Source organism: Phycisphaerae bacterium (assembly GCA_035275405.1).
GTDB lineage: Bacteria > Planctomycetota > Phycisphaerae > UBA1845 > UTPLA1 > DATEMU01.
Genome location: DATEMU010000012.1, coordinates 57672 through 173014 on the forward strand (window position 1 = coordinate 57672; position 115343 = coordinate 173014).

Below are 115343 nucleotides of genomic sequence, written 5' to 3' on the forward strand. Positions count from 1 at the left end.
TGTCCAAGTCGCGCCATTGTCCGCGCTGCGGGTAAAGAAGATGTCGTGGTCTGTCCCCAGGTTTCCGCCGAGATCTTCGTTCGATTGCCATACCGCTACCCAGTTGCCCAAGCGATCCGTCGCCAGATGAGGGCGCAAATCGCGGCCGGTATCAGCGGCCCCATTGAGGTTGAGCAGCGCCGGAGGCGACCACGATATGCCGTTGTCCTCGCTCCGCGACACGAGTAGGTCCTCCTCACTCATGCTGGTCGGGCCGTCCTCGGTAATCCACGTCGCCACCCAGGTGCCCTGGCGGTCGGTGACGAGCTGCACGCCGTGGTCGCGGGTTGCTCCGTCGGTCACGGCATTGGTATTGAGGACTTGAACTCCTGTCCACGTCGTTCCATTGTCGGTGCTGCGAATGAACAGGATGTCATAGTCTGTATGAATGACACCGCCGACATCCTCGTTCGAGTACCAGGCGACGACCCAGGTGCCTGCTCCATCGGTGGCGATTCGCGGATCGTCATCAACTCCGGAGTCGCTCCCCGCGTTGGCGTTGAGCGCGACCGCAGCGCTCCACGTGGCGCCGTTGTCCGTGCTCCGGGCGAAGAGGAGATCCCGGTCAGTTCCAATGGTGCCGCCCAAGTCCTCATTGGAGGCCCAGACTGCGATCCACAAACCGAGACCGTCAGTAGCAATCTCTGGCGGTTCGTCATCGCTCGCATCGCCGACGGCATACGAATTTAAGAATGTCGGCGCCGAAATGGGGCTGGGGAGCTGCCCTCGTGCCGTGTCGGCGGACCAGAAAAGCCCGATCGCCAGAACAACGAGAATCCTCTTACTTGGCATGATTGCACCTCTCCTATCCAAAAGGCAAACATTTCGCGAGGTTAATTTTCGATGACTGGGTACACGGATCGCCTTAATTGGTGTCGAAGTACGACCGTCGTCGCTCGCCCGTGGTGCAGGTTCGACGACCTAGTGTACTCCGGACCGTCGGCGAGTCCACCTCCAGCCGAGCAGCACCATCGGCGTGAAGAGCCCCATGACCGGGAAGACGCCGGGCGCGCAGCAACCCGCAGGGGCGGGCTCCAGGCAGTCCGCCATTCCGTTCATATTGGCATCCGCCACATCATTGGCCCCAGGACACGCGTCGCATGGATCGCCCACGCCATCCGCATCGCTGTCCGCCTGATCAAGATTGGCCAGCCCCGGGCAGTTGTCCGATGGATCGGCGACACCGTCGACATCCACGTCCGGGTCGGCGCGATAGATCCTTGTCCGCAAATCCGACATTTTCGCCACAAATCCGATTTGCCCCTGTTCGCCCAAACCCCGCGGACTCATGTAGACGTCCATGACGGTCAATCCGTCGAGCGGGTCATCCGTGGCGATCACCTTGTCCGCCACCGGGTCCGGGCCGGTGTAGATCCCGCTGCCGCCGCCCGATGGGCGCGCGCGGTAGGCCACAGTGCCCGCGTTGTTGATCGACACGAAGTACAATTCTGCAAAGTTGTCCGTTGTATCGGCGACCGTGATCGTCGGTCCCCCGTCTCCTTTGAGAATCATCGTCTCCGTCGGGACGTCCAGCACCACCCAAAAGGCGGCAACCCCGGCGTTGTTGAAGTCCGGCTCCCCAAAGAACTGGAACGCTCCAGTGTCATCCGCGATGGTCATGGTGGGCCCGCCGTCGCCCTTGAAGACGCCGTGGACGCCGGAGTTCAGCGTCCCCTGAAACGCGACCACCCCGAAATCATTGAGCGAGGCGATACGGGCCAGGGAATTGAAGCCGGCGAGCGTGCTGGCGATCGTCGTCTCTGCGCCGTCCATTCGGATAATCTCCTCCCCGCCACCGTCCAGCACCGCCATGTAGGCCACCGCTCCGGAGCTGTTAATCGAGGGCAAGCTGCCGAAATCGGCGTGCGGGCCACTCGAATCCTCAATCGTCGTCGTCGACAGTCCGTCGCCGGTGAAGATGCCGAACTCGCCACTGTCCAATTCCGCGTAAAAGACCACTGTGCCCACATGATTGATGTCGGGGGACGCCGGAATAAAGATGCCCATGACCGGCTCATACTCAAAACTTGCGAACGCGCCGCTGGTGTCGGCGATGGTCGTCGTCGCGCCGCCGTTGCCGGTGAAGATGCCGCTCCCGCCCGAATCAAGATTGGCGAAGAAGGCCACGACCCCATGTTCATTGACCGCGGGCGCGCCATGTCCGCCGGAGTCGGAAAACGACGAGAACTCACCGCTGGTGTCGGCGATCCGCGTGAAGACGTAGTCGATCGCGCGGGCGTCTTGATATGAACCGAGCAGCGAGGCCAACGCCCACAGCGGCAGAGTCCGATGCCAACTCAAGCGACGGGGCCGCCGTACGAGTTTCGACTCTCTCCAATTAATTTTCATGTTCGACATGCTCCCTTCTTCCTGACTCGACAGCCGTTGTTGCGCGCCTGTTACAGGCCCGAACGTTTCGATGTCGAATCATGCGAACCCCGATGCGAAGGTCCGGGGCGTCGCGGCGTGCGAGGGGATTATGCGAGGATGATCATCCTACTGAAGGCATGACAACGTCACAATACGAAATGGATTTGCGGATTGCAAAAACCGGGGTGGAATACCTACGTTGATGCGTATTTGTACGTGTGCGTATGCTGCACGCAATCGATTGCGACACAAACGCCAATGGCTCTGCGGGGCTGCGTCGGGGAGAATGCACTCAGATTGGCTGCAAATGGAGATGAAAAGTCAAGAATCAGATTACGAAGTCGCGGCGCGCGCGGGCGAACCGCTTCGAACTCCAGTGCGCGCTCAATCGGCCACGGCCGTGTCGTAAATCGGCAACTATGACTGAATCGTCGACGGCAGCGGGGCCTTCAAGCTACCGCCGACTTCGCGTCCACTTCCAGCCGAGCAGCAACATCGGCATGAAAAGTCCAACCGTTGGGAATACGCCAGGCGCGCAGCAACCGGGCGTCGGTTGCGGGCCGGGCGGCACGGGTGGCGGAGGGTCGAGGCAGTCGGCCGTTCCGTTGCCGTTGGCGTCGGCATCGGATACTCCGCAGCCGCATACGCCGGGGGCGGTCTTGCCGGGATCGGCGGGGCAGTCATCGTTGCAGTCGGCCGTGCCGTCGCCGTCGCCGTCGGTGTCGGGGGTGCCGCAGCCGCACTGGCCGGGCGCGGACTTGTTCGGATCGGCCGGGCAGGTATCCAAGTCGTCGCCGACGCCGTCGCCGTCATGGTCGATGATGACAAATTCAACATACCGCAAGTTGTATCCCGCGATCTGCGTGCCGACCAAGACGCCGGCCCGGGTCATTTCAAAGGCCCCGCCCGGCAGGTTGCCCGTTGTGGTTCGCGCCGGCGTGGTGATCAGCAGGTTCCCGTTGCCGAGTTCGGCAAGACCTTGAAATCCGAGAAGCTCAGTGGGGGCATGGCGGGAGACGAACGCACCCGCGGAGGAGTGCGTGACGATTCCACGCAGGTCACCGAAGGTTACCGCCGAAAGGACGGCGCCATCCGACGCCCCCAGCAACTGGAGTGGAGTGCCGTTGATGTCGGCGAAGTCCCCCAGGGAAGCGCCGGCGGAGTCGTATGCATGGATCGCACCGTTGCCAGATCCAGACACGAGCGCGGTTCCGTTGGCGCGGAAGATAATATCCTGTGGGCTGGACAACCCACCGGCGCCTGGCGCGATGAAGTTGCCGACGTGATTCCCGCCGGAGTCGAATTCGGCCACTGCGTTCGCATTGGCGCCGGCGGTAACGCAAACGACTAGATTTCCATTGGGCCGGATAGCCATTCCAAAGGGCGAATCCATGATCGCCAGATTCGCGCCGCCCGCCGGGGCGAAGACGCCCAAATAGTTGCCGTCGAAGTCGTAGGCCTGCACCACGTCCGCCGTGCTGTCGGACACGAGGACGATGTTCTGGTTCGGGCCGAGGATGGCGGCGACGGGACTGGGCAGGTTGACGGGATCGGAGGGAATGAAGTCGGGATCGACGAGATCGCCATCCTCCGGATCAAAGGCCATGACGCGATTGCTGGTGGCGTCGGCGACCAGGAGCAGTCCGACGCGGGAGAGGAGGGCCAGGGCCGGGTCGGCCAAGCCGCAATCGATCGTGCCATTGCCCTGGTGGTCGACGTCCGGCTCGGCGCAACCACAAACGCCGGGTGCGGTCTTGAGGATTCCGAAATCGCAGGTTTCGCAGGCATTGCCAACGCCGTCTCCATCGGAATCGGTCTGCGCGCCGTTGGCGAGCCCGGGGCAATTATCGTCGGTGTCGGATGCGCCATCCATGTCGGCGTCCACATAGACGACGCCGTTAACCAGGAGAACGAACCGGTATTCAGAGTCGGCGGTAGTGCCGTCGTCCTGGATCCGGACATAATAGGTGCCGTCGGCGGGTAACGTCACGGAGCCTGCGGCATTGGCGTCGTCCGTATCAAAGTTGTCGCCTTCGCCCGCGGCCCCCCCGAGAACAGTCGTGCCATCCGTATCGAGGATATGCAAATCGGTGTCCGTAAAGTCGCCGTCGTCGTCGGGATTATCATCCACGATGACCGCAACGACGGCATCTTGAGATGCGGTGAACTCGAAGAAATCGGGGGTACCTCCGAGCGTGCCGCTCATGACAGCCGCGGAAATGAAATCGGCGGTTCCCGAAGAATTGTTAGCTTCGGTCTCCGCGGCGGTCGCGGCGGGGTTGACGACCGCCTGGAAAAGCGAATAACTCGAGATTGTGTCGTCGTCTCCAACCTCAAAAACCTGATAAAAGACGTTTCCGGCCTGCGCGGGGGACACTGCGGCACCGGCAATGGCCGAACTCGAATCGAGGGCCGCCCCCGGCGGACCGCTATCATTGTCTTCTTCGATCAGGCTGCCATCGTGGCCGAGTATTCGCAGAAACGAGTCTATCGACGTGGTTGAGCCGCTGGTATCCACATAGGCGAAGATGAGATCGCCCGCCGCCGCGCCCTCGCGACGATAAAAGTCGCCGTCCCCGTTGGGGGTGATACCGCCCGAGGCGAGTTCATTGTGGCGGATGAAATTCGACTGACCCATGTTGTCGTTTGGCTCTGTCTCGCAAACGAAGCCGCCCAACGTCACACCCAAGACCAGGAATAAGAGGAAGGAGAGGCTCATCGGCCTCAACCACCGCGTCGATCGACTCTTCCGAATTTGCCGGGCGGTCGTTTCACACATGGCTTTTTTCTCCTTCGCGAGGATGTTGCGATCACGCGTAATCGCGCGAGAACGGGACTCATTTGAATCACGAACTACAACAGCCGGGAATCGCTCTGTGATTCCGCTCCGAACGGTCCATTCTAACAAATCGCAGGACGCGGCCAAGCGAAATTGCGCGGATCGAGCGCTCGGTCGAATTGCGCGCCGCATTTCAGATTCAGAATTATCGGACGGGAGAAGAAGCGACCTTCGTCATTCCACTGTCACGGACTTGGCCAGATTCCGCGGCTTGTCCACGTCGCAGCCGCGCAAGACCGCTGCGTGGTAGGCGAGAAGTTGCAGTGGAACGATGGTCACCATCGGCTGTAGCGGCTCGGGGACGTCGGGTACGTAGAAGACATGCTCGGCGAGCGACGCGATCTCTTCGTCCCCCTCGGTGGCGACGACGATCACGCGGCCGCTGCGGGCCCGCACTTCCTCGATGTTGCTGACGACCTTGTCGTACTGGCTGTTCTTCGTGGCGATGAAGACGACCGGCATGTCCTTGGTGATCAGGGCGATGGGTCCATGCTTCATCTCGGCGGCGGGCATGCCCTCGGCGTGGATGTAGGAGATTTCCTTGAGCTTGAGCGCGCCTTCCAGCGCGGTCGGATAGTTGTACCCGCGGCCCAGGTAGAGCCAGTTTTCGGCGTCCTTGAAACGCTCGGCGACTTCGCGGATCGCGTCGCTCTGCGCGGTGATGCGGCGGATCTTATCCGGCAGACCGTCGAGCGCCGTCAGGATCGACAACAAATCCGGCTGCGAAAGATGTCGCCGCCGACCCAGGTACAGCGCCATCATCGTCAGCACGAGCACCTGGCCGATGTACGCCTTGGTGCTGGCGACGCCGATCTCCGGGCCGACGTGCAGATAGATGCCCGCATCCGTCTCGCGGGCGATGGTCGAGCCGACGGCGTTGACGACGCCCAGGCCCAACGCGCCCTTATCTCGCGCTTCGCGAAGCGCGGCGAGCGTGTCCGCGGTTTCGCCCGACTGGCTGATGGCGAGAACGACCGTCCCCGGTTCGATGACGGGGTTGCGATAGCGAAATTCGGAGGCGTATTCAACCTCGGCGGGTATGCGGGCCAGGTCTTCGAAGAGGTATTCGCCGACAAGGGCGGCGTGCCACGCCGTGCCGCATGCCGTGATGATGAACCGCTTCGTATTGACCAGTTCGCGGGCGAAGCTCGCCAGACCGCCCAGGTGGATGCGGCCCTCCGCGAGATTGACGCGCCCGCGCATGCAGTCGGCCATCGCCCCGGGCTGCTCAAAGATCTCCTTGAGCATGAAGTGCTCGTGACCGCCCAGCTCGATGTCTTCGAGCGTCATCTCCAGTTCGGTCACTTCCTTCGTGATGGGCAGCGCGTCGAGCGTGGTCGTGCGGAAGCCGTCGTCCCAGACGCAGGCCATCTCGCCGTCGGAGAGATAGATCACCTGGGTCATGTGCTGCACGATGGCGGCGGCGTCGGAGGCGACGACGTATTCGCCATCGCCGATGCCGATGATGAGCGGACTGCCTTTTCGGGCGGCGACGATCTTGCCGGGCTCCTCGGAGCAGATGACCGCGATGCCGTACGTCCCGCGGACGTCGCGCAGGGCCGTGCGGACCGCCGTCTCCAGATCGCCGTTGTAAAAGTGGCCGATGAGCTGGACGAGCACCTCGGTGTCCGTCTCGCTGCGAAACTCCACGCCGCGATGTTCGAGGTAGGTCCGCAGCGATTGGTAATTCTCAATGATGCCGTTGTGGATCAGGGCGATCCGACCGGTCGAGTCCAGGTGCGGGTGGGCGTTGCGATCGTTCGGGGCGCCGTGGGTGGCCCAGCGGGTATGCGAGATGCCGCAGGTGCCGACCATGGCATCGGCGGCGAGGTGCGATTCGAGGACGGAGATCCGGCCGGCGTGTTTCTCGACTTGCAGCCCGGTGCTTTCGCTCTGGACGGCGATGCCGGCGGAGTCGTAGCCGCGGTATTCGAGGCGCTTGATGCCCTCGATCAGGATGGGACGCGCCTGACGAAAGCCGGTGTAAGCTACGATTCCGCACATAGGGGGTCGCTCCAGGGAATGCCGCAGGGTTGTTCCGGTCCCTGCACGACTCTTATCGGTTAGCGAGAGAGGGGCTCATCTGAGGCGATATTATACGCCAGAAGCAGTCTTGTGAATTGATCCCCTCTCTGAAAGACCTACGGGGCCTGCGGTGGATAGTTCGAGCCAAATCCGACAACGAGCTAGACTATCATCTGCCGGCGGAGCAATTGACGGCGATTCTTTTGTGCATACGGTTGCCTCGATGGAGGCCTGATATTGTGGGGTGACTCGCTCTAGGGTACTCTACCGTCGCCTCTTGCGCCTGTAGCTCAATTGGATAGAGCTTCTGACTTCGGATCAGAAGGTTGGGGGTTCGAGTCCCTCCGGGCGCGTTTTCCAAGCTAAATACGGCCGGCAGCCAATGGCGATATGTACTGTCGTCGAAAACCGCGATTTTCAATTCTCATCGCACCTGCGTAACATTATATATATCAGCATGTTATATGTATTGGATGGAGTTGGTTTCCCCAGCTTGACAAACTTGGATTATGGGCTATATTTTCCATGCCCTAGTCGGTGTTCCGGTGTTAGGTTTCTGCCGGGCCATCTGTCGTGCGTGCCCGCCTCGGCGGGTTGAAAACGGCGACGAAAAGGTGGCGATGGCGGGTTGTCCTGGCTCCGGTTTTTTTTCGCCAACCGGGACTTTACGCGGACTTGCGACGACCGAGCGGTCGGCAAGGCGTGGAAAGTTTTCGCCCGAAGGCGGCTTGACATCGAGGGAGGGTGCCTTAAACTGCTCGGCTCGCCACACAGGGCGAGAGATTGCTCTTTGACAAGTAAACAGAGATCGCCGCGAGAATGTGGGGTTCGGTGCGGACTGCAACACCGCAGCGGACCTAAAAAGATCCTGTCGGACCGCCTCAAAAACAGGCTTCACCTGTTTGGCGGCCGGCCGGGTGTGCCGGCTGGGCGCGAAAGCGTCTGGCCTGCTCAAACATTCTCGTTTTGCAGACGAACGGTTTGAGCTTAGGAGTCTGTCGACATCGAGTCGAGAGACCCTTGTCAAGTTTCAACGAAATCACGGAGCGGGCAACCGCGACGTGTTCGAAGAAAAAAAATCGAAGAGTTTGATCCTGGCTCAGAACGAACGCTGGCGGCGTGGCTAAGACATGCAAGTCGTACGATACGTTGTAGCAATATGACGTATAGTGGCGGACGGGTGAGTAATGAATAGGTAACGTACCCCGGGCACAGGAATAGCGTCGGGTCCCGCAAGGGATCCTTTGCGAAAGTGACGGTAATACCTGGTGACGTCATTGAGGGGCATCTCTCGATGACCATAGGGTGGGGACCTTCGGGCCTATCGGCCTGGGAGCGGCCTATTTCCTATCAGCTAGTTGGTGAGGTAACGGCTCACCAAGGCAACGACGGGTAACCGGACTGAGAGGTTGGCCGGTCACATCGGGACTGAGACACTGCCCGGACATCTACGGATGGCTGCAGTAACGAATATTCCGCAATGGGCGCAAGCCTGACGGAGCGACGCCGCGTGGAGGACGAATTCCTTCGGGATGTAAACTCCTTTTAGGGATCTGAAAACAGAGCGCGCTAATACCGCGCGAGTTGATCTATCCCAGAAAAAGCCTCGGCTAAACCCGTGCCAGCAGCCGCGGTAATTCGGGTGAGGCAAGCGTTGTTCGGAATCACTGGGCTTAAAGCGCGTGTAGGCGGCTCGGTAAGTACCTTGTGAAATCCCTTCTCTCAATGAAGGAACTGCTTGGTATACTGCCGGGCTGGAGGCAGGTAGGGGTCACTGGAACTCTAGGTGGAGCGGTGAAATGCGTAGATATCTAGAGGAACGCCCGTGGCGAAAGCGGGTGACTGGGCCTGTCCTGACGCTGAGACGCGAAAGCGTGGGTAGCAAACGGGATTAGATACCCCGGTAGTCCACGCCGTAAACGATGCACACTAGGTTTGCCTGGCTCTGACGCCCGGCGTGCCGAAACAAAAGCGTTAAGTGTGCCGCCTGGGGAGTACGGCCGCAAGGCTAAAACTCAAAGGAATTGACGGGGGCTCACACAAGCGGTGGAGGATGTGGCTCAATTCGAAGCAACGCGAAGAACCTTACCTGGGTTTGACATGCTAGGATTAGCTTCGTGAAAGCGAAGTGACGCGGCTTGCCGTGGAACTAGCACAGGTGCTGCATGGCTGTCGTCAGCTCGTGCTGTGAAGTGTCGGGTTAAGTCCCTTAACGAGCGAAACCCTTGTCGCTAGTTGCCAGCGCGTAATGGCGGGCACTTTAGCGAGACTGCCGGTGTTAAACCGGAGGAAGGTGGGGACGACGTCAAGTCCTCATGGCCTTTATGCCCAGGGTTGCACACGTCCTACAATGGGTTGGTACAGAGCGATGCAAGACCGCGAGGTGGAGCAAATCGCAGAAAACTGCCCTCAGTTCGGATTGCAGGCTGCAACTCGCCTGCATGAAGCTGGAATCGCTAGTAATCGCACATCAGCATTGGTGCGGTGAATGTGTTCCTGAGCCTTGTACACACCGCCCGTCAAGTCATGGAAGCTGGTAGTACCCGAAGTCCGCTTAGCCAACCGCAAGGAGGCGGCGGCCGACGGTAAGACCGGTGACTGGGACTAAGTCGTAACAAGGTAGCCGTAGGGGAACCTGCGGCTGGATCACCTCCTTTCTAGGGGATACCTAGACGAACGAACTTCGCTTCGGCGAGGATCGATCGTGTATGGTCAGCACATTTTTCGGGCCGCTTCGGCGGCCGCGAGTGATTGGCAACGATCGCTCCCGACGATCTCTGTTTCTTGATATACAAGACGCCCGGCGCGCAGAAATGCCCGCCGGGCGTTTTGCTTGCGCCCTGATCACCGGCTCATCCACGCGGACCACGATCGCAGCCAATAGTTCATCGCCGAAGCTGGCCAGGCGGCGCCTAGGCGGGCGAAGTCGATATTGGAAATATGTGTTGTCGACGAGCGCGACGTCGGCGACGCGAGCATTCGCATCGGCCATTCCGCGCCGAATTCCCAGACCGCCCTTGTGATCAACGCCGCATCCAGAGATAGATGGGGGTCCACGTCGGCGACCACGCCCTCCACGATCAGTATCGTTTTGCGAAAGAGCATCAGATCCATTGGAAACCGCGTGCCGGCGATTGCCAGGGCGTCCAGAAGGCGCGCCAGCCACGACGGGCCGGGCACTTTCCCGCGAACGATTTCATCGATCGCGCCGTCCACCGTACCGCGGACCATCGAGTCATCGACCGGCGACGCCGCCAACGAGGTAGCGGCCCGGCACACTTCCGCCGCATCCAGGCGCATCGCCGCGAAAATGATCCGAGCGATAATTTCCTGCTGCACCTTCGTCAGCCGGCCGGTCAAGCTCCAGTCGAGGATCCCCAGCCCTCCGCCGGAAACAGCCAAGAGGTTTCCGGCGTGCGGATCGGCATGAAAAATCGTCTCGGGCTCGCTTGAAAAGACCGCGTCGCCCACCAGGGCGTCAATGATGGTGCGCGCCAGTGATCGCCGCTGCCCGGCGGTGAGCGATCCAACCTGCGTGGCCTTGACGCCGTCGATGTATTCCATCGCGGTGACGCCCGGCATGCTGAACGGCAATACCTCGGGGATGATGACATCTTCGCGGTGGGCGTAGCGCGTCGCGGCCAGGCGGAGATTATTCTGCTCGATCTCGAACCGGACCTCGCTCGCCAATACATCCCGAACCGTGTCGAACGTGTCGCGATAGGCAAAGTCCGGCAAATCGCAGGCGGCGCGTCGATCGTCGAGATAATCGGCGAGGTCGGCGATGATCGCCAATTCCTCCTCCAATCGCGCCGCCACTCCGGGCTTGAGCACTTTCAAGGCGGCGCGCCGCCGCGGGTGACCGCCGCCGGGTGACCAGGTACAGGCCATGACGACGGCCACGCTCGCCTCGGCGAGCGCCCGAGGTTCGAATTGAATGTCATAGCATTCGATCGCCTCCGCCATCTCGTCGTTAATGATGGGCTGCACGGCACTCAATGGTGTCTTTGGCTCGAACGACTCGAGGCGCTGAAGGTGCGTGCGAAAGTCGGCATCGAGCGCGCGGTGTCGGGCAACAACCTGACCCAGCTTGTGCAATGTCGGGCAGGCATGAAGGAGTTGAACGAAACGAACCGCAGCGGACAAACCCGAGGTTTCTTCAGTTTGTTCGCCGACGATTTCGCCCCAGCGTTTGCGGGAAAACCTGGACAGGAAGTACTGAAGCGCGTCGGCAATCAACAGTCGATATGCCGCGTAGCAGTCCGGCACAAGCGTTTCGATGGTCCCGGGACCGAGCCAGTCATCGAGTCGGTTTTGGGGATCGGATTGACCGGACATGGAGTGTGCCTTGGCGCGGCGCGTCGAGGCTTCCGCCGATCCAATGATACGCGGGAAAAGTCTTTGCTGAAAGGACGCCCTGACGGTGGGAGGATAAATCAAACGCCCACGACGGCGCCCTGCTCAATCATATCGCCGACAAAATCGCGATGCGGCGTGGGCATTCGGCTCGAGCGAAGCTCCCTCTCCATCTCCGCCAGGCGCGTCTCGATCTCCGCCATCTTGTGTTTGCGGCGGACAAGCTTCTCGCGGTGGCGCCGTAGGAAGTACGCGATCGTCTCGATGCGAATCTTGATCGAGCCGGTCGGCTTGTTCTCGTCGATGTCCTTGAAGCAGAAGTAGGGCGTGCCGCTGTTCTCGATGATCTCCTCGACGACCGTATAGATCGGGGCGTCGTGGCCGCACTTGAAGCTGGACAGCTCCAGGGCGACGAGGTTGGGGTGCCGTGCCGCGTACTTGGCGGCCCAAATCTTGCGGTTGGTGTTTTCGCTGTAGGCGTTCTTCCAGGCATCCTCGATGGATACGGCGCTGGCGAACGCACCCCGGCGGACTTCCTCGCCGAAGAGCCGTTCCAGGATCTCCGGGTCGCGCGGCAGCGTGTCCATTGTGAAGACCGGAATGCCGAGCTTCTGGAATTCGTCGGGGATTTCGTGGCAGACGCCGGGGTCATGGTGATACGGCCGCGTGAGCAGGACGACGCCGATCTCGTCGTTCTTCTCCAGGCGCTCCAATAGCTCACGGGCCTGATTGCGCAGGTCGGCGTTGAATGTGTCGTAGTAGTCCCACGCCATGCGGCAGGCCCGGGCGTTTTCTTCTTCGGAGAGACCGAGCTTGTCGCCGAACTCCTTGAACATCTGCCGCGCGAGCAGCCCCGGCTCGCTGAAGTTCACAAAGGTGTCCAGATAGACCGTGCCCATCTCCTTGAACAGGTCCGATTCCTTGGTGAACGCGGCCTTCACGGCCTCCGGCGTCGCGGTAACGGTCGGGCACGCGCGGCTGCTCTGGATGTTTTCCATGAACGTCGGCATGCAGTCGATCATGGGGAAGAAGATGTAGTCGAGGGGTTTTTCCTTGTGCTTGTGATAAAGCAGGTTGTGGACGTGGGGAATGCCGATCTTGCTCGGGAAGCAGGGATCGATCGCCCCGCGTTTGGCGCCCTCTTTGTACAGCTCCTCGCTGGTGTAATCGCTCCAGATGAGATTCGCAGCGCGGATGCCGAGGGCCTGGAAATAGGCCATGAACCACGGCCCCATCGAATACATATTGAGCACGCGGGGCATGCCGATGCGAACGTTCTCGCGATTCTTCATGAGCGCGATCCGCCGCTCGATTTCTTTCTTCTTGAGAATATTGGCGAGCGTCACCTTCGGCAGCGGATCGGAGACGTTGTCGATTTCGACCGGCGCGAAGGACTCGCGGGCGGCGATCTCGGCGAAGTTGGGATTGGCCTTCTTCACGGCGTCGAGACCGGCCTTGATCTCGCGCATGTCGCTGACATCCTCGACAGTGCCCTTCTCGCAGGTAGCGATGATGAGCCGCTGTTCGCCCTCTTCGAGCGGGACCTTGGATTTGGATTTTGGCTTAGCCGTCGTCGGCCCGGCTTCCGCGGCGGCATCTGCGGCTGAACCGTGCTTGATGCGCGTCGGATGACCCGCCTCCGGGCCCATCTTGATGATCTGAGTGGTGAGGCTGACGAGGACGCCGCTGCCGCCGGCCGGCGCGGCGGCTTGGGTTTCTTCGCCCGTCTTCACGTCGATGAAAGTCCGCAGGCACTTGTTCTTGCAGAAATAGCAGCGCGTCGATTCGGCGCGCGTTGTGCGGAATTTGATCTTCTGCACGCGCTCCAGGCCGATGAAGCTCGTGCGCACGTCGTTTTCGTTGTAGAGACGGTGGGCCTCGACCGCGCAGCCAATCGCCCCCGCTTCGCCGCAGAACTTGTGGACGATGATGTTCGGCTGCTCGGCCATTCCGCGGAACCGGCTGGAGATGAAATCCACCTGGCTCTTGACGGCCGCGAGGTTGTGCTGCGTTCCGCCCTGGAGCACGAAGGTCTTGCCGAGCTTGGCGAGGTTGGGGATCTGGGAGACGTAGAGCCAGATGTTTTTGGGCAGAACGTCGCACAGACCGGCCATGATCTCGTTCGGCGCCCAGCCTTGGCGCTGGAAATCGACAATGTCGGACTGCATGAAGACAGCGCAGCCATAGCCGAAGCTGGGCATGGCCTCGGCGCTGAAGGCGATGTCGGCGAAATCCTCGACCTTAAAGCCGAACGTCTGAGCCGTGCCCTGCAGGAAGTAGCCGTTGCCGGCCGAGCATTGCGTGTTGAGCTTGAAGTCCTTGACCTGCCCGTTCTTCAGGATGATGAGCTTGATGTCCTGACCGCCGACGTCGACGATCACGTCCGTATGGGGGTAAAAGTGCATGCCCGCCTGCGTGTGTGCGACGGTCTCGACCAAGGCAACGTCAGCCTGGAGCACATCCTTGAGAATGTCCTTGGCGTAGCCGGTCGTGCCGACACCGAGCACCTCCAGCTTGCAGCCCTGGTCTTCAATCTGCTTTTGCAGCAGGGCGAAGATCTCCATCGTGTCTTCGATGGGATTGCCCTTGGAAAGCTGATACGCCTTCCCGACGACGTTTTTCTCCATATCGAGCAGGACACCTTTGGTGCTCGTGCTGCCGCCGTCGAGGCCGACGAAGGCCTGCACCGTCGTGCCGGGCGCATAGAACTTCGGCGTCCACGATTCTTTTTTGTACTTCTCCTTAAAGGCAGCGAGTTCGGCATCGTCTTTCCAAAGACCCTTGCCGCCGGCGGCCTTCTTTTCCTCGACGCGGCCGACAGTGATGTACCACTCGAGTTCGCCCATCCCGCGATAGACGCCGAAGTTGGGGTTGTCCTGCACCTCGATCTTGGCGTACTCGACGGCGCCCAGCGCCGCGAAGTACTGCGCGTTGTCCGGCACGACAATCAATTCCTCAATCGGCTTGGATTCATCGAAGGGGACGTTTCGCTCCCGCCAGATCGCCGGAATGTTGTGTCGCCAGCAGTCGCGCATGCCTTTGATGTAACAGTTCGGCCCGCCCAGGAGGAGCACCTGCGGCCGGAGCGTGTGACCGCGCGTGAGCACCGAGAGATTCTGCTGGATAATGCTCTCGAAGAGCGAGGCCATCAGTTCGTCCGGCGGGACGCCCTGCTTTTGCAGGCCGTTGATGTCCGTCTCGGCGAAGACGCCGCATTTGCCCGCGACGGGGTGCAGCTTGAGGCCGACGTAGCCCATGTTGCACAGTTCGTCAGTCGGAATCCGGAGCTTGGCGTTGATCTTGTCGATGACCGCGCCGGTGCCGCCGGCGCATTTGTCGTTCATCGAGGGAATCTTCTTTTTCTTGCCGGTCGTCTCGTCGGCCTTAAAGACGATGATCTTGGCGTCCTGGCCGCCGAGTTCGACGACGCTTTGCACGTCCGGGTAGAGCTTTTCGACGGAGAGGCTGACGGCGTTGACTTCCTGCACGAACTTCGCGCCGATCCGCTTGCCAATGGACGACCCGCCGCTGCCGGTCATGAAGACGCGGAAGGCGTTGCGCGGGACATCGGCGAACTTCTCCTCAATGGTCCGCAGCATCTCGATGCACTTTTCCGGCTGCTTGGTGTCGTGCCGCTGGTAGTCCTTGTGCAGGATTTCGTCGGTGATCGGATCGACGACGACGAACTTGACGGTCGTGCTGCCGACGTCGAGGCCGATGAGCAGGCCTTGGGGGTATTTGGTCGTCGGGGTAAACGGCAGATCTTCGATGACCGGCTTGGTCTTCTCTGCTTTGACCATTCCGACGTTGAGCTGTACGAAGCCGAGCGCGGCATCTTTGGGCTCGCTCTTTGTCGAGCAGCATCCGCCGGAGGAACAGCCGCCGCCGGAGGACTTGCCCTCCGTTTTCGTTCCGCACGACCCGCCAGAGTGTCCGTGGTCTGCTTCAAGTTTGATGGATTTGTTCATTGCAGCCTTTTGCTATGCCAACGCCGTCAGGCGTCAATTCTTTTTTTTCCGGTGATAGTGCGAAAACTATTGAAACTTGTGCCGTGAATCGCGGCCGTCCGTATCATTCTTTGCGGGCCGACGGAACTGATGCCATGAAATCTCAAGAGATCCACGTCGTCACAGGGGCATTCGGATACTCTGGTCGTCGTATTGCCCAACGATTGCTTGACCAGGGATTGGCCGTTTGTTCCCTTACGAATTCGGTTCGAAGCAACGATCCTTTCGATGGGGGCGTCCGCACGTTTCCTTACGATTTCGATCGGCCTGAGAAGCTGGTGCAATCGCTGCAAGGCGCGTCCGTTCTCTACAACACCTATTGGATCCGCTTCAACCACAGGAGCTTCACACGAGCGCAGGCGGTTAAAAACAGCTTGACTTTGTTTCGCGCCGCGCGCGATGCGGGTGTGCGCCGAATCGTGCACGTTAGCATTGCCAACCCCTCTGAGAACTCTCCGTTCGAATACTATCGAGGAAAAGCACGCCTGGAACGGGCGGTGCGAGATTCGGGGTTGTCCTATGCGATACTTCGGCCGGCCGTTTTGTTCGGCGGCGAGGACATCCTCATCAACAACATCGCCTGGATATTGCGGCGTTTTCCCGTCTTTGGAGTTTTTGGCGATGGCTCGTACGGAATCCGACCTATTCACGTTGATGATTTTGCCGATCTGGCGGTTCGATGCGGAATGGAGGACGACAATGTCGTCGTGGACGCGGTCGGACCGGAGCGATTCACCTATCGCCAACTCGTGAAGGAGATTGCAAGGATTATCGCCGTTCGACGATGGATGGTCTCCGTGCAGCCGACCGTTGGATACTTGATTGGCCGGGCCATTGGTGCGGCAGTGCGGGACGTTGTCTTGACTCGCGATGAAATCGACGCCTTGATGAGCGGTCTTCTCGACTCGGATTCGCCCGCAACTGGCGAAACTCGCTTGACCGATTGGGCCATGCGCCACGCTGATTCTCTTGGCCGTTCGTACCATAGTGAACTCGCCCGTCGTGCGATTCAGGAACGCGAAAATACGAGCTACGCCGCACAGGCCGCCGGGCACTGAGGCAAAGTGGCCTCAACTCCGGCGTTTTTCATCCTTTCCGCCACATCCATCACAAAATTCGCCGCCTTGCTGACAACGCCCTTGTGATGCGTGACGTGTTGCAGCGGCCGGCGGAGGTCGCTGTTCTCGGGCAGGGCGACGAATTCGCGGATTTGTTCGAGCGTGTAGCCCGTCGATGCGACGACGCGCTTGAACTCCTCCTTGCACTTCGTCTTCGCCTCGCCGAGGGCCATTTGGACCCGGCTGTGGGCGTTTACATCGCCTTCGCCGCTTGTCTCGATCGGGATGTAGATCATATCTTTGAAGTGGCTCGTGACCGCCGCCTGTGCCCCGTCCGACTGCGTGCTGGGCATGCAGCCGAAGGGCTTGAGGGAGAGGACCATGTGGGCCATGTCCTTGTTGCTGTAGTAGATGTTCTTGGCCACTTCGAGGTGCCCCTCGCCGCCGCCGGCGCGGCTGTTGTAGTACGGGTGTCCCGCGCGGGTCAGTTCAAGCTGGTTGGCCAGCTCGTGCACCGTCCCGCCGATCGCCTCGCGCAGCTTGTTGTACTCGTGCTTGATGATCCTCTCGGCAATGTCGAAAGTGAACAACTTCTTTTTGATCTTGATCTCGTCGGCCAGCCATTGCTTCATGTTCCACTTCGACGCCGTCGAACCGTCCTTGTGCAAATGGGCCCGGTCCCCGGCCTTCAGCCCCGCCTGGTGCAGCATGTAGCAAATCCACGTCGCCACCGGTTCGACGAGCACCTCCGCACCTTCCCCTTCGAGGAAGGGGAACATGCGGAAGTTGCCATCGCCCTCGGTCGTCTGCGCCCAGAACTCGCCGGTCACCTTGCAGATAGGCTTGGGGCGGAGGAAATCGACTTCTATCTCTTCTTCGATCAGCTTTCGGCATTGATCGAATACCTCGGCGTAATAGGTTCCTTTCAATTGATCGAGGAACTTCGCTGCGTCGGCGGGTGTCTTGACGGGCGCGACCTTGGAGAGCAATTTCGAGAGTACGCCGCCGTGGATTTCGTCGTAGTTGCGCTTGCGGAGCGACTCCTGACAGATCGCGAGGCACTTGTTCATGACTTCGTTGGTCTTGCCCGGAACGACCTCGTAGGGGCGAATCTGGTAGGCGACCTCGTTGAGGATGTCGCCCATGAACATGGCGTTAAGCAGCGAGAGGAAGAAGTTCAGGTTGAATTCGAGCCCCGCCTCGACGGCCGCCTGATCGAGCCCGCCGGCTTGTTGGAAAAGCAGGACACGGAAGCCGTCGAAACCGCTGTTGCGCAGGGCCAGGCGATACTCCGCCTCGTACATGCCAAAGCGGCACGGCCCGCAGGCGCCCGCTGTAATGAACACGTGATCGCTGAGGATCTTTTCCAGCGGGATGCCTTCCTCATCGCGCATCCGCTTGAGATGATTCACCACGGCCCCGACCGTGAAGTACGTTGGGTTGCATTGACCGTTATTGCCAAATTCCTTGCCCGCTTGGAAGTCGGCCTTGACGGGCGTGGGGATCAGGCCGACTTTGTAGCCCAGCCCCTCCAATCCGGCGATGATGAGCTGATCGTGGCGCATGGTCAGCCCGCCCAGCCAGATCGTCACCTGACCGCGTTCGGCCTTGGTGAAGGCCCGCTCTTTAGGGCGCGCGAAATGATGTATGGGTCCGACCGTCATCCCGGCCTCGCGCATCATTCGTTCGCGTTCGGCCTGGAGCGTGGCCTGGATCGAATCATCCAGGAGCGGGAGGGTGAAGCCGGAGGAGGACGTGTCCTTGGTGGTAGTGGCTGGAGCGACCATTCAACACCTCGTTAGGAAGCACTAGCTTACGTACGTTATTGGCCGCAGCGCGCGGCCGACATGGAGGGGCGATTCTGCCCCAACTTCGGTCATAAGTCCAGATAAAAATTGAAGTAACGCGCCTCGATATCGCGGCGCTGGGCATAAGGACTATTCCCAATAACAACTTAGTGGGCACTAACATCCAAGGTATTTAACGGCAACGCGGGGGAATGTCACGACAATTCCCAAGCTTCGCATTCACAGAGAGTTAAGAAGAGTGAGATGCCTAACCCAGCAGAGACCACAAGTGATTCGCCAGTTTGCCCGCCAAACCGGACCGGCTGTAGGCGCTAAACGCGGGAGGGCAGGTTGGTAGCCCAGGTGCAGTCGCCATTTGTTCTCGGAGGGCGACGATGGCCGCCTTTAGACCGGGTGCGTCTCCCATCATCGCCAAGCAAGTCCGGTTGCCGGCGAACTCCTCAAGCAGCCGTCGGTCGTTTGATCCGGGGCTCTCTTCGAGGCAGAGGATGGCCCGCCCGCTGCGGATGTATTCGAAGATTTTGGCGTTATATCCCCATCGACCGACGTATGCGCCGGTCAGCAGGAGCAGCGCATCGGCCTGCGCCATCCTGTGGCGCGCCTCCTCCCGCGAGACCAGTCCGGTCGTGCGGATAACGTCCGCGAGGCCCGCGGATCGGATGTAGTCCGGCGAGAGGTTGCCGACGAACTCGAATGTGACGCCCGCCAGCGCGTCGGAGCGTTGCAACGCGCCAACCGAATGAAAAAAGAGGTCGGGACGATTGCGTGGAATGACGGTACCGACGTGGGAGATCGTCAGTCCTGTGGCGGCCGGTGCCCCGGTCGGCCGTAGAACGGGGGAGGGCTCTTGATCATCATATCCATTGGGAATCACGAATATCCGCTCGCGGGCAAAACCCTGTTCGATGGCTATCGCGTTGGCCATGGCCTCAGACACCGTCACGATCGCCGAAGCGGCGGCGATGCATCGTTTTTCCAGTTCGATATGGCGACGGCGAGCCCGGTCGCTCTTCGGTTCGTACCCGCCCGGCCCCAGCCAGCGGTCGCGAAAGTCCAGGACGATTGGCGGACCTCCGTTTTCGCGCAATCGCAGGGCTAATTCGGCCACGCTTGCAGGGGGAAACGACGCCAGAACGAGATCGATATGCTCTTGCCGGACCATGCCCGTCGCGGCCTTCAACGCCGCCCTCCGCCACGCGATGAAGCGGTCGGGAAAGGTCCATTCGCGCAGCCAGGACTTGAGCCGGCTGGGCTTTCGTCGCGGATCGAAGTCGGCGAAGACCGCCGCCGAAGTCGCCAGCGGATCCGGAACGGCATGAATCGTCACGCCTTGAGCGCGCGGTATGCTGCCGGATCGCGCAGCGGTCAGGACGTGAACGTTCCACCTGTGCTCAGGCAGGTATCGTGCGAAGGAGTGCATCCGCTCCGCCGCCGCGCCGACGCCGGGCGGATACCAGTACGAAATCAGCAGGATGTTCCGCATAGTGTCGGCGGTCGACGGCATCCCCACACTGAAACGTCAAAAAGTCAAAACGTCAAAAAAGGCGATGTGAGGCAGCAGCAAGTCAATCCGGTACGATGCGGCGATGGCGGCCATGACCGGGCTACATGTGGTGATCGTCCCCTCGTGGTGGCCGTCGCCGGAACAGCCGATCAACGGCATCTTTCATGTAGACTATGCGCGGGCCTTCGCCGCGGCCGGGGCCAGGGTCGGCATCGTCGTCCCCGATCAGGTCAGCCCGCGATGCCTTGGGGCTGGAACGTCGATCCCCTGGATTCCGCGAATCACGCGCGAACGCATCGCCGGACCGCCGGATATCCCCGTCGTTCGTATTCGTGGGCTTCACACCGCCCTCGGTCAGCCGGGGATCCAGATGCGACGCTATCGTCGGTGGCTGGCGCGTGGCCTGGACATCTACGCCGCCGAACATGGCGAACCGGATATCCTCCATGCGATGTGCGCGATCCCCGCCGGCTGGGCCTGCACGCATTTGTTTCATCGCTGGGACACGCTCGCCAGACACGTCGTCGTGACGGAAAACACCGGCCCGTTTTCGCTGGTCCTGTCGCCAAGAAAGGGCGAGGCGTACGTTCGCGCGGGACTCGCGAGGGCTACCGCCATCATCGCCGTCAGCGAGCCGCTCCGCCGCGACATGCGCGCGGCGGGGATCAATGTATCGATCGACGTTGTTCCCAACCCCGTGGAAGAAATCTTTGTCGGCAGCCCGCCGCCAAATGTCCTCCGCGATGCCGACAAACGACCGCTCTATCGCGGCCTGTTCGTCGGGCGGCTGACGGGGCTTAAGGGAATTCAAGAACTCGTGCAGGCGGCAATTGTCCTTTCGCAGGATACAGCGTATGCCGTGGAATGGCACTTTGCGGGTTACGGAGAATTGGAACCGGGCGCGCGGCAGCGGTTTGCCGAAGCCGGCCTATCGGGACAGGCGGTCTTCCACGGCCTACGCGAGAAAAAAGCCGTAGCGAACTTAGTGGCGGCGTCGCACTTTCTCGTCCTGCCCAGCCATGGCGAGAATTGCCCCCTCGCAATCTGCGAAGCCCTCGCGAGCGGTCGCCCCGTGATCGGCACGCGCGGCACCGGCTGTGAGCCGTTGATCGGCGAAGGAGACGGCGAGCTTTGCGACGTCGGCAACGCCCGAAGTCTGGCCGACGCCGTTCGCCGACTCCTGGCCGATTATTCAAGATGGGATTGGCGGGCGATCGCGGCGCGTGCGAGGGCTCGCTTCTCGTTTCAGGCAGTTGCGGAGAGGTATGGGGACATCTTTCGAAGGGTAGGAGAATGTCGAATAGCGAATAGCGAATAGCGAAAAGAAGACGGGACACCGCGGGCCTTTTGTTTCGCTATTCGCCATTTATCCTTCGCTATTTCTATCATGTGCGGCATCACCGGACTCATCTTTGACCATCTCGATCCGCGGGGCGCGGCCACTCTGACCGCCATGACCCAGCGGCTCTACCACCGCGGGCCCGACAGCGGCGGGGCCGTCGTCGTCGGCCTCGGTGGCAAGCCGGTGATCGAACGCCGCCTGGGACCACCGGGGGAGCCGGTCGCGTGGGAATACCTACCGGTGCAAGTCGGCCTTGGCGCGCGGCGGCTGGCGATCATCGACCCGTCCGAGGCTGGTCATCAGCCGATGTCTTCGCCGGATGGGAACGCGTGGATCGTGTTCAACGGGGCGATCTATAACTTCCGCGAATTGCGTGCGGAGTTGATGACGTACGGGATGAACTTTCGCGGCGGGAGCGACACCGAAGTCCTGCTTGCCGCATATCGTGCGTGGGGCACTGCGTGTTTCGAGCGGCTCGAAGGAATGTGGGCGGTTGCGGCTTACGACATTCCCGCGGGCCGCGTCATCCTCAGTCGCGATCGACTGGGGATCAAGCCGCTCTACGTCGCGAGATTTGATGAGGGGCTCTCTTTCGCGTCAGAGATCAAGGCGCTCTTGGAAGTGCCCGGCGTTTCTCGAGCGATCGAGCAAACGATGCTCCGCGACTTTCTCGCGCGCGGTCTCGTGGATCACACCGATAGCACGCTCTTCGATGGCATCTGGGCCATCCCGCCGGGTTGTACGGTCGTGCTGGAAATTCGTGGCTCGCAACCCAAGGCCGCGCGCCGCGGAATGATCGAGCGGTATTGGACTCCGGGTGCGGCGATCGCCCGCGAAAGTCCAACGCCGGATGGCATTCGTGAGTCGTTGTCGGCCGCCGTCGGTTCGCATCTTGTCAGCGATGTGCCCGTCGGCTCATGCCTTTCCGGCGGATTGGACAGCTCGACGATTGTCTCGCTGGTGCATCGGCTCGCCGCCGAGGATGCATCTAAGACCCCGCACTGGACACAAAACGCCTTCACCGCCGTTCTGCCCGGTTCGCCACTTGATGAATCGCAATTCGCCGAAGCCGTCATCCACGCCTGTGCCGGGCTGCACTGGCGCCGCACTGAGCCGACCGCCGCGCGCTTGCAACGGGACATGGAATCGCTCGTCCGGCACCAGGAGCAACCGTTCGGCTCGCCTTCGATTTACATGCAATGGGAAGTCATGCGGCTGGCGCGCGAAACGGGGGTCACGGTGCTGCTCGACGGCCAGGGCGGCGACGAATTGTTCTGCGGCTATGAAGGATACATTCCACCCTACGTCGCACATCTGCTCGCGCACGGGAAGTTCGGCCGTGCGTGGCGCGAGTATCGCGGCGCGACGCATGAAGGGCATTTTCGCAGCACGGCCTTGTTCGGGCACGTCGTTGCGCATTTACTGCCACCCGGCGCGCGGGACTCAATGCGGAAGGGACGGGACCGGCGAAAGTCGGACTGGCTTTCGGGCGAGCTATTCGATGTTGAGGAACCCACGGGAATCTGCGAGGGGCTCGGATTGAAGGACGAGCGCGCCGATCCGCTGGCGGAATCGCGGTTTCAGGAGCATCTTTGGTCGATCCTCCTCTCCGAGAGCCTGCCCGCGCTGCTCCGCTATGAAGACCGCAATTCGATGGCCTTTTCCATCGAGGCCCGCGTGCCCCTGCTGGATCGTCGCGTCGTGGAAATGGCCATGTCGATTCCCATTCAGGAAAAAATTCGCGAAGGGCGCCTCAAGGCGATTTTGCGAGAGGCGGTGCGGGACATCGTGCCGAAAGCGATTGTCGAACGCCGTGACAAGATCGGCTTTTCCGCCCCGACGGCCGCCTGGCTGCGCGGCGACCTTCACGACTGGTGGCTCGACATGCTGACCTCCAAGAGCTTTCGCGATCGCGGCTGCTTCGCCCCGAAGGGCGTTGTCCGCGTCATCAAACGCTTCGAGTCCGGCGATGATGCTGCGGCGATGCCGATCTGGAGAATGGCCATCGTCGAACAATGGGCCCGCCAGTTTCTCGACAAGGCCCCGGCCTGATCGACGCCGCCGACCGCCCGTTGACGGCCCGATTCAGTTTCTTACCATGCCTTCGTGGCATTCAACCGTGCATCCCGCCTCGACCAGCTACCGCCCTATCTCTTCATCGAGATCGACCGCAAGAAGCGCGCCGCGATTGCCGCCGGGAAGGATGTGATCGACTTCGGCGTGGGAGACCCCGACCGGCCCACGCCGAAATTCATCATCGACAAAATGGCCACGGCGATCTACGAGCCGAAGAACCACCGCTACGCCTTCGACACTGGCGTGCCGGAATACAAAGAGGTCGCTGCCGCGTGGATGCAGAAGCGATTCGGCGTCCGCGTCGATGCCAAGACCGAAGTCCTCGCCCTCATCGGCAGCAAGGAGGGGCTCGGACATCTGCCCCTCGCGGTCATCAACCCCGGCGATGTCGGCCTGATCCCGACGCCCGGCTACCCGGTCTACAACGCCGCGACGATCTTTGCCGGCGGTTTGCCGCACTACATGCCGCTGACCGAAGAGCGCGGTTTCCTGCCTAACCTCGACGAGATTCCGACGGATGTACTTGATCGCGCGGCCCTGATGTTTCTGAATTACCCGAACAATCCGACCGGGGCGATCGCGTCGCCGGCTTTCTATGAAAAGTGCGTCGCCCTGGCACGGAAACACGACTTCGTGATCTGCTCTGACGCCCCTTATTGCGAGATGTACTTTGATGAGGCCGACCGGCCGCACAGCATCCTCGAAATCCCCGGCGCCCGCGACTGCTGCATCGAGATGCACTCGCTCTCCAAGACCTTCAACATGACCGGCTGGCGGATCGCCTTTGCCGCGGGAAACGCCGATGTCCTGGCCGCGCTGGCCAAGGTGAAGGGCAACATGGACTCGTCCGCGTTCGGCGCGATCCAGCAGACCGCCGCCGATGCGCTGACGAATATCGACCGGCCGGAGGTGGCCGCCATTCGCGCGCTGTATAAGGAGCGGCGCGATGCGCTGGTGCCCTGCCTGCACAAGGCGAGCTTCAAGGTCTCGCCGCCGCCGGCGACGTTTTACGTCTGGTCGCATTGCCCGCCCGGTTACGATTCGATGCGCTGCGCGGCGAAGCTGCTCGACGAGGCGGCGGTCGTGGCCATCCCCGGCGTCGGCTTTGGTCAGCAGGGCGAGGGTTATGTGCGCTTCGCGCTGACGGTCGAGCGTGAGCGGATCCTTGAGGCGGGCCGGCGACTGGCGGGGCTGACGTGGTGAAACGCGCGGCGCGCCAGCACGACGTCTATATCGGCCTCGGATCGAATCTCGGCCTGCGCGAGAAAAACATCGCCGCCGCGCTCAACGCGCTGCAGACCACCAAGGAAATTGAGGTCGTCAAGGTCTCCAGCCTTTACGAGACGAAGGCCGTCGGCGGCCCGCCCGGCCAGCCCGACTTCATCAACGCCGCCGCGCATCTGCGGACTACGCTGTCCGCCGAGCGGTTGATGGCCGTCTGCCTGAGCATCGAATCTTCGCTCGGCCGGCGCCGCGGCGTGCCCTGGGGACCGCGGACGATCGATCTGGATATCCTGCTCTTCGATGATGAAATACGTTCGACGTCGGACCTGACGATCCCTCATCCCTTGATGCACGAGCGCCGCTTCGTCCTCGATCCGCTCGCCGAAATCGCCCCGGATGTCGTGCACCCGGCGCTGGAGGAGACGATGACGCGACTTCGGGACGCACTGCCAACTGGCTGATCCAGTACCCACATTGGTGCGAGCAACCCTTCTACGATTCGTCGAACATCAGCAGATAGTCGAACTCCCGCGTCGGTGCGCCCAATTGCCGGACCATGTTCAGCGCCTGCGCCCGGTGGTGTGTCGCGTGACCGCAGAGTTGCACGAGGCTGACACCCAGCGGGAAGTCTAGCGTCAAATCGGGACGGGGCTTGACCGTGACCGGCCGCGGCAAGTCGGCTTCCGACAGTCTGTTCACGAAGCGATCCCGCGCCGCCCAGGCCGTCTCGAAGCGCTGCGACAGATCGGCGAGCGCGATCGAATCGTCGGCCGGCGGGAACTCCCCGGCCGGCCCTTTCGTCCAATTCGTGTGCCACCATTCCTCGGCGATCACCAGATGGCTCAGCGTCTTGCGGAGCGTTCCCAGCCCCATCTCGAATGGTCGATCGAGCTGCGCGTCGGTGAGCTTTGCGACAAGGTCCAGCATCCGGCGCGTTCCCCAGTCGGCGTACGCTTCGTACTTCCGGATCGTCGCGAGGTCCAGCGGCGGCGGGGCCTCCTTGATCTTCTCCAAGCGGTAAAAGATGTAATCGAACCCGCGAGCCGGCACCGGTCCGCCGGCGCGCCGGACCATGTTGATGAACTGTGCCCGATGATGGATGCCGTGATTGCAGACGTGCAGCAGCATCTGCCCCAGCTCGTACGTCCAGGTTTCGCCCTTTCGATTGACGTAGCTGATCCGCCGCGACAGATCGGCCTCTTGCAAGGCGGTCACGAAGGCATCGCGCCGCCGATGCGCCTCCGCGCAGCGTTCTGCCAGGGCGCTGACGGCCAAACCCGCCTCGATTTCTGGGTATTTCACAGCACCGCCGCCCTGCAGCCAGCGCTCCAGCCAGATCAGCTCGGCCGCCCAGATGTGGTGCAGTGTGTTGCGGATCGAGCCTAGCCCCATTTCGAAGGATCGGTCAAGCTGCTCGGCGGAGAGACCGTCGGCGATGGCCAGGGTCTTGTCGTTGGCCCAGCGGTTGAAGGCGTAGAGTTCTCGAAGCGTGCTCACGGTCATGGCGTGGATTCCCAACTAAGCGGCTCTCGTCAACGGGTTATCGTACTTACGAGAACCGTAGCAGACAATGGCCAGGCGACGCCAGCGAACACGCGGATTCCATAGGATCCTCACTAACTAGCCGTTGGTGCCACATTTTTCCGTAACGGGTTTGGCGGTGGCCACGTCGGCATCCGGTTCGTCGAGCTTGGCGAGGCGGAGGGGCTCGGCGTCTTTGGAAAGCGGGCGAACGCTGCGCGCGGATTGGAGAAGCTGCGATTTGAGGCGGAGTTGCTCGCGATCGAGTTCGAGGCGGGCGCGGGCCACGTCGGATTCCTCGTCCAGTCGGCGGCGACCGAGGGCGATGCGGCGCTCCGCGATGTCCAGCCAAGCCGCTTGCGAGTGGGCGCTGACCAGGGTGGCGATTTCCTTGAGGCACTCGGAGCTGTTTGTGTGGAGGAGAAGATCCAGGGCGCGGCGACCGGTGAGCTTCTTGAGGACGGCGTCGACGTCGGCATCGTCTTCGCCGGCGAGGGAGGCGGCCTCGACGAGGTTGACGCGTTCCCGGACGCGGCGGGCGTAGCGGTAGAAGGCGGCGAAGCTGACGCCGAACTTGGCCAGCTCGAACTGCATCCAGACGGCGCGGAAGGTGGGCGGGACGTGCTCGGCGATGGCGACGTCGAGGGCGTGGCGGAGGTCGGGGGGGATTTTTTCGAAAAGGGAAGAGCGGGTGTTTTCCTGGCGGGCGGTGTCACGCTGAGGCGCAGGGCTCGCAGAGGGCTCCTCAGACGGAAGGAAAGTTTCTTCCTGTGTCCTGACGGAATTCGACATCTTTCTAACCCTCCCTGCCCCCCTCCCCGGGGGGCCGAAATCGAGCGAAAACGAGCGAAAAAAGTGCCGAGTCAGAGGTCGCAGACGACTTCCAGAGGCTCGCGCGCAGACCCTCACGGCTTGGCTCAAGTGTAGTCCGCGACAGGTCTACCGAACAATAACCTAACATGTTAGCCGTGCGTTCAGGGAAAGTCAAGGGGAGTCGGCGGGTTTTTCGGATCGTGGGGTTGTGGGGGACGTGGCGGCGGGCGAACACTGCGGTGAACGGCTGCGAATCGGTTCGCCGTGCGTAACTCCGGACATCCTTTCAACAAGACCCTGCGGTGCGATCGCTGGAAGTGGGCTGGGCAATTAGGCTATCATGTAGGCCGGTGCAGGCCTATAGGCGGCGCAGCCCCGAAAACGACCATGAGCAAGAATTTTCCAGCGGGCTGAGACGAGGAGCGCGTTCGCCGCGTTCTCGAACACTACGAGGGCCAATCCGAGGACGAAGCCGTCGCCGAAGATGAGGCTGCGTACGAAGAACGCACGGGAACCATGATGCAAGTTCCGGTCGAGCTGGTCGCGACGGTGCGCGAGCTCATTTCCAAACAGGGCAAGTAGCAGGATCAAGTTTTAGACATCGTCGCCGAACGCCGTAGGTTTATCGAATTCTTGCAAGATGCCAAACGGTGCTTGGTAGGCAAACATCCAGTTCATCGCACGCAGATCTGCCTTCATGATCGATAGGCGAAGAAGAAGGCGTTCCTCTTCTGTTCGACAATGCGCATCGTTAGGCACGTCTTTATTCCGATCCCATGTCTTCAAGATCTCTTCATTAGTCAAGTCGGGTCGCTCATTAACCCATTCTCGTAGCGCTTTTACATTTTCGTTCGCTTGGAACGCAAAGCGGAAAGTCTCGATCATTCTCTTGCCAATTGCTCTTTCGAGAACGCGAACGTTGGACTCGTCGAAAAGCCAGCCGACAGGAGGATTAAAGCCGAACTTGGTAATAACTGGAGCAACGAAGACACACACAGGGTTGCAGAGCACGAGTAGGTGCACCACCGCAAGTGATACCTCGCCAATGATTTTGATCCAGTAAGCTAGCGCTGCCTCTGATGCGATCGCCTTGTTAGTGCCGCGCAGCCGAGAAATGCTTTCAGCTAACAACGGTTTGTGAGCGTAACAGCAAAGACATTGATAAAGTGGATAGATTCCCTTGGCGTGCCCTCCAATACTTGTACCATCGATTCTTGCGATGACTTCTTCAAGTACATTTCTGAATGGAGGAGCATGTCCTCGACCGTCCAGCCATGCAAAGTATTTTTCATGAGTCGATTCGCGTTCAAGGCGGAGCTGCCACCAAGAATGAAAGACAAACATCTCGAGCGAACTTCGTAACACTGAAAAAGAGCTGTGATAAAGTCCGCTTAACCCTGCTAACACGGACTCGCGTAGGGTGTTGATAGCTTCATAGTAAAGATAGTTGGTGCTTCCAAAATGGCCTGCGTCGGGAAAATTGATGTGTTGTAGATCCTGGAATTCCAATATGGCCTGCTGAAGCCAACTCGTGGTATCGGTTCCTTCATGGAGAGCATTCGTTGGATTTCGTAAAGCCTCTAGACTACTGGCGCCTTGACCATTTAGTTCCGCGGTTGCAATTCCCCAAACGTGGTCGAACCCACGGTAATAATTCGTTTGCTTAAAGTAAACCGCATCCGTCTCGATTTCCATTTTTCCACTCGCGGCTGAAATTGTCTCTCAATCTTGAAAAGAGTTGACGGCCGACTTACGCTCAATCCAACCACACGCTTTTTTGCTTCAACCGCTGCGGCACGTACGTCTCCGTCACGAAGCTGATGCTTTTCGTCAGCAGCGATTCCACCTCCATCTTGAAACCGTGCTTGAGCATCGTGTCGATCTCTTTGGCCCACTCCTTCTTGCCCTTGAACCACGGGTAATCGAGGATCTGCTTGGCCCGCTTGATGTCCTTGTCATCCACGGCGATCTTCACGTCGTCGGACAACTTGAATTCCTCGAAGTCGCGGCTGCGGATGCCGATCAGCCGGGCGTCGGGGATCGCCATCCGCTTCGACTCGAAGGCGAGGTTGATCGAGCCCTGCTTGATGACGCTGTAGATGTAATACCCCCACGGGTCGTTATCGAGCAGGCAATAGACCGGCAGCTTGAGTTCGTGGTGCATCCGGTAGAGCAGCCGGCGGACGCCGCGCGGGGGCTGACCGCCGCCGTGGGTGAGGATGCAGTTGCTCTTCTGCCAGAACTTATCCTCGTTGAAGCGCTGCCAGACCGTGCCTTTTTCGACGTGGAGGATGAACTTGGCCTCGCACTTGCGAAACGCGAAGACGTCCGGCTCGACGATGCTGGGGATGGAGAAGCCGCCCGCGCCCATGCGGCGCAGGTCGATCTCGTCGCCGCGGCTGACGATGGTGAGGTTGCCGGCGATGCTGCCGCGATTGTCGGCGAAGACGTGCAGTTCCTCGCGGAGCGATTCGAGCGAGACTTCCAGGTCTTCGATGATGGGGTCGCTCTCGGACTGCTCGTTGAAGGTCTTCTCGCTCGTGCCGGGGATGGTGTGCTTGGTCAGGTAGTAGAGACCGCGGATGCTGACCGTCTTGTCGGCGTCGATCAGTTTCTTGCAGCCGCTGGCGATGAGCACGGTCTGCATGAAGTTCTTGGCCTGGCCGAGGTTGAAGAAGGTCCGCGACTGGGCCTTGCTGCCCATTTCGATGATGCGCTTTTCGCGGTTGTACTTGGCGTTGGAGAGGGCGCGCAGGGGGATGTTGACCGCCGGGTCTTTCTTTTTTGACGCCGAGGCGACGACGCCTTCGGCGAGACCGATGATCTTTGCCGCGGTGGCGCTGCCTTTTGCTGATTTGGTTGAACGCTTTTTTGATTTGGTCTTGGCCATCCGTGGTCCCTCATGAACACTTGGTCGTACACGAATCTCGCCCGCTGGACGCCGCCAACGCGGCTATCCTATATTAACGATATCCGGCGCGGTTATCACATCGTCGTGTCAACCAATAGTCGCAGGGGAGTGAAAGTAATGACAGCCTACGACGATACACATCGATACTCGGAGACAGAGTGCTGGACCGCCTTCGAACGGCTGTTTCCGTTTGGATTCGCCGGAGAGGACGTGTTTCGCGAGATTGCCCCGGAGGGTTGGGAAAAATCACCTCTCCTTCCCACGTTCCATCCCTCCGTCCGGCAGGTCCATGACGAGTCCGTGCGAATACACCGAAACCTTCGCGAGCTTTGCAAGGGGAAGAACCCCGGCGACGACAAACCGGAGCCGACATTTGAAGAGACAGCGGCGTCCTATCAAGACCCGCCCATCGAACCGCAGCGGGAAATCTCGGAACTTGTCGGCAAGTGTCTGTGGGACGTTTTCTCCGACAACCACGAGGTGGTGGATCGCGATGGCCGAGTCGTTGACATTGGTTCGTTCCGAGGATCGGGCGGATTCATCGCCGACTTCCTCAATCGCCACGGAGGCCGGGACCATTATGACTACATCGATTTCTACATGGGGACGATTTGGATCGGTAGCCGAGCTGACCTGAAGCCGGTCTACAAGATGATCTTTAGACGGCTGAAGTCCAACGAGTTCGATTGGGTATATCATTTCCCCCGGCTCTACGCCGTCGATCTTCGCGGACTTCACAAGCAGCTTGGGGACGACAGTAAGCCGGATTGGGCGGATTACTCGCCGTCGGAGGCGTTCGCGAAAGAGCAAGAGGAGAAGGAAAAAAACAAGGAGATCACCGAGTTTCGAGAATCCCTCGATCAGGCAAATCGCGAGGCCGTTCAGGCCGCGCAGGAGTCGCCGCCGCCGGAGACCGTTACCGCCTTCGTAACGGTGTACGGCCGCGTCCCACGTGGCTGGCCGCCTGAGATCGAATACTGATACAACTCCCCGATTCGATTATACTTTCCGTCGTTTCGCTCCCTTTGGCACGCGAATTGCCATCCGATGGGTAGCGGATTTCATAAGGAGTACCACACCATGATGAAACTTCGACTATTCACCCCCGGTCCCACGATGGTCAGCCCCGAGGCCCTTTTGGAGATGGCGTACCCGCTCGACCACCACCGCACGAGCGGCTTCAAGGAGATGTTCAAGGAATGCACCGAGCTGTTGTCCTATGTCTATCAGACCAAGGCCCTGCCGCTGGTCCTGACGGGCAGCGGGTCGGCGGCGATGGAGGGGGCGATCCTCGGCTGCTGCAAGAAGGACGCGAAGACGCTCGTCTGCCATGCCGGAAAGTTTGCCGAGCGCTGGGTCAAGATCCTGAAACGCTTCAACCTGCCGCATGTCGAATACAAGCAGGAATACGGTCGCGGCTTCAAGTCCGAGGGCGTCACGGACCTGATCAAGAAGAACCCGGACGTGAAGGCCGTGATCTTCGTGCACAGCGAGACGAGCACATGCGCCCTCTCCGACGCGCAGGGGATTGCCAAGGTCTGCCGCGATCATGGGGCGCTGACGCTCGTGGACGGCATCACCTCCATCGGCGCGATTCCCTTCAAGATGGACGAGTGGGGCATCGATGTCGCCGTGACCGGCTCGCAGAAGGCGCTGATGCTCCCGCCGGGTCTGGCCTTTGTCGCCGTGAGCGACCGGGCGTGGGAGGTGATCGAGTCGCACGACTCGCCGTCGTTCTACAATGATCTCAAGGCGTATCGAAAGAGTCAGAAGGATAATGACGTGCCGTGGACGCCGAACAATCAACTGGTCAAGGGACTGCGATATACGCTGCGGCAGATCAAGGCGGAGGGGATTGAGAATGTGTGGAAGCGGACGGCGCAGCTTGCCAAGGCGACGCGGGCCGCGGCCAAGGCGCTGGGCCTCTCCATTTACGCTGCCGATCCAGTCGATAGCGTGACCGGCCTCAATATTCCCGCCGGCGTGGACGATGACAAGTGGCGCAAGACGATGCGGTCGAAGTACGGCATCCACGTCGCCGCCGGTCAGGGCGAACTGAAGGGGAAGATGATCCGGCTGAACCACATGGGCTACGTCGACGCCGTGGACACGGTGGGCGCGATCGCGGCGATGGAATGGACGCTGGCGGAGCAGGGGTACAAGTTTGAGATGGGTGCGGGTGTGACGGCGTTTGTGAAGGCGATGGGCTCATGAGATATCACGGACAAATCGATCGTGTGCTTCCGCGGACTTAACGTCGTTGGAGCGGTATAATCAGTGGGCAAATTGTTCGATCAAATTCGGGAGGCCGTAGAAGAGGGCCGTTATCTGATCGGCGTGCATGCAGGCAACCAGCTCGACGAACGCGGAATACCGGATTGGCAGGTCGTGGCCGGATTGGATGAAGGCGTGCTGCGAATTGAGCGCCCGTCGGCACAGCCCAATCCCGTGGTCGAAGTGGAGGAGTTGCTTCCTGATGGTACTACGGTCAATGCCGTCTGGTCCTGGCTGCCGCATCATCGAGCAGCAAAGCTTGTGACTGTGCATTACTTCGATAGGTGAACCATGAAGTTTGAAGGAACGCGAGTCAGACGAATTCGGTGGGTCCATGCGGGGCCATGCGTAGTCCAAGTCGAGGTTGAAGCGGTAATACCCGTCGATGATCCAAGCGAGCCGTGTTTTGAGCCCGCCACCGTGGAGTTCCTCCGCGAAGTTCACAGCCGGGCTGAGGCAGGAGACATCGAATGGCTCAAGAGAATTGGAAAGGTCTATGCCAAGGTGCCCGCGTGACCATTGCGGTGTACATTGAAGCGGCCTCACGAGCGATGCGGATTTTGCGCAGTCCATTGCTCGTCGTCTTAGTCGGACTATCGGCGATCAACGTTAATGGATGCTCTAATCCTACACACGCCATTCGGACGGATTCCCTCGAACCGATTAAGGCGCGACTTAACGACGACGACTCGATTCTGGTTCAAGGAAAGTATCTCATCCTTCCCATCGAAGCCGAAGCAAATGAGATCGAGAAAGTCTATGGTTCCGCGGTATTCAGTGGATCCTGTTGGTCCGGTACGGATTTTGGAGGACTCTGGGGGTCGCTCTACACACTCAACCTGGAGGTCGTCGAGTTGGAAACCAACGGGCACCACCGTGTCTTTGATCGTCAAGTTGCATTGGGCTCGTGGCGAATGTCGCTTGAAGGCACGGGAAGTGGATACTACCTGCGCTACCCAGACCAATTAATTCTGCCCGCTCGAACGTCGGATGTAAACAAAGATGGGTTCATTACCAAAAACGATCCAGTTTGGCTGTTTCTGTACGATATCAAGAAACACCAAACAACAAAAATCTCACCACAAGGGTATCACGTCGGCAAGGTCGATTTGCTGCCGGACCGCATCGTCATGGTCGTTCAACCTGAGAATGACCGAAACAAGTCGGCGGTGTACGGTTATGAACCACAGAAAGGAGAGGGACGCTTAATTGTGGAAGGCATGACGCCTTGAAAGCGATTTGATGGAATAGCGCAACAAGTTGACTGCCTTGATCGAATCATAAGCGAACTATGACCGGAAAAACCGCCTTACTAACGACCCTCATCCCGCCCATTGGCGTCGGCCTTGCGCAGGTTTTTTGCTGAGGCCATCCGCTTGCGGCGCTCGGTCAGGGCGATATTTTCTTTGGCACGCCGCAGGCCTTCGGCGGGGCCTTATCCGCCTATCGCCGCGCGCCGGACGGCGGCGCGGCCCTGGCGGCGCTGGTTATTGCGTCGCTCGAATTGCTGGGCCTGGTGGCCGCGGTGATCGGCGTGGTCACTTTCTCGACGTGAGCGCCAATTCTCTTCTATGGCTCCGTGACAAGCAGTACCTGATCCACTGCGACGCCGTTCAGCACGCTCGTCTTACCCGACGGCCACGTGACGCGAAGTTCATCGACGCTCATCAGTACCCCCAGCCCGAAGTGCGCCTCTGGTTGCTGACCGCAGAATGCTGATGTACTGGTCAAGACCTCCGCGGCCCGCGTTCGACCGCCGGCCGTCGCCATTACCCGCGCTCCGACGCCGAACCCGTTGCTCGTTGTCCCGCGCAGCCGGACCGTCAGCCAGTGATTGCCGGGCAGCCCCGGGTTGAGAAAGACGCGATTCATCGGGTCTAGCCCGCCGAACAACGTCGAATTGGTCACCACCAGGTCGCGAAACCCATCACCATTCAGATCGCACGCGACCACCGCCTTGCCCGCGTCCTGCTCGTCGAACTGGACCGTCCGGTCAGGCTGGATGTTAAAGAGCCCGCGCTCCGCGGTTTGATCGGCGAACGAGCCGTCGCGGAACTCCAGGAATCGGCCGACGCCGTGGGCACTGAGGACCAGCCCGCGTTGCAGGTACGTGATCAGGTCGCCGGTCCAATACAAATCCAGCGCGCCGCGATTGTCCGCGTCGATCCAGGTCGCCCCGAATCCGAATTCGGTCGCCTGGAGACCGGTTCCTCCGAAGCGGTTATCCGGGGGCAGTACTGCGGACGGAATTACGGGGGTTCCCGCTGCGACGTCTTCAAGCGTTCCACCGTTATTGCGCAGAAGCTTGTGGAAAAACGTCCCGTTGGGCGTGACCTGCGTCTCAGCAATCGTGCCGTCGGGGAAAATCTGATAGAAGTCGCAGCCGGTGTTCGTTACGAAGTAATCCACATCGCCGTCGGCGTCGTAATCGCCATTGGCGATACCCATCCACCCGCCGTGCTGATTGAGCGTGTCCATTTGTCGGATGGAAAAAGTGAGATTGCCGTCGTTGTGGTAGTAATCGATCCCGCCCGGCACATCGTGTGCGTAGAGGAGGTCCAATCGTCCATCGGCGTCCACGTCAGTCGGGTGAGCGACGAAGCTGCCGGGAATAAATGTCTGGTCCTGGGTCTCCGGCGAGGAACCCTGTTGCAGGGTCCCCTCCGCACCGCCCGCGCCGGGCACCTTCTGGTATTGTGGAATCCCGCCGACCACGCCCGTGCAGCGCCAGATTTCGTTCGGCTGCGATCCGTAGATCGGAACTACCAAGATGCCGACGAAAGCATTCAGATCGTAGCGGGCGACGATGATGTCGAGCAGACCGTCGTTGTCGAGATCTCCGACGCTGATGCCCATCGCCGGGTCGGGGCTGTCAAAACCTGTCTCCGCCGGAGTTAGCGTGCGAAAACTGACCACGCCCTGGGCGTTGGCGCCATTGTTGAGGAGGAGAAGTGCGCCGGCGGCGGTTTCGGGCGGCATTTGATAGCGCTGGCGCGTCACCAGAAGGTCCAGCCAGCCGTCGTTGTTCAAATCCCCGACACCGCAGGCCACGCAGTTGTCCGTCGAGAGGGCGACGCCGGCCTCGTCGGTTACGTCCGTGAAGTTTGCCTGGCCGTCGTTTTTCAGCAATCGGTTGGCGAATCCCTGACCATTGGTGATCAGCAGATCGATGTCGCCGTCGTTGTCGTAGTCGAAGGCGGCGAGCCCGCCCCAGCCCTTCGAGCGAAGTGCCTCGCCCAGGGCGGGCGATTTGTCAATGAACGCCTTGGGCCCCAGGAACGCCGAAGGGTTCATCCCCATGGGCGCGCCGCCGCATTGCGATGTGCCTTGACAGGCTGTTGCGGTCAGGACACCCAATAGCGCGAACATGAGGCCGCGCCGAACACCCCGTGAACGGCCGGAAATTTGCAGCTTCACGATTGACACCCCCTTACAGCGTATCGAGGAAAGCGAGCAATGCCGCCTTATCCTCGGCAGGAAGCGCATCGTACGCCTGCCGGATGGCGGCCGCCTCGCCGTTGTGCAGGCGAATTGCCTGATCGATGGAATCCGCCGCGCCATTGTGGAAATAGGGCGCCGTCTGGCTCAGGCCCCAGAGGGGCGCCGTCCGAAATTCAGTTTGCGTCGCATTCCCGCTCACAATTCCCGGTGTGCCGCCCGGGAGGATGTCGTGCAACAACAAGTCGGAGAAGAGCGGGACATCACCCAGGGCGCTGGGCAACGACGGAATGTGGCACTTGGTGCATCCAACGGAAGCGAAGACCGCCTCGCCCGCCGCGACCTGCGCGGGATTCGCGAAGGGTTGTCGCGGTGGTCCCGCCATCATCGTCATGAAGAAAGCCAGGTCTTCGGCATCCTGTAACGGTAGCTCCGGATCGGGGACTCCGTCGGTGTCGTCGGTGCGGCCGAACGTCAGATTCGGCTGCGCCCCAATGGTCACGCCGATCTCCGCCATCATCGCGTCGCGGACGAATTCAACGATGCTGGGCACATCCGCCTTCCAGCCGAAGCGGCCGAGCCGTCCGTCGTTGGGGAGAATGTGGGCACGACCGCTGATTCCGTCGGAATTGGTATCCGTCGGATCTTCATGAGAGCGAATCGTGTCTTCGGTGATGGCGTCGATCAGGCCAAGGCCGAAATTGTGCGGCGTCTGGCGCATTTCGAAGCAGTTGATGTCCGACGTCGCCTCGATGATCGGATGACCGAGGCGGATTTCCTTGTGCAGGATCGTATTGGGTGTACTGCTTGGCGGGGAGAAGTTCCCGCCCATGTCGAGCTTTCCGTGGCGCATCACGTTGACGTCGCGCGGACCCGCGCCACCGATCACGGGATCGACATGGCACGCCCGGCAGCTATCGCCGTTGAAACGGCCGACACTGTCCGGCCCGGCCAGGCCGCCGGCGCCTTCCACAAAACTGAAATCGCGATCGAAGACGGCGCGGCCCCGGCGATACCGTTCCAACTCTTCCGCCGTCAGCGCCCGAAAGGGCCCGCCGTATTGCGCGACGTCCGGGATCGGCTCGTCGGGCGGAAGCAATCCGGGCGAAGTCTGGCTGCGACCGCCCAGTGAGAGCAGGAACTCGAGGATATCCGTTTTGTCCTGTTGCGGCAGCGCGTCAAAGGCGTCGCGCGCCGGCTTCGCCTCGCCGCCGTGGTGCAAAATGGCGTCGTTAATCGTCGCCGCCCGGCCGTCGTGCAGAAACGGTCCTTCCGCCGAAATCCCCCAGAGCGGCTGCGTCCGAAACTCGGAGCCGGAGGCTTCCTTCATCACGATTCCATCCGCCAACTCCGGACCCATGTCGTGAATCAGGAGATCGCTGAAGATCGGCACGGGCCCGCGCGGTCCCTCCAAGCGCGGGACGTGGCAAAGGGCGCACCCGATCGCATGGAACAGCTCGCGACCGTGATTGGTCTGGAACGTCAGAGGTTCGAACTCCGGCGCGGCGAGCATCATCGAGAAGCTCACCAGGTCGAAAAGCTCCTGCTCGGTCATCTCCGGATCGGGAACGCCGTCCATATCCGAATTGGGCCCGTCCGCCGCGGCGGCCTGATCATGAGGCCCGAATTTCGGATCGCTCGTCGGCGCGGCGCGGTGGGCATCGATCAGCTTCTGCCGCCCGGAACTGTCCACCGGCAACTGCGCACGCCGTTCGTTGGACAGCGGATTGGTGGTAACACCCAGGTGGTTGAACAGTGGCCCGCGGATGAACGCCTCGATGGAGACGGTCTGGCACTTCAGCCCAAACCGACCGACAAATCCCCGGTCATGGTTGGGCCGGCCGCTGATGCCGTCGCCATTGGCGTCGTCGGGATCGGCGCGGGAGAGAATTTCCTCGTCGGTAATTTCGGCCATCAGGCCGACGCCGAACATGGGGATGGCGTTGCGCTGGGCGAAGATCGTGGTCGTATCCGGAACGGGCGGCCGCGCGGGCAGGCTCGGATTGTGGTTAAACACGCGCAGTACGCCGCCGGCCATGCCCTGGGACTCACTGAAGGCAAAAGTGCCATCGGGCTTGATCTGCGCGCCGATAAAGAAGTTTCGATAAAGGGCAGCGCTGCCGCCGGCGACGGGCTTCTCGTGGCAGGCCCCGCAGGACGTGACATTGAATGCCGGTCCCAGGCCATCGCTTAGGTTGAAGCGCTTGTTCAGCACCTCCTTGCCCCGCGCGAACGTCTCCAACTGTTCCGGCGTGAGCGAGGGCATCGGATCGCCGAGCTTGCCGGTTACACCCGGGGCGATCGGTCCGTCCCCTTCTCCGGGGAAGAAGGGGAAGCAAGACCCCATGCAGCCGGGAAGGATGGCGGCCGTCAAAAGGAAGACTGAAAGGAGTTGGAATCGGAACTTTAGGAATCGTCGTTTCATAAACCGCGCCTCTTCATTCGGTGTCGCGAGGCCATTCCCGCGGGCACATCGAAATGGGAAGTTCATCGTACCTTGCCATTTCCGCCATGGCAACACGCGAACAGGCAATGCGCCGGGGGACTTACCTAACGACTCCTGAATAAGAAGGCTATGCTATCGCCATGCAGTTGCCTGTGGCCATGCCCGAAGTCCGCAGCCAGCATTTCGATTGCCATTCCTGCACGAATTGCTGCCGCGAATTGGTGGTTCATCTCACCGCGATCGATCGTGACAAGATCGACAAACAGGACTGGACGGGGCGACTCGGCGTCGCGCCCTACCTTCGCCAGCGGCGCGAATACGTTCTCCGCCACAAGCCCGGCGGGGGCTGCGTTTTTCTCATGGACGACAAGCGGTGCCGCATCCACGCCGAGTACGGTCTGACGGAAAAGCCGCTCGCCTGTCAGCTCTATCCATTTACGCTCCATCGGGAAGGCGACACCCTTCGCGCGGGAGTGCGCTTCGATTGTCCCAGCGCCGCCGCCAACAAGGGCGAGCCGATTTCCCACCATCGACAGTCTGTTCGCCGACTCGCCTCCGAACTGGCCGACGCGGCCGCGCTTTTTCCCGCGGTCCAACCCGTCGAGCTGCGTCGCGGCTGCCGGATCGCATCCAAGCAACTGGACCGCGTCGTTGATCGGCTGGATGTCTGGCTGCGCGACGCCGATCGCCCGCTCGACGACCGCCTGCTCGGCCTGTGCTCCCTTTGCGACACGTTGGAGGCCGCGCGGCTCGATGCTATCAGTGACGAACAGATCGGCGACCTCCTTACCTTGCTCGTGGGAGAATTGGAGAGCGCCGCGCCGCGAGAGGATCTTTCGCCGCCGACCGACCGGCACTTCGCGCTGCTGCGCATGACGGTGTTTGCCCACTGCGAGCATGTCACGTTGGGCGACCTCTGCGCACCGTGGCGTCTGCGATGGCGCCGGCGTGTCGATCAACTCCTGCGCGGTCGCCGAATGGTCCGCGGTCTCGGCGACGTTCCCCCGTTGATGCCCGGCGCGCCCGCCGTCGCATTTGAGCGTGTGGATCGCGTGCGTCGCGATCCCGCCACGCCTCCGCAGGACGTCGATGAGTTGTTGACGCGCTATGTTCGCATGCGGCTCCTTTCGCACTCCGCCTTCGGCGACGCCTACTACGGTTGGTCGGTCATCGACGGGCTCCGCGCTTTGGTCCTCTCTATCGCGGCCGTCCGTTGGCTGGCTCGCTATCTCGCGGCCGCCGCCGGCCGCGATACCTGGCAACTGGCCGATTTGCAAAAGGCTATCGGCCTCATTGATCGCGGTGCGGGCCGGGCGAAGGAACTCGGCCGCGCATCCGGCTCACTTCGCGTTCGCTTTTTCGCCCGGGATCACGGGCTGGCGCGGTTGATTTTCCACGACTCCGCGCAAGAGGGAACGGAAGTGTCCGCCGCGACGACCGCCGGATAGACTGCATGGCGAATGGACCCCACGACCCCCTCGCCGCCTTCTGCAGTCCCGATCGCTGGCGAAGGCCGCATACCATCCGCCCGCCGGCGCCTCGTTTTGATCATCGCTCTCGTCGCCGCCGGGCTCGCGGCGCGAATGCCGCTCCTGCCCTACCCTGGATTTCTGCACGACCAGGATCAGTTCGTCATGTGGGCCCATGTCGCCGCGACCCGCGGACTGGCGCATGTGTACGACCGTCCGGACGCTGGCCGCTCCACGCCGCTTTGCAACTACCCGCCGGTGCAGGTCTATGTCTGCCGCGCCCTGGCATCGATCTATCCATTCGTCGGCGGAACACCGCTCAATGCCGCGATGGTGGATTCCATCGTGCGGCGCGAAGACTCCCCCGAGGTCCGCTCCGCGTACGTCCTCTTCAAGTTTCCAGCAGTCCTGGCTGATCTCCTAACGGCCGCACTCCTTTTCCTCTGGCTCATCCGGCGCGCCCCGCTCGTCTTTGCGACGATCGTCGCCGGCATCTACGCGCTGCACCCGGCGATCCTTCACGATTCCTCTGTCTGGGGCCAGATCGACGCCATTCCCACGCTCTTCACCCTCTGCGCCCTCGAAGCTGCGCGGCGAAAGAAGTTCGAGTGGATGTGGGCGTGGGCCATTCTCGCTGCCTTGACCAAGCCGCAGGCCCTCATCTTTCTTCCGGTCTGGCTGTCGCTTTCGATCTTGAACTTCGGCAACGATGCCCGGAAATGGTTGCGTTCCGCGGGCGTGATTGCGCTTGTCGTCGTCGCGACCGTCGCGCCATTTTACGGCGGCTGGGCTGGGGTCTGGGAAGCCTTCGTCGGTGCCGCGTCGTATTATCCCTTCACTCACCTCAACGGGTTCTCCGGCTGGTTTCTCAAAGACCCGCTGCTCGCGCCCGAACTCGGCGGCAACCTTCTCGAATCCTACTCCCGCGACGATCGCGCGCTGTTTGCCGGCTTGACACCGCGCGTCCTCGGACTGATCGGTGTGTTTGTGATCTGGTTGGTCGCGGTACAGGTTCTTCGCCGACGTCGCGGCGACGACGATTCGCTTGAATGGGCGGCGCGGCTCGTACCGCTGGGCTTTTTTGTAGTGTCCACGCAGATGCACGAGCGCTATCTCTACCCCGCCATTGCGATCTGGGCGTGGACGGCGCGGCCGGATTGGCGCTGGTGGATCGGCTGGCTGCTACTGGGCGCCTGCGTGGCCGTCAACATGCTCTGGGTCTGGATCGGGCCCTGTGCCGGCGACTTCCTGCGCATCCAGGAGCAACTCTTCCACCGGCCCTGGCTCGGTCAGCCGCCGGGCGTGTGGTGCAGTTTCATCTTGATAGCAGTTCTGTTCGTGACGCTGGCGCGTGTCGTGCGCGAGGCGACGCAAAAGTAGCATCAAAAATCGGAGGTGACCTTGCCGGCCGCGTCTTCAATCTTGATGACCGAGTGAATGGGGACGCCGTTGAACCGATCGCGGCCCTTGAGGAAACACAGTTCGATGAGGAACGCCACGCCCGCGATCTCGCCGCCCAGCGAACGGACGAGATCGCAACAGGCGACCATCGTCCCGCCGGTGGCGAGTAAATCATCAATCATCAGCACTTTGGCCCCTGGCCAGACCGCGTCTTCGTGAATCTCCATCGCGTCGGTGCCGTATTCGAGCTTGTATTCGACGCGCCGGGTCTTGGCAGGGAGTTTGCCCGGCTTGCGAATGGGGACAAACCCGGCGGAGAGGTTTCGCGCCACGGCGGTTCCAAAAATGAACCCGCGGCTCTCCGCACCTACGACCACGTCAATATGCTGATCACGGAACGGTTGTGTGAGGAACTCGACCGCCAGGGAAAGGGCCGCCGAATCGGACAGGAGGGGCGTGATGTCTTTGAAGACGATCCCCTTCTTGGGAAAGTCGTGGACATCGCGGAGCATCCGCGCCAGTCCTTCGACGTTGGGAATCGGCAGTCGCGTTGGCTTGGCCATCCATCCATCCTCGCTGCCTGCCATTGTATCTTGCGGAGGGAAGCCGACACAAGCGATCCGACGATCGCCTATTCCGCCTTTAATAGCAGCGAATGACCGCTGGAAAGCCCCACGAGGCAGTCATCCATCGTCGCGGCCAGTGCGCGAACCGCCTCGACCGATAACGGGCGACCGTTGACTCGGACGAGGATGTCCCCGGGCGCCAGGCCGGCGCGATCGCCGGGGCTGTCCGCTCGAACCAAAACCACGATCATCGCTCCGGCAGGCAGGTGATTGGCCTCGCGCATCTCCGGCGGCGCCGTCTCCAAGACGGCCCCGCGAAACTCCATTGCTTCTGGTGCGTCGGCGATCGCAGGCGAGGCCGGTCGGCGTCCCACGAAGACATGCGCGACGGCGCGACCGCCCTTGCGCAGGAACTCCACCGCCGCCGTCCGCCCCGGCTCCAACGCGCCGACCAACGACACGAAATCATCCGCCGATGCGACGGGGCGCCGATCGACGGCTACGACAATATCTCCTCCCCGCAGTCCCGCGGCGGCGGCCGGTTCGTCCGGCACCACTGAATCAACCAACACGCCTCTCCCCGCCCGCAACCCCGCCGCGCGAATCTGCGCCTCGGTCAGGTTGACCACCTCCACGCCGAGATAGCCGTATTCAATCGATTGACCCCTCAGGAGGCGGTCGATGATGCGCCGCGTCCGCTCGCCGATGGGTACCGCGAAGCCGATCGCGCCGCTGGCGCCGGTGGCGCCCAGGGCTGTGAGCACTCCGACGACCTGACCGTCAATGTTCACCAGCGGCCCGCCTGAATGGCCGGGATTGATCGGGGCGGAGGTCTGGATCATGTCGCCGTAATAGCGATCCTCGTCTCGTCCCACGGTCTGCGGCAGCGGGCGGCCGATCGCGCTGACGATCCCCAAACTGACCGCGGCCTGCCCGTCCCCGGCCAGGCCCAGCGGGTTGCCGAACGCCAACACCAGATGACCGCGGCGCACGCTGCACACGTCGCCCAGCTCGGCTACGGTTAAGTCCCGCTCGGCGATGTGGAGGATGGCGAGATCGGCCCGTGGATCGGCGGCGATGCGGCGCGCGCGGCACGACCGTCCGTCAGACAGCGTGACGTGAATTGCCAGCGCGCCCTCGATGACATGCTGGCTGGTCAGGATCATCCCGTCGTTGCGGATGACGACGCCGCTGCCGCTGGTGACCCAATCGAGCGGATTACCGCTTGACGGCTCGCCCGGCGACGGACGGCGGTCGGTCTGGATCGCCACCACGGCGGGGCCGAATTTTTCAACAAGGACTTCGATCCCGTCTTGCAGTTGTTGAAGCGGATTGGGCGGCGGTGGCAATTCCGCGGGCTGCGAGGTCGAGGGAATCTCCACGGTCGGCACGGGCTGTGTCGTGGTCTCCGGCAGCTCCTGTGCGCGCGATCTCTCCGCAGCCAGACACAGGCAAGTCAATAGTGCAATGGTACTGCGCGTCATTCCGCCGGCTCCGTCCGTGCGAAAGACCAGGATTGCTACTGCGGCACGTCGATTTCAAGCGTCTGCTTCCCGGCGTTTCGCGCGCCCGAGGAGAAGCTCACGATCTTCACTCCCGGATCAACCAGGAAAAGGTAGCCGAAGAGGCGCTGCTCGGGATTCGTCGATCGCAGGACATTTTCCGTCAGCTTCTTGGCTTTCTTCAGGCTGCGTTCCGGTTGCTCCGATTCTGGATAGTACTGAACCTCGAAGACCATCTTTCCACCGACGGGAGCCGCGGAATAAACGCCGATGGCAAAGTAATCCGTGCCCTCGGAGTCGGTGAGGCGAATCTGGGCGGCAACGTTAGTGGCGTAGTTCAGCGCCCGGCCGAACAGGCTCAAAGCGTCTTTCTTGTCCGCGCCGACTTGTACCATCCTTTTGCCTTCGGGAACGTAGAACTTCGTGACGGCCCCGTCGGTCGGCGGCGTGCCTGGCAGGTCGAGGTAAAAGTGACATTCACCGAGCACGTCACCCTGAAGATGACGGGCGACGAAGGAATTGTCCTTCGGCAGTGGCGTCGGGAGCGTATCAAAAACCCCCGTTCGCGCTTCAATGGCGTCGGCGATATGGACGTTTCCTCCGGTGGGCTTGCCGACCTTGGGCTTGCTGTCCTTCTTTTCGGGCTCGTCGGCCTCATCTGTGTCGTTTGCCGACGCATCACCTTTCGGGCTCGAAGGCTTTGGGGCGGAGCTTCCATAGGCCGTCGCGGCGTCCGAGGGCGGCTCGGTCCGTTGGAGCTTCTTGGTCAACTCCACCCGCGCTCCTCGCTTGTACTCCACGTACCACGGCGAGAAATTTTCCGGCACCTCGAACGCCACGTCGAAATTAAAAGCCTTGACGGAAGCGTTCTCTCCGCTCCCCTTAATCTCCGCAACCGATCGAGCGGTGTTGGCATTGAGCAGAAAGTCCGTCTGCGGGCCGAAGCGCACCAACCGCGCCGCCTGATCCGCCTTGACGTTGGACAAACCATGGTCCTTGTGGATGTACAAGTCGCTCATGCCGCAGGCCAGATGGACGCTCGGCGGGGCCGACGCTCCATCGCTTGCCGGCGGCGGGCCGACGATGCGAAATTGAGGTACCCGGAAACGCAAATCCATCGATCCTTCCGCCGCCGCCGACGTGTCCAGTCGCACGCGGCACACCAGGAATTTCTTCCCGACGCTGGGTTCGACCGTCGTGAATTCGCGGGCCAAGCCCTCGCCCTCGACTCGCTGCGACACCTGATCGATCTGCCGCGCCTCCCAGTAGCCTTTGACCTGAAGGCTGTCCTGGGGAACGAAGACGCGTTCTTCCGGCTGCGGATTGGCTCGCGCCGAGTACAAGTCCTCGATGAAATCCGGCTTGGCGTCGGCAAAGCTCGTCTCGCCCTGGAAGCTGCCCGACGAAAGCATATTGACCAGCCCGATCGTGAATCCGTCGGGTTTCAACATGAATCCTTTTTCCTCGGCGCTCCCGTCGGCGGCGGTCGAGACGCGCTCGAAGCCGAGGACGCTCGATCCGATGGGGAGCATCTGGATCGCCACCAGCGACGTTCCCACCAGGAGCAGGCCCGTAAACAGGCCGCACACGCCGCCACCCGCGCGGTCCGCAATCACGGGCAGCTTGACGCCGTCGGGGATCATCTTGTCCGTTCCCAGCCGCAAGACCAGTAGCGTGACCAGAAAAATCAACATCAGCGCCAGCGGCAGGCCGATGCCCGCGTTCAAGTTCGCAGCCCACAGCGAATGCACCTGTTCGTAGAATCCAAAAGCGAGAAGACAGGCAATGACCGTGCAGAGGAACATGATCGCGCTGCTGAAGAAACCTTGATACACCCAGAAGGCCGTGACCAGAATCACCATGAGCGCTACGACGATGGAAAAGATCATGGCATACTCCTTGAAGGGCGCCGCTGCCCGCCGTGATCGGCGCGTCCTATTTTTCGCCTTCTTTGGTGACCCGCAGGACCTCGTTAATGCTCGTGATGCCGTCGTACACCTTGTGCAACGCGACCTCCTGGAGGTAGAGCATCCCCTTCTTGCGGGCCTCCGCCTTCACGACCGCCAGCGAGTCGCCCTTGGAGATTCTAGCTCGCAGTTCGTCATCGATGATCAGCAACTCAAAGACGCCGGTTCGCCCCAGGTATCCGGTCCCCTGGCAGACCGCGCACAAAATGGGGTTCCCCTGTTTGTCCACCTCGACTTCGTTGGCATTGGGTGGGCGATAGAAGGGGCGATTCTCGCCCAAGGGGAGATTGGCCTTTTTTAGAATGTCGGGATCGGGTTTGTACCCCTTCCGACAGGTCGTACAGAGGATTCGAATCAACCGCTGCGACGACACCGCCACCAGGCTGGTGGCCGCCAGCGCGGGATCGGCCACCCCGTTCAGGTACGCCCCCAACGCACTGAACGTGTCCTTGGCCCTTAATCCGATGTAAATTTTCTTGTTCTGCTTCCCGGCCGTCGCCGCCAGGCTCGCCGTCTCCGCATCGGGCAGGTCGCTGATCATGCAGACGTCCGGCTCCGTCCGCAGCAGCGACCTCAGGCGCTTGCCGAACGTGATCGTGTTGTTCTGGCTGTCGAAGACGTGCTGGGTGATATTCTCCAGGTCCAGGTCCTTCGAGGCTTCCAGCGTGTGGATGTTCTGCAGGAACGCGTCGTGCTCGCGGAGAATGGCATACAGCGTGCTCGTCACGCCCGCGCCCTTCGGACCGCTGACAATCACCACCCCTTTGTGCTCCTCTCGTACTGCCTTGAACAGCGGCAACTGCTTCGCGGTCAGCCCGAGGTCCGGCAGGCGGAATTTACTCTCTTCCGAGATGAGCCGAAGGGCGAAGCGCTGGCCGGCGGTGCTGCCGGAGGTCCTGGCCTGTACCTCAACGGACTTGTCGCCTTTTCCACCAGCCCCGATCGTCGCCTTGAAGTGACCGGTTTGCGGACGGCGATGCTCGTCCGAGTTCATCCCGGAAATTCTTTTGAGGTGCGCCAGTACGAGGGGCGCGACGGCCGGGTCCAGCGGATCGCGAATCCGGTCTACGCCATCTATGCGGATCAATGTCTTGACCGGCTGCTCGGGGATGAAGTCCATGCGCAGATCGCTGCCGCGCCGCCAGATGGCGTCGAAGAGCAGTTCCTGCATGACGCCGTAGGCGGCATGTTGGGCGGGGTCCGTCGGCCAGTTCGGCGTCTTGCCGTTGGCGTCCTTGATGCGAACCCGGTCCCCCATCGAGACGACTTCGGTGGTCTTCACCTTGCCGCCCTTGAACAATCGCTGCAGGTGCGCCGGCGTCAGGATGGTCTGCGCGGGTGCGACGCGTTTGTTCCGAAAGAGGGCGTAGCCGATGAACGCGCCGCCAAAGACCATCGCAAAGAGAAGGAAGCCGATCCAAAAGAGCGGGATCAGGAGCCACAGGGCCAGCGTCGCCACGCCGGTCCCGAAAATGAGCGCCCTCCACATCCCGGCCGGCACACGAATTGTCTTAAGGTCTTTCTCGACCCAGGCCGCGTTGTGCGCCCAAAGGAGAAAGCACAATGTAAAGAGGACAATCTTGAATGGACTGAAATAACCGCCTTCCGTCGGAAGCGCGGCGACAACGAGGTGCGGCATTCGGTCGAACAAGGCTGGACTCAAGGAACTTCCACTACCCACAAGGTAAGGCATGCTGAGGAATCATCCACCGGGTCTACGACCTCGGCTGTGTCGTTTGCCTGCGCAAGGCGGGGCGAATCCTACCGAACCGCCGACCCTCCGCGGCGCGCCATCTCATCTTCCGCGGCTGCTACTCGGCTTTCAGACCGGCGATTCTACGATAAACCCCAGCGTCTGAAAACTCCCAAACGCGTCGTTTTCTCCCAGGATTGCGCGCCCGGTTGTCAGACGGACCCGCACATAGCTCTTGCGGAGATAAGAAGATAGATCGAGACACCTGGGCCAAATCTATGTGCCTGATTTGTTCTTGGCATGGTTCTTGCCAGCTAGAACATCGGAACATTGACTCCCGCGCATGGGGATATCGACATCGGAATACAGCGAGACGTTACTCCATGACCGAACTACTTCTTGGGAATGAAGCCGTCGCCCTGGCGGCACTGCATGCCGGCATTCGCGGAGCGTTTTCCTACCCCGGCACTCCGGCGACCGAGATTTTCGAGTTCATCCAGTCGCGGACACGCCTCGACGGCAGCGTCGCCGCCGCCTGGTCCGCGAATGAAAAGGTCGCCTACGAAGAAGCCCTGGGGATGTCGTTCGCCGGTCGGCGCGGCATCGTCTCCATGAAGCACGTCGGGCTCAACGTGGCCGCCGATCCGTTCATGAGTTCGGCCCTGACCGGCGCGCGGGGCGGACTGGTCCTGGCCGTCGCCGACGATCCGGGCATGCACTCGTCGCAAAACGAACAGGACTCGCGGTGCCTGGGCGACTTTGCGCAGATTCCCATCTTCGAGCCATCGAATCAGCAGGAAGCGTACGACATGACCCGCGCGGCCTTCGACTTGTCGGAGCAGTGGGAGACGCCCATCATGCTCCGGCTGGTCACGCGCCTCGCTCATAGCCGCGCGATCGTGACGGCGGCGCCCGTTTCGCCTCTTTCGCCTTCCGGTGCAGCCGAATCAGAGCCGGACTGGCGGCAATGGACGCTCCTGCCGCCCAACGCCCGACGGCGCTATCGGCGCCTCCTGGATCTGCAAGCGACGTTTCTCGACTACTCTCGAAGCTGTCCTTACAACCGCCTTGAACTCAAGGGGCCGCGCGGGATCATCGCCTGTGGAATCGCCCACAACTACGTCCGCGAGGTGATTGGCGAGCATTCGTCCTACTCGCTGCTCAAGATCGCGTGTTACCCGGCGCCCCTGCCCCTGATTCGCGAATTGGTCGATCACTGCGAGGAAATTCTCGTGGTCGAAGAGGGCTACCCGTTTATCGAGCGCCTGCTGCACGGGCTGATTGGCGTGCCCGGCAAGGCGATCCGCGGGAAGAAATCCGGCGACTTCGCGCCGGACGGCGAGATGACCGCCGACCGGGTTCGAGCGGCCCTCGACCGCAAGCGGCCCGGCGCCCCGCCTCCGTTTGAGAAGGCGCTCGCCGCCCTGCCAACCGTTCCGCAGCGGCCGCCGCGCCTGTGCGACGGCTGCCCGCATAGCGACACGTTCAAGGCCATCATGGCGGCGGTCGAAGGGGAAAAATCGCCGCACCTCATGAGCGACATCGGCTGCTACACGCTCGGCGCCCTGCCGCCCTACAACGCGGTCCACACCTGCGTCGACATGGGCGCGTCGATCTCCATGGGACACGGCGCGGCCAAGGCGGGGCTGTGGCCCGTCGTCTGCACCATCGGCGATTCGACCTTTCTGCACTCCGGCATGACCGGCCTCGTCGGCGCGGCCCACGAGGACGCCGACATGACCGTCGTTATTATGGACAACGCGTCGATCGCCATGACCGGCGGGCAGGACGCGATGATCGCGGGTGACGAGTTGATCAACCTGGTCAAGGGGCTGGGCGTTTCGCCCGAGCACGTGGTCAAGATCGATCCCTCGCCGCGCCATCACCAGGAGAACACGGGGATCATTCGCAGGGAAATCGATCACCACGGCCTGTCCGTCGTCGTCGCCTGCCGGCCGTGCATTCATACGAAGCGGCGGACCATCCGAACTGCGAATCGAACGCTGGAGAAGTGTGGATAGTGCTATGTCTAAGTTGATTTTAGGGATTCAGGGGTGGCACGGTCTGACCGCGAAGCGGGCAGGCCGTGTAGTACATGCGCACCACGGCCTCGCTGCTGCGAGACCGTGCCACCCATACTGTTAATTGAGACGGACGACCAGGAAATCGGAGATCGATGCCCATGGAACTCAACATTATCCTCGCGGGCGTCGGTGGTCAGGGAATACTGACGACGGCGCAGGCGCTGAGCCTGGCGGCCCTTCGCCGGGGGTGGCAGGTTAAACAAGCCGAAGTCCACGGTATGTCCCAGCGCGGCGGCGCGGTGCAGTCCCACCTGCGTATCGCCGACCATTCGATCTACAGCGATCTCATCCCGCTCGGCCGGGCGGACATGATCCTCGCCATGGAGCCGCTCGAAGCCCTGCGATACGTCGAGTACCTCGCGGACGACGGCCTCATCATCGCCAATACCGCGCCCATCGCGAACATCGCTGACTACGGCGAAATGGACGAAATCCTGAACCGGATCGCGGCGCGCCCGCGCCATGTGCTGCTCAACGCCAACGCCCTGGCCGGCGCGGCGGGCTCCGCCCGATCGGTCAACATGATCATGCTCGGTGCGGCGTCGATCTTCACCGATCTGTCACCGGGTGATCTGGAGGCGGCCGTTACGGAGATGTTCACCCGCGCCGGGCCCGGCGTCGTCGAAACCAACCTCAAGGCGCTGCGCGTGGGTATCGGCGCGAGCCGAATGTACTACGATCGACTGCGCGCGGGGGCCGATCCCCGAATGCTTCGCGAACAACTTGGCAAACTCCCGCTATCTGAACTCCTGGCCGGGGACGGACCCGCCGGTCCCCTCGAAACTGCGGTATCGGACATCGGCCCCAAACAACTGAGTGCCATCCAGGGCATCCTCAACGACGCTAAGAAAGAACGCCGAGCCCAACTTTACGAGCACGAGGTCTATGCCATCGTCGAACTGGCGGGGGCGATTTCGTCGCCGCGGCATTTTGGCGTCGTCTCCGGCGCGGAGGTCACGGCGGAGAAGCTCACCGCGCTGCGCAGCGCCAAAGTCGTGCTCAAGATCATTTCCCCGGATGTCGTTCACAAATCCGACGCCGCCGCCGTGGTCTTCGTCCCCAACGATCGCGAACAAGTGGCGGCCGAAGTGGACCGGCTCATCGCCGCACAGCGCGCCGCGGATGCAAAAATCGAGGGTGTACTCGTCGTCGAGTTTGTCGCGCACGATTCGGCGGGTTTCGGCGGAGAACTTTTCGTCGGAATTCGCGCGACGCGCGAATTCGGCCCGGTCATCGCCGCGGGCCTGGGAGGCATTGATACCGAATATCTCGCCGCCAAGCTCAAACCCGGCCTCGCCGTCGCCAAGGCCCTCGCGACGCAGACCTCCGCCGAGGATTTCTTCAAGCTTTTCCAGAAGACCGCGGCGTATGAAATCCTCTCCGGCGCTGCCCGCGGACATCGTCGGATCGTCTCCGACGGCGAACTCCTCCGCTGCTTCCGCGCGTTTATCGCCATCGCCCGACGATTTTGCGTCGATGGTGATCTTGCCCGGCCGCATCTCGCCGAGCTGGAAGTCAATCCCTTCGCCTTTCGTCAGCAGGTGATGATTCCCCTGGACGGCCGCGGCCGACTCGGATCGGTCGCCGAACCGCTCGTCGCCCGGCCGATCGAAAAGGTCACTTCGCTCCTGGAGCCGAAATCCATCGCCGTCGTGGGCGTGTCCGGAAAGCGGGAGAACTTCGGCCGAATTATCCTCAACAACATCAAGGAATGCGGGTTTCCGCCCGAGCACTTGTATGTGGTGAAGGACGGCGCCGCGCTGGACGGCGTATGCTGCATCGCCAATCTCGCCGAAGCCCCCGAACCCATCGATCTCTTGATTTTGGCGGTCAATGCCAAGGACGCTCCGAACTACATCGAAGCGGCGATTGCGTCGTGCAACGTCGCCTCGGTTATCGTGATCCCCGGCGGTTTGGGCGAGACGGAGGGCACGAGCGGCACACAAGCTCGAATCAGCCGCGCCATCGTCGCCTCGCGAAGTCGCAAGGACGGCGGTCCGATCTTCCTGGGCGGCAACTGTCTCGGCGTTCGCTCGCGATCGGGCCGGTACGACACTTTTTTCATCCAGGCGAAAAAGCTCGATCCTCGCCGCAATGTCCCGGCGCGTCGCGTCGCCATCCTCACGCAGAGCGGCGGGTTCATCGTCTCACGGCTCTCCAATCTTGAAACCCTCGACCCCGCGTTGGCCATCTCCATCGGCAACCAGGTCGACCTCACCGCGTCAGATCTTCTTGCCATCGTCGGCCGGCGCGGCGACATCGACGCGATCGGCGTTTACATGGAGGGCTTTAAAGACCTCGACGGCGTCGTTTTTGCCCAGGCGGTCCGCGAGGTGGCGAACGCGGGCAAGACCGTCGTCTTCTACAAGGCGGGCCGCACGGCCGCCGGCCGGTCCGCCACTGCCGGTCATACGGCCTCGATCGCCGGCGATTATGACGTCTGCCAGGCCGCCATCGATGAGGCGGGGGCCATCGTCGTGGACACCTTTAAGGAATTCGAGCAGGTTCTGGAACTGGCCACCTACCTGCACACCAAGAAAGTCAGGGGTTGTCGAATCGGCGGTCTCACCAACTCGGGAGCGGAGGCCGTGGGCATGGCCGATGCGACTGTCGGCCTGCGCTATCGCGTGGAGACGCCCAATCTCTCCAGGGCCACGGCCGCCCACCTCACTGACACGCTGACGCGACACAAACTGCACACGCTGGTCAACGTCCGCAACCCCCTCGACCTGACCCCGATGGCCAGTGACGACGTGTACGAAGAATCCATCCGTATCCTGATGGACGACGACGAGATCGACGCCGTCGTTGTCTCGCTGGTCCCATTGACGCCTGCCTTGCGGACGACGAACGATGAACTGGACGATCCCGCCTCACTCGCCCATCGCCTGCCGCGGCTCTTTGCCGAGTATGACAAGCCGATGATCGTCGTCATCGACGCCGGGACGACGTATGAATCGCTGGCCGGGCGCATCCGCTCGGCCGGCGTGCCGGTCTTCCGCTCCTGCGACCAGGCCATTCGCTCCCTGGGGCGCTATCTTTGCCATCGCGTGGGTAAAGCCCGCATGGATCCCGTGCCCTCCAGGCGGGCCGCGAGGATGGAATCGGATCGGCCGCGCCCGCCCGCGCGTATCGCGGAAAAAGGGGAGATTGGCGTCACGAACGCGTGAGAAGCGGCAGTATACGGAAGGAGGAATGACAGGCATTGCACGTCGAGATGATCTCGTCGTACTTCGCCTGCAACGCGGCGCCTTCATGCCGTCGCGCGATGTCCGCCAGCTCCGTCGCCTGGCCGTGCAGTTTTTCCGCGTAGGCTTCAAACACACGGCGATCTTCCGGGTTGATGCGTACATCCCGAAGCGCGTCCGGAATGGCCTGTGCGTCCTGCGCCAGCCGCGTGGCAATCTCCGACACTTCCCGCGCCTTTCGTTCGCGCAGGGCCGACACATCCATCTCCTGCGGAAGTTGCTCAACCGCCAGCCGATGAATCCCCGCCATCATCGCCTTCAGCCGGTCGGTGTGGACGGCGTGCAACGCGGGCCGGCCTGTATCCAAAATCTGGGCGCCGCCGCCGTCGGTCTCCGCGCAGGACGTCAGCAACACCAATGCGCCGAAGATGCCGGGCAGCAGGCCGACAACGATCGTCCGAAGTGCGGGCATGGGGAAAGCCTTTCGATGGGAGCGATTCATGATCGGCGAGCGCATCCGTCGAAAAACTCTAGGGCGGCTTGGTTCCCCTTGCAACCCGCTTTCACCCTGCGGCATTTCGGCATGAAGCGGATCACCTCAATGTTGGTCGCTTCTCTTCTCTTCGCGGCCGAACGGGGCGTGGCTCAATCGCCGGCATCCACCCAGCCGGCCACGCAGCCCGCGCCATTAACATCGCATTACGCACCCCTGGCGCTCGACTCCCCCTATGCCACCGGTGACTGGTTGGGACTTCGCACCGCCGCCGAGGATGCCGGAATCGCCACGCAGTTTTTCTACAACAACACGTATCAATGGATCGTCAAGGGCGGTTTGGACAGGCTCGGCAAGAACGGAGCGACCATCGACTGGTTCGTGACGGCCGACCTGCAGAAGCTCAAGCTCATCCCCGGCGGCAGCCTGCTCGTGCATGTCCGCCGCCAATGGGGCGAGGGTGTCAACCCCTACACCGGCTCGCTCTGGCAGGTCGCCGACGACCTGGACGGCGACCGCACATTGCACATCGATCAGCTCTATTACGAGCAGCTACTCCTTGATAACAGAATTTCGCTGAAGACCGGGTTTCTCGACTACCAGACCATTGTTGATCGCAACGCCTACGCCAATGCCGAGGACGTGGAGTTTCTCAACCAGCAATTCGACAACAACCCGCTCGTTCCGCTCAATATCGGTCTCGGCGCGGCCCTCACGGTGAAGCCGACGAGTTGGCTGACCGTGATCGCGGGCGCCGGCGACGCGGATTCCGTGCTCTTCAAGCCCGGCTTCTCCACCGCTTTCCACGGCCCGGCGCGATTTGTCTGGTATCTCGAACCCGGCATTAACATCACGCTGCCGCCGCTCGTTGGCAAGGGAAAGCTCCCCGGCAGCTACCGCATCGGCATGGTCTCGGACCCGCGCGTGAAGCCGGTCTTCGTCCCTCCCGACACCAAGCCTGCCCTGCGCACCTATCGGGGCGACGACCAGGGCTTCTACCTCAGCTTTGACCAGGCGCTGTTTCGGGAGAACGACAAGGACGCGCAGGGGCTGGGGATCTTCGCCCGCTACGGCTTTCGCCACGGCGACATCAACCAGGTCGCCAACTTTTGGTCAACCGGTCTTTCGTACCAGGGGCTGATCCCAACGCGCGACCGCGACGTGCTCGGCATCGCTGTCGGCCAATCCATCCCCTCGCGAACCTACAACGACAAGGTGAACCGCTGGGCCGAGGCCGAAACCGTCGGAGAGTTGTACTATTCCATCTCGATTACGCGCTGGATGGTCATCACGCCGGACGTCCAATACATCTCCAGCCCGGGCATCGGCAGCGGGGTGGACGACGCGATCGTACTCGGTGTCCGGACGCGGATCAGTTTCTAAGGGTTTGAAGTGGCCCTGATTTGGAGAACGGATTTCATGTCTGGCCTAAATACCCAAGATGGCGACAAGCTACCGACATGTGATTATGCAAGCATTACAGTATCACGAACGTCAATAAGCTCTCTTACGTATGGTGTCCTTCTTGTTCAGGCAATCCTGTTCGCAATTGGTGCAACATACGACTTACGCTCGCGTTCCTTCCCGGAAGGGATACCTCAATCTGATCGTGACAGCCTTGTTGCCGCGTGTTTTTACGGAGGTGGTTTTTCGATACTTTTGTATTTTCTCGCGCGTTCTTTGCTGGGTTGGCTGCGACCAAACAAGATCAAGTGGTCAACGGCACTTTACCTTCCACTAGTAATTTCTATCGCAATCACTTCGTGCGCGATGCTGCTGTCATTTGGGTTCTTTCCCTCGTCGCCACCGTAACCCCGAGAGCGGGACGAGAGATCGTCTAGAGACACAGGCTCGCGATTCGCGGGCACTACACGCGCTGCCGCGTCGCCTCCGCCACGCGCTCCAAAGCGACGACATACGCCGCCACGCGCATCGGGAGGCCCTGCTCGCGATGAATGCGATGGACGCTCGTCCAGGCCGTCATCATCTTCTTCTCCAGCTCCGCATTGACGTGGCTCTCTTCCCAGCGGATTTGCTGGAGATTCTGCACCCACTCGAAGTAGGAGACCGTTACGCCGCCGGCGTTGACGAGGATGTCCGGCACGATGGTGATATCGCGCTGTCGCAAGACCTCGTCCGCCCGAGGCGTGACCGGCGAATTGGCTGCTTCGATGATGATCCTCGCCTGAACGTTGTTGACGTTGTGGTGGTCGATGGCCCCGCCCAGCGCCGCCGGGATCAGGACATCCACCTTTAGTGTCAGCAACTCCGCATTCGTGACCGCCTTCGCCCCCGGAAAGCCCTTGACCGACCCCGTCGCCTTCAGATGCTCGCAGACCAGCCGGATGTCGAGCCCGCGCTCGTTGTGGATGCCGCCCTGGACGTCCGACACCGCGATGATCTTCGCGCCCTGCTCGTGCAGGAGCCGCGCGGTCCACGATCCGACGTTGCCGAATCCCTGAATTGCGATCGTCGCGTTCTTCAAGTCAATCCCGAACGCCTTGCACGCCTCGCGCGTGATGATCATCGTGCCGCGGCCCGTCGCCGCTTCGCGACCGAGGCTGCCGCCGAGGTTGACCGGCTTGCCCGTGACGATCGCCGGCGTGTAGCCGTGCTTCTTGCCGTATTCGTCCATGATCCAGGCCATGACTTGCGGATTGGTGTTCACGTCCGGCGCGGCGATGTCGCGATAGACGCCGAGGCACATGTCGATCTTCTGGGTGAAGCCCCGCGTGAGCGCCTGCAACTCACGCCGCGACATCTTCGTCGGATCGCAGGTCACGCCGCCCTTGGCGCCGCCGAACGGGATGTCCACCAATGCCGTCTTCCACGTCATCAGCGCCGCCAGCGAGCGGACCTCGTTCAAATCCACCTCGGGGTGAAACCGCAGCCCGCCCTTGTAGGGCCCGCGCACGGCGTTGTGCTGCACGCGATAGCCGTGGAACATCTCCATGTGCCCGTCGTCCATCCGCACCGGGATCTGCACGATGAGTTCCCGATAGGGAGTCCGCAGCATCATCTGGATGTCGGGCTCCAGCTTCATGTGATCCGCCGCCGCCTGAAACTGCTCGTCCGTAATTCGGTTGAAATCGACATGATGTGCCGGCGGCTTCGTCTCGTGCGCACGATGCGACGTGCCCTTTGTTCCGGTGAGACGAGCGGTCGGCGTAAGCGTGGCGGTCGACATGACGAGAGCCCTTTCAATAAAGAAGATTCGGGGACTTCCCCGGTCCGCTCTTCATCGCTCCGATGTTCCGCCCACTTGACCTGTCGGTTGGTGCAATCGGCCCTATCGGTCCTATAGGACCTATTGGCGCGCAGGCCGTGAGGTCCGCGCGTACATCTCGCGATACCGCGGGATGAGGACCTTCCAATCAAATCGCTCGCGAACCAGTTGCCGTCCCTTTTGGCCCATGGCGGCGATCTCGTCCGTGCTCTTGGTCACCAGGCTGCGCAGGGCCGTGGCGATTTCGCGCCGCGTCGAGGCCACGATCCGCCCGGCCCCGAACGCCTCCACCTCCGGCATGTTGCACGCGTCCGAGATGAGCACGGGCACACCTGCCGCCAAAGACTCCAGGATCGACATACTCAGCCCCTCGCTCATGCTCGGCTGGAGCAGGAGCTTGGCATTCCCCAGGCACGCCAGGACTTCCTCGCGATTGAGCGCTCCCGTAAACGTCACGCGCTGATTGAGCCCCTTGCGGGCGACCGCCGCCTGAAGCATGGATTGAATGCCGATCTCGTCCGGTCCGGCGACAATCAGGTGCCAGTCGCTGGCGGCGGCGAAGACATCAAAGCACGCCTGCATCCCCTGGACGATTCCCTTTTGCGGATGAATCCGGCCGAGGATGACGAGCCACTTGCGGCCGGCCAGTTCGGGAAATCGACTGGTGAGCCGGTCCGGCGCCGGGAGCTTCTCATATTCTTCGGGATGGAGCCCGTTCGGGATTTCTTCGATTTGCTGGTTGAACCCCAGCATCCGCATCGCCTTCGCCTCGCCCTCGGCCAGGGCGTGCAGACACGCCGCCCGACGCAGGTTTTCGTGCTCAAAGAGCCAGCCGATCGGCCGCTTCTTCCACCAGCTCCGCCGCCACGCCCACGGCATCATCATGCTGTGCGGCGTCATTACGTACGGCCGCCCCGCCTTCCGCGCTGCCTTGCCCGCTGCCCAATTCTGCCCGGTCCAAAGCCCGTGCAGGTGAACGACGTCGGCCCATTGCACCATCTCGTCGATACGGCGATTGAAATCCGCGCTGCGGCCCAGCCGCGATCCGCCCGTCGGCGCAAACCGCCAAACCTCGATCCCCTCATAGCGCGGCGGATCGCCGAATCGCCCTCCCGCCAGCGTCGCCACTCGGCATTCGTCGCCGGCCCGCGCGAGTTCCATCGCCAGCGCCGGCAGCACCCGCGCAATTCCCCCCCAGGCCGGATCGAGCGATTGAACGACGTGCAGAATCTTCATCGCCCCGCAATCTAACCGCGTTCGTCCCGTTGGCAAAACGGGCGGCCTCGCAATCTTTTCGCTGATTGCTATTCGCCGTTCGCTGTTGGTCCTATCATCCTGCGTCCATGTGCGGCATCGCGGGCTACATCCTTCCGAGCGGACTCCTCGACGCCGCCATCCTCAACCAAATGCTCGCCCGGATTCGCCACCGCGGTCCCGATGGCGACGGCACGTGGACGAGTCCCGCCGAGGGCCTCGCCTTCGGTCACACTCGGCTCAAGGTGCAGGACCTCACGCCGGCCGCGGATCAGCCGATGCACAGCCCGGATGGCCGATTTTCGCTCGTGTACAACGGTGAAATCTACAACTTCCCGGAGCTGCGCGATGAGCTCCGCGCCGCGGGCGCGACATTTCGTTCGACGGGCGACACGGAAGTTCTGCTGGAGTTGTGTCGTCGCCAGCCGGACCTGGCGTTTTTGCCGCGCCTCAACGGCATGTTCGCCTTCGCGTTGTGGGATGCGACCACCAAAACGCTATCGCTGGTACGCGATCGCACGGGCGTCAAACCGCTCCTCTACGCGGAGACGCGCGGGGGCCTGGCCTTCGCGTCGGAGATGGCCGCGCTGCGCCCCGTGCTCACCGATGAATTCATCGATCCAACCGCCGTCATGCAGTTATTGACGCTGGGGTTCATTGCCGCCCCGCGCACAATCTTCACGCAGGTTCGCAAGCTCCGCCCCGGTCACTTGCTGCGATTCAAGAACGGAGAAAGCGAAATCAAAAAGTGGGCTCCGGCGCCGCCCTTCGAGACTGACATTACGAATTTCGAGGAAGCTTGTCGCCGGCTGCGGGAGACGTTTTCCGATGCCGTTCGCGCCCGTCTGATTGCGGATGTTCCCGTGGGCGTGTTTCTCTCCGGCGGCATTGATTCCGCAATTGTGACCGCGATGGCCTGCAAGAACGCGACCGGCCGCGTTCGTACTTTTTCCGTCGGCTTTCCCGGACAGCCCTTTTTCGACGAGACGGCCTACGCGAAGGCCGTGGCCGACATGCACGGGACAGACCACACCGTCCTACCGCTATCGCTCGATGAGATCCGCGACATCATCCCGACGGTCCAAGCCCATCTCGGCGAACCCTTCGCCGACAGTTCCGCGCTGCCGACGTACCTGCTCAGCCGCCTAACGAGACAGCATGTGACCGTCGCGCTGAGCGGCGACGGCGCCGACGAACTCTTCGCGGGCTACAACCGCTACGCCGCCGCGACGTTGACTGAGCGGTTCGGCTGGTTCGCGCGAACCCCGCTCTACGCCCCAACCCGCGCGCTTCTCGAGCGCCTCCCCGCCAAGCGCGAGCGAAAGCTCGGCGCGATCGTCAGCCAGATGAAACGCGCGATCCGCTCAATGGACTCGGACCTTCTGTGCCGCTACGCCAACTGGATGCGGACCTCCGACGATCGCACGCTTGCCCGATTGCTGTCGGACCCGGCGCAAGCGCCGGCAGTCATCCAGGACATTGTCCAGCTTCTTTGGAACTATCGCGGCGAACCGAAGGACACGAACGATTTGAACTGTCATCTGCGGACGGAGTGGCAGTTATCCCTCCCCGACGACATGCTCACCAAGATCGATCTGATGTCGATGGCCCACGGCCTGGAAGTCCGCTCGCCCTTCCTCGACTACCGCGTCGTCGATCAGGTCTTCCCCATGCCATGGCGATGGAAGCTGTGCGGCTGGAAGAAAAAGCACCTGCTCGTTGAGGCCTTTAAGGACGACCTGCCGCCGATTCTCCACAACCGCTCCAAAAAGGGCTTCGAGGTCCCCGTCGGCGTCTGGCTCCGCGGCCCGCTCTACGGGATGGCCCGCGATCTGATCGCCAATGACCGGTGTTTCTTCGGTCAACTTCTGTCCCGCGAAGGGGCCCAAAAGACCCTCGACGATCACGCGGCCGGCCGTGCCGATCACAATTTTTGCCTCTGGGCCCTCGTCTCCCTCCTCGCCTGGCAGCAGCAACACGCCCCCAACGCCGCTCTTTGAGTTATTTGGATATTTTTTGAGCTTTCGGGAACCTCCGGCCCGTCTATTGGCTTTTAGAATGGTAAAGCCGGGGCCGCTTCAAACCCCGGCCCGATCGAAACGAGCAAAAAGATGGAATTGCAGGTCGCCCTGTTTCAGGCGGACATCCCGATAGGCGACGCCGACGGCGAGCTGATTGAGCGTGCCAAGCACGATCGTCAGGCCTTTGCGATGCTGTACCGGAAGCACTACGCCCGCATCGCCGGGTACATCCACCGGCGCGTCGGCGACCCGCATGTGACCGAGGACCTTGTCGCGGATACGTTTATGACCGCCTTACGCTGCCTGCCCAAATACCGACACCGCGGGGCCCCGCTGAGCACGTGGCTTTACCGCGTCGCGACGACGTCGGTCAATCGCTGGGTGCGGCGGCAGCGGCGATGGTTCCGGTCGCTTGATGGCGGCGCTGCTGCCGCAAGGGTGTCAGATCGCGCTGTCGGCGACGGCGAAGCCGATCGAGAACAAGTCCGCACGGCTCTGCTCGCGCTGGCGCCCAGACATCAATCCGTGCTGTCCCTTCACTACCTGGAAGGACTCAGCGTCGAAGAGGTGTCGCAAGCCCTGGGCTGCCGCCTGGGCACCGTGAAATCGAGATTGTCGCGCGGCCGCGAGGCCCTGCGCGAAAAGTTGCTGCGTGGTGGGAGGTGTTAACCGTGTTCAGTGATCATGATCCAGTCGATCGAGCGCTCGAATCCCTGCGTCACAGTTCGTGGACCCCGACAAACCCCAACCCCTTACTTGAGGAAAAGCTCATGCAAGAATTCTCGAAGAATCGCACGTCCCGTTTCGTCGCCCGCCGACCGGCGCTCGTCGCCGCTTGCGCGGTCTTACTCGTTGGCGGAGGAGCCTTCGCCGCGGCCGGAGGCATCGACCTCATCAAGAGTCTGTTCGTGACCGTCGATATCGACGGCCAGGCCGTACAGCTCGAACTCCAGCCCGTCGGCGAAAACACCTACGAAGGCTCGCTGGATACCGAGATTGCCGACGGTCGCCAAGCCTCCATCCGTGTCAAGCGCGTTGAGAACAGCCCCAACGAACTCAACACGCAGGTCCATGTCAACGTGAGTGACGACGGCACGGTAACAGAGAACGAAAGCGAAGTCGTGATCCGCAAAGGCCTCAACGTCGGCGCCGATCCCAATGCCGTCTATTCAATGGACGACATCGGCGAGGCCCAGCCGGCACATGAGTGGACCAATGCGTCGGGGCAAGCCCGCTCGCTGTACCTCATCGACACCGGCGATGGAAAGATCGGAGTCTTCTCCGTGACGGTGACGGCCGAGGGCACGGCGAATGTCCGTCGGCTGGCCCACCTTCCCGCTGAAGCCGGATTCGACACGGCCCCTGACGTCAGCGTCGATGACAAGGACATGATCACGCTGACTTGGGGCGGCGACGAGGATCGGCGCGTCATCAAACTGATCGACCGCTACTCCAACAATCCGGCCGACCTCGCCAATCCCCTTTCGCTGGATACGCCGGATGGTGAGATCAAGGTCAAGGTACACGTCGAGGAATCGCCTGACGAGCAGTAACCGGATTCCGAAGCATCTCTGGTGATCCAAGCCCCTGGTCCCCCCGGCCAGGGGCTTTCTTTTTGCAGACGCCCCGCGCGGGCTAGCGGATGATGCCTTTGATCCGCAGTGCCGAGTGGACCAGGTCAACGGCTTGCAGGACCGGCATGAATTCGAGGTTAATGGTCAGATCGTGCCGCGACGGTTCCCCGGCCTCCACGCGAAAGTGATGGCGAATGAACCGGGCGCGCTCGTGCTCGATGTCTTCCACCTCGCGCCGCGCCTGATCCTCGGCAATATTCTTGGTTTTGGCAAACTGCTTGACACAGTAGTCGCGCGACGCCGTAAAGCGTACGCGCAGCCCCATCTCCCGCGGCAGGATCATATCCGTCGCCCGACCGAGGAAGATCGAGTGTCCCTTCCGCGCCAGCGAAAGCACCGTCTCCCTGAGCCGGTGGAAGTAATCATCTTTCCCCGCGGCTCCGAACGTGACCGATTGCAGGAACTCCTCCATCCATCCCAAATCGCGCTCGTCCATCGCGTCGTAGAGCTGCCGCCGGCATTCGTCGTCGCCGGCCATGGCTTGGAGAATCTCCCGGTCGAAGACCGGCCAACCAAGCTTCGCGTGTAATTGCGCGGCGATCTCCTCGCCGGGCAATCCAACCGACCGCGAGATGGCAATGAAGTCCATGACCGAGCCGGCGCGCGGGGCCGAACCCCCGTCCTGCTGCTGGCGGGCGATTTCCCAATTGCGCATCTGTTTCTCGACGACGCGGCTCATCGTGGGGCTAAAGGAACTGGGTGTGTAAAACATGGCTAGACCTCCTGAAATGACTGGACGGTCTACCGCCTAGCAATTTGCGTGCCGCTTGGCGCGCAAGTTGCTTCTCCTTGAAACAAAAGAGGTTATGGTCTGTTTATCGTCGATCAGGGACCGAGCGGAATCGGGCGAGGCCTACTCGCCCGGAATCCGCAGGGCCATCACGGCCTTGTTCGGGTCTTTCTCAAACTCGGTTTTGCAATGCGCCGAACAGAGGTGCAGCGTGTACCCCGCCGTAGTTGCCGCGAACTCTTTGCTCCCGTCCATCCCCAACCCGCAGCCCAGGCACTTGGTCACGATCTTGTCGACCTTGCCGTCAAACGCGTCGGCCTTGGCCAACTTCGCCTCGATCAGCGCGGCATCGCCCGGCGCCGGCGTGGCGGCCCCCGGTCGAACTTCTTCGCCCCCTTTTTTTTCGCACGCCGTCATCATCGCCGCGACGACGACGATCGCCAAAGTGACGCGATTAAAACGACACATGATCGGTCCTCCCGTCGGGAAGTTTCCCGTGGGCTGCATTCTCGCGCAATTTCGGCGCGAGGGCAATGGCGCAGGAAGTTGCCATCGCGGCCGCCGTGTCTATCATCCTCTTCCGTTGAATTCGGCACGCGCCGACCACGAAGTGATCCTGATCTCCTTGCCACGAGGGTTGCCATGACCGGTGAAACAGTGTTCGTCTGCCTCATGATCATCCTGGCCCGCATCGCCGACGTCTCGCTGGGGACCGTGCGAACGATCAGCGTTGTCAATGGCCGTGCCACGCTCGCCTCCATCGTCGGCTTCTTCGAGATCCTGATCTGGATCTTCGCCGTCTCCCGCGTGATCCAGAATCTGAGCGATCCGGCTTATGCGGTTTCCTACGCGATTGGCTTCGCCCTTGGTAATCTCATCGGGATCAAGATCGACCAAAGAATCGCCTTCGGGGAACAGGTCGTGCGCATTTTTTCCAGCAAGGGAGAGGGCGTGGCGGCGTCCTTGCGGCACGCCGGCTTCACCCTGACGGAGTTCCAGGGCAGCGGCCGCGACGGGTTCGTCACGCTGCTCTTCGTGCAAGTGCCCCGGCGCGATGTCTCGCGGGCCCTGCACTGCGCGGCGGTCGCCGACCCCAAGTGCTTCTATCTCGTGGACGACATCCGTATGGCCGCCCACCCGCCCGCCGAAAAGCAGGCTCCGACCGGCTGGCGCTCGATTGTCAAGAAGGAGTAGTGCAGTTCGCGTCTTCGAGACCTGCCGCGTCCCTCCCCGTGCGAAGGGAAGGGCTAGGGAGGAGTTCGCGCGCCGAGTATTGCCCGCGACACCTCGTTAATCGCCGTCCCGCATTCCGGACACCGCGTCGAATCGGTGGGCTGGCCGCGGAGGTTGTAACCGCACTTCAAACACATCGGCACGCCCTGTTCAATGAGCTTCTGGCGGAGCATGGCGGGGAAACTCTGCCGGTGAAAACGTCGAATCAAGATGAATGTGACGACCAGGACGAGGCCGAAGCGAGCCGCTTTTTCGAATTCCCGCGGCCAGGATACAAATTCAAGCAGCCACGTGGCGAGCACTAACGTGAAGATCGAACCGAGCACCAGCCACAGAATGGCAGACCAGTATCCCCACGTCGTCGGTCGCCCGGCCTCCGTCGCAATCTGCTTCAAGGCGAGCTGTCGCTTTTCTTCGGATTCAAAATAGTCGAGTTCGGGAACTCCGTCGAGCGTGACGTTGAGCGGATGGCGCCTGGCCAGCCAACCGGGCTTTTTGACAGGATTGGAAGTTTCCGGTTTCTCACTTGGCATCGGAGGCTCACACGGAAGCATCGGGCGCGTATGAATAATAACGGTATCGCCAGGCTGGGTTTTCAAGGGTGATTGCTAATGGGCGGCGGCGTAAATCCGGCGCAGTGCAGCGGCGTCGACGGGCCGGGGGTTGAACCCCGCCGTCCATTGGGTCGCCGCCGACTCGGCCAAATCGTCCAGAGCCGAACGCGGCACGTCTAGTTGCGACAGCCCTCTCGGAAGACCGGCGGCGTCCAGCATCTTTTCAATCTGTACCGCCAGCGCCTCCGCATCGGCCACGAGATCGGCGTACGGGTTTTCGCCGGAGTCCGCGTTGAAGCGGATCACGTGCGGCAGGAGAAGGCCCACCGCCTCGCCGTGAACGATCCCGAACCGCGCGGTCAGAGGATTGGCGCAGGCGTGTGCCGCCCCCAGCATCGACTTCTCGATCGCGCAGCCCGCCAGGTGGGCCCCCAGCAGCATGTCGCGTCGCGCGGCATCATCACTGGAATCGTTGACGGCCTTCGCATAGGCCGGCGCGAGTAATCGCCACGCCTCCCGGGACAATTCCCGCGAAACCGCGTTCCGCTTCGTCGTCCCCGCCGTCTCGACGGCGTGCGCGACCGCGTCGATCCCCGTCGCCGCCGCGACGGCCCGCGGCATGGTCCGTGTCAATTCGGGATCGAGGATCGCCGCCCGCGGCAGGGCCTTCTCGTCGCCGCAGGCCATCTTCTGGTGCGTCTCGGGGTCGGTGATCAGCGCGAACGACTGCGCCTCGCTGCCTGTCCCCGCGGTCGTGGGCACGGCGATCAGCGGCAGCATCGGCCGCGTTGCCTTACCCACGCCCCAGTAATCCTGCATCCGCCCGCCGTTGGTGAGGATGAAATTAATCCCCTTGGCCGCATCCATCGAGCTACCGCCGCCGAGGCCGGCGATGAAATCAATCCCCAGGTCGCGGGCAATCCGCACGCCGTTGTCGACGTGCTCCGTCGTCGGGTTTTCCTGAATACCGTGAAAGATCGTGACCTCGACGCCCGCCTCACGCAGCGATGCCGCCGCGAGATCAGCATGACCGGCCGCGACGATTCCCGGGTCGGTCACGAGCAGCACGCGCGTCGCGCCTTCCTCGACGGCGATAGCGCCGAGCTTGCGCAGCGAGCCGTCGCCAAAGGTGACGCGGACGCGTGAATGGCGGAGGATTTCTGGTAATACGGTCGACAACGTCATGCCCGCTCCGGTTGCGCTTCAGAAACTGGCGTTCCACACTCCGGGCATCGACCGTTTGTCAGCCCCGTCAGGTTGTAACCACAAGCAGCACATCGCGGCGCGCTAATATCAATGGCTAAAGTTCGGCGAAGCGTAACGACAAATACCAAAATCGGAAGAACGTAAAGCCAACCTAGGGGAACTAGGAAGGACCCCATTCCCTGAAAATAATCAACCCAGGGCACACCAAATCGCGATTTTTTGGGATATGGACGGAAATAGATGTTGGTTAAACTCAAACCCATCTGCTCCTCAGGCCTCCGCCATATACTCATTACTACTGAACCCGTCGGAAACTTGATGCCATGGGCTGCTCCGAAATCACGATTGTCAACTGTGCCCCCCAAAGCATAGTACAAGAACGATTTTCGAAAAATGAAATGATGCGATGCCGAAACATGCATCACTCCTCCAGCCTCCGAGTAGAACAAGAGAACTGTGGCGATGAAGAGAAAGATTGCGCTAGTCCGGCGAAATAGTCCACGCCCAAGCAAAAGTTGACAAAATAGCTTGCACCTTGACCGGAGCTGATGTGCCGGCTTCTCGATTACATTGCTATCGATGGTGTGGTCCAATTGCACGAACTCTGACTCCGCGGTGTAACATGATTAAGCGGCTGGCTCCATCTGAAACGCCCTCTGGCGGTACAGATGCTCGAACAGGTTCCCCTCGTGCGGCTGCTCCATCAGCACCCCGCTGCCAGAACGCACGCAACGAACCCCTCCATGTCATCCATATCGATGAACGAATCTGGCGATGCCTCGCGGTCGCCGGCACATCGCTCCGTCGTCGTCCCGCCGCCGCCCACCAGCAGATCCGTGAATCTGGCGATGTCGTGTCCATCAATGAGCTCGTCTGCGTTCATGTCGCCTGGCAGGCAGGTGACCGCCTGCGGCACTACATTAGCCCCGACCATCGTCTGCGCTCCGGGCTTGAACTGGGTCAAACTCACTGAACCGTCAATCGCCGCCGGCGGCAGATTGCAGTCGAAGCGGAAGTTGTACATCGTCCCCCAGCGGAGGGCGTTGCCATTCGCATTCTCCGCGTAGGTCTGCGTCACGGCCCACGCGATCTGCTCCGCGGACACGGATCTCACACCGGGCCAGTCGGTCCCATCCGTCGTCACGTTGTCGATGCCATCGCCGCTATGGTAGTCCACGTCGTGAAAATCAATGTTGGTCACGGTTGCATATCGCGAAACGGGCACTGCGAGGGAATAAATCGACCTGTCCGAATTGATATTCTGCACCGCGTATTCATAATGCCACTGCCCATTGCCGAGCGCCGTGGCCTTGCCGGCGAGGATGACGCGGGCGAAAAGGCCTGCATCTTCCGGGGTGGTCATATCCGCGATGTGTACGTCGGTGTCATACTCGCTCCACGCCAGGATGCCGGGGCTACGTCGCCGAATCTGGGCGTCATCATCGCCGAAGAGGTCAAACCACCAGCTCGTGCCGCCGCCCGAGACCGCGAGCGGCCGGTAAGAGGCGTTGTCACCCCCATTACCGGCCAGGGCGTCGTCGGCCGTCACGTATTGGACCTCGACGAAATATTTGGTCGGGGAGGAAACGAAATCGGATACCTCAAGATCAGTGATGTTTACCTGCAAGCGCCGGGCAACACTGTCACTCCAGGGGGGGCTTGTGACGGAGTCTATGTGTATCCCGGTCGTGGGGTTCACCCGCCACTTGGGGCCCAAGTCGCTTTGCGTTCCGTTCTGGGATGCCGAGTACGGGTCGGCGCAGCCCAGCCCAAGGTGATACCAATCCTCCGCAGGCTCACAGGTGACGCAGCAGGTGGTAAACTGTCCGGCGGCGAAGCCGTGCTTCAGCCAGCTCTGCCCGAGCTGCTCGATACGCGTTGAGCCGTTCACCGTCTTCAGGCGGAAGCAATTCTGGGCAATGACCGGATGGTTGTTGCTTTCACCGTCCCAAACGACCTGTTGGTCTCCCATGTTGCAGGCCGCAGCGAAGACGGAGAAAGCCGCGATCCCTCCCGAGCTGTGATAGTTTAGAATATCATTCGACCAAAACCCCTCAAAACCGCCGATCGCGCCGGTGATGAGGTCCGGCCCGGAAGACTGTTGTCCCGAGCCCGGGCAGCCGGAAAACGCGCCGACGGGACGCGCAGGGCCGAGCAGAATCGCTAATAGACCAAGTGTGATGGCCGGCGTTCTTGAGTATGTGTTCATGGTCATGTCCCCTCCATCGGCGAAGTCCGACGACGGTGCCTCCCCGCGCTAATCTCAAGTATATCGGTAGGCCGTCATGCCGCCGGGTCCATCTGGAAGGCCCGCTGGCGGTACAAATGCTCGAACAGGTTTCCCTCGTGCGGCTGATCCCAACTGATTTTGAAGGTGGGGATCGGGCCGATGTTGAGCCGGTCGACGTTCCGCGCGGCCATCAACGCGGCGACGAGGTTCTTGTCCCTGGTGATCGCGGAGACGATCAGGCTTGATCCGATGGCTTGCGGCATCTCTGCCGCCGGGCACTCCACCGCCGATGCGAAGGGGAACAGGAACTCGCGGTTGGCCAGCGGATGTTCCCGATCCTCGCACCAGATGACGGTGGGGAGCAGATAGGCGATCCGTCCATCGCGCACCAAGCGCGGCGAGCCGCGGAAATGTTCCGTCAGATCGATGGCCCCGGGTTCACGCAGGCCCTGATCGATCATCGCGGAGATTGCCTCGGCGAATTGCGGATTGGCGAACGCCGCGACCTTTGCGTCGGGATGGTCGGCGGGCAGCGCCCGCACCTTCGCCAACTCCTTGGCGACCGCCTCGGCAATCTCGCGCCCGTGCCGCGGCGTCCAGATGCCGGAGGCGTTGATGCATGACCGCCCGCCGTTGGCCGCGATCGACGTCACCAAAACGTCGAGATGCTTCTGCCACTCGTCCGCACAATCGTCGCCGAAGACTACCTTGCTGTAGCCCGGCCCGTGCAGTTCAACTCGGGGGTCGTTCGCCCAGGTCCGCGTCGTCGAGGCGTCGCCGAAGAGCATCGACCGGTCGGTCACGCGGAGCAGCTCCGCCGCGCCGCCGTGGTCGGTCGGATAGAAGCCGAAGGCCTCCGCCGGCGCGCCGGCGGCGATGAATGCCTGGATGATCCGATAGGGCGACCACGGCTCCTCGCGGCCCGGCTTGAGCACGACCGGCGTCTTGAGGGCGATCGCCGGTATCCACAGCGAATGCACGCCGGGCGAGTTGCTCGGTAGCACCGCCCCAAAGGTCCGCGCCTGCCGCGAGAAGCTGATCGTATGGCCGCCGTGAATGCCGTGTCCGCGATCGATGATTGCGAGATCGAGCCCGCGCGTCAGCCCCGCCAGCACCACGTCGATCTCGGCCATGACCTTGCGAATCTTCTCCGCGTTGGCTCGGCACAGGACTTGCGGCATCCCCGTCGTCGCCGAAAGCTGGCGGATGTAGTCGTCGAAGGATTGTTTCGTATCGCCCAGTGGGAGCGTCGCGCCAATGTACATCTCCGCAGCCTTTCGGCTGATGGCAATCAGTTCCGCCGCACTCAGCCGCTCGAGCACCCGCTCGTCCCAGCGATTCACGTCGCGGACGATCATGCCGCTATTGGCCTGACTGACCGCCGCGACCGCCTCGCCCGTCGCATGGTGCACGATCTCGACCTTGTCGACGGCTTCGTAGGGTTTTCCGTGACGTAGGATGGGGATGTGGAGCATGGCGGTCACTCACCGGGTCCGCATAGACGCAGCAGATTCCCTTACGAGAACGGATTATAATGGTATATCATTCGCCGGTCTTGTGGGCGACCACCGAAGGACCGACGCATGGACGTGCTGACGCGAATAAAAGGTTTGATCCTTCGGCAGCGCTACCGCTTTAGCGAAAAAGCCGCGGATGAACTTGACGCCGATGGACTACAGGAGGCGGACGTACTTGAATCAATCATGAACGCTGATCACATCAAGAAAACGATCCGCTCATCGGCGCATACAGGAGAAAAGCTCTATGTTATCGAAAGCCCGGACTATCACGGAACGCTCATCTACACGAAAGGCAAGTTCACGAAGCTTGAGGACGAAGAAATCTTCTACTTCCTCATCTCGTCTAAACGGTCGAGGCGCGGCAACGAGGTTTAAGCCCATTGAAAGCTGCCCTACTTGCGGTTCGAAGCGAGTCCACCGACGCCTTATCACGAAGCATTTTCGCAGCGGCCATGTCGTCCGAAACGTTCCGGTCGACGAATGCGATGCCTGTGGCGAGCGGGTCTATGATCCCGACGCGATGGCGATGATGGCGCCCGCGCTCAAGGCGAACAAGGCGCATCATGCAAAGCGGCGCAAGGCCGGCAACCGCGCATCATCGTAATCGGTCATAATCCGCTCATGCCCGGCTTCGACGACTCCGAAAGCGACCCCTTCCACCCGCCCAAGGTCCCCGTCCGGGTGCAATGCATCCACTGCGACCCGGAATACGTAAGCGACCAGATCGAATGGGTCGTGATGGAGACGGCCGAAGGCCCGCAGGGCTTCTGGTGCTGCCCCATGCCCGGCTGCGACGGCAAGAGCTTCGGCTTCGACATCTTCCCGACGGACCCACAGTATCGCGACGAACACGGGAACTTGATGTGGCACGAGGATGAAGAGCCCGAAGACGAGGAAGGCAACGGCAACGGGCCGAGATTGGACCCCAGCCTTAACTGACGCAGGGGGGGCGACGCCAGGGTTCACCGCCCGAAGAGCTTCCTGAATAGCTCCACCGAACGCCTGGCTCCGTCTTCGGTCAGCACGACGGATTTCGCCTTACTCTTCGGGTCGCCGATGAACCCCTTTTGATGGAGGCGGCTCATCGCGTCCCAGTCGTGGGATTTCCAGGCGCGATGGATTCCACTCTCCACAAATGACGTCAAGTGCAGGAGCGCCAGGACCGCCTCGTCGATTTTGTCCTCGTCAAACTCCATGAATCAGCCTGCTGATGATTTCCACAGTTTCATGCCGCCCATCGCCGATATCGATGGCTACACCCGGTCCTCGTCGGAATCCAACGCGGACCGGAGTTCGGCAAACTTTTGACGGACATAGGGGTTCAACTTTTCGGCGAAGCTCGCCGGGAGGTGCAGCACCCGAATTAATTCCTGCACATCCGCCAGATCGCGCAAACGTCCGGGATTGGTCATCCCCGACGCCAGTTTAAGTTCAATCAGTGCCGGCAAATTGACGTAACGAATTCCATCGATTTCCGTGCCGGCCGACGTGGGATCAGGAAAGGCTACGGGCTTGGGCCTGCCGTCGCCGGGATACTGGCCCGTAACGATGAATTCGATTCGGACGCCGGTATTCGTATCGCGAAGGTTCTTGCTGCCTGAAAACGGCGGAACGTAGCCCAATCCCTCGAGAGATCGATGTATTTCTTCAAGCCCTTGAGGCGTGACGAGAATATCCACGTCTACCGTCGTTCGGTCATACCCGTGGGCGACGAGTGCCATCCCGCCCGCCACGGCGTAATCAATCCCCGATTCCTTCAGCCGCCGGGTGATTTCGCGCAGGCTTTGATGGACGGGATCGGACTTCATAAAGAACTTCGCGGCTTCCTGTATCGCCGGCCCGCCGCCTTGCCGCATCCTCTCATCAAACGTACTCATCAGAATCATTCTATCGCACGGGCCAATAGGATGCCGCGTCTTCTTTTGCTATCTTCCATTCGTCATTCGCTATTCTCAATACACCCCTTCCACCACCGTCGTCGCGAATCGCGAATACGGCCGTACGTTCGCCATCCCGTCCCACGGGTAGGGGTCGCACGGCGGCGTCCGCAGCGCCTCGTCGCGCTCGCTGAAGCGCGGCATGAAGAATTCCTGCGTCAACGTCGTCAGCCGCACCCGGCCCCACGCGCCATAGGGCACGACCGTCTTCTCGTCCTCAAAGCTTACGACCTCGCACATCGCCCGCGGGCAGGGCGGGTGGTAGATGATCGCGTAGTTGTCGGCCGGATCGAACGGCTTGTGCGTCGCCAGGCCCATGAGCGTATTGCCGTACGTCGGGACGAAGTCGATCTTGCCTTCGAGCAATTCCTCCCGCGCAAACTTGTGGAACTGCGGCGTCATCTGTGTCCCGCCGCAAAAGACCCCTTTGATGCCGCACTTCACCAGCGACACCTTTTCGCACAGCGCCTCCAGAAGCTTGGGTGTCGTGAAGACGCAGCGGATGTTGTCGTGCGCCTTCAGCAGCGTCAGCCCCTGCTCGACGACGTGGTCCTTGTACTCGTGCATCGTGTTCATGGCCCCGCGCTTGATGAGCTTGATCACCCACCGCGGGTCCATGTCCACGCAAAACGAAATCCCGCCGCGATGCTGCGCCAGGTGTTCGACCGCCAGCCGCAGCCGCCGCGGTCCGGACGGCCCCAGCATGAGCCAGTCTGCCCCCTTGGGAAACGCCGCATCCGACAGCGTCAGGCTGAACTGCTCGTAGTCGATGCGAAAGTCGTCCATGTTCACCCGGCTCTTGGGCACCCCCGTGCTCCCGCCGGTCTCGAACACATAGATCGGCTTGTTGGCCAGCGCCTTCGGCACCCAGCGCCGCACCGGCCCGCCCCGCAGCCACTCATCCTGAAACGGCGGGAACTTGTCCAAGTCCGCGTACGACTGAATCTCCTTCCGCGGGTCCCATTCAAGAGACTTGGCCTGCTCCAGCCAGAACGGACACCCCGACGCGGGATCAAAGTGCCACGCGACGATCTCGCGGACGTGGGCATCCAGCCTGGCCCGCGCCTCCGCAATTCGAGGCAAGAGACTTCCGGACGTTGCGATACTCATCGTGGTGTTCATGGCTGGGGGATAATAACGCAAGAGTTCTATTGGAGCACGGACTTGCAGAACGCGGCCTTACCGAGCTGGCCTGCTTCGCATATAATGTCAATATGGCACCGATGCTTCTTGAGACCAGCCTTCCGATTCCCCTTCGAGCCGAGCCGGGCGGCACGATTCGCGTTGGCCGGACCCGCGTCACACTCGATACCGTCGCGCACGCCTATCTGGAGGGCGCGTCGGCGGAAGAGATCGTGGATCGATTCCCCACCTTGGCGCTCGCCGATGTCCACGCGGTCATCGCCTATTATCTTACCCATCGGTCCGACGTCGAGGCGTACTTACGGGCGCGCGAGGCCGAAGCCTCGGACGTTCGCAAGCAGACCGAGGCCCACACCGATCAGCGCGCGATCCGTGAACGGCTTCTGGCGCGGCAGAAGCGTTCATGATTCGATTCGTCGCCGACGAAAACTTTGATCGGCGGATCATCCGAGGATTGCTTCGTCGACTGCCCGAGGCGGATGTCCAAACAATTCAGGAACTCGCCTTGAACGAGGCGAGCGACGCCCAGGTCCTCGACTGGGCGGCGGCGAACGACCGTGTTGTCGTCACACATGATGTGAATTCGCTCGTCGATGTTGCGTTCGAGCGGGTGCGAGTTGGAGCGGCCATGAACGGAGTCATCGCGGCGCCGGACAAGCTTGGCATTGGCCAGGCGATCTCGGACTTGGCGCTGATCGCCACGTGTCTGGACCCGGAAGATTTGCGCAATCAAGTCCTGTTCTTGCCGTTGTAGCCCGATCCCGTCGATTCAACCGAGGTCAACACTTTGGCAAGCCCGGAGAGTTCCCGGTGGGAGTCCCAGGCGCTGTTCCAACTCTTCCTGAAGCGGCAACGGTTCGCCTTCCTCGATTCGGACGCGGATTTCGTGGCGATGGATGTGCCAGAATCTGATGCGCAACCGATGGGGCTTGCGCGCTCGGCCTAACTGCGCATCAAACGGCTCGCCGATCTGCCGCATCCTCCTTGAGACTCGATGCCACAACTCGCGATCATCATACTGAGCCACTGCGTCGTAAGATGCGGTATGGCTGTCGACAACTCTTTTGATATTCACCGGCGTTAGTACAAACTCCACCGGTAGGGACTCACCGAGACGATTCGCTATACCCAGTACGACTGCGTTGAAAACGGCCCGTGGCGTATCAGGATGGACGGTAAACCACCCTTTAGTAGTCCAGCGCGCTAAGAGGTTACCTTCCCAAGGGTATATTGGCGAAAGCCAGTATCGCGTCCGCCAGCGCAGTCGTCGAAGTAAGGGCGCCGAGTCAGTTGCGGAATTGGTCATGTCCAATCATACCCGCGCGGTGGCGGTCACTCCGCTGCCGCCTGCTTCGCCGCCGCCTTCATCGGCTCCGACTTCGCCCCCTCCTGAATCGCAAACAGCGCCTGACGGTTGGTCACGTACAGTACCCCGTTCGACGCGACGGGCGTCGTATAGACCGAGTTTTCCATGTAGTTCGTTGCCAGCAGCTTTTTCTCCTTACCGTGCGCCAGCACCAGCACGTCGCCGTCCTCCGTCCCCAGCATCACCTTTCCGTCCACGACGTAGGGCGAGCCCCAGATCGCCGCCAGCGTGTCGTGCGTCCAGTACGGCTTGCCAGTCTTCTGATCGAGGCAATACAAAAATCCGCTCAGGTCCGAAGCATAGACCAGACCGTCCGCCACCGCGCACGTCGACATTGACCGCTTGAAGTCCTCGCCGCCGCGGTGCCAGACCTTTCCGCTTTCCGTCACGTCGCCCGTCTTTGTCGCGTCGATACAGTGCAAATGCCCAATTCCCTCGCCGTGCTCCGGGTCCTGGCCGACGCAGAGAAACACTTTGTCGTCGTAGATGACCGGAGTGGCGATGATTTCGTTCGCCGTCCCGCGGCCGCCGAGGATGTACTTGGCGTCGGGTGGATTGAGATTGTATTTCCAAATGAGCTTGCCCGTCTTCGGCTCGTAGGCGTAGCACCAACCGTCCCCGCCGCCGAAGATCACCTGCGCCCTGCCCTTTACCGTTCCATAAGCAGGACTCGACCACTGCCCGTGAAACGTCCGCGGGCCGCACGGCGTCTGTTCCCACACGAGCTTACCGGTCTTGGTGTCCAAGGCGATGAAATCCGGCGAATCGGGCGATGGGTGATTGAGGTGGCCTTCATCGACGCCGTTGGAGGTATGGCAGAAGACGAGCCCCTCGGCCACGACCGGAGACGACGTCGCCAGGTTGTGCGGGAACACGCCGAGTTCCTCGATCATGTCATACGTCCAGACGATGTCGGCGTCCTCCTTTTCGTTGTACTTCTCGTCCTTGACGCCGTCGTTCTCGCCGTCAAGGAACCCTTCCGTATCCGCGCAGACGACCTCGCACCGATTGCTCACGTAATAAATGCGGTCGCCTTCGGCATAGGGCGATGAGCAGATGCCCTGCTCCGGCCAGTCGTTTACCCGGCCCGACGGCAACTTGTCGTGCGTCGCCTGCCACAGCATCTTCCCGGTCTTTTCGTCGACGCACATCACGACGCCCTTGTCGCCCTTGATTTTCGGCCGGTACTCGCCGGTGTTGTTCGTGCCGACGAAGATCTTCCCCTTATGGATGACGGGATTGCCGTAGGTTTGTGAGCCGAGGGGCGCGACCCACTTAATGTTCGTGCCCTTTTTGACGTCCCACTTTTCGGGAATACCCGTCTCGCCCGACACCATGTTGCGATCCGGCGATCCGCCCCACATGGGCCAATCGCCCTTTTTCGCCTTCGAGAGAGGCTCGGCATGGACGGCCGCCGCGAAAAACAGGACGCCCGTCGCCAAGATCGGCAAATGACGAATGGCGAATAGCGAATAGCGAAATTGTTCCCTTCGTTCGCCTTGCTGTCGCCGAATCACACTATGTCCGCCGCTTTTTTCGCAATTCGCTAATCGCAATTCGCTATTCATTGACACTCACCTTGACATTGTCGTAATACACTTCCGCCCCGTTGCTCTTGTCCGTCGTGCCGTTGGAATACGCAAACAAGCCCGGACACCCTTCGCGGTTCGGACAGGGGTCCTCGAACTCGAGGGTCCACGCCTCGGGCTCCTTCTCCTCGCGCAGCCAGACCTTGGCCTGCACCTGCGCCGACTCCAGATTCATCTTTACGCGCAGTTTCATCCGGTACCACGCGTCCGTCTTCATCTCAAAGGGAATCTTCTTTCGCAGGCCGTGCGTCGGTTCATCCCTCCAACGGGAAAGCTCCAGCTCTTTCGCCTGGCCCAGCATGATCAGCTCGTACCGGCTGTTGATGATGCCCATGTCCGGCCGGAACCGCCGCCGTGCCAGCGTACCCAGCAAGTCCGCCTGCACGGTATACCCGCCCGCCACCGGTTCGCCGACGTACGCTCGCATCTTCCAGACCGGTGAGGGTTTGGCTTTTTCCGCCAGCTTCTGAAACACCTTCGAATCGCCATATTTAACGATTTTCGTCTTGCCCATCGTGCCGGTCCATCCGGGCGGCGGCGCGTCTTCCTTCATCTGCTCGAACGTCTCGTAGATAGGCAAACGCTGTGTGACGCGCGCCCGTGCCGTCGCGCTCAACCCGCCGACCTTTGCCGAGACCATCCCCGCGCTGAAGACCGGATGCGCCGAGGCGGTCAGCAATCCCTCCGGGCTCAATTCGCCCTTTACGCCCACCAGCGACCATTCCACCTTCGGCGTCGGGCCGTCCAGTTTTGCCCCGCTCTCACCGAAGAGCCGCACCTCGAACTGCGCCGTCCCACCGGGAATCAGGCTTACATCGGCCGGGAAGATCGTCATCGTCGTCGGCTTCTGTCCCGCCGCGCTGCGCTCCGCCGCCAAGGCCGGCACGGGAACGACGTCCGCTTTACTCTCCTTCGAACCGAGACAATAAGTCGCATAGCGCGTCATGAAATAGACGCGGCCCCCGCAGACCGTGGGCGAGCCGTAGAGTTCATCAATGGTGTGGTTCAACCCCTCGAATGTAACTTTGCTCAACTCTTCCGCATGATCGCCGGCATCCTTGAGGACCCAGAACACGCCATTCTGCTCGCCGACATAGATGACGCCGTCCGCCGTCACCGTCGCGGAGCCCTTGCCCACGCGCCCGAGCTTGTGCTTCCAGACTGCCTTGCCGGTCTTCGCGTCGATGCAATGAAGGTTCGCCCCGTTGTCGACGTGATACAGCCGCCCGTTGGCCAGCGCCGGCGATGCATAGCCCGCGTCCAAGCCGTCCAGCCGCCAAACCTCGCCAGTCTTGGTAATGTCGCCGGTCTTGCTCGCGTCGATGCATACGAGCCGGCCCATCGTGGTGTTGTCGATGTTTTCCTCGCTGTGGGAGATATAGACGTACTTGCCGTCCGCGACGGGCGAGGAATTGCACCCCATCTTCGTCAACTTGAAGCTCCACACGATGCGCCCCGTCCGCGATTCCAGGCCATAGACCACGCCATCGCCGCCACCGCATATCAGTTGTCTCCGGCCGTCCACGACCGTCACGACCGGCGTCGCATAGACCGTATCCGCCGGCGGCATCATCGATTCCGCCCACCACACGACCTTTCCCGTGCGTTTATCGAATGTCACGAAGCGGTGCGCCGGTTTGGCGTGATTGCCCCAATTGCTGCTCAGAAAGCTGACAATGACGCGATCCTCATCGATCGCCGGATTCACCAGCCGACCGCCGTACCCGCTCACTCGGTTGTATTCCTCCGTCAGGGAGTGTTTCCACAGCACCTTGCCGTCGCGATCGAGGCAGAGCATTTCCCCGCCGGTCCCGTGGGCGTACACATTGCCGGTCTCTTCATCGCCCGCCAGCGCCGTCCAGCCGACGCGCTGCGCGACGATGTCGCTGAAGAAAACATTGAAGTGATAATCCCAAATCGTCTTGCCCGTCTCAGCGTCGAGGCAGATGACACGCTCCTGCAAGCACTCCCCGTCGCCGACCGGCCCGATGAAATACATGCGGCCGTTCATGATCAGCGGCGTCGTCCGCCCGCCCTCGGGGCTCTTCCACAGCAGGTTCTCGCCGTCCGGCGACCACTTCGTCACCACCGCCTTCTCATACGCCATGCCGTTTTGCCCCGGCCCGCGCCACGTCGCCCAATCCGCAGCGCTTACCGGTAACACCATCGCAGCGACGCACGCGGCAATGACCGTAACAGTCCGATTCGATGCTCGAAATTCGTCTCTCATGTTTCGCCGTCCCTAACTCTCTCGAATCACTCTTTTGGCCTTCATCTCGAACCGCGGCAGACTTCCCGCCGCCACCACACGGACCTCCGGCTTGAACAACAGCCGATCGTGAATCGCCCTTTCCACCCGGGCCGCCACCGGCGCTGCGTCGCCGCTACCCTCCGCTTCGACCTCGATCGTCAACGCGGTCATAGCCCCTTTCGCCGCCACATACACGCGGAATTCGGCCACGCCCCCGACGCCCCGCACGATATCTTCAACGGCTGCCGGGAAGACATTGTTCCCGCGAATAAACAGCATGTCGTCAATACGTCCAAGGATACCGCCTTCCATCCGGGCGAACCAGCGGCCGCATGCACATCGCTCCCGCGTCACCCGCACTTGATCCCCGGTGCGATAGCGGATGACCGGCCAGCCCCACCGGCCCAGATTGGTCACGACCAATTCACCCGCCTGGCCGTCCGGCAAGGCCGTCCCGCTCGCCGGATCGACGACCTCGACGATGAATTCGCTTTCAATGAGATGCACGCCGCCGGGCGACTGGACACACTCAAAACCGTGCGGCCCAGTCTCCGTCATTCCCGTGTGGTCGAATACCCGCGCGCCCCAGGCCCCCTCGATCGCCTCGCGCGTCGCCGACATACTCCCCCCCGGCTCGCCCGCAACGATGAGCAAGCGCACCTTCGAGCCCGCCAAATCCAACTTCTCCGCCGCCGCGATCTCCGCCAAGCGCAGGGCATAGGTCGGCGTGCAGCAAACGACGGTTACATTATTTGCAAGAATGTAGGCGAGTCGCGCGGAGGTCGACATCCCGCCTGCCGGCAGGGACATATTCCCCATTGCGACGGCGCTTTCAAATGCCGCCCAGAAACCGATGAACGGCCCGAACGAAAACGCGAAGGCGAACCGATCCTCCGATATTACTCCCGCACCGCGATAGATGATCCCCCAGCACCGTTTCCACCACTCCCAATCCTTCGCCCGATCGAGCACGCGGAGGGGTACGCCCGTGCTGCCCGACGTTTGATGCAAACGGCAATACTCCGATGGGGGATACGTGAGGTTTGTTCCGTACGGTCGATGGGTAGCTTGATCCGCTTCGAGTTCCGCCCGCGTCGTAATGGGCAGCGATTCAAATTCGCTCACCGCACGCTCGGCCGTCCAGCCGACGAACTTGGTGCGGTAAAAGGGATTGTGAGGCAGGATTTCATCGAGCATGGCCGCCAGCTTTCGCCGTTGTAGCGCGGCCAGGGAAGGGCGGTCCAGCGTCTCTTCTTCAGCAATGTGATAAGCCATCGCGCGCCCGTCGGGCGGGCTCTGCCCCGCCGTCCTTTTCGCATCGCCCGTTAGCGACAACGAACCGCCGATTATAGATTCACTTCAGCAACCGGGCGATGGAGAACAACTCGATCGGCGACGCCGTGCGGCCGTCCACGATGAGGTCGCTCAGCACTCGCCCGACCAGGCCGGAAAACTTGAACCCGTGCCCCGAAAAACCCCCGGCGACGGAGACGTTTTCATGGCGGGGATGGCGATCGATGATGAAATGGTCGTCCGGCGTATTCGTGTAGAGACAGACTTTCGCGTCCAGCAGCTTTCCGTCGGCCTCCGGCAGGTGGCGCAGGAGATACGATCGGATGTCCGCTTCATCCGCCGCGGAGACCGTCCGATCCGCCGTATCGGCCGTCGTCGCGGTACCGCCGTGATGCCGTGCGACCTTGACCGCGCCGTCGCCGACATGCGGCAGGCCGTAATAGCTGCGATCGGACAGGAAGTGAATGAAGACCGGCATCCGCCCGACGGCGAACGCCTCCGCCTCGGCTGGCGCGAACCACGCCTGCACCTGCCGCTCAATTATCAGTGGCAATCCAAGTTGCGCCGCGATGACCGGCAACCACGCCCCCGCCGTGATCACGAGATGGCGAGCTTCGAACCGTTCGCCGCCCGCCTGGACGACCACGCCGCCCGGCGTTGCCGACCAACCCTCGACCCGCGCCCGCTGGAGTATCCGGCAACCTCGCGCCTCGGCCAGCCGCACGTGCGCCGCCACGCACTTCTCCGGAAACAACATCCCGCCATCCGCTTCAAAGACACCGACATCGCCCTCATTCGGCTGAAAGACCGACCAGCGCCGCCGAATCTCGTCGGCCGCCAGGAACTCATGCGGCAACTCGTGGCGCTCCACGCTTTCTCGAACTCCGAGAATGCACTCATGCCCCGCCGGGCCCATGTTCAGGCACCCGGTCGTCTGCATGAGCGTCTCTCCGCTCGCCGCCTCCAACTCATGCCAGAGCGCATAGCATTCGTGCAGCAGCGGCACATACCGCGGGTCCTCGAAATACGCCTTGCGGATCACCCGCGTCCGCCCATGCGAACTCCCCCGGTCATGTCCGATCTCGAATTGCTCGATCCCCAGGACGGAGAGCCCGCGCCGCGCAAGGTGATAACACGCCGCGCTGCCCATCGCGCCAACGCCGAGAACGACCGCGTCGTACTTCTTGGACATAGGTTCATTGCAGGAGCGGATGGGGAATCCGTCAATCGTTTTCCCAACGGCGCTGCCTGCTGGCGCCGTCGGAGTCGAAATTCCACGTCAGATGATGTTCGACTTTGGCGTGCCCGCAAAGTCGTTTTTCGGCGACGGCAGACCGCGGCACCCCATTGACCTACTGAGGTGTTTGCTGACCGGCTGGCCTTCATCGAGCCGGGCCAACGGTTCCGCCAGCGTTCGCCGGCCCAATTCGGGATTTAAACGCGCATTATTGCTGTTGGACCATAAGTCGTTTCGGCTTAGTTGGTTAAGCCGCTTCCCGGTCTTCTGAAAAAAAACGCGGCAATCTGCCGTTGCGCCCTTTCGCCACGACCGACTCTGTAGAATGAAGTCGGCGGGATTCCCATTCGATTGGCCCGCGACCGGTCACGGCGTGCAAAAGGAGCGGCCAATGCATCAGGATCATTTCCATTGGATAACGGCGTATCCGCGCCCCGTCCGCAAGTCCTCGCTTCCGCTTGCCCTGAGCGTGATGGGCGCGCTCGTGTTCGCGGTCGGCCCCGTCCGCGCGCAGGACTGTAATCTGAACGGGATTCCGGACGCCTGCGACATCAGTTGTGGCATCTCCGGCGGTCCGTGCGACGTGCCCGGTTGCGGGACGAAGACGGATTGTGACTCTAACGGTGTGCCGGATGATTGTGACACCATTGAAACCAACGTGGCGCTTCATTTTGATGGGGCGAACGATCTCGTGGTACTACCCAACGATCTGATACGCGTCCGCAATGTCATCACGATCGAGGCCTGGTTTCGCACGACGGGCAATGGGATTATTGTTGGGTATCAGAGTTCCGGGTATCCTAGCAGCCCCAGTTTTCGCACGCCCCTTCTTTATGTGGGTACGGATGGAAAACTGCGCGGGAAGCTCTACAACAACGACAGCTCTAACCCCATTACCAGCGCCGCTCCCGTCAACGACGGTAATTGGCACCATGCGGCCGTTGTCGCGAACGTCAACGTGCAGTCTCTCTATCTTGACGGGGCCGTCGTAAACCCTGTTCCTCAGGCGGGCGCGATCAACAATGACAGCAAGTCCTTTAACCAGATCGGGATGGGGTTCGCCACAAACGAGTGGCCGGCAACACCCAATAACTGGTTTCCTTTCAACGGCGATATTGACGAGGTACGGATCTGGGATCGAGCGCTGAGCGCCCCGCAAATAGCGGACAACATGTCGCGCTCGCTGGTCGGGCCACAGGCCGGCCTGATCGGCTCATGGACGTTTCGTCAGGGAGGGGGCCAAGTAGCCGCCGACGATTCGGGAACCGGCAACCCTGGGACCTTGGGGGTCAACGCCGGCGCCGGCGGGGACCTTTCCGACCCTACGTGGTTCGCGGCGAGCCTCAATCTGTCGTCATTCGTAGACTGCAACGACAACATGATCCCCGACTCCTGCGATTTGGACGTCCAAGCCAGTGTCGATTGCAATACAAACGACATTCCGGACGAATGTGAATTCGCTGGAACCGTGGATTGCAATTCGAACGGCATCATCGATCTTTGCGAGCCTGGAGGCGCTGAGGATTGCAACACCAACGGCATCCCGAACTTTTGCGAAATCGCCGCGGGGGCGGCCGATTGTAACTCGAACGGCATTCCGGACGACTGCGAGATCAGCACAGACCAGAACGAGACGTTTGCCAGAGGGACTTTTGTCAGTGCCGATGACGTCGGATGGACAAACCCGTCGTCCGGCCCCGGTTGGTTCTTTACGGCCGTAAGCTTCGCCCTGACCGGAGACGTAATTCAGAGCGCGTTTATCGACCACGGGCAGGCCACCGCGATGACTGCCGCGTTTGATTTCGGGTCCGAGGGCGGCAGCGTCACCTTCGACTGGGCGATACAGTCCGAGGGATGTTGCGATCCCCTGCGTTTCGACATTGACGACCTCAATGTGCTGGACCGTCGAGGATTCCAGACTGGTACAAACACATTTGATGTTTCTGCGGGTATTCATACACTGCGATGGCAGTATTCCAAGGACGGGAGCGTAGCTACGGGCGCTGATGCCGCCGCCATCGATAATGTGATCCTGATTTCATCCGCCACGCGAGATTGCAATACGAATGGCACCCTTGACGAATGCGAGCTTGCGAGTGGCTCCAGCGAAGATTGCAATACGAACTCTACTCCTGATGAATGCGAATTTGGCGGGACATTCGACTGTAATTCAAACGGAATAACCGATCTGTGTGAGACAGGCGGCGCACAAGATTGCAATGCCAACGGCATCCCCGATCTATGCGATATCATCGCCGGGGCCGATGATTGTGACTCCAATACCGTCCCCGACGAATGCGAAATTGACGACGCGCCCGGCTATCTTAACTTCGACGGAATTAACGATTTTGCAAACGTTATCATAGACGTTTCTGAAACGTCGTACAGTGTCTCTCTCTGGTTTCGAACGACGACTCCAAATGGAGGACTCTTCTGTGTAAAGGACGGTACCCTGTTCAATAGCACGGGTGAAGACAGGCAGATTCACTTGTCGAATGGGAATCTGTTCGCCAGGGTGTGGTCTGAGGAGAGCATCGCAACAAGCGGTACAAACTTTGCGGACGGGCAGTGGCATCACCTGGTTCACACACTCGGTTCAAGTATTAATGGTCAGCAAATTTATGTGGATGGGGTCCGGCGAGCAAGCGGAAGTAAGTCCTCCTCGAATTTCAATTGGCAGACGGGTATACACATTGGTTGGAGCTCGATGCTCGGCGCCAACTACTTTACGGGAGAGATTGACGAAGTCCGAGTTTGGAATACTACGTTGACGGCAAACGAAGTTGCCCAAGACCGTACTGCGGCAATACCCCAATCCGCTAGCCTCATCGGACGGTGGAGCTTTGCGGAACAGAAATCCGAGCCATCAATTCTCGATATGTCGGGTCAGTCTCATAACGGATCATTAGGCGCCAGCCTTGCCGTCGCGAGCGATGATCCGACTCGAGTATCGGCAGCCACACACCCGCCTTTGTATGTTGACTGTAACATGAACTCGACGCTCGACAGCTGCGACATTGCGGATGGGACAAGTCAGGACTGCAATTCAAACGTGACGCCCGACGAGTGCGAGTTCGCGGGCCTGGTCGACTGCAATTCCAACGGCACTATCGACCTGTGCGATCCGAATGGCACGGAGGATTGCAACAGCAACGGTACGCCGGACTTTTGTGATATCGCCGCTACGAGTTCCGATTGTAACACCAATGGTGTTCCGGATGAATGTGAGCTCAATCAGGGACCCCTGACTCCGCCGGTCGGATCCGTCACGAATCCTTCAAATGGGCATTACTACTTACTGACTTCATCAGCGATGCCGTGGCCGAGTGCGGAAGCCTACGCCGTTAGTTTAGGGGGTCATCTGGCGACAGTGCGCAGCGCTGCTGACAATCAGTGGATAGTCCAGACCTTCGATCCATTGACCGCACAAACCTCGGTGTTTATCGGTTTCAACGATATTGAAATCGAAGGTACCTGGCGCTGGTCCAGCGGAGAGCCTGCAGGGTATACGAATTGGTTGTCAGGCGAGCCGAACAACAGCGGCAATGAAGATTGGGCTGAACTCCTTTTATCAACTGGCCAATGGAACGATATTCCCAATAGCCGTTTTGCGCTCCTAGAGCTACCACCGTCCAATGACTGCAACCAAAATGGCATCCTCGATGAATGCGATATCTCGAGCGGCGCCAGCCAGGATTGCAACGAGAACGGCAGGCCCGACGAATGCGAATTTGCCAGTATGCTGGATTGCAATAGTAACGGTATCATGGATCTTTGTGAGACTGGAGGCACAGCGGACTGCGACGGAGACGAAACGACGGATTTTTGCGAAATCGCCGCCGGTGCCGACGATTGCAATTCCAACAGTATTCCCGACTCCTGCGACTTCGCGGCAGTCAGTAGAGCGCTTAACTTTGACGGAGCGAATGACTTGGTGCGCGTACCGGGCGCCGATTCGTTGGAGCCGACGGACAACCTGACGGTCGAATGCTGGATTCGCCCGGACTCGGTCGGCCCCCAGCATTGTCGGATCATCCGCAAGCACACCGGCGCGGGGTACATACTTTCGTGGCGACAGAACTTCCTGAATCGATTACAGCTTCGCATCGACAAGAACACAGGTAGCGTCAACGTGACAGACACGGTCGACACTACCACCTACCTTGGTACCTGGATTCACGTCGCCGGAGTTTATTCCGCTACCGGGAATTCAGCCGAGTTGTATGTCAATGGCGTACTGAAGTCGTCGACTCCTGCTGCCGGACCCTTACTCTATTCCGTCGGGGACCTCGGCATCGGCAATTCCACGCTACCTATCGAAGGCTTTGACGGCCTGATCGACGAAGTCCGCATCTGGAGCGTCGCCCGAAGTCAGGCCGACATCGTGGCGAACATGAACCTGAAACTCCGAGGCGACGAAACTGGCTTGGTGGGATACTGGTCCTTCGACGAGGGAACCGGTCAGACCGCCAACGATGCGTCGACTTATGGAAACGATGGGACGCTGGGCAACGATGCGAATCCTGGGGGTGACGCGCTCGATCCGCTTTGGGTCTCGCCCGGCGCGGAAACAAATGTCGGCGACTGCAACACCAACGGCATCCTCGACGAATGCGACATCGCCGGTGGGACCAGCCAGGACTGCAATTCCAACGGCACGCCGGACGAGTGCGAGCCGGACGAAGACTGCAATACGAACGCCGTCCAGGACATCTGCGACATCGCGGCCGGGACGAGCGTCGACTGTAACACCAATGGTACTCCGGACGAGTGCGAACCCGGCGGTACGATGGACTGCAACACCAACAGCACGAGCGATCTTTGCGACTTGTTTAACGGAACGAGCGAAGATTGCGACGGCAATCTCGTGCCCGACGACTGCCAAGGCGACTTCGATCACGATACGGTCATCGACGCCTGCGATAATTGCCCCTACAACCCCAACATCAAACAGGGTGACGGCGACAGCGACGATACGGGCGACATCTGCGACAATTGCCCGCTCGAATCCAACGGCGATCAACTTGATTCGGACAATGACGGCCTGGGAGACGTGTGCGACAACTGTCCGTTCGTCCCCAACGCCTTGAACCAGGCGGACGCAGACAGCGATGGGGTCGGCAATGTGTGCGATGTCTGTCCCGGGTTCGATGACAACGACGACCTGGATGTCGACTGCATCCCCGACGCCTGCGATCTCTGTCCCACCCGGGCGACCGGCGACGTGAATGGCGACGGGCTGGTCGACGGTTGTGACACCGCGCCATTTGTTGACGTCATGCTCAATGGCACCGTCTCATTCCTGAAGTTGTGCGCGTCGGACGTCAATGGCGACTTCGAAGTGAACAACGCGGACATCGGGCCGTTTTGTGAATTGCTGATGGCTGGAGGTTGCCAAGCCGAATAGCCAGCGCGCTACCGGCCCACAGGTTTCTTGCCGGACATATCGGGCGGCGGGATTTCGACGTTCAGCCCGGCGGCCGAATCCGGGAACAGTCGCGTTGCCGCGCGGTGATAGCGCTGGGCAAATTCCTCTTCGTTCATCTTCGCCGCCGCTGCCAGCTTCGCCAGCATGACCGGATCGCGAAGGTCGTGCGCCTCCAGGCGGATCATGTACGCCCGGGCGACGCGATACGCATCGGAGTTGATGTCCACCAGGCGGACGCGGGTTCGATTGGTCTTGGGATCGACCATATCGGCAAACGTCACGGGCACCAGGTTGCTGCCCTGGATTGTGACCATCACGCCGCCGGCCAGATTGAGCGACTCATCGACCAGGAGCCGCACGGCCCCGTTGCCCAGATCGCGGCAGTAGGCCATGTCGATGGGAATGGGCCGGGCGCAGCGGAGCATGTAGCCGATCGTCTGCGGGATAATCGTCATCTTGTCGCCGCGGGCCTCGAAGCGGCGGATCAGTTCGTCGGTGAGCATGCGGGCGAGCGGGAATTCGGCCAGCCGGGGGTGCCCGGCGGCGTCGCGCGGCACGGCTTTGCCCAGCAGGCGTTCCAGTTCATCGCAATCGCCCAGGCGATACGCCAGTCCCTCGGCCACGACCGCTACACCGTCGGCGCGGCCCATCGCCCGGCGCTTGAGCATCGATCCTTCCAGCACGTCGGCGATCGCCTGCAGTGTGGTCGTCTCGCCGAACTCTTCGGGGATGAGCGTGACCGTCGCGCCCGTTGCCTTCCCGACGCCGAGGGCGAGAAATCCCGCGTGTCGGCCCATGGCCACGACGACGAACCAGCGCGCCGTGGTGCGGGCATCCTCCATCAGGTTGGCGACGAGTTCGGATCCCAGATCGCGCGCGGTGTTGAAGCCGAAGGTGGGGATATCGCCCGGCAGCGGCAGGTCGTTGTCGATCGTCTTGGGGACGTGGACGACGCGGATGCGCCCGTTGGTCCGCTCGGCGACGAACCGCGCGGAGAGGGCGGTATCGTCGCCGCCGATGGTGATCACGTGCGTCACACCCAGCTCGGTGAAGTGGTTCAGGACGCGATCCACCTTTTTCTTGTCGGGATGGGCAACGTCAGTGGTCGCTAGTTCGGACTCGTCCAGCAGCGTCGTCCGGGCGGTCCGTAGTATGGAGCCGCCGTCGAAGTGGATACGGGCAACATCCTTGATCTTTAGCTCGATCGTGTGCCGCTCCGGGACGAAATGCTCGGAGGAGATGTGCTTGAAGCCGTCGTAGAGGCCGATGACCGACATCCCGCGGTTGACCGCCTCGATCGTCGCGGCCCCGATGACGCCGTTGATGCCGGGGGCGGGGCCGCCGCCGACGAGGATTGCTAATCGGTTTTGATTCATGGCTATCCGCCTTCTCCAACTAGATAAAACGATTTACCATGGACCGACTCTAATTGCAAGCGTCGAAACAACGACCCGTCCATTACATCGGGAAGGATAGCGATTTACAGCGACTATATCCGTCCGGGATCCTCGGTCTGCCAGGGTCGGGCCGGCATGGTCAATGATGGTTGTCGCAGGCGACTGCTGATGAGCCCATATCGCGGGGCGAAAAAGACCGCCAAGGCAAATTGCGCTCCGGCGACCACCGCCATCATCGCGGCGGGGGGAGTATCGATCACGTAGGCGGAGATGAGATAGCCTGCGATCGCGGCAATCGCCCCGAGCAGTGCGGAGAGCACGAGCATCACGCTCAGCCGATCGGTCAGCAGGTGCGCGGTCGCCGGTGGGGCGATGAGCATCGCCACGACGAGGATTGAACCGACGGACTCGAACGACGCGACGGCCGTGCCCGCGACGAGCGTCATGAGTCCATAGTGAACGAGTGTGGCGTTGATGCCCATGCTGACGGCGAGCATAGGATCGAACGACACGACCTTCAGCTCCTTGTAGAACAGCCCGATCGCCGCAAGATTGACGAGCAGCACGACGCCGAGGATCGCCACCTGCCGCGGCACGGGGGCCTCCCAATCCCCGATGATCAGCGGAAAGCCCGGCGTCGCGCCGATGTCGCCATACAGCACGCAGCCGGGATCGAGGTCCACGTCGTCGGCGACGACGGTGATCATCAGCACGCCCAGCGCAAAGAGCGACGTGAAGACCACGCCCATCGATGAATCCTCCGGCACCTTCCCCCAGCGCGACAGGGCCTGTGTCAGAAACGCCGTGAGCAAGCCCACCACCAGCGCGCCGATCATCATGGGAAAAATGTGCCGCGAGTTCGTGATCATGAAGGCCAGGGCCAGCCCCGGCAGGATCGCGTGCGTGATCGCGTCGCCCAAGAGCGACATCCGCCGCAGCACCAGGTAGCAGCCGAGCAGTCCGCAAGAGACGTTGCACAGCACGCCCGCGGTCATCACCCACGCATCGTCGCTCGTGATAAAGGCCAGCGTCGTCATACCGCCGATTCTCCGAGCACGTGTGGCGACTGCGGCACGGCGGGCAGTCGGCCCTCGGCTTGCAGCTTCTCTTCAAGCTCCCGCAAGAGTTCCGGTGGCAGGATGTGCTCAATCTGGTCCGCGTCACGGTCCACGTGATCCGGCGCGATCGATGCATGTTCGACGAGAAACATCTCCCACAGCCGGTGCGCGCGGACCACGCGCTCCGCCGCTTCCCGCCCGGCGGGCGTCAGGCCGTAACCGTCCAGGGCCTCGTAGACCAGTCCTTCCCGCGCCGCGCGAGCCAGTTGCAGGTGCGCGATCTGCCGCGTCCATGCGCGGCCGCCCTCGATCTCCTCCAGCCGGTACGTCGGCCGCCCGCCCCGCCGCCGCTCGGATAATTCGAACATCGTCCGCAGCAGGTTTTGCAGGCCGATCTTGCGGCGCAGTTGCCACCGCTTGAATGCGTCGGTCACGACGCCGCGCCGCGGGGCGAAGAGCATCGAGATCGTGAAAAAAGACGCGGCCGCCAGCACGACCGCCGGGCCGGTCGAAAGGTGTGTGTACAACGCACTGAGACCGCTGCCAATCAGGCCCGACAGCGCCCCGAAAATTGCCGCCAGCACGATCATCCACGACAGCCTATCGGTCCAGAACCGCGCCGCCGCCGCGGGCGTAATGAGCAGTGCCGCCATCAGCACGACACCAACGGCAGGCAGTCCGATGACTGTGCATAGTACGAGCAGGGCCATCAGCCAGACGTCGAGCAGCAGCACGGGCCAGCCCAGCGCTCCCGCGAACTCGCGATCGAAGCACAGCAGCCGAAACTCCTTGTAAAACAGGACGACGCAGCCGATCACGACCGCCGCGACGGTAGCGATGGCCCGCACGTCCTCGCCGAGCATGGACGCGGCCTTGCCGAAGATGAACGAATCGAGCCCTGCAGTGTTGCCAATACCGGCGGATTGAAGGATGCGCGAGAGGCACATCCCCGCGCCGAAGAATACACTGAGCACAATGCCGATGGCCGCATCTTCCTTGATTCGTGTGTAACGCCGCAGCGCTACGACAATGAGCACGCCGAGCGTCCCGGCCAGAGCCGCGCCCAGAAGCAGCCCCGCGAAATGCCGCTCGCGCATTACGAAGAACGCCGCCCACAACCCCGGCAGCGCGGCATGGGCCAGCGCATCGCCCATCAGCGCCCGCCGCCGCAACACCGCCAGCGAACCGATCACCCCCGACGCCGCGCCAAGGAGACCCGTCCCCGCCAGCGCGATCCGCGTATTCCAATCCTGGAGCGTCAGCAATCGGTAGAGTTCGTCGCTCATCGCAGCCCCGGCCGCCCGCCCGCCGTGCGGCGCAGCGCCTCGGCCGCCTCATCGAGCAGCGTCAGCCGCCCCCCGTACGTCTCGTGCAGCTTTTTCGGCGTGAACACTTCCTCCGTCGGCCCGGCCGCGACGATCCGCATGTTGAGCATGACGAGGTAATCAAAATAGTCCGCGACGGTCTGCAAATCGTGGTGTACGGCGACGACCGTACGGCCGGTGGCGCGGAGTTCACGGAGCAATTCGACGATGGCGGACTCCGTCGCGGCGTCCACGCCGGCAAATGGTTCGTCCATGAGATACAGGTCCGCTTCCTGCACCAGGGCCCGCGCGAGAAACACGCGCTGCTGCTGGCCGCCGGAAAGCTGGCTGATCTGGCGGTGGGCGTACTCGGCCATGCCCACGCGTTCCAGGGCGGCCATCGCCGCGGTGCGGTCCTTCTGACCCGGCCGCCGGCACCAGCCGATCCGACCGTACCGGCCCATCAGCACGACATCGAGCGCGCTGACGGGGAAATCCCAGTCGATGGTTTCGCGCTGCGGGACATAGCCGACGCGGCGGCGCAGGGTCTTGAGCGGTTGCCCGAAGACCTCGATGTGCCCGCTGGCCAACGGGATCAGCCCGAGGATTGCCTTGATAAGCGTCGTCTTGCCCGCTCCATTGGGACCGACGACGCCGATGAGCCGCGCGCTGGGTAGTTGCAGATCAACGTCCCACAGCACGGGCTTGCGATAGTAGGCTACCGTGACGTCGTGTACCTCGACGGCAGGCACCGCGGCCGGCGCGGGCGTCGCGCTGACATAATCCGCCTCCTTTTCAGAGGCTGCGACGTGGGTCATGGTGTCAGCGCCTTCACAATCGTGTCCACGTTATGCCGAACCATTCCGAGGTACGTGCCTTCCGGCGTGCCGTCCTTGCCCATCGCGTCGCTGAACAACTCGCCGCCGATCTTGACGTCGTGGCCGCGGGCTTTGCAGCCCTCTACGAGCGCCTGGATGTAACGCGGATTGACGCTGCTCTCCACGAAGACGGCCGGCAGCCGCCGCTGGACCAGGGCGTCCACCAGGCTGTTCATCGTCTTCAGCCCCGCCTCGCTCTCGGTGCTGATCCCCTGAATCGCCATTACCTCCAGCCCATACGCCCGGCCGAAGTAGCCGAACGCGTCGTGCGCCGTGACCAGCACGCGCCGATCTCGCGGAATCGTGGCGATCTTCTTCTTGCAGAATTCGTGTAACTCCGTCATCTGCGCGAGATAGCGCGCCGCCCGGCTCTCGAAGTCCGCCTTCTGCGCCGGCCGCAACTCGATGAGCGCGTCCCGAATCCGCTCCGCCGCGCTCATCCACAGTGTCACGTCAAACCACACATGCGGGTCATACTGCCCCGCGAATTCCGGCGGCTCGCGCAGGAGCGTGGGATCAATCTTTTCGGTGACCGCGAAGACGGCCTTCTTGCGGGCCAGTTGCACGAACAGGTCGGCCATCCGCCCTTCGAGATGCACGCCGTTGTAGAAGATCGCGTCCGCGTTCGACAGCAGCCGATGGTCGGCCGGCGTCGCCTTGTACAAGTGCGGATCGACGTGCTCGCCCATGAGGCCGTGGACCGTGATATGCTCCCCGCCGATATTGCGGACCACGTCGGTGATCATCCCGATCGTGCAGACGACGTCGAGCGGGCCCTTCGCCGATGCGCCCGGCTTCGCCGCATTGGCCGAATCGCGGCAGCCGCTCAGCGATATCCACCCTATCGAGACCGCCAGGAGCGCCGTTGTGAACCTACCAAGAGCTGCCGTCATGGGAACGCGTTGCCTCCGAAGAAGACCTCGGCTTCAGAAACTAACCTAGACTAGTAAATATAGCATCGGTTACAGTCGGACGCCATCTCCATGGGCGAGGGCCTTGCCCCCACGGCGGTGGATCGGCTAAAACCCGATTCCGCAGGCGCCGACGCCGGCCGCTTTTTTCGCGGTGTGGCACAGCCGCCCTCGGCTGTGTGTAGTTGAGGACAGGATGAAAAAGGTAGGAAAATCCGCCACGGCCCGCTTGCGGTCCCCGGCCCCGGCCCTCCTCGGCCCGGAAAAGCAGGCCCTGCACCACCGCCGCACGCGGCAGGCCCACGCCGCCGAGATCGCCGAGGATTATGTCGAAGTGATCGCCGATTTGATCGACGCCGGCGGCGAGGCCCGCGCCGTCGACATCGCCAAACGTCTGGGCGTCACTCACGTGACTGTCACCAAGACGATCGCCCGCCTGCAGAAGGGCGGCCTCGTCAGCACCCGCCCCTATCGCTCGATCTTCCTCACCGACGCCGGTCGCCGCCTCGCCGAATCCTCCCGCCAGCGCCACCAGACCGTGACGCGCTTCCTGACGGCCATCGGCGTCAGCGAGCCGGTCGCCCATTCCGACGCCGAGGGCATCGAGCACCACGTCAGCGACGAGACGCTCCGCGCTATGCGCGCTTTCGTGTCCACGCGCTCGCGCTAACGGACGGTGTCCCAAATCGAAAAACTCCCGCGCAATAAAAAAGGCTGCCCGTAGGCAGCCCTTTTATTAACCGGCCCTTGCGCCGACGAGCGGCGATCAGACGGTAGGGACCAGCGGCCAGAGGCCATCGCCGACAAACTTCGTGACTTCAAACGCCAAGGCAAACAGTACGTCGTAAATCGCGATCATGACTCTACTCCTCGTTATCCGGCCTGCTCATCGAGGCCGCCGATCCCGACCCGTCGGGATCTGATCGCGGCTCGTTGGTTTGCAGGTATGCGTCCATACCTACTGGAGCCGAAAGGCCCGCCTTCGGTCACGCGCGAAAATCCGGCCTTTTTTTGATGGTCCTCCGCCCCTTTTGACGGGCAACCGCCGGTTATCGGCTTGGACCGTTGGCTTCAGGTAAAGCGTCGTCGCCCTTTATCCGACCGATGGAGGGGGCCATAGCCGATGCAACTGCCTTTGCTCCAAACAAACGACCGGTTCTCCTGCGGAAGCTGCACGCACTGCTGCGATCAGCCCTGGCGGACGATGATCGAGGCGGACAAGGCCAAGGCCCTCCACGCCCACGATTTTTCCAAATACCCCCAATTGGCCGGACGTCAGTTTTATTCCCCCGCCGCGGACGGTCGCGATGGGTTCTATGACCTCGCCAAGGGCGAAGGGACACGCTGCCTCTTCCTCGATGCCGACGGTCTCTGCATCATCCACAAGGAACTTGGCGCGGAGGCCAAGCCGGCGATGTGCCGCCAGTTTCCGTTCCTGCCCTCGCGGACGTGGACCGACGATCGCCTGGCGATGAACTTCGGATGCCCCTCGGTCCAAGCGAACCAGGGCGAACCGCTGACCCGGCAATCGGCCGACATTGCTTCGATCCTGCCGGCCAGTTCGAAACCGCACAAGGGCGCCGGCGCCGGCATCCCATTCGATACGGCCTCGACGCTGACGCACGAGGAATATGACGCCGTCTGTGACCATGCCCTCACCCTGTTTGACGAGGCCCGCGCGGCGGACATCTGGACCCGCTTCGCGGAACTACTCTCGACACTGGCCGCCTTGCAGGAGGGATTGCGGAAGTCTCCGAATGGCGTAATCGATGATCGGTCGGTTTCGAAGATCATGACGGACGCAAGCGCCGCGCCGTCTTCGATCCGCGTGGAGGCCTTCGCGTCGCCCCCCGCCGCTCCGATGGCGGCGCGGATGCTCTTTGCCGCGACGCTGCACCCCGACACGCTGTCCGCCGGCCAAACGGGCCGCGACGGTCTCTTCCTGCGCATGAGCCGCATTCCCCGACTGATGGCCCTGGCCCAGCTTTCCGGCGCGTACGCCTCGCGGGTCCTGGCCCGCAATGTTGCCATCGATGACGTTCTGGCGCATCCGGTCCGCAGTGAGCTTGAACCGGCCGCGACGAGGCTGCTGGCACGCTACTTCCGCTCGCGATTCTGGGCACGGCTGCTCGTCGGCACGCGGCTGCCGATCGTCGCGGGCGTCCACCAGCACATCCACGATTTCAACGCCATCGTGTTCCTCGCGCGCGCCGAAGCGCACCATCGCGGTCAGACACTCCTGAGCGAGCCGCTCATCCGCGAGGCCCTCGCTCGCGTCGAGTTTCACATCGCCAACCAGTCTCGGCTCTACGAACAGACGATGCGCGGCTGGCTCAAGTCACGGCTGTGCGACGTCCGGCTCGCGCAAAAGAGCCTTGGACTCATGGCCGTGCACAAATCCGCGAAGATCGATGCGGCCCTAGCCACGGTTTCGTGAATCCGCTAAATTGGATTTGCGAAAGGACCGTGGCACCATGACGAAGGACATCTTTGTTTTCATCGAACAGCGCGGCGGCGCGATCCTGCCGGCCGCGCTCCAGGCGATCAGCGCCGCAACCCAGCTGGCAGCCAAAACCGGCGGAAAAGTGACGGCCGGGCTCGTTGGCCAGGACCTGGGGCCTTTGGCGGACAAGCTCGATTCGACCGGTGTGGCCACCATCTATTCGACCGGCGATGCGGCGCTGGCCATGTATCAACCGCTGAGGTACACCCGCGCGATCGTCGAAATGATCCGCAAGGCCGATCCGCAGATCGTCCTGCTGGCCGCGTCGTTCATGGGGCGGGACGTCGCCCCGCGCGTCGCGGTGCGATTGAGCGCCGGTCTCGCCACGGATTGCACCGAGTTCGAGCTCGACTCGACCGGTACGCTGGTGGTCCGCCGGCCGATCTACAATGGCAAAGCCACGTCGAAGGTGCATTTCAACCCCGCACGATTGCAGATCGCCTCCGTGCGCCCCAACACGTTTCCCATTCCGTCCGGCGGGGCGAAGGCCGAACGCGTGAGCGTACCCTACGCCGCCGATGCGAGCGACGAGCGTCAGACAACCAAAGAAATCGCCCGGACCGGCGGCGCGGAGAAGGACGTGACCGAGGCGTCGATCGTCGTCTCCGGCGGTCGCAGCCTGAAGAGCGCGGACAATTTCAAGATCATCTTCGACCTCGCCCACGCCCTCGACGGCGCGGTCGGCGCCAGCCGCGCCGCCTGCGACGCGGGCTATCAGCCGCACTCGCGGCAGGTCGGCCTGACGGGCAAGACGGTGACGCCGCAGCTTTACATCGCCTGCGGGATCAGCGGGGCGATCCAGCACCTCGCGGGCATGCGCGGCAGCCGCCGTATCGTGGCGATCAATACGGACAAGGAAGCGCCGATCTTCAAAGTCGCGGACTACGGCGTTGTGGCGGACATCTTTACTTTCGTCCCGCTCCTCACGGAGGAAGTGAAGAAGGTGCGGGCGCACTAAAACTCGCGCTGTCGTCAGAATGTGTGGCACCGGCTAACAGCCGGTGCGAACACAGGCTGTTAGCCTGTGCCACACTGTCCTTTCCCTTAGAATACCCCCCATGCGATTTAGCAAGTCATCCATCGCCGCCATCGGCTACGAACTGCCCGCGCAGGTCGTCAGCTCGCAGGAACTCGAACAACGGCTTGCACCGCTTTACAAGACGCTGCGCATCCAGCCGGGGCAGTTGGAGGCGCTGACCGGCATCCGCGAGCGGCGCTATTGGGAGCCGGGCGTGACAATGGCGGGCGGCGCGGCGCGGGCGGGGGCGAAGGCGCTTCGCGCGGCGGGCATGGCCGCTGATCAAATCGGCATGCTCATCTACGGCGGCGTCTGCCGCGATAATCTGGAGCCGGCGACGGCCTGCGCGGCGGCCAGCGCGCTGGGCCTCGGCTCGAATACGCAGATCTACGACGTCTCCAACGCCTGCCTCGGCGTCATCAACGGCATCGTCCAGGCGGCAAGCGCGATCGAACTCGGCCATGTCCGCGCGGCGCTCGTCGTCTCGTGCGAATCGGCGCGGCAGATCGTCGATCTGACCATCGAGCGGATGCTCGCCGAGCCGACGATGGAAAACTTCCGCTGGTGCCTCGCCACGCTGACCGGCGGGAGCGGGGCAATCGGCGTCGTCGTCTGCGACTCGTCGCTTGCGCCGAACGGTCATCGACTGCTCGGCGGCGTGATCCGCAGCCGCACGAAGTATCACGAGCTATGCCGCTGGGGACCGGATACGGGCATGCCCTCGACGGCCCCCATGCGAATGGACACCGACGCCGCGGGCGTGCTGGAACACGGGGTCGAGCTCGGTGTCGAGACGTGGTTCGCATTTCTCGAAGAAATGGGCTGGACCGCCGAGTCCGTCAATCGCACGATCTGCCACCAGGTCGGCGCGCCCCACCGCGAGACGGTCATGAAAGCCCTCGGCGTTTCGCCGGAAAAGGATTTCCCGACCTACGAGTTCCTCGGCAACATCGGCACGGTCTCGCTGCCCATCACCGCGGCCATCGCCGAAGAGCGCGGCGTCCTGGAGCGCGGCCAGCGTACGGCTTTCTGCGGGATCGGGAGCGGGCTGAATTGTTTGATTTTGGGCGTCGAGTGGTGACGCAGAGCGCCACTCGTCTTACGGGCACTGTATTTCGGTAAGCAGCGTGTCGACGAAAACGGCAACATCGGCCGGAGCGATCTGACCGGAGCGGTCAAGATCGGCGCAATCGCAATCGCCGGAGTCTGCCAGCGCGCAATCGAGAAACCGCTGGATATCGCCGCCGTCGATCTTCTCGTCGGCGTTGACGTCTGCCAGACACGTGCAGTGCGGGGCGACCGCGGCCCAGAAGCCACCGACCAGCGAATATCCGTTGGCGGTCAGTTCGGCCACGTCGCCGTCGGCATCGGCCTGGGCGATGGTGCCGACGAGTTCATAGCCGTCGGCGCCGGCAGTGACGGTCCCGCCTCCGTCGATGGTATGCCAGGACAGATCGTAATTCTGGGCGAACACGGGCGCGGCGACGAGACACAACAAGAGGGTGAGTCCGCGGCGAGTCATGTTACACCTCCTCCGTGAGCGTCAGTTTGATGCGGCCGATCTCGATGTCGTACGACGGCGCGACGCCGCCGATGGACAGTTCCAGATTGATGAAGGACGGGCCGTCGAGCGGCGGGAAGACGTCCGGAGGCGATCCGGCGGGCGGGGCAATGGTGAAACACATCCACGACGTACTCTTGCGGTCCGTGGGATCGTCGATGAGATTCGTAAACGTCCCGGCGTCGCGCATCACGCGAACGCGGGAGGCGTTGATGAAAGTAGTCGGCGAAGTGGCTTTGTAGCAGATCTCCACACTTTTCAGCTTCTGCTGCACGCCGAAGAGCGAGTTCGGGATGCTGATGGGGATCATGACATTCTGAGTGCCCGCCGCGACCGGGTGAATGCGGACGACGCCGTTGGAGTTGGGCAGCAGCTCCAGACCGGTGCCGGCGCGGGTCATGACGAGCGGGGTGATTTCGACGACGTTGTCGGCGGTAATCTTGAGGCAGTCGGCCTTGATGCAGCCGTTGACGTGCAGGGCTTCCTCCGGCGGCATCGGCGGGCCCACGCCATTGGGGCCGATCCCGACGTTGCCGGTCGTGTCGTCAATCAGGATGTGCGTCTCGCCACTGGTCTGCAATGCCAATGGGCTGTGGCTGGTGATGGTGTCGACGTGCAGTTTGTGCGGAGCGGCGACGTTGACATCGCCGATGACGTCGAGCTTAAAGGCCGGCGTCGTTGTGCCAATGCCCATATTACCATTTTCGTCGATGCGCACTCTTTCGGCCGAGTTGACGCGAAAAGCCAATTGATTGCCGCCGAGGTAGCCGATCTGGCCCACGGCGAGGCCGAGATTATTGTAAAAGTTAATGGCGCCCAGATAGGCGGGAGTTCCCAGGGTGAAATTGATCAATTCGATGACGGCTCCGTTACCATGGTTTAAGGTGTAGAGCCGCTCCACGGCTTGAATGTCCCGGGCATCGATGGTTGTATCGGGCGTACCGGTCCCGATTCCGAAATTGCCGCCGGGGACGATGCTGCCCATGACGACATTGGCCCCCTCCGCATTGAGATGCAATTGGGACGGCGAGCCATTGTTCCGAGCGTGGATCTCGTTGTTGTCGATCCCGATGTTGACACCCGCGGTAAGACCCAGTTGAAGGAATCCGCCCGACGCGCCGCCGACATCCGTACCGTTGGTGACATGGAGGCGGACCTCAGGGCTGGTCGTGTCGATGCCGACGAAGCGGTCGGGATCCGAAATATAGACCGCCGTCGTGCCGTTGATCTGCAATTCCAGCGGGCTATGGCTGGAAATAAAGTCAACCAGAAGTTTCCCGGGCGCGGGTATGTCAATATTCGCGCCAGCCACCTGCATCACGCCGCCGGAAACTTCAACCAGCGACATCGGGTCCGACGCCAGCTTGTTATGGTCGACCGAGTCATTGGCGAGATCGGCGGTCATCACCTGACCGTCGGCGATTTTGCCACTCGTCACGGCGTCATTGGCGATGTCGGCCGTCATCACCTGACCATCAGCAATCTTGCCGCTATCCACGGCGTTCGCCGCGATCGTTGGATTGGGATAGGTGCCCGTCAGGTCTCCGCCGGCCGGGCCGGTCGGTGGCGCCGTTGGCGTTTGCCAGGTACCAGCGCCTGCGCCATCGGAGGTTAAAACGTGGCCCGCCGAGGCGCCGGTGGGAAGACTAAAGCCCGTCATCTTCGCAGTGCCGTTGATATCGAGCCGTTCGGCCGGCGCGGCGAGGCCAATACCGACGTTGCCATTTTGGTCGATGCGCATCCGTTCCTGGAGGCTGGCCGCTGTTGAACCGTTCGGACTCGTATGGAAAGTGATATTGGCGCCCTGCGCCGCCGGCGTCCAATTTTCCGTCGCCGACATACTGATGAGAGCGCTACTCGCGTTGGTGAATCCGATTCCATCATAGCCTCTGGCTCTAAATGTGGCCAAAGCATCTCCGTTCACGACGGCCGCGGGCAACGCCGGCGTGCCGTTCGCTCGCCTTCCCATGAGGGTCATAGGGGCGCCATAGTTATCCACACCCAAATCTCCCCCATTGATGTGGAGCCTGAATGTCGGCGTCGTTGTCCCTATCCCGAGAATCCCCTCGACATAAACATTATTTGTGGAGCGAATGTTCCCGTCGACGTCCAAATCGAAGGGCGCGCCGGGGGGCACGCCGTTGTAGCCGACAGTGACATGGCCGTCGTTATCGACGCAAAGCACGTCAACCGGTGAACCATCAGGCGCATCGGTGCAGCCGGGGGTCACGCGTGGATCGAGACCGCCGCCGCCGGTGGCTGCCGTGACCTGTACCGAGCCGTCGGGAAACATGAATCCGCCATTGGTGGAATGGACGACGCCCGCCACTTCGAGTTTCGACGCGGGTGTTTGCGTGCCGATGCCCACATTGCCGGAGACGACGAGACCGCCATCGCCTTCGATGCTCATCGGGCCGTTCGTCGCATGGATCGTCCGACCGGCGCCGGGCCCGCCTTTGTTGTAGGCCTGGTCGAGGCTCGCGCCGTCGCCGCCGGTCAGCGCGTGCAGCGCATAGGGCGTCGGCGTCACACACTGGCGCGGACTGAGCACCGAGTACGCTCCGTAGGTCCCCGTTGGTCGCACCGCGATTTCCAGCCAGCGCTCGCCGCCGTCAAAGGCGCCGGCGCCAAAATCCAGCGGTTGGGTGAACAGTCCCTTGCGGACGGCGACAATGCGGGGGCTGAATTCATCGCCGACCTGGGCGACAAGATTTCCGCCGTCGGCCGCGTTATACAGCCGGAAGACGACATCGCAGTCTTCATTAACGGCGAGACCGTCGAGGGCTAACCTCCCCTGGTAAGTAATGGAAGAACTGGCGGGCGATTGTGCGAGGGCCGCGGGACCGATCGCGCAAAGCCCCAGCGTGACGAAAGTGACAATGCGTATGGACGTATTCATTCTGATAGCTCCTTCTTTCCGGGAGAGGCCGACGCTCGACCTCGTGCAGTATGACGAAATGAAAAGGGTGGCGAGACGGGAGGGCATGCTGCCGCGCCAACGAAGCGCCGTCGACGCGATCGGCATGGAGTAACAGGTCCGGGAACCCAGAGAACACGGTCCAAGACGCCCCTCCGAACGCCACTGCGAACGTGCAACGCACCCCCAATTGTTTAAGGATGACCGCAGCGCGCCCCCCGCTAGATGCGCGTCATCGTGACCGGGACTCTTGCGAATGAACTACCCACCGCAGTGAGCGTGCCTTCCAATGTGCCGTTGGACATTTCCTCGACGTCAAAGGCGAATTCGACCTCGGTCTCCTGCCCCAGAACAGTGGCCAGGACGATCCAGGTGACCCGCGCGCCGTCCAATCGGTCCAGCCGGGAATCAACAATCGTCAGTTCGTGATCGGAATCCGCATCGACCAGTTTCGTGATTTTGCCGTCGTTGATGGTGACGAGCAAATTGGCGTTGGCGTTGGTCGCCGACCAGGTCCCATTGAAACGAGCGACGGACGTTTTTTCGACGATGGTCGCGACAGTGAAGAACGCCAACAGCGGATACAGTATGCCTGCGACGGGAGCCCAAATTGCGGCGATGGAAGCAAGGACGGCGTTCAGGATCAGGGCGTCGGCTTGATTCGGCTTGTTTTGTACGATGACGCCGGGCGTCGTCGATGACCCGCCGGTGCTCGAATTCGATGTCGGCGATGCCGCGCCGCGGTTTTCGTCCATGGACTGCGCGATCGCGATCAAGTCGGCATTGGCGGCGATATAGGCATTCGCCGCATCGCCGGTCTCCACGGCCCTCGCAACGTCATCGGCGGGGCGGACCCACGCTTCCCCGGCGGACGTCGTAATACTCTCGACCCGACGCTGCGGGTCGAATTGAACGCTGGCCGCACCGGTCGTGTTCTTGAAATCGACCCCGGTCAGAATGATTTCGCCGCCTTGAAAGTCATACGAACCGGAGACTTGGCGCTCTTCGTCGCGGAAGACAAGTCGGAATTGTCGCGCGACCGGGAGAATATCCATCGCGACGGCGCCCTGAAAGGTGGTTCCGGCGAGCGCGGCCGTCAGTGGATGGTCCGGGCCCAGCGGGATCTGAATCTGCGCAAGTGGAACGGCCGGCCCCAGCATGTTGTTTCCACAGCCGGTCAGGGCGATGGGTCCGTAAAGCGCGAGCAGCGCGCAGAGCACTGATTTCATTTTGAACAAATTGCGTTGATGTAGAATATTCATCGTTCATCCTCCAGCGTTTCCACGCGGCGGGGTACCCCAATACGATGTCCCCCTCGCTCGACCAGGCGGCGCGGCGAACTAATCTGCCGCGCCAATCCTCGAATCACTGCGAGACAAGTGTGATAGCGCCTTGCGTCTAGTTCACCATAAAAGCCTCCAAAAGTCAATGTTGGGGCGGGTTTTATTGCCACCCCTGCGCGCGCCGTCATTTCGTTCTGACGTTTCCTGGACCAGTATTCGCCCTCGATCCGGGTTTCAACCGGTTAACGCTTAATGCGACGACGTGGTTCGCACGACATATGGAAGTGCGGTGCCATAGTTTTCGGACGAACCACAATTCTCGGACGCGGACAGCGCATCGGCCGCCGTTTATCTTTGCCGCTCCGTTGAGCACCGCGCGCTGAAATTGTCGAACGTTCCCTATAAAAAACCCGTTCCAGACTGGCGTTGGGTTATGCGTCTTAGTACAATCGTGGTTTGAGGACCCAGAGCTTCCCGGTCGCTTCGCCGTACCGCCCGGCTCAACCGAGTCGCGGGTCGTCGGGGCCGCCTTGTTTCAGATGCTTCAAGTTCGGGGAGATTATCGCGCGACTTGGGGAAGCGATTCGCGTGACTCGGTTGACGGGATGGCGAGCCAATATCATTGGCTTCGCATTTCATCACCGAATTGGGAGGGACGTTTCAAGGTGCATTGCTTGCTCGATTAGTGAACCGGCCTGCTTCGAGCGCTGCCGTGAGTCTGCGACTCGGGCGCGCCGCGCAAGGGCCGACGCGGGCAAGTCGATTGCTTCAGTGGCGTAATTCAGAACAGAGGGGTAATGATCATGTCCTCGAGATTTACATCGTCCGTGGGAATCAATCGGCCTGCGAAGGCCCTGGCAACGCCAATGCGATGCATGGTGTTGGCCGCGATCGGCTTATTCGCCCTGTCCGCCTCCACCGCTCGCGCCGTGGACAGCTTCGCACAGGGCACGATGACGGTCGATGCGAATTCAGCGGTAACGGGGGCGTTCGATACGGTGGACCTCGCGCCGGAGATCGCCGCCTCGGCCAACACGGATTGGCCCGCGGGCACAACGTTTACGCTTACTGCGCCTACGCATTTCGTCTTTGATACCACTATTCCGGCCTCCGCCATCGTGCAGGCCCCCGGCGACCTCACGCTGGCCAACGGCGGCATTGAAATCCCCGCCGCCAACACGATCGTCTTCACCGTGACAGTCGCCAGCACGATTCCCTCGACGGTGGAGTTTCCCGACCTGCGCCTCCGTGCGGTGGACTGCATCGGCGGGACCGTGGGCGACGCGGCAGACATCCTCCTGACGGTGACGCCAGGACCGGGCGGCAGCACGGTACTCGTGGATGTTCCCCTCGTGGATGTAACGGTGGTACCGGGTGCGACGGGCGCACCCAATGCGGGTCTGGACCATTTCGATGTTAGCGCCGCGCCGTTGATTCAGGTGGCGGGCAGCCCGATCGTCATTACTTTGACGGCGCGGGACTTGTGCGACAATCCCATCCCCAATTTCGCCCCGGAGTCGCCCATTACCATTACGGCAACCGGCGGCGCGGCGATACGGACCTTTGCGTCGGGCGGCGCGGCCAATGCACTGACGATCAACGACAATCTGAACAACACGGCGACGATCCCCGTCCTGACGCTGTTCGACGCCAACGGCCAGGGCACTTTTGAAGTGACCAGCCCGACGGGCGAAGACCCCCCGATCACGATTGCGGCGACGCTCGGCGCGGCAGCAGGAAGCGTCGATGTGCAGTGGATCACCGCGAGTTGCCTCTTATCACCCAGCGGAATATTAAGACCTGTCAATACGCTGCACGCCGTCACGGCGACGCTCACGCAGAACGGCGGAACGCCGGTGGCGGGCGTCGATGTGACGTTTAGTGTGACGGCGGGACCCAATCTCGGCGCCGGTGGCGTTGTGGCAACGAATGCCCTCGGTCAGGCCACTTTCGTTTACGCGGGTGGTCCGAACACCGGTATCGACACGATTCAGGCGACCGGCCTGATTGGCGCGGTGCCCTTCATCTGCACCGATCCGAACGCGGTGGAGTGGATCAGCCCGACGTGCAGCATTGCAGCGCTTCCGCCGACTGCCGCGGGCGGCGCGCAGTTAGTCGCTGTAGACGTGGAACGGCGGCCCGGCGTCGATGCGCCGGACGGCACGCCGGTGACGCTGACGATCCTGAGCGGCCCCAATGCGGGGCACGTCGATGTGCAACCCACCGCGGCGGGCATCGCGACCTTCAATTACAACGACGTCGGCGGCGCCGGCTTGGATACGCTTCGCGCCAGCGGATCGATTGCCGGCGCGGCGTTCGAGTGCATCCAGACGAAAGAATGGATCCAACCCACCTGCATGCTGGATCCTCCCGCGGACGTCAATGCGGTGAATTCGGTTCATTCGGTGGACATCACGCTCTTGCGCCGGCCCGGCGTACCAGCGGCTGGGGTCACCGTCACGATCGACGTGACCGCCGGTCCCAATGCGGCGGTGGCTCCACAAATGATCATGACGGACGCGGCGGGCCATTTCGTGGCGCCGTTCCTATACATGGGCGGGGCGACAGCAGGCACGGATACCATTACGGCCTCGGGGACGATCGACGGCGTCGCATTCATGTGCGAGGCGACCAAGGAGTGGATCGACAGCGGCTGCGCGATCGATCCCTTCTCAGATACCAACCAGGCGGGGACAGACCACACGGTCACGGTGACGGTCCTGCGGACGACCTCACCGGACCCGGCGGTCAATGCGATCGTGAACTTCACCGTATCCGGGATTAACGTCGATGCGGGGGTCGGAGTCACGGATGTAAACGGCCAGGCCTCGTTCACCTACACGAGCAACGGGACGCCGGGCCTGGACACGATCGAGGCTGACACCGTGGTGGACGGCGTGGACATTCATTGTGAAGCCACCAAAGAGTGGATCGACGCGCAGTGTTCGATTGATCCGCCCACGGATACGAACCCGGTGGGAACGATCCACCAGGTCACGGTGACCGTGACGGAAAACGGCGGCGTCCCCGCTCCCGTCGTGGCCGTTAACTTCGAAATCGTTTCGGGGCCGAACGCGCCATTCGCCGACGCGGACATTACCAACCTCATTGATGGTACGGTCACTTTCAGTTATCCGAGCAATGGCAACCCGGGCACAGACGAAATCCGCGTGTTCGGAACCATTGGCGGGCCGCCGGGCGGGGCGGATTTCGAATGCACGGCAACCAAGACGTGGGAAGTCGTCCCAAGCTGCGTGATCGCGCCGATGGCGCCATCCATCGTGGGTGGGATGCAGACGGTAAACGTGGACGTGGAAAGCGGGCCGGGCCTCGATGCCCCCGACGGAACCATAGTAAATTTCGTGGTCCTTGCCGGTCCGAACGTCTTGGCGGGCGGATCGGATACAACGACGGCCGGAGCGGCCGATTTCACGTACATGAGCAACGGACTGGCCGGCGTCGATACGATCCGCGCCAATGGGACCATCAATGGTGTTCCGTTTGAATGCCTCGCGATCAAGGAATGGATCGACCCGACGTGCGAGTTGGATCCGCCCACGGATGTGAACCGGGTCAATACAGCGCATGAGGTGAACATCACGTTGTTGCGCCGACCGGGCGTTCCGGCGGCGGGCGTAAGCGTCACGATCGACGTGACGGCCGGCCCGAACGCCGCGGCGGTGGCCCCGCAGATGATCCTGACCGATGCGGCCGGCCAGTTCGCAGCGCCCTTCCAATACATGGGTGGGCCGACGCCGGGGACCGACACGATTACTGCATCGGGCACTATCGACGGCGTGGCCTTCAATTGTGAGGCGACGAAAGAATGGGTCGACAGCGGCTGTCTGATCGATCCGTTCACGGACACGAACCAGGTAGGCGAAGACCACACCGTAACCGTGACGGTCTTGCGGACCGAACCGCCGGACACGCCGGCGGTCAACGCGATCGTCAACTTCACGGTGACCGGCACCAACAACGCCGCGGGCGTCGGAGTGACGGATGTCAACGGCCAAGCCTCGTTTACCTACACCAGCAATGGGACGCCGGGAACGGACACCATCGCCGCCGACACGGTCGTGGACGGTGTGGACGTTCACTGCGAAGCCACCAAGGAGTGGATCGATGTGGGATGCGATATTGTGCCGCTCGACGATACCAATCTGGTCGGGACGCTGCACAACCTGACGATCAGCGTCACCAAGGACGGCGCTCCCGCTGCGAACCAGCTCGTGGCCGTCAACATCCTTGCCGGACCCAACGCCGGGTTCGCGAACTTCGTCCAAACCGGCCCACTGAACGGCAATCCTGCCGGGCAGGCGAGCCTCAGCTATCTGAGCAACGGCAATCCGGGCACGGACACGATCCGTGCGTCGGGCACCATCTCGGGTGTGCCGTTCCAGTGCGAGGCGACCAAGACGTGGATCAGCGCCTCTTGCTCGCTGGCGCCGGCCGCGGATACCAATCAGGAAAACACTCAGCACACCGTGACAATCACGGTTCTGAAAAACGGCGCTCCCGCGCCCGGCATTGACATTACCTACAACATCATCAGCGGTCCCAATACGGGCCTGGTGTTAATGAACACGACCAACGGAGCGGGGCACTCCTCGTTTACTTACACCGGCGCGGGCGGTCCCGGAACCGACACGATCCAGGCGACCGGCGAAGTCGACGGCGTGCCCATCCTCTGCACCGCGACGAAGACTTGGGTGCCCGACGACGACGATAACATCTCGCCGGACGAAGAAGACGAATGCCCGAATAACGGCGATGGAAACAGCGACGGCATTCCGGACAGCCTCCAGGACAACGTCGCCTGTTTCCGGGATATCTACGGCGAATTCGTGACGATCGTCTCCCCGGCCGGGACGCGGCTGACGGGCGTCATGGCCCTGTTACCGCCGGATGAAGTGATCGTGCCGCCGGATGTGACCTTCCCGAGAGGGTTCTTCAAGTTCAACGTGGAAGGGATCTTCCCGGTCGGCAGCGCGATCGTGGTCGACATGATCATGCATTCGGATCCGGCGATGAACACCTACTACAAGTTCGGCCCGTCGCCGGTCATCCCCGTCGACCACTATTACAGCTTCCTCTTCGACGGAACGACCGGTGCGGAGATCGCCGACAACGTGGTCCACCTCCACCTCGTGGACGGCATGCGCGGCGATCACGATCTGGAGGCGAACGGGATCATCGTCGAGCCGGGCGCCCCGGGCTTGCAGGCGGACAATCCCGCCCCGATCACCCCCAGCGCAAGCTGCGGCTTGTGCGGGGCCGTCAGCGCCACGTCGATGCTCGCGATGCTCCTTGGGATGATGGGCATCCGATTTTCACGGCGGCGGGAAAGAGGGAGTTCGCCGCTCATGCGTTGAAGTTTTGGCGAGATTTGCGTCGCCAACATGGATTCGGCCGCTGCGGACACGGGAGGGGGATGTCCGTGGCGGCCGTTTTTCTTGACAGAAAGCCCTTTCCCGGCCCGTTTGACGAGAACCACGGACCCTCCGACAATACATGGCCCGGCTCGGGGCGGGTGCGAACGTGGCGCTCGATCCTGCTGCGACTTGCCGGCGACATGAGGGTTTTGTGATGTTGAGGCGAATTTGGGCTTGCGCGATTCTTTGGGGGATGGGTATCGGCACGCTGACGCCGATAGTCCGGGCCGATTCGGGACCGTGGTCGTCCCCCTATTTGCCGGCGAGCGAGGCCGACGTGAAGAGGCTCCTGGAGGATCGCACGAGGTTCATCCAGGAAAATTACCAACTCCCGCCCGCGGAGTCAGCCAAGGTACTGCAGGCGCTCAACGGACTGGTGTCGGTACAGGAGCGTTATCAACGGGAGATCGCCCTGACGCTCGATCGACTGCGCCTGGTCATCACGTTGGTGGGCACGGAACCCGCGCTGGCCAGCCCCGATCAGCAGTCCCAGGTGGCCAAGTATCGCGGCCAGTATCATCGGTTGTTGTCCAAGGCCCCGATGAGCCTGCAGAACATCGTGAAAATGACCGAGGCGTCGCTCTCGACGGAACAGATTACGCCGGCGCGCGGGCGAATCGAGGCCAGGTTCGCTGACGCGGTGAAGATCAGCGGAATTCCTTTTGCCATCGAAAACCTCGATGCCCTGGCCTGCGGGCCGCTGCATCCCGGCAAGCGGCCGGAGATTCGAATGCCCTCGCCCGAGACGGCGCCCATCGCCCAGGCTCCGGCCGCGCCGATGCCGCCGATTCAAAGACCTAAGACGGACGCCCCCGTACGCCCAACGCCCCCGACTATCCCCACGCCGCCGCGCCCGGTGGGTCCGGCGCCGCCCCCCAATGTCGGACCGCCGCCGCCCCAACCGACCGCGCCCGTGGCGCCCGCGCCGCCGACCACCCAGTGGCCGGAACTCGTCAAGGGATCCGCGGACAAGTTCGACTTCTCCGCCGATCAGCGGACGAGCGCAGAGATGGTGTTGACGCAATCCCAGACCCGGGCCGAGGAGCATCGCCAGCGCAACCAGGCGGCCTATGACGAGGCGGCGAAGCTGAGCGACGAAGACGCCAAGATGAAGAAGCTCCAGGAGTTAAACAAGCCGGTCGATGCGATCTACGAACAGATGCAACGGCGAATCGAATCCATTGCCTCCATGGAACAAAAGAACAAGGCGGCGCAAAAAGAAAAGGCCCCCAAGAACTGACTCACTCGCCCCTTCGCGCAGGAACCCTTCATGTCCGGTTCGGCGACTCTGCCCACGACGATGGCGTGTCTTCGTAAGCCCCGGGCGGCGCCGGGGCTGGACTACGAGGATAGCGCGCCCTTGCCGCAACTCGGCCCGCGCGACGTGCTTATCAAGGTGCGCAAGGCCGGAATCTGCGGGACGGATCGCGGCATCTACGAATGGGGACCGTGGGCGCAATCGCGCATCAAGGTCGGAATCATCATCGGACATGAAGTGATGGGAACCGTCGTCGCCGTGGGCAACGCGGTCGAGGCAATCCAGCCCGGTCAGCGTGTCTCCGTCGAGGGCCACATCGGTTGCGGATCGTGTTTTAGCTGCAAGACCGGCAACGCCCACGTTTGTGACCACGTCCGGATCATCGGTATCGATCGCGACGGCTCGTTCGCACAATACCTCGCCGTCCCCTACCGCAACGTCTGGCCCCTCGATCCGCAGATTCCTGACGACGTGGCGGCGATCATGGACCCACTCGGCAATGCCGTCCATACCGTGATGACGGCGGGCGTATCGGGTAAGTCGGTGCTCATCACCGGCGCGGGCATGATCGGGCTCATGGCCGTGACCGTCGCCAAGGCGGCCGGCGTCGGACGATTGATCGTCGCGGACATCAACGATCGGAACTTAGCGCTGGCGAAAGAGTTGGGCGCGGATCACACGCTCAAGACGACGCAGGCCGGATGGATCGAGGAAGCCAAAAAACTGACGCGGGGGTTGGGGCCGGACGTGGTGTGCGAAATGAGCGGCGCGACGAAGGCGATCAATGGAGGCCTCGCGGCGCTGCGCAATTGCGGGACGATGGCGATCCTCGGGCTGCCCAAAGAGGACGTGCCCATCAACTTCAACGATCACGTCATCTTCAAGGGAGCGCGGATCATCGGGATCAACGGCCGCCGGATGTTCGAGACCTGGTACCAGATGGAGGACCTGATCCTATCCGGCCGCGTGAGGCTCGACCCGATCATCACGCATCGAATTCCATTGAAGGATTTCGAGCGGGGATTCAAGCTCATGCAGGCGGGCGAAGCGATCAAGGTGATTCTCAACATCGAGGACGGGCGATGACCGCGGGTGTCTGGCAGACGATCGACGATGACCTGGCCCGTTTGCGGGACGCCGGTCAGCACAAGACCTTTCGCACGCTCAAGCGACCGATGGGGGCGGAGTCGGAGATTGAAGGCGTCGGCCGCGTCGTCGTGCTTTGCTCGAATGACTATCTGGGACTGGCGAACCACCCCGAGGTCGTCGCGGCGTCGCTCGAAGCGGGGAAGAAATGGGGCGCGGGGACTGGTTCGGTACGGTTCATCTGCGGAACCTTTGACTACCACCACGAGTTGGAGCGGCGGATTGCCGATCTGTCGGCGACGCCGGCGGCAACGACCTACGTGTCTTGCTGGAACGCCAACGAGGCGGTCATCGCCACGCTCATGGCCTCCGGCGGCGATTCGGTCATCGCCATCAGCGACGAACTGAACCACGCGTCGATCATCGATGCGATCCGCCTGGGCCGGCAGATCAACAAGGAATCCAAGTCCGCGGTTTACAAGCATTCCGACATGGACGCCCTGGAGCGCTGCCTGAAAGAGGCGGCGGGCGTTCCCAGCAAGATCGTCATCACCGATGGCGTTTTCAGCATGGAGGGCGACATCGCCAGGCTGGACGTGATTCATCGGCTCTGCGCGGAACACGGGGCCATGCTCATTGTCGACGATTCGCACGGCGTCGGCGTCTGCGGTCCGACCGGCCGCGGCGTCGCCGAGCATTACGGCCTGCACGGCAAGATCGACGGTATGACCGGGACGCTGGGTAAGGCGCTGGGGGGCGCGGCGGGCGGTTACGTCGCGTCGCGGTCGAGTTTGATCGAGCTGATGATACAGAAATCCCGGCCGCAGATTTTTTCCAATGGCCTGCCCGCGACCTCGGCGGCGGCGGCGTCAAAAGCAATCGAAATCCTGATGCGGGATACGATGCGCGTGGAGAAGCTGCGGGGGAACGTCAAGTACATGCGTGAGGGCCTAGCCCAGCTCGGCTTCGAGACGCGCCAGGGTCCCAGCGCCATCACGCCGATCCTGTTGGGCCAGACGGCCAAAGCCATCGCCGCGAGCAAGCGGCTTCTCGAACTGGGCGTCTTCGTCATTGGCTTCGGATATCCGGTCGTTCCCGAAGGCACGGCTCGGCTCCGTGTCCAGATTTCCGCGGCACATGAGCGTGAACACCTCGATCGGGCGCTCGAGGCGTTCAAGAAGCTTTAGACGGAAACGATGTCATTGCGATTCGACTGACGCGGCCTCCGTTGCTAAGCTCGCACGGCCATGCTTCCGACATTTCTCACCCAACTCGCCGCCGGCTGCTATCTAACGATCAGTCTGTCGGCGATGCGACAGGTGAGTTGGCGTTATCTGCGTTTAATCGCCGTCGTGACGCTCGTGTTGCTGTTCATCGCAGGCGGGCTCTTTTATCGGGAAATCGGTGCGAAGGAGTGGGCGCACCACTGGCGGCCCCTGATCGGGATGGCGGTCGCCGCGGTCGCGGGCTCGATTTGGCTCTTCGTCAATTCGGTCCAGGCCGATCGGATCGGCGGGGCCCAGCGCCTGTGCGCCGTTACGGCGGGGCTCGCAGCGCTGGCGACGGCGATCGTGCTGGCCCATCGGCCCGACGACATCGTCGGCGTTGGGCAACAGGATGCCACCGCCGTGCGGCTGCCCGTGGCGACGACGACGGCGCTGGGCGCGATGCTGCTGGGTTCGGCAACGGCGGCGATGTTGCTGGGCCATCGTTATCTGACGGATACGGGGATGCCGATCGCGCCGTTGCGGCGGCTCGCGATGATCTACGTCGGAGCGGTGATCGCGCGGGGCGCGTGGGTGATCGCGGCGAGCGTGCCGCTATGGACAGGGGAATATCGGCCGGGCGGTGATGTTGTTTGGTTTTGGTTGATGATCTCGGTGCGGCTCGGCGTGGGCATCCTGGTGACGGGGGTTTTTGCGTGGATGGCCTGGGATTGCGTTCGACGGAGGGCGACGCAATCGGCGACGGCGCTGTTTTATTTGTCAATGATCCTCGTGTTCCTCGGCGAACTCGCGGCACAGTTTTTGTTGCGCTCGGAAAACCTGCCCGTGTAGGCAGGGCGGGTTCCACCCGCCGAACCGCGCGCGATTCGCTTTCCTCGTTTTCGAGATGTGCATACTCGGTGATTGAAACAAGCGGCTGGCAGCGCCCGCCCTTCAACGAGCCTCAAGTCGATGCACCCACGATCACGCGATGGCTGGGCAAGCCCTGGCTCGTGGCCATCGCCTGGGCGGCGGTCATTCTCACGCTGGGTAGCGGCGTTCTTGGGGGCCTGCACCGGGGGATGAATGACGAGCCGGACTGGCGGGCTTTCTCCCGCGAGACGGGATACGTCTGGGAGCATCGCGCAATTCCGCCGTGGACGGGGATGTTCGGCTATTTGCCCGGGGCGTTCCTTGCGCTGATGCCGTTTACCGTCTGGGCGCCGCGATGGCTCGGCGTGTCGCTGTTCGTTACGGCCAACACGCTCGCGGCCGTCGGGACGGCGTGGCTGCTATATCGATGGTGGTGGGTGCAACCGGCGCGGGAAGCGGGCCGGCCCACAGACGGCCGGCTCTTTGTCTGGCCGCTGTTCCTGATGGTGGCGCACTTCCAGCACGTGCTCCAGGGCAATCAACTCACGATCGGCGTGCTTTTTCTCTGCGTTACCGGGCTGACGCTGGTCCTGCAGCGGCGGGAGCTGACCGGCGGAGTTCTGGTCGGCCTGGCGGGTTGTCTGAAAGTGACGCCATTCTTCCTGCTGGTGTTCTTTGCGCTACAGCGGCGCTGGCGCGCCGTGTGGGGTCTGATGCTGGCGATTCTGCTGTTCGACGTTCTCCCCTCGTGCATGTTTTTTGGGATCGATGGGGCCGTGCGCGAGCACTCGAATTGGATTCGGCGCGTCGAATGGTATTCCAACCATCGGTTCATCGAGGACCCCTGGCTGCGGATCGGTCGGCACGGCCACGAGCACAACTGCTCGCTGGCCGTCGTGCTAACGCGCTGGCTGAGGGCGGCGCCGACCGGAGACCATCAAGTGGTCGTCTTCGGCGACGCGCCGGCGGCGGAAATTGAGGCCGCCCGCGCGAAGCTGCGTTCGGGCGAGCATCTGACCGTCGACCCGATGCCGCGCGACGCGTCCCCGTGGTCGATCGGCCGGTACACGCATTCGGATCGCTCCAAGATCCCCCGGTTCCACGCAGCCAACTGGTCCGCGCCCATTGTCTGGGGGATTTGGATCGTGCTCGAAGCCCTCGTAATCGGCGGCATCCTGATCGCAACGGCGGTATCGCGCCGAGGTCCGCCAAACAGCGCTTCGTTTACGGCGCAGGCAGCGCTCTGGTTGATCCTGATGCTGTGGCCATCGCCAATGGTCCGTGATTATTACCTCGCCCTGGCGCTGCCGGCGTGCGTCGTAACGTGGCGCGCCGTTCTCGCGCGATCGTCACAGGGCCCAATGACGATTGGCACGCGACTGGCGGCGACGGCGGTGTTCGGATCGTACGTGAGTGTCTTGTGCCTTTCATGGGATGCGGCCAATTGGTATGGTGTGCATCTATTAACGCTCGTTGGGCTCGGAATGGCCTCGGTATGGGCTGGGTGTAACCCCGAAAGTGTGTGCAGGAATACGTCAACCGCGTCTTGATTCGTCGGGCCGGAAACCAGTAAGATATTGGAGAGACGATTTTCCGCCCACTGGGGGGAGGGAACCGCGAAGGCCCTAGCAGGCCTTTTTATTAACGGACCTAGTAAAACGTTTTAGTAATGACGCCTATAACGATTCGAGTTCTTGTGAGTACGGTCTTCCTAACGGCCGCGCCGGTGTTTGCCGCGCCCAGCGCGGTCGAGCACACGCCCGGCACGCAAACCTTTGGCGAGCCCGCCGATGTCACGCAGCGCGAGCCGTTCGTTCCGCGCGAGGACGATACCGTCGACATCTTCTTCCGAGTGTCGTTTCAATTCGCGTATGACCGGGTATGCGTCTATTACACCACCGACGGCAGCGATCCGATGGGCACGTTCGGGACGCCTAGCGGGTCGACGCAGGTTCTCGGCAACTTCAACGGATTGGCGACCTTCGTCCGCAACGAGAATACCGTTGAAGGTGTGCGCGACTGGTGGACGACGACGTTGCCAATCGGCGCGCGGCAGTTTGGCCAGACGAGTCGCTACAAGATCACGGCTTGGGATAGCGGCGGGGGCGGCGAGTTTTCGGCCAACGGCTTCAATTCCTACGACTACGTCAACAAGCTGGCCTGGCCGGGCGCAGGGGCAGGATCGCCGAATCCGTCCCTCGGATATCCGCCGGTCTCATTCTGGAAGGAAGAGGCCGTCGTCGGGAACCAATACATCAACGTGATTATTGATCAGAACGGCACGGTGTATGACATCTATTACCCTGGCGCTGGGGCGGTCTATGGCGTGGGCACGAAGAACGAAGGGTACGCCGACGGTCGCGATACATTTCCGGCGTTTACCTCCGGCCGCGGGCAGATGCATACGAATCAGCTCATGGCGGGCATTCGTATCGACGGTACCACGTATTGGATGAGCAACCAGAACGGTCTCGGCTACGACAGCGTTATGCAGGCCTATCATCCGACGTCGAATACGGTGACCACCTCGGCGCGGCTGCACGCGAACGGCAACAATATACAAGTCGATCAGGAGGACTTTTCGCCGCTGGGCGTTACGTTCCCCAACATCAATGGCGGGGGACCGAATCGCGGGATTTATCTCAAGCGGTTTGTCCTGACCAATAACGGTCCCGTTTCCAAGACGGTGAATTTCTATTTCTATGGCGACTTTGCGATCAACGGCGGCGACGGCTCGGACGCGATGTATCAGGACACGGGCGCATCGCACGGAGCGATGTATGCCTACGACAACGTCGGCGGCTCGGCGAATTCGCGCGGCGAGTACAATCCGACCTTTGATCCCGACTATCCGAAGGACAATTCGATCTTTTTCGGCTCGGCGCTGAAGCTCTGTTCCAGCGTCGGAGGGGCGTCAGGCACGCCCGCGACCGACAGTTGGCGGGATACGAGCGCCGACAATGGGCAGGGCTGGATCGGTCTGCAACTCACTCTCGCGCCAGGCGTGGCGCAGGAAATCGACCTGGCGGTGATCGGCGGGTATCAAACCGGCCTGCACAGTGACACCGGCGACAACCAGATTCGCCCGGCGCTGGATTGGTTCTTCGCCAATTCCGCCGCGACGCTCAAGACGGCGACGGATACCTACTGGACGAATTGGCTCAACGAAGGCGTGACGGTCGACCTGCCGGATGATGACTACGACGAACTGTTCCGCCGCGGGTTGCTCGCCACGGCCCTGCACATTGACGGGCCGACCGGCGCGATGATCGCCGGCTTCCACAACGGCGCGTACCCCTTCTGCTGGCCGCGCGACGCGGTGTATGGAGCGGTTTGCATGGCGCGGACGGGCCACGAAGCGGAGTCCGCGGGAGTTTACAACTGGATGCGCGATACCTGCTATCGCGACAATGAGCCCTGGGGCAAGGGATTTTGGAAGCAGAAATACACGACGAACGGGTACACCGTCTGGAGTTCACCGCAGATCGACGAAACCGCCGTGTTCCCGTGGGGCTTGTATTACCACTACCTGGTGACCGGCGACACGACTTTCCTCACCAGCCACTACGCGACGATGAAGGAAGCGGCGACGACGATCCACAGTAACCCCAGCAACCCGGCGCTCCTGCCCTTTCTCAACTACAACGCCACCGAGCAGCTCATGTGGAGCAACAACGTCTGGGAGGACCAGTACAACTTCTTCGCGTATTCCAATGCGAACGTCGTGGCCGGTCTGCGCGATGCCGCAGCGATCGCGAACGCGCTCGGCAATAATGCGGACGAGGCGGACTTTGCCGGCTGGCAGGCGACCATCAAGGCCGGGCTGGATGACTGGCTCGACGACAACAGCGAAATCACGGATATCTCGCAGCTCGGCATCGTCTATCCCTTCCAGGTTTATCACCCGCAAGATACGCGGGCGGTCCGCTACATTGATCGTATCAATGGCGTACAGAGTGATTCCAGCGGCAACAGTCATCCGCTGGTCAATTTCACCAACGACTACGGCTGGCTCGATCTGATCAACCGCTACTGGGGTGACAACTACTGGGGCCGCTCGGACGATCCGGTCAATACGCCGTGGGGTGCGGGGCCGTGGTTCCTGAGCACGGCGTGGTATGGTCTCTATTATGCCGAGCGGGCCGATTACACCGCGAACAAGACCGACATCGACAACCACAAGTACCGGATGGACCTGCTGATCGATCGACTCGGACCGGCCGGCTTCGGGGCGGAGCAAATCTCGCCCTATTGCAATCCCTGTACGTGCCCGGACTGCGGCAGCCTGCTGTATCCGAATCAGCCGGATTTCGTGTTGCAGACGGCCTGGCCCAATGCCTGGGAGTCGATGTCGACCTTTGTCGATGCGATCATGGCGTTTCTGGATTTCGTGCCGGATGCGCCGGATGGAGCGTTTCGCATTGCACCGAAGCTCCCGACGGGCTGGAGCACGATGCAGTTCAATAACCTGCATGTGGGGGCGAGCCGACTGAACGTCCTCTCAACGGAATCACCGGGGATCAATACCTGCGCCATCACAAATGTGAGCGGCGGGGCCATGACCTATCACGTGTACGTCCGCGTGCCCGGCGGGTCCAACGTCTTCGCGGTCACCCAGGATTGCTCGGCGCACGCGTGGAACAGCGAGCCGACCATCGGAAAGGTGCAGATCGACGGGACGTTGAACGCCAGCGCGGCGAGCACCACGACGCTCCGCGTGTACTACGGCCTGCGCGGGGACTTCGATCACGACAGCGCCGTGGACCTGGATGACATCCCCGTGCTGGTCAACATCCTGCTCGGGCTGGACACGGATTGCGTGAAGTTCCCCATCGCGGATTGCAACGGCGATGGCGAAAACGACGGCCTCGACATCGCCCCATTTACCGACGCCCTCGTCCCGTAGCGGCCGGCGCCCCTGCCGGCCGTGGAACACCTGGTGCGCGATCCTCCAGACCCGTACGCCTCACCTACAACCGCGTCGTCGTCTGCGGATCGAACTGCCGTCGGCCGCCGTCGTCGAGTTGAAGCAGCAGACCCGTCGCCGGGTGGATGTCGATGATCTGCCCGCCGAATTCCTGTCCATCCGAAAGCAGTCGTGCGCGACCGCCCAGGTCGGCGCTGGCCTCTCGCCATTGGACGGCCAGTTCGTCATCGGTCGGGCGCTCGTGAGAGGCAAGGAGGTAGTCGAGACGACGCAGCAGCGCGCGGGCCAGCGCTGTGCGATCGATGGGCTGTGACGATTCGATTTCGAGCGAGGTGGCCTTCTCGCGCAGATCGGGAGGAAAATGTCCGGGCTGCTGTAAACAATTCACGCCAATTCCGATGGCCACGGCCATGCGGCCGGTCGGCAGGGAACGCGTCTCCACGAGGACGCCGGCGAGTTTCCGCGGGCCGACGTACAGGTCGTTGGGCCAGCGAACGACCGGGGCGACATCTGTTTCCCGCGCGATCGCCTGCGCCACGGCGACGGCGCCGGCCATCATCCATCGCGTCGGCGCGATTCGCCCCGGCGGTTCCAGGAGAAGCGTCGTAAACGTCAGGGACGCGCCGCGCGGAGATTGCCATGGGCGGCCGAGCCGGCCGCGCCCGGCCGTCTGCAACTCCGCGAACACGACCGTGCCATCAACCGTCAACCGGTTCAGCGCGTAGGTGTTCGTGCTGTCGACGTCGGGCAGGACCATGACGGACCGGCCCACGCGCTGGGTTCCCAGGTCGCGCTGGATGTCCTCCGCCACGAGTTGATGCGCGAAAGCGGCCGGCGTCATGCGGCATCGAGCCCCAGATCAAGGATCGGCGCGGAGTGCGTGATCGCCCCGACGGCGATCCGCTCGACGCCGGTCTCGGCGATCTCGCGCACGGTCTCCAGCGTGATGCCGCCGCTGGCCTCTAGTTCCAGTTTGCCGCGCAATCCCGCTCGATCGCGCAGGGACACGGCCTGCCGGAGTGCGGCGACCTCAAAGTTATCGAGCAGGATCACATCGATGCCGACGACCTTGAGCAGTTCGGCGAATTGGTCGAGGCCGTCGCACTCGACTTCGACAAACGCCGGCTGCGACGGAAGCGTCTCCAGCCGGTTGAGCATCTCAAAGACAGCGTGGGCCAGGCGATCCGTGGGGATCGTCGCGAGGTGGTTGTCCTTGAGCAGCACGGCGTCGTACAGGCCGGTGCGATGGTTATGACCGCCGCCGCAGCGGACGGCGTATTTTTCGAGGGTGCGCATGCCGGGCGTCGTCTTGCGGGTGTCGTAGATCTTGGCGTGCGTGCCGGCGACGGCGGCGACGTATCGGGCCGTCAGCGTCGCGACGCCGGACAGGTGCTGCAGGAAGTTGAGCAGCGTCCGCTCGGCGGCGAGCATCTGACAGACCAGGCCGGAGAAGAGTGCGATCT

General features: G+C 61.9%; 79 protein-coding genes, 1 tRNA gene and 1 rRNA gene (2 of these 81 cut by a window edge). 36 read left to right on the top strand and 45 right to left on the bottom strand.

What is annotated here, in order from left to right; all coding sequences use genetic code 11:
- The 4 genes from VJZ71_13130 to glmS form a co-directional block, all read right to left on the bottom strand.
- Window positions 1-831, bottom strand: the 5' portion of a protein-coding gene (locus VJZ71_13130; protein HKQ49008.1) for a sialidase family protein. The gene continues 780 nt to the left of window position 1, outside the view; 831 of the gene's 1611 nt are visible here — the first part of the coding sequence; the start codon lies at window positions 829-831; its stop codon lies beyond the left edge, outside the window.
- 129 nt (window positions 832-960) lie between these two features.
- Window positions 961-2397 carry a choice-of-anchor tandem repeat NxxGxxAF-containing protein gene (locus VJZ71_13135; GenBank protein HKQ49009.1) on the bottom strand — a complete coding sequence of 479 codons (1437 nt, stop codon included), beginning with the start codon at window positions 2395-2397 and terminating at the stop codon, window positions 961-963.
- Between the two features lie 466 nt (window positions 2398-2863).
- On the bottom strand, window positions 2864-5188 hold the full coding sequence (locus VJZ71_13140) for a hypothetical protein (protein ID HKQ49010.1): 2325 nt from the start codon (window positions 5186-5188) through the stop codon (window positions 2864-2866).
- A 234-nt stretch (window positions 5189-5422) separates the two neighbouring features.
- Window positions 5423-7252 carry a glutamine--fructose-6-phosphate transaminase (isomerizing) gene (glmS, locus tag VJZ71_13145; protein HKQ49011.1) on the bottom strand — a complete coding sequence of 610 codons (1830 nt, stop codon included), beginning with the start codon at window positions 7250-7252 and terminating at the stop codon, window positions 5423-5425.
- A 300-nt stretch (window positions 7253-7552) separates the two neighbouring features.
- Here glmS and VJZ71_13150 point away from each other — a divergent pair.
- Window positions 7553-7626 (top strand) — tRNA-Arg (locus VJZ71_13150).
- Window positions 7627-8349: 723 nt separating this feature from the next.
- Window positions 8350-9930: ribosomal RNA gene (locus tag VJZ71_13155) — 16S ribosomal RNA — on the top strand.
- 187 nt (window positions 9931-10117) lie between these two features.
- Here VJZ71_13155 and VJZ71_13160 read toward each other — a convergent pair.
- Both VJZ71_13160 and VJZ71_13165 read right to left on the bottom strand, forming a co-directional pair.
- A complete protein-coding gene (locus VJZ71_13160; protein HKQ49012.1) occupies window positions 10118-11611 on the bottom strand; it encodes an AarF/ABC1/UbiB kinase family protein in 1494 nt (497 codons plus the stop codon).
- 98 nt (window positions 11612-11709) lie between these two features.
- Window positions 11710-15597 carry a BadF/BadG/BcrA/BcrD ATPase family protein gene (locus VJZ71_13165; GenBank protein HKQ49013.1) on the bottom strand — a complete coding sequence of 1296 codons (3888 nt, stop codon included), beginning with the start codon at window positions 15595-15597 and terminating at the stop codon, window positions 11710-11712.
- Between the two features lie 134 nt (window positions 15598-15731).
- Between VJZ71_13165 and VJZ71_13170 the strand changes: the two genes are divergently transcribed.
- Window positions 15732-16694, top strand: coding sequence for an NAD(P)H-binding protein (locus tag VJZ71_13170; protein ID HKQ49014.1), 963 nt, complete (start codon window positions 15732-15734; stop codon window positions 16692-16694).
- Here the strand turns inward: VJZ71_13170 and VJZ71_13175 are convergent.
- Complete coding sequence (locus tag VJZ71_13175) at window positions 16667-18481, bottom strand: activator of (R)-2-hydroxyglutaryl-CoA dehydratase (protein HKQ49015.1); 1815 nt, start codon at window positions 18479-18481, stop codon at window positions 16667-16669. The two genes, VJZ71_13170 and VJZ71_13175, sit on opposite strands and share 28 nt — an antisense overlap.
- Before the next feature lie 268 nt (window positions 18482-18749).
- A complete protein-coding gene (locus tag VJZ71_13180) occupies window positions 18750-20006 on the bottom strand; it encodes a glycosyltransferase (protein HKQ49016.1) in 1257 nt (418 codons plus the stop codon).
- Window positions 20007-20097: 91 nt separating this feature from the next.
- Here VJZ71_13180 and VJZ71_13185 point away from each other — a divergent pair, with 91 nt between their 5' ends.
- The 4 genes from VJZ71_13185 (at window position 20098) to folK (ending at window position 25109) form a co-directional block, all read left to right on the top strand.
- The gene (locus VJZ71_13185; GenBank protein HKQ49017.1) at window positions 20098-21324 is read left to right on the top strand and encodes a glycosyltransferase; all 1227 of its coding nucleotides are present in this window, start codon (window positions 20098-20100) and stop codon (window positions 21322-21324) included.
- Between the two features lie 69 nt (window positions 21325-21393).
- On the top strand, window positions 21394-23400 hold the full coding sequence (gene asnB / locus VJZ71_13190; protein ID HKQ49018.1) for an asparagine synthase (glutamine-hydrolyzing): 2007 nt from the start codon (window positions 21394-21396) through the stop codon (window positions 23398-23400).
- A 54-nt stretch (window positions 23401-23454) separates the two neighbouring features.
- On the top strand, window positions 23455-24627 hold the full coding sequence (locus VJZ71_13195) for an LL-diaminopimelate aminotransferase (protein HKQ49019.1): 1173 nt from the start codon (window positions 23455-23457) through the stop codon (window positions 24625-24627).
- Window positions 24621-25109 carry a 2-amino-4-hydroxy-6-hydroxymethyldihydropteridine diphosphokinase gene (gene folK / locus VJZ71_13200; protein HKQ49020.1) on the top strand — a complete coding sequence of 163 codons (489 nt, stop codon included), beginning with the start codon at window positions 24621-24623 and terminating at the stop codon, window positions 25107-25109. The genes VJZ71_13195 and folK overlap by 7 nt, the downstream gene beginning before the upstream one ends.
- A gap of 31 nt (window positions 25110-25140) precedes the next feature.
- Here the strand turns inward: folK and VJZ71_13205 are convergent, their stop codons facing one another.
- The 5 genes from VJZ71_13205 to VJZ71_13225 all read right to left on the bottom strand — a co-directional run bounded on the left by VJZ71_13205 (window position 25141) and on the right by VJZ71_13225 (window position 29872).
- Window positions 25141-26151, bottom strand: coding sequence for a DinB family protein (locus tag VJZ71_13205; GenBank protein ID HKQ49021.1), 1011 nt, complete (start codon window positions 26149-26151; stop codon window positions 25141-25143).
- A gap of 117 nt (window positions 26152-26268) precedes the next feature.
- Window positions 26269-26961: a hypothetical protein gene (locus VJZ71_13210; GenBank protein HKQ49022.1), complete on the bottom strand. Its 693-nt coding sequence runs from the start codon at window positions 26959-26961 to the stop codon at window positions 26269-26271.
- Window positions 26962-27312: 351 nt separating this feature from the next.
- The gene (locus tag VJZ71_13215; GenBank protein HKQ49023.1) at window positions 27313-27573 is read right to left on the bottom strand and encodes a hypothetical protein; all 261 of its coding nucleotides are present in this window, start codon (window positions 27571-27573) and stop codon (window positions 27313-27315) included.
- Between the two features lie 3 nt (window positions 27574-27576).
- Window positions 27577-28677, bottom strand: a complete 1101-nt coding sequence (locus tag VJZ71_13220; protein HKQ49024.1) for a hypothetical protein — start codon at window positions 28675-28677, stop codon at window positions 27577-27579.
- A gap of 61 nt (window positions 28678-28738) precedes the next feature.
- Window positions 28739-29872 carry a DNA topoisomerase IV subunit A gene (locus tag VJZ71_13225; GenBank protein HKQ49025.1) on the bottom strand — a complete coding sequence of 378 codons (1134 nt, stop codon included), beginning with the start codon at window positions 29870-29872 and terminating at the stop codon, window positions 28739-28741.
- 138 nt (window positions 29873-30010) lie between these two features.
- On the opposite strand from VJZ71_13225, the gene VJZ71_13230 reads away from it, so the two are divergent.
- From VJZ71_13230 to VJZ71_13245, 4 genes are all read left to right on the top strand, one after another.
- Window positions 30011-30874, top strand: coding sequence for a hypothetical protein (locus VJZ71_13230; GenBank protein ID HKQ49026.1), 864 nt, complete (start codon window positions 30011-30013; stop codon window positions 30872-30874).
- Window positions 30875-30973: 99 nt separating this feature from the next.
- On the top strand, window positions 30974-32107 hold the full coding sequence (locus VJZ71_13235; protein HKQ49027.1) for an alanine--glyoxylate aminotransferase family protein: 1134 nt from the start codon (window positions 30974-30976) through the stop codon (window positions 32105-32107).
- 63 nt (window positions 32108-32170) lie between these two features.
- Window positions 32171-32455 (top strand): hypothetical protein, encoded by a 285-nt coding sequence (locus VJZ71_13240; protein ID HKQ49028.1) that lies wholly within the window; start codon window positions 32171-32173, stop codon window positions 32453-32455.
- Between the two features lie 182 nt (window positions 32456-32637).
- Window positions 32638-33399 (top strand): hypothetical protein, encoded by a 762-nt coding sequence (locus tag VJZ71_13245; GenBank protein ID HKQ49029.1) that lies wholly within the window; start codon window positions 32638-32640, stop codon window positions 33397-33399.
- A 337-nt stretch (window positions 33400-33736) separates the two neighbouring features.
- On the opposite strand, the gene VJZ71_13250 is transcribed toward VJZ71_13245, so the two are convergent.
- Both VJZ71_13250 and VJZ71_13255 read right to left on the bottom strand, forming a co-directional pair.
- Window positions 33737-35584 (bottom strand): CRTAC1 family protein, encoded by a 1848-nt coding sequence (locus tag VJZ71_13250; protein HKQ49030.1) that lies wholly within the window; start codon window positions 35582-35584, stop codon window positions 33737-33739.
- Between the two features lie 13 nt (window positions 35585-35597).
- Entirely contained in the window at window positions 35598-38030 is a 2433-nt protein-coding gene (locus VJZ71_13255; GenBank protein HKQ49031.1) for a di-heme oxidoredictase family protein, read from the bottom strand.
- Between the two features lie 161 nt (window positions 38031-38191).
- On the opposite strand from VJZ71_13255, the gene VJZ71_13260 reads away from it, so the two are divergent.
- A complete protein-coding gene (locus VJZ71_13260) occupies window positions 38192-39499 on the top strand; it encodes a YkgJ family cysteine cluster protein (GenBank protein ID HKQ49032.1) in 1308 nt (435 codons plus the stop codon).
- A 12-nt stretch (window positions 39500-39511) separates the two neighbouring features.
- Complete coding sequence (locus VJZ71_13265) at window positions 39512-40900, top strand: glycosyltransferase 87 family protein (GenBank protein ID HKQ49033.1); 1389 nt, start codon at window positions 39512-39514, stop codon at window positions 40898-40900.
- Window positions 40901-40902: 2 nt separating this feature from the next.
- Here VJZ71_13265 and VJZ71_13270 read toward each other — a convergent pair whose 3' ends face one another.
- The 4 genes from VJZ71_13270 to VJZ71_13285 form a co-directional block, all read right to left on the bottom strand.
- Window positions 40903-41484, bottom strand: a complete 582-nt coding sequence (locus tag VJZ71_13270) for an adenine phosphoribosyltransferase (protein ID HKQ49034.1) — start codon at window positions 41482-41484, stop codon at window positions 40903-40905.
- Window positions 41485-41552: 68 nt separating this feature from the next.
- The gene (locus VJZ71_13275) at window positions 41553-42971 is read right to left on the bottom strand and encodes a trypsin-like peptidase domain-containing protein (protein HKQ49035.1); all 1419 of its coding nucleotides are present in this window, start codon (window positions 42969-42971) and stop codon (window positions 41553-41555) included.
- Between the two features lie 35 nt (window positions 42972-43006).
- Window positions 43007-44878, bottom strand: a complete 1872-nt coding sequence (locus tag VJZ71_13280) for a CvpA family protein (protein ID HKQ49036.1) — start codon at window positions 44876-44878, stop codon at window positions 43007-43009.
- A 46-nt stretch (window positions 44879-44924) separates the two neighbouring features.
- The gene (locus VJZ71_13285) at window positions 44925-46607 is read right to left on the bottom strand and encodes an ATPase, T2SS/T4P/T4SS family (protein HKQ49037.1); all 1683 of its coding nucleotides are present in this window, start codon (window positions 46605-46607) and stop codon (window positions 44925-44927) included.
- Between the two features lie 425 nt (window positions 46608-47032).
- On the opposite strand from VJZ71_13285, the gene VJZ71_13290 reads away from it, so the two are divergent.
- Window positions 47033-48670: a thiamine pyrophosphate-dependent enzyme gene (locus VJZ71_13290; GenBank protein HKQ49038.1), complete on the top strand. Its 1638-nt coding sequence runs from the start codon at window positions 47033-47035 to the stop codon at window positions 48668-48670.
- Between the two features lie 161 nt (window positions 48671-48831).
- On the top strand, window positions 48832-51903 hold the full coding sequence (locus VJZ71_13295; GenBank protein ID HKQ49039.1) for an indolepyruvate oxidoreductase subunit beta: 3072 nt from the start codon (window positions 48832-48834) through the stop codon (window positions 51901-51903).
- Here the strand turns inward: VJZ71_13295 and VJZ71_13300 are convergent.
- Complete coding sequence (locus VJZ71_13300) at window positions 51890-52393, bottom strand: cytochrome c (GenBank protein ID HKQ49040.1); 504 nt, start codon at window positions 52391-52393, stop codon at window positions 51890-51892. The two genes, VJZ71_13295 and VJZ71_13300, sit on opposite strands and share 14 nt — an antisense overlap.
- Window positions 52394-52522: 129 nt before the next feature.
- Here VJZ71_13300 and VJZ71_13305 point away from each other — a divergent pair, with 129 nt between their 5' ends.
- A complete protein-coding gene (locus tag VJZ71_13305; GenBank protein HKQ49041.1) occupies window positions 52523-53797 on the top strand; it encodes a carbohydrate porin in 1275 nt (424 codons plus the stop codon).
- Window positions 53798-54281: 484 nt separating this feature from the next.
- On the opposite strand, the gene VJZ71_13310 is transcribed toward VJZ71_13305, so the two are convergent.
- Window positions 54282-55601 carry a Glu/Leu/Phe/Val dehydrogenase dimerization domain-containing protein gene (locus VJZ71_13310; protein HKQ49042.1) on the bottom strand — a complete coding sequence of 440 codons (1320 nt, stop codon included), beginning with the start codon at window positions 55599-55601 and terminating at the stop codon, window positions 54282-54284.
- Between the two features lie 120 nt (window positions 55602-55721).
- Complete coding sequence (locus tag VJZ71_13315) at window positions 55722-56876, bottom strand: glycosyltransferase (protein ID HKQ49043.1); 1155 nt, start codon at window positions 56874-56876, stop codon at window positions 55722-55724.
- Window positions 56877-56983: 107 nt separating this feature from the next.
- On the opposite strand from VJZ71_13315, the gene asnB (VJZ71_13320) reads away from it, so the two are divergent.
- The 3 genes from asnB (VJZ71_13320) (at window position 56984) to VJZ71_13330 (ending at window position 60468) form a co-directional block, all read left to right on the top strand.
- On the top strand, window positions 56984-58894 hold the full coding sequence (gene asnB, locus VJZ71_13320) for an asparagine synthase (glutamine-hydrolyzing) (protein HKQ49044.1): 1911 nt from the start codon (window positions 56984-56986) through the stop codon (window positions 58892-58894).
- 111 nt (window positions 58895-59005) lie between these two features.
- Window positions 59006-59584, top strand: a complete 579-nt coding sequence (locus tag VJZ71_13325; GenBank protein HKQ49045.1) for a sigma-70 family RNA polymerase sigma factor — start codon at window positions 59006-59008, stop codon at window positions 59582-59584.
- Window positions 59585-59685: 101 nt separating this feature from the next.
- Complete coding sequence (locus tag VJZ71_13330; protein HKQ49046.1) at window positions 59686-60468, top strand: hypothetical protein; 783 nt, start codon at window positions 59686-59688, stop codon at window positions 60466-60468.
- 82 nt (window positions 60469-60550) lie between these two features.
- Here VJZ71_13330 and VJZ71_13335 read toward each other — a convergent pair whose 3' ends face one another.
- Both VJZ71_13335 and VJZ71_13340 read right to left on the bottom strand, forming a co-directional pair.
- The gene (locus tag VJZ71_13335; GenBank protein ID HKQ49047.1) at window positions 60551-61261 is read right to left on the bottom strand and encodes a cytidylate kinase-like family protein; all 711 of its coding nucleotides are present in this window, start codon (window positions 61259-61261) and stop codon (window positions 60551-60553) included.
- 141 nt (window positions 61262-61402) lie between these two features.
- Window positions 61403-61747 carry a hypothetical protein gene (locus tag VJZ71_13340; protein ID HKQ49048.1) on the bottom strand — a complete coding sequence of 115 codons (345 nt, stop codon included), beginning with the start codon at window positions 61745-61747 and terminating at the stop codon, window positions 61403-61405.
- 174 nt (window positions 61748-61921) lie between these two features.
- Between VJZ71_13340 and VJZ71_13345 the strand changes: the two genes are divergently transcribed.
- Window positions 61922-62473 (top strand): DUF5698 domain-containing protein, encoded by a 552-nt coding sequence (locus VJZ71_13345; protein HKQ49049.1) that lies wholly within the window; start codon window positions 61922-61924, stop codon window positions 62471-62473.
- A 53-nt stretch (window positions 62474-62526) separates the two neighbouring features.
- Here the strand turns inward: VJZ71_13345 and VJZ71_13350 are convergent, their stop codons facing one another.
- The 4 genes from VJZ71_13350 to VJZ71_13365 form a co-directional block, all read right to left on the bottom strand.
- Window positions 62527-63045 (bottom strand): hypothetical protein, encoded by a 519-nt coding sequence (locus VJZ71_13350; protein ID HKQ49050.1) that lies wholly within the window; start codon window positions 63043-63045, stop codon window positions 62527-62529.
- A gap of 75 nt (window positions 63046-63120) precedes the next feature.
- On the bottom strand, window positions 63121-64251 hold the full coding sequence (locus VJZ71_13355; protein ID HKQ49051.1) for an iron-containing alcohol dehydrogenase: 1131 nt from the start codon (window positions 64249-64251) through the stop codon (window positions 63121-63123).
- A 724-nt stretch (window positions 64252-64975) separates the two neighbouring features.
- Window positions 64976-66487 (bottom strand): hypothetical protein, encoded by a 1512-nt coding sequence (locus tag VJZ71_13360; GenBank protein ID HKQ49052.1) that lies wholly within the window; start codon window positions 66485-66487, stop codon window positions 64976-64978.
- Between the two features lie 68 nt (window positions 66488-66555).
- A complete protein-coding gene (locus VJZ71_13365; protein ID HKQ49053.1) occupies window positions 66556-67977 on the bottom strand; it encodes an aldehyde dehydrogenase family protein in 1422 nt (473 codons plus the stop codon).
- Between the two features lie 108 nt (window positions 67978-68085).
- On the opposite strand from VJZ71_13365, the gene VJZ71_13370 reads away from it, so the two are divergent.
- Together VJZ71_13370 and VJZ71_13375 are read left to right on the top strand one after the other, a co-directional pair.
- Window positions 68086-68397 carry a hypothetical protein gene (locus VJZ71_13370; GenBank protein HKQ49054.1) on the top strand — a complete coding sequence of 104 codons (312 nt, stop codon included), beginning with the start codon at window positions 68086-68088 and terminating at the stop codon, window positions 68395-68397.
- Window positions 68398-68643: 246 nt separating this feature from the next.
- Window positions 68644-68961: a hypothetical protein gene (locus VJZ71_13375; protein HKQ49055.1), complete on the top strand. Its 318-nt coding sequence runs from the start codon at window positions 68644-68646 to the stop codon at window positions 68959-68961.
- 23 nt (window positions 68962-68984) lie between these two features.
- Here the strand turns inward: VJZ71_13375 and VJZ71_13380 are convergent, their stop codons facing one another.
- The 3 genes from VJZ71_13380 to VJZ71_13390 form a co-directional block, all read right to left on the bottom strand.
- Window positions 68985-69218, bottom strand: a complete 234-nt coding sequence (locus tag VJZ71_13380) for a DUF6429 family protein (GenBank protein ID HKQ49056.1) — start codon at window positions 69216-69218, stop codon at window positions 68985-68987.
- 57 nt (window positions 69219-69275) lie between these two features.
- Window positions 69276-69899, bottom strand: a complete 624-nt coding sequence (locus VJZ71_13385; protein ID HKQ49057.1) for a hypothetical protein — start codon at window positions 69897-69899, stop codon at window positions 69276-69278.
- 75 nt (window positions 69900-69974) lie between these two features.
- Window positions 69975-71069 carry a hypothetical protein gene (locus tag VJZ71_13390; GenBank protein ID HKQ49058.1) on the bottom strand — a complete coding sequence of 365 codons (1095 nt, stop codon included), beginning with the start codon at window positions 71067-71069 and terminating at the stop codon, window positions 69975-69977.
- 104 nt (window positions 71070-71173) lie between these two features.
- Between VJZ71_13390 and VJZ71_13395 the strand changes: the two genes are divergently transcribed.
- Together VJZ71_13395 and VJZ71_13400 are read left to right on the top strand one after the other, a co-directional pair.
- Entirely contained in the window at window positions 71174-71509 is a 336-nt protein-coding gene (locus VJZ71_13395; GenBank protein HKQ49059.1) for a DUF433 domain-containing protein, read from the top strand.
- The gene (locus VJZ71_13400) at window positions 71506-71856 is read left to right on the top strand and encodes a DUF5615 family PIN-like protein (protein HKQ49060.1); all 351 of its coding nucleotides are present in this window, start codon (window positions 71506-71508) and stop codon (window positions 71854-71856) included. The genes VJZ71_13395 and VJZ71_13400 overlap by 4 nt, the downstream gene beginning before the upstream one ends.
- A gap of 578 nt (window positions 71857-72434) precedes the next feature.
- On the opposite strand, the gene VJZ71_13405 is transcribed toward VJZ71_13400, so the two are convergent.
- From VJZ71_13405 to solA, 4 genes are all read right to left on the bottom strand, one after another.
- Window positions 72435-74036 (bottom strand): PQQ-binding-like beta-propeller repeat protein, encoded by a 1602-nt coding sequence (locus VJZ71_13405; protein ID HKQ49061.1) that lies wholly within the window; start codon window positions 74034-74036, stop codon window positions 72435-72437.
- On the bottom strand, window positions 74029-76287 hold the full coding sequence (locus VJZ71_13410) for a PQQ-binding-like beta-propeller repeat protein (GenBank protein ID HKQ49062.1): 2259 nt from the start codon (window positions 76285-76287) through the stop codon (window positions 74029-74031). The genes VJZ71_13405 and VJZ71_13410 overlap by 8 nt, the downstream gene beginning before the upstream one ends.
- A gap of 12 nt (window positions 76288-76299) precedes the next feature.
- Window positions 76300-77583: an AMP-binding protein gene (locus tag VJZ71_13415; protein ID HKQ49063.1), complete on the bottom strand. Its 1284-nt coding sequence runs from the start codon at window positions 77581-77583 to the stop codon at window positions 76300-76302.
- Between the two features lie 79 nt (window positions 77584-77662).
- Window positions 77663-78793 carry an N-methyl-L-tryptophan oxidase gene (solA, locus tag VJZ71_13420; GenBank protein HKQ49064.1) on the bottom strand — a complete coding sequence of 377 codons (1131 nt, stop codon included), beginning with the start codon at window positions 78791-78793 and terminating at the stop codon, window positions 77663-77665.
- 436 nt (window positions 78794-79229) lie between these two features.
- On the opposite strand from solA, the gene VJZ71_13425 reads away from it, so the two are divergent.
- The gene (locus VJZ71_13425; protein HKQ49065.1) at window positions 79230-84245 is read left to right on the top strand and encodes a LamG-like jellyroll fold domain-containing protein; all 5016 of its coding nucleotides are present in this window, start codon (window positions 79230-79232) and stop codon (window positions 84243-84245) included.
- A gap of 8 nt (window positions 84246-84253) precedes the next feature.
- Here the strand turns inward: VJZ71_13425 and VJZ71_13430 are convergent, their stop codons facing one another.
- The 5 genes from VJZ71_13430 to VJZ71_13450 all read right to left on the bottom strand — a co-directional run bounded on the left by VJZ71_13430 (window position 84254) and on the right by VJZ71_13450 (window position 89796).
- A complete protein-coding gene (locus VJZ71_13430; GenBank protein ID HKQ49066.1) occupies window positions 84254-85642 on the bottom strand; it encodes a 6-phosphofructokinase in 1389 nt (462 codons plus the stop codon).
- A 113-nt stretch (window positions 85643-85755) separates the two neighbouring features.
- Window positions 85756-86700, bottom strand: a complete 945-nt coding sequence (locus VJZ71_13435; protein ID HKQ49067.1) for a metal ABC transporter permease — start codon at window positions 86698-86700, stop codon at window positions 85756-85758.
- Window positions 86697-88007 carry an iron chelate uptake ABC transporter family permease subunit gene (locus VJZ71_13440; GenBank protein HKQ49068.1) on the bottom strand — a complete coding sequence of 437 codons (1311 nt, stop codon included), beginning with the start codon at window positions 88005-88007 and terminating at the stop codon, window positions 86697-86699. The genes VJZ71_13435 and VJZ71_13440 overlap by 4 nt, the downstream gene beginning before the upstream one ends.
- Complete coding sequence (locus VJZ71_13445; GenBank protein HKQ49069.1) at window positions 88004-88843, bottom strand: ABC transporter ATP-binding protein; 840 nt, start codon at window positions 88841-88843, stop codon at window positions 88004-88006. The genes VJZ71_13440 and VJZ71_13445 overlap by 4 nt, the downstream gene beginning before the upstream one ends.
- Window positions 88840-89796 (bottom strand): zinc ABC transporter substrate-binding protein, encoded by a 957-nt coding sequence (locus VJZ71_13450; GenBank protein HKQ49070.1) that lies wholly within the window; start codon window positions 89794-89796, stop codon window positions 88840-88842. Before VJZ71_13450 ends, VJZ71_13445 begins: the two co-directional genes overlap by 4 nt.
- Before the next feature lie 214 nt (window positions 89797-90010).
- On the opposite strand from VJZ71_13450, the gene mntR reads away from it, so the two are divergent.
- From mntR to VJZ71_13470, 4 genes are all read left to right on the top strand, one after another.
- Window positions 90011-90484, top strand: coding sequence for a manganese-binding transcriptional regulator MntR (gene mntR / locus VJZ71_13455; protein HKQ49071.1), 474 nt, complete (start codon window positions 90011-90013; stop codon window positions 90482-90484).
- A gap of 453 nt (window positions 90485-90937) precedes the next feature.
- Entirely contained in the window at window positions 90938-92251 is a 1314-nt protein-coding gene (locus VJZ71_13460) for a YkgJ family cysteine cluster protein (protein ID HKQ49072.1), read from the top strand.
- Between the two features lie 37 nt (window positions 92252-92288).
- Window positions 92289-93275, top strand: a complete 987-nt coding sequence (locus VJZ71_13465) for an electron transfer flavoprotein subunit alpha/FixB family protein (protein HKQ49073.1) — start codon at window positions 92289-92291, stop codon at window positions 93273-93275.
- A gap of 100 nt (window positions 93276-93375) precedes the next feature.
- A complete protein-coding gene (locus VJZ71_13470; GenBank protein HKQ49074.1) occupies window positions 93376-94416 on the top strand; it encodes a 3-oxoacyl-ACP synthase III in 1041 nt (346 codons plus the stop codon).
- A gap of 18 nt (window positions 94417-94434) precedes the next feature.
- Here the strand turns inward: VJZ71_13470 and VJZ71_13475 are convergent, their stop codons facing one another.
- The 3 genes from VJZ71_13475 to VJZ71_13485 all read right to left on the bottom strand — a co-directional run bounded on the left by VJZ71_13475 (window position 94435) and on the right by VJZ71_13485 (window position 99075).
- Window positions 94435-94857, bottom strand: a complete 423-nt coding sequence (locus VJZ71_13475) for a hypothetical protein (GenBank protein HKQ49075.1) — start codon at window positions 94855-94857, stop codon at window positions 94435-94437.
- Window position 94858: 1 nt separating this feature from the next.
- Window positions 94859-97795, bottom strand: coding sequence for a hypothetical protein (locus tag VJZ71_13480; GenBank protein HKQ49076.1), 2937 nt, complete (start codon window positions 97793-97795; stop codon window positions 94859-94861).
- Window positions 97796-98034: 239 nt separating this feature from the next.
- Window positions 98035-99075, bottom strand: coding sequence for a hypothetical protein (locus tag VJZ71_13485; GenBank protein ID HKQ49077.1), 1041 nt, complete (start codon window positions 99073-99075; stop codon window positions 98035-98037).
- Window positions 99076-99899: 824 nt separating this feature from the next.
- Here VJZ71_13485 and VJZ71_13490 point away from each other — a divergent pair.
- The 7 genes from VJZ71_13490 (at window position 99900) to VJZ71_13520 (ending at window position 113859) form a co-directional block, all read left to right on the top strand.
- Window positions 99900-104471: an Ig-like domain-containing protein gene (locus tag VJZ71_13490; protein HKQ49078.1), complete on the top strand. Its 4572-nt coding sequence runs from the start codon at window positions 99900-99902 to the stop codon at window positions 104469-104471.
- Between the two features lie 214 nt (window positions 104472-104685).
- Complete coding sequence (locus VJZ71_13495) at window positions 104686-105771, top strand: hypothetical protein (protein HKQ49079.1); 1086 nt, start codon at window positions 104686-104688, stop codon at window positions 105769-105771.
- A 30-nt stretch (window positions 105772-105801) separates the two neighbouring features.
- Window positions 105802-106875, top strand: coding sequence for an L-threonine 3-dehydrogenase (gene tdh, locus VJZ71_13500; GenBank protein ID HKQ49080.1), 1074 nt, complete (start codon window positions 105802-105804; stop codon window positions 106873-106875).
- On the top strand, window positions 106872-108062 hold the full coding sequence (locus tag VJZ71_13505; protein HKQ49081.1) for an aminotransferase class I/II-fold pyridoxal phosphate-dependent enzyme: 1191 nt from the start codon (window positions 106872-106874) through the stop codon (window positions 108060-108062). Before tdh ends, VJZ71_13505 begins: the two co-directional genes overlap by 4 nt.
- 60 nt (window positions 108063-108122) lie before the next feature.
- The gene (locus VJZ71_13510; protein HKQ49082.1) at window positions 108123-108932 is read left to right on the top strand and encodes a hypothetical protein; all 810 of its coding nucleotides are present in this window, start codon (window positions 108123-108125) and stop codon (window positions 108930-108932) included.
- A gap of 68 nt (window positions 108933-109000) precedes the next feature.
- Entirely contained in the window at window positions 109001-110503 is a 1503-nt protein-coding gene (locus VJZ71_13515) for a glycosyltransferase family 87 protein (GenBank protein HKQ49083.1), read from the top strand.
- 146 nt (window positions 110504-110649) lie between these two features.
- On the top strand, window positions 110650-113859 hold the full coding sequence (locus VJZ71_13520) for a glycoside hydrolase family 15 protein (protein HKQ49084.1): 3210 nt from the start codon (window positions 110650-110652) through the stop codon (window positions 113857-113859).
- Between the two features lie 64 nt (window positions 113860-113923).
- Here VJZ71_13520 and VJZ71_13525 read toward each other — a convergent pair whose 3' ends face one another.
- Window positions 113924-114721 carry a biotin--[acetyl-CoA-carboxylase] ligase gene (locus tag VJZ71_13525; GenBank protein ID HKQ49085.1) on the bottom strand — a complete coding sequence of 266 codons (798 nt, stop codon included), beginning with the start codon at window positions 114719-114721 and terminating at the stop codon, window positions 113924-113926.
- Window positions 114718-115343, bottom strand: the 3' portion of a protein-coding gene (nadC, locus tag VJZ71_13530; GenBank protein HKQ49086.1) for a carboxylating nicotinate-nucleotide diphosphorylase. It continues 274 nt past the right edge of the window; 626 of the gene's 900 nt are visible here — the last part of the coding sequence; the start codon falls outside the window, past its right edge — the gene reads right to left on this strand; it ends in the stop codon at window positions 114718-114720. Before nadC ends, VJZ71_13525 begins: the two co-directional genes overlap by 4 nt.

Coding starts and splice junctions, on each gene's coding strand:
- VJZ71_13415 (HKQ49063.1), bottom strand. CDS start 77,583: ATGGCTTATCACATTGCTGAAGAAGAGACGCTGGACCGCCCTTCCCTG.
- VJZ71_13450 (HKQ49070.1), bottom strand. CDS start 89,796: ATGACGGCAGCTCTTGGTAGGTTCACAACGGCGCTCCTGGCGGTCTCG.
- VJZ71_13400 (HKQ49060.1), top strand. CDS start 71,506: ATGATTCGATTCGTCGCCGACGAAAACTTTGATCGGCGGATCATCCGA.
- VJZ71_13465 (HKQ49073.1), top strand. CDS start 92,289: ATGACGAAGGACATCTTTGTTTTCATCGAACAGCGCGGCGGCGCGATC.
- tdh (HKQ49080.1), top strand. CDS start 105,802: ATGTCCGGTTCGGCGACTCTGCCCACGACGATGGCGTGTCTTCGTAAG.
- VJZ71_13315 (HKQ49043.1), bottom strand. CDS start 56,876: ATGAAGATTCTGCACGTCGTTCAATCGCTCGATCCGGCCTGGGGGGGA.
- VJZ71_13180 (HKQ49016.1), bottom strand. CDS start 20,006: ATGCCGTCGACCGCCGACACTATGCGGAACATCCTGCTGATTTCGTAC.
- VJZ71_13245 (HKQ49029.1), top strand. CDS start 32,638: ATGGCTCAAGAGAATTGGAAAGGTCTATGCCAAGGTGCCCGCGTGACC.
- VJZ71_13135 (HKQ49009.1), bottom strand. CDS start 2,397: ATGTCGAACATGAAAATTAATTGGAGAGAGTCGAAACTCGTACGGCGG.
- VJZ71_13505 (HKQ49081.1), top strand. CDS start 106,872: ATGACCGCGGGTGTCTGGCAGACGATCGACGATGACCTGGCCCGTTTG.
- VJZ71_13265 (HKQ49033.1), top strand. CDS start 39,512: ATGGACCCCACGACCCCCTCGCCGCCTTCTGCAGTCCCGATCGCTGGC.
- VJZ71_13205 (HKQ49021.1), bottom strand. CDS start 26,151: ATGACCGTGAGCACGCTTCGAGAACTCTACGCCTTCAACCGCTGGGCC.
- VJZ71_13290 (HKQ49038.1), top strand. CDS start 47,033: ATGACCGAACTACTTCTTGGGAATGAAGCCGTCGCCCTGGCGGCACTG.
- VJZ71_13295 (HKQ49039.1), top strand. CDS start 48,832: ATGGAACTCAACATTATCCTCGCGGGCGTCGGTGGTCAGGGAATACTG.
- VJZ71_13390 (HKQ49058.1), bottom strand. CDS start 71,069: ATGAGTATCGCAACGTCCGGAAGTCTCTTGCCTCGAATTGCGGAGGCG.
- VJZ71_13355 (HKQ49051.1), bottom strand. CDS start 64,251: ATGACGTTGTCGACCGTATTACCAGAAATCCTCCGCCATTCACGCGTC.
- asnB (HKQ49044.1), top strand. CDS start 56,984: ATGTGCGGCATCGCGGGCTACATCCTTCCGAGCGGACTCCTCGACGCC.
- VJZ71_13165 (HKQ49013.1), bottom strand. CDS start 15,597: ATGAACAAATCCATCAAACTTGAAGCAGACCACGGACACTCTGGCGGG.
- VJZ71_13255 (HKQ49031.1), bottom strand. CDS start 38,030: ATGAAACGACGATTCCTAAAGTTCCGATTCCAACTCCTTTCAGTCTTC.
- VJZ71_13305 (HKQ49041.1), top strand. CDS start 52,523: ATGTTGGTCGCTTCTCTTCTCTTCGCGGCCGAACGGGGCGTGGCTCAA.
- VJZ71_13430 (HKQ49066.1), bottom strand. CDS start 85,642: ATGAATCAAAACCGATTAGCAATCCTCGTCGGCGGCGGCCCCGCCCCC.
- asnB (HKQ49018.1), top strand. CDS start 21,394: ATGTGCGGCATCACCGGACTCATCTTTGACCATCTCGATCCGCGGGGC.
- VJZ71_13495 (HKQ49079.1), top strand. CDS start 104,686: ATGTTGAGGCGAATTTGGGCTTGCGCGATTCTTTGGGGGATGGGTATC.
- VJZ71_13230 (HKQ49026.1), top strand. CDS start 30,011: ATGACAGCCTACGACGATACACATCGATACTCGGAGACAGAGTGCTGG.
- VJZ71_13340 (HKQ49048.1), bottom strand. CDS start 61,747: ATGTGTCGTTTTAATCGCGTCACTTTGGCGATCGTCGTCGTCGCGGCG.
- VJZ71_13170 (HKQ49014.1), top strand. CDS start 15,732: ATGAAATCTCAAGAGATCCACGTCGTCACAGGGGCATTCGGATACTCT.
- VJZ71_13365 (HKQ49053.1), bottom strand. CDS start 67,977: ATGCTCCACATCCCCATCCTACGTCACGGAAAACCCTACGAAGCCGTC.
- VJZ71_13300 (HKQ49040.1), bottom strand. CDS start 52,393: ATGCCCGCACTTCGGACGATCGTTGTCGGCCTGCTGCCCGGCATCTTC.
- VJZ71_13405 (HKQ49061.1), bottom strand. CDS start 74,036: ATGAATAGCGAATTGCGATTAGCGAATTGCGAAAAAAGCGGCGGACAT.
- solA (HKQ49064.1), bottom strand. CDS start 78,793: ATGTCCAAGAAGTACGACGCGGTCGTTCTCGGCGTTGGCGCGATGGGC.
- VJZ71_13275 (HKQ49035.1), bottom strand. CDS start 42,971: ATGACGCGCAGTACCATTGCACTATTGACTTGCCTGTGTCTGGCTGCG.
- VJZ71_13485 (HKQ49077.1), bottom strand. CDS start 99,075: ATGAATATTCTACATCAACGCAATTTGTTCAAAATGAAATCAGTGCTC.
- VJZ71_13525 (HKQ49085.1), bottom strand. CDS start 114,721: ATGACGCCGGCCGCTTTCGCGCATCAACTCGTGGCGGAGGACATCCAG.
- VJZ71_13350 (HKQ49050.1), bottom strand. CDS start 63,045: ATGCCAAGTGAGAAACCGGAAACTTCCAATCCTGTCAAAAAGCCCGGT.
- VJZ71_13510 (HKQ49082.1), top strand. CDS start 108,123: ATGCTTCCGACATTTCTCACCCAACTCGCCGCCGGCTGCTATCTAACG.
- VJZ71_13325 (HKQ49045.1), top strand. CDS start 59,006: ATGGAATTGCAGGTCGCCCTGTTTCAGGCGGACATCCCGATAGGCGAC.
- VJZ71_13425 (HKQ49065.1), top strand. CDS start 79,230: ATGCATCAGGATCATTTCCATTGGATAACGGCGTATCCGCGCCCCGTC.
- VJZ71_13235 (HKQ49027.1), top strand. CDS start 30,974: ATGATGAAACTTCGACTATTCACCCCCGGTCCCACGATGGTCAGCCCC.
- VJZ71_13140 (HKQ49010.1), bottom strand. CDS start 5,188: ATGTGTGAAACGACCGCCCGGCAAATTCGGAAGAGTCGATCGACGCGG.
- VJZ71_13330 (HKQ49046.1), top strand. CDS start 59,686: ATGCAAGAATTCTCGAAGAATCGCACGTCCCGTTTCGTCGCCCGCCGA.
- VJZ71_13160 (HKQ49012.1), bottom strand. CDS start 11,611: ATGTCCGGTCAATCCGATCCCCAAAACCGACTCGATGACTGGCTCGGT.
- VJZ71_13445 (HKQ49069.1), bottom strand. CDS start 88,843: ATGACCCACGTCGCAGCCTCTGAAAAGGAGGCGGATTATGTCAGCGCG.
- VJZ71_13270 (HKQ49034.1), bottom strand. CDS start 41,484: ATGGCCAAGCCAACGCGACTGCCGATTCCCAACGTCGAAGGACTGGCG.
- VJZ71_13260 (HKQ49032.1), top strand. CDS start 38,192: ATGCAGTTGCCTGTGGCCATGCCCGAAGTCCGCAGCCAGCATTTCGAT.
- VJZ71_13490 (HKQ49078.1), top strand. CDS start 99,900: ATGTCCTCGAGATTTACATCGTCCGTGGGAATCAATCGGCCTGCGAAG.
- VJZ71_13210 (HKQ49022.1), bottom strand. CDS start 26,961: ATGTCGAATTCCGTCAGGACACAGGAAGAAACTTTCCTTCCGTCTGAG.
- VJZ71_13310 (HKQ49042.1), bottom strand. CDS start 55,601: ATGTCGACCGCCACGCTTACGCCGACCGCTCGTCTCACCGGAACAAAG.
- VJZ71_13335 (HKQ49047.1), bottom strand. CDS start 61,261: ATGTTTTACACACCCAGTTCCTTTAGCCCCACGATGAGCCGCGTCGTC.
- VJZ71_13395 (HKQ49059.1), top strand. CDS start 71,174: ATGGCACCGATGCTTCTTGAGACCAGCCTTCCGATTCCCCTTCGAGCC.
- mntR (HKQ49071.1), top strand. CDS start 90,011: ATGAAAAAGGTAGGAAAATCCGCCACGGCCCGCTTGCGGTCCCCGGCC.
- VJZ71_13220 (HKQ49024.1), bottom strand. CDS start 28,677: ATGGAAATCGAGACGGATGCGGTTTACTTTAAGCAAACGAATTATTAC.
- VJZ71_13385 (HKQ49057.1), bottom strand. CDS start 69,899: ATGAGTACGTTTGATGAGAGGATGCGGCAAGGCGGCGGGCCGGCGATA.
- VJZ71_13475 (HKQ49075.1), bottom strand. CDS start 94,857: ATGACTCGCCGCGGACTCACCCTCTTGTTGTGTCTCGTCGCCGCGCCC.
- VJZ71_13470 (HKQ49074.1), top strand. CDS start 93,376: ATGCGATTTAGCAAGTCATCCATCGCCGCCATCGGCTACGAACTGCCC.
- VJZ71_13480 (HKQ49076.1), bottom strand. CDS start 97,795: ATGAATACGTCCATACGCATTGTCACTTTCGTCACGCTGGGGCTTTGC.
- VJZ71_13375 (HKQ49055.1), top strand. CDS start 68,644: ATGCCCGGCTTCGACGACTCCGAAAGCGACCCCTTCCACCCGCCCAAG.
- VJZ71_13440 (HKQ49068.1), bottom strand. CDS start 88,007: ATGAGCGACGAACTCTACCGATTGCTGACGCTCCAGGATTGGAATACG.
- VJZ71_13175 (HKQ49015.1), bottom strand. CDS start 18,481: ATGGTCGCTCCAGCCACTACCACCAAGGACACGTCCTCCTCCGGCTTC.
- VJZ71_13225 (HKQ49025.1), bottom strand. CDS start 29,872: ATGGCCAAGACCAAATCAAAAAAGCGTTCAACCAAATCAGCAAAAGGC.
- VJZ71_13370 (HKQ49054.1), top strand. CDS start 68,086: ATGGACGTGCTGACGCGAATAAAAGGTTTGATCCTTCGGCAGCGCTAC.
- VJZ71_13345 (HKQ49049.1), top strand. CDS start 61,922: ATGACCGGTGAAACAGTGTTCGTCTGCCTCATGATCATCCTGGCCCGC.
- VJZ71_13460 (HKQ49072.1), top strand. CDS start 90,938: ATGCAACTGCCTTTGCTCCAAACAAACGACCGGTTCTCCTGCGGAAGC.
- VJZ71_13380 (HKQ49056.1), bottom strand. CDS start 69,218: ATGGAGTTTGACGAGGACAAAATCGACGAGGCGGTCCTGGCGCTCCTG.
- VJZ71_13185 (HKQ49017.1), top strand. CDS start 20,098: ATGACCGGGCTACATGTGGTGATCGTCCCCTCGTGGTGGCCGTCGCCG.
- glmS (HKQ49011.1), bottom strand. CDS start 7,252: ATGTGCGGAATCGTAGCTTACACCGGCTTTCGTCAGGCGCGTCCCATC.
- VJZ71_13410 (HKQ49062.1), bottom strand. CDS start 76,287: ATGAGAGACGAATTTCGAGCATCGAATCGGACTGTTACGGTCATTGCC.
- VJZ71_13360 (HKQ49052.1), bottom strand. CDS start 66,487: ATGACCATGAACACATACTCAAGAACGCCGGCCATCACACTTGGTCTA.
- VJZ71_13435 (HKQ49067.1), bottom strand. CDS start 86,700: ATGACGACGCTGGCCTTTATCACGAGCGACGATGCGTGGGTGATGACC.
- VJZ71_13280 (HKQ49036.1), bottom strand. CDS start 44,878: ATGATCTTTTCCATCGTCGTAGCGCTCATGGTGATTCTGGTCACGGCC.